General features: G+C 70.1%; 109 protein-coding genes, 1 tRNA gene and 1 pseudogene (2 of these 111 running past the window's edge). 46 read left to right on the forward strand and 65 right to left on the reverse strand.

Features of this window, described 5'->3' with window-relative positions; genetic code table 11:
• From ACQHII_RS16180 to ACQHII_RS16190, 3 genes are all read right to left on the reverse strand, one after another.
• Positions 1–2,400, reverse strand: partial view of an ATP-binding protein gene (locus ACQHII_RS16180; RefSeq protein WP_427919977.1) — the 5' portion only. Its footprint begins 96 nt before the window's first position; only the first 2,400 of its 2,496 coding nucleotides appear in the window; it begins with the start codon at positions 2,398–2,400; its stop codon lies beyond the left edge, outside the window.
• A 294-nt stretch (positions 2,401–2,694) separates the two neighbouring features.
• A complete protein-coding gene (locus ACQHII_RS16185) occupies positions 2,695–3,018 on the reverse strand; it encodes an STAS domain-containing protein (RefSeq protein WP_093629151.1) in 324 nt (107 codons plus the stop codon).
• Positions 3,019–3,163: 145 nt separating this feature from the next.
• On the reverse strand, positions 3,164–4,012 hold the full coding sequence (locus tag ACQHII_RS16190; RefSeq protein ID WP_427919978.1) for a 3-hydroxyacyl-CoA dehydrogenase family protein: 849 nt from the start codon (positions 4,010–4,012) through the stop codon (positions 3,164–3,166).
• A 194-nt stretch (positions 4,013–4,206) separates the two neighbouring features.
• On the opposite strand from ACQHII_RS16190, the gene ACQHII_RS16195 reads away from it, so the two are divergent.
• From ACQHII_RS16195 to ACQHII_RS16210, 4 genes and pseudogenes are all read left to right on the forward strand, one after another.
• The gene (locus ACQHII_RS16195; RefSeq protein WP_427919979.1) at positions 4,207–4,779 is read left to right on the forward strand and encodes a cob(I)yrinic acid a,c-diamide adenosyltransferase; all 573 of its coding nucleotides are present in this window, start codon (positions 4,207–4,209) and stop codon (positions 4,777–4,779) included.
• An 86-nt stretch (positions 4,780–4,865) separates the two neighbouring features.
• Positions 4,866–5,033: pseudogene (locus tag ACQHII_RS16200) on the forward strand (LuxR C-terminal-related transcriptional regulator); the annotation flags it as partial.
• A 126-nt stretch (positions 5,034–5,159) separates the two neighbouring features.
• On the forward strand, positions 5,160–6,986 hold the full coding sequence (locus ACQHII_RS16205) for a glycosyl hydrolase family 18 protein (RefSeq protein ID WP_427919980.1): 1,827 nt from the start codon (positions 5,160–5,162) through the stop codon (positions 6,984–6,986).
• Positions 6,987–7,216: 230 nt separating this feature from the next.
• Positions 7,217–7,426 carry a hypothetical protein gene (locus tag ACQHII_RS16210; RefSeq protein WP_427919981.1) on the forward strand — a complete coding sequence of 70 codons (210 nt, stop codon included), beginning with the start codon at positions 7,217–7,219 and terminating at the stop codon, positions 7,424–7,426.
• On the opposite strand, the gene ACQHII_RS16215 is transcribed toward ACQHII_RS16210, so the two are convergent.
• The 26 genes from ACQHII_RS16215 to ACQHII_RS16340 form a co-directional block, all read right to left on the reverse strand.
• The gene (locus tag ACQHII_RS16215; protein ID WP_200711002.1) at positions 7,413–7,859 is read right to left on the reverse strand and encodes a DUF2550 domain-containing protein; all 447 of its coding nucleotides are present in this window, start codon (positions 7,857–7,859) and stop codon (positions 7,413–7,415) included. The genes ACQHII_RS16210 and ACQHII_RS16215 overlap by 14 nt on opposite strands.
• Positions 7,860–7,999: 140 nt before the next feature.
• A complete protein-coding gene (locus tag ACQHII_RS16220) occupies positions 8,000–8,374 on the reverse strand; it encodes a F0F1 ATP synthase subunit epsilon (protein ID WP_019073171.1) in 375 nt (124 codons plus the stop codon).
• A gap of 110 nt (positions 8,375–8,484) precedes the next feature.
• Positions 8,485–9,921: a F0F1 ATP synthase subunit beta gene (atpD, locus tag ACQHII_RS16225; RefSeq protein ID WP_427919982.1), complete on the reverse strand. Its 1,437-nt coding sequence runs from the start codon at positions 9,919–9,921 to the stop codon at positions 8,485–8,487.
• Entirely contained in the window at positions 9,921–10,838 is a 918-nt protein-coding gene (locus ACQHII_RS16230; RefSeq protein WP_427919983.1) for a F0F1 ATP synthase subunit gamma, read from the reverse strand. The genes atpD and ACQHII_RS16230 overlap by 1 nt, the downstream gene beginning before the upstream one ends.
• Positions 10,839–10,859: 21 nt before the next feature.
• Entirely contained in the window at positions 10,860–12,449 is a 1,590-nt protein-coding gene (gene atpA / locus ACQHII_RS16235; protein WP_359602179.1) for a F0F1 ATP synthase subunit alpha, read from the reverse strand.
• 130 nt (positions 12,450–12,579) lie between these two features.
• On the reverse strand, positions 12,580–13,395 hold the full coding sequence (locus tag ACQHII_RS16240; protein WP_427925325.1) for a F0F1 ATP synthase subunit delta: 816 nt from the start codon (positions 13,393–13,395) through the stop codon (positions 12,580–12,582).
• 2 nt (positions 13,396–13,397) lie between these two features.
• Positions 13,398–13,940, reverse strand: coding sequence for a F0F1 ATP synthase subunit B (locus tag ACQHII_RS16245; protein WP_427919984.1), 543 nt, complete (start codon positions 13,938–13,940; stop codon positions 13,398–13,400).
• A gap of 43 nt (positions 13,941–13,983) precedes the next feature.
• The gene (locus ACQHII_RS16250) at positions 13,984–14,220 is read right to left on the reverse strand and encodes an ATP synthase subunit C (protein ID WP_043683105.1); all 237 of its coding nucleotides are present in this window, start codon (positions 14,218–14,220) and stop codon (positions 13,984–13,986) included.
• Positions 14,221–14,295: 75 nt separating this feature from the next.
• Positions 14,296–15,132 (reverse strand): F0F1 ATP synthase subunit A, encoded by an 837-nt coding sequence (atpB, locus tag ACQHII_RS16255; protein ID WP_200711013.1) that lies wholly within the window; start codon positions 15,130–15,132, stop codon positions 14,296–14,298.
• Between the two features lie 210 nt (positions 15,133–15,342).
• Positions 15,343–15,756, reverse strand: coding sequence for a hypothetical protein (locus ACQHII_RS16260; RefSeq protein WP_381242762.1), 414 nt, complete (start codon positions 15,754–15,756; stop codon positions 15,343–15,345).
• Between the two features lie 294 nt (positions 15,757–16,050).
• A complete protein-coding gene (locus ACQHII_RS16265) occupies positions 16,051–17,367 on the reverse strand; it encodes an MraY family glycosyltransferase (RefSeq protein WP_427919985.1) in 1,317 nt (438 codons plus the stop codon).
• Positions 17,368–17,496: 129 nt separating this feature from the next.
• A complete protein-coding gene (gene glyA / locus ACQHII_RS16270) occupies positions 17,497–18,744 on the reverse strand; it encodes a serine hydroxymethyltransferase (RefSeq protein WP_427925326.1) in 1,248 nt (415 codons plus the stop codon).
• Positions 18,745–19,009: 265 nt separating this feature from the next.
• Positions 19,010–19,678, reverse strand: coding sequence for a low molecular weight phosphatase family protein (locus tag ACQHII_RS16275; RefSeq protein ID WP_026179237.1), 669 nt, complete (start codon positions 19,676–19,678; stop codon positions 19,010–19,012).
• Positions 19,675–20,322 carry an L-threonylcarbamoyladenylate synthase gene (locus ACQHII_RS16280; RefSeq protein ID WP_427919986.1) on the reverse strand — a complete coding sequence of 216 codons (648 nt, stop codon included), beginning with the start codon at positions 20,320–20,322 and terminating at the stop codon, positions 19,675–19,677. Before ACQHII_RS16280 ends, ACQHII_RS16275 begins: the two co-directional genes overlap by 4 nt.
• 55 nt (positions 20,323–20,377) lie before the next feature.
• Entirely contained in the window at positions 20,378–21,223 is an 846-nt protein-coding gene (gene prmC, locus ACQHII_RS16285) for a peptide chain release factor N(5)-glutamine methyltransferase (RefSeq protein ID WP_403639685.1), read from the reverse strand.
• A gap of 55 nt (positions 21,224–21,278) precedes the next feature.
• The gene (gene prfA, locus ACQHII_RS16290) at positions 21,279–22,355 is read right to left on the reverse strand and encodes a peptide chain release factor 1 (protein ID WP_093629136.1); all 1,077 of its coding nucleotides are present in this window, start codon (positions 22,353–22,355) and stop codon (positions 21,279–21,281) included.
• Positions 22,356–22,462: 107 nt separating this feature from the next.
• Complete coding sequence (rpmE, locus tag ACQHII_RS16295; protein ID WP_019073185.1) at positions 22,463–22,687, reverse strand: 50S ribosomal protein L31; 225 nt, start codon at positions 22,685–22,687, stop codon at positions 22,463–22,465.
• A 161-nt stretch (positions 22,688–22,848) separates the two neighbouring features.
• The gene (locus ACQHII_RS16300; RefSeq protein ID WP_427919987.1) at positions 22,849–23,985 is read right to left on the reverse strand and encodes an LCP family protein; all 1,137 of its coding nucleotides are present in this window, start codon (positions 23,983–23,985) and stop codon (positions 22,849–22,851) included.
• Positions 23,986–24,181: 196 nt separating this feature from the next.
• Positions 24,182–26,038 carry a trypsin-like serine protease gene (locus tag ACQHII_RS16305; protein WP_427919988.1) on the reverse strand — a complete coding sequence of 619 codons (1,857 nt, stop codon included), beginning with the start codon at positions 26,036–26,038 and terminating at the stop codon, positions 24,182–24,184.
• 150 nt (positions 26,039–26,188) lie between these two features.
• Positions 26,189–28,261, reverse strand: coding sequence for a transcription termination factor Rho (gene rho, locus ACQHII_RS16310; RefSeq protein ID WP_427919989.1), 2,073 nt, complete (start codon positions 28,259–28,261; stop codon positions 26,189–26,191).
• Positions 28,262–28,663: 402 nt separating this feature from the next.
• Positions 28,664–29,605, reverse strand: coding sequence for a homoserine kinase (thrB, locus tag ACQHII_RS16315; protein WP_362981936.1), 942 nt, complete (start codon positions 29,603–29,605; stop codon positions 28,664–28,666).
• A gap of 280 nt (positions 29,606–29,885) precedes the next feature.
• Positions 29,886–30,944: a threonine synthase gene (gene thrC / locus ACQHII_RS16320; RefSeq protein WP_427919990.1), complete on the reverse strand. Its 1,059-nt coding sequence runs from the start codon at positions 30,942–30,944 to the stop codon at positions 29,886–29,888.
• A 6-nt stretch (positions 30,945–30,950) separates the two neighbouring features.
• Entirely contained in the window at positions 30,951–32,243 is a 1,293-nt protein-coding gene (locus ACQHII_RS16325) for a homoserine dehydrogenase (protein WP_427919991.1), read from the reverse strand.
• 152 nt (positions 32,244–32,395) lie between these two features.
• On the reverse strand, positions 32,396–33,793 hold the full coding sequence (gene lysA, locus ACQHII_RS16330; protein ID WP_427919992.1) for a diaminopimelate decarboxylase: 1,398 nt from the start codon (positions 33,791–33,793) through the stop codon (positions 32,396–32,398).
• 68 nt (positions 33,794–33,861) lie between these two features.
• Positions 33,862–35,031, reverse strand: a complete 1,170-nt coding sequence (nrtL, locus tag ACQHII_RS16335) for an ArgS-related anticodon-binding protein NrtL (protein WP_427919993.1) — start codon at positions 35,029–35,031, stop codon at positions 33,862–33,864.
• A 244-nt stretch (positions 35,032–35,275) separates the two neighbouring features.
• The gene (locus ACQHII_RS16340; protein ID WP_427919994.1) at positions 35,276–35,872 is read right to left on the reverse strand and encodes a response regulator; all 597 of its coding nucleotides are present in this window, start codon (positions 35,870–35,872) and stop codon (positions 35,276–35,278) included.
• Positions 35,873–35,931: 59 nt separating this feature from the next.
• Between ACQHII_RS16340 and ACQHII_RS16345 the strand changes: the two genes are divergently transcribed.
• Both ACQHII_RS16345 and ACQHII_RS16350 read left to right on the forward strand, forming a co-directional pair.
• A tRNA-Arg gene (locus ACQHII_RS16345) sits at positions 35,932–36,003 on the forward strand.
• A gap of 214 nt (positions 36,004–36,217) precedes the next feature.
• Complete coding sequence (locus ACQHII_RS16350) at positions 36,218–36,856, forward strand: hypothetical protein (protein ID WP_427919995.1); 639 nt, start codon at positions 36,218–36,220, stop codon at positions 36,854–36,856.
• 364 nt (positions 36,857–37,220) lie between these two features.
• Here ACQHII_RS16350 and ACQHII_RS16355 read toward each other — a convergent pair whose 3' ends face one another.
• Positions 37,221–37,802 (reverse strand): lamin tail domain-containing protein, encoded by a 582-nt coding sequence (locus ACQHII_RS16355; protein WP_427919996.1) that lies wholly within the window; start codon positions 37,800–37,802, stop codon positions 37,221–37,223.
• 435 nt (positions 37,803–38,237) lie between these two features.
• On the opposite strand from ACQHII_RS16355, the gene ACQHII_RS16360 reads away from it, so the two are divergent.
• Positions 38,238–39,551, forward strand: a complete 1,314-nt coding sequence (locus tag ACQHII_RS16360) for an acyltransferase family protein (RefSeq protein WP_427919997.1) — start codon at positions 38,238–38,240, stop codon at positions 39,549–39,551.
• A gap of 393 nt (positions 39,552–39,944) precedes the next feature.
• Here the strand turns inward: ACQHII_RS16360 and ACQHII_RS16365 are convergent, their stop codons facing one another.
• Complete coding sequence (locus ACQHII_RS16365) at positions 39,945–42,326, reverse strand: endonuclease/exonuclease/phosphatase family protein (RefSeq protein WP_427925327.1); 2,382 nt, start codon at positions 42,324–42,326, stop codon at positions 39,945–39,947.
• Positions 42,327–42,725: 399 nt separating this feature from the next.
• Here ACQHII_RS16365 and ACQHII_RS16370 point away from each other — a divergent pair, with 399 nt between their 5' ends.
• Positions 42,726–44,495 carry a beta-ketoacyl-[acyl-carrier-protein] synthase family protein gene (locus tag ACQHII_RS16370; RefSeq protein ID WP_427919998.1) on the forward strand — a complete coding sequence of 590 codons (1,770 nt, stop codon included), beginning with the start codon at positions 42,726–42,728 and terminating at the stop codon, positions 44,493–44,495.
• A 155-nt stretch (positions 44,496–44,650) separates the two neighbouring features.
• Here ACQHII_RS16370 and ACQHII_RS16375 read toward each other — a convergent pair whose 3' ends face one another.
• The gene (locus tag ACQHII_RS16375) at positions 44,651–45,565 is read right to left on the reverse strand and encodes a Ku protein (protein WP_427919999.1); all 915 of its coding nucleotides are present in this window, start codon (positions 45,563–45,565) and stop codon (positions 44,651–44,653) included.
• 52 nt (positions 45,566–45,617) lie between these two features.
• Here ACQHII_RS16375 and ligD point away from each other — a divergent pair, with 52 nt between their 5' ends.
• Positions 45,618–46,499 carry a non-homologous end-joining DNA ligase gene (gene ligD / locus ACQHII_RS16380; RefSeq protein WP_427920000.1) on the forward strand — a complete coding sequence of 294 codons (882 nt, stop codon included), beginning with the start codon at positions 45,618–45,620 and terminating at the stop codon, positions 46,497–46,499.
• Between the two features lie 213 nt (positions 46,500–46,712).
• Here ligD and ACQHII_RS16385 read toward each other — a convergent pair whose 3' ends face one another.
• The gene (locus ACQHII_RS16385; RefSeq protein WP_427920001.1) at positions 46,713–47,516 is read right to left on the reverse strand and encodes a nuclease-related domain-containing protein; all 804 of its coding nucleotides are present in this window, start codon (positions 47,514–47,516) and stop codon (positions 46,713–46,715) included.
• 96 nt (positions 47,517–47,612) lie between these two features.
• On the opposite strand from ACQHII_RS16385, the gene ACQHII_RS16390 reads away from it, so the two are divergent.
• From ACQHII_RS16390 to ACQHII_RS16420, 7 genes are all read left to right on the forward strand, one after another.
• Positions 47,613–48,119, forward strand: coding sequence for a protein-tyrosine phosphatase family protein (locus ACQHII_RS16390; protein WP_427920002.1), 507 nt, complete (start codon positions 47,613–47,615; stop codon positions 48,117–48,119).
• A 73-nt stretch (positions 48,120–48,192) separates the two neighbouring features.
• The gene (locus ACQHII_RS16395) at positions 48,193–48,924 is read left to right on the forward strand and encodes a hypothetical protein (RefSeq protein WP_427920003.1); all 732 of its coding nucleotides are present in this window, start codon (positions 48,193–48,195) and stop codon (positions 48,922–48,924) included.
• A complete protein-coding gene (locus ACQHII_RS16400; RefSeq protein ID WP_427920004.1) occupies positions 48,921–50,162 on the forward strand; it encodes an ATP-binding protein in 1,242 nt (413 codons plus the stop codon). Before ACQHII_RS16395 ends, ACQHII_RS16400 begins: the two co-directional genes overlap by 4 nt.
• 100 nt (positions 50,163–50,262) lie before the next feature.
• Positions 50,263–50,769, forward strand: a complete 507-nt coding sequence (locus ACQHII_RS16405; RefSeq protein ID WP_427920005.1) for an SH3 domain-containing protein — start codon at positions 50,263–50,265, stop codon at positions 50,767–50,769.
• Positions 50,770–50,830: 61 nt separating this feature from the next.
• Positions 50,831–52,195, forward strand: coding sequence for an FtsW/RodA/SpoVE family cell cycle protein (locus ACQHII_RS16410; RefSeq protein WP_427920006.1), 1,365 nt, complete (start codon positions 50,831–50,833; stop codon positions 52,193–52,195).
• Positions 52,196–52,203: 8 nt separating this feature from the next.
• Positions 52,204–53,664: a penicillin-binding transpeptidase domain-containing protein gene (locus ACQHII_RS16415; RefSeq protein ID WP_427925328.1), complete on the forward strand. Its 1,461-nt coding sequence runs from the start codon at positions 52,204–52,206 to the stop codon at positions 53,662–53,664.
• Positions 53,665–53,709: 45 nt separating this feature from the next.
• Positions 53,710–54,228, forward strand: a complete 519-nt coding sequence (locus ACQHII_RS16420) for a DUF3291 domain-containing protein (protein WP_427920007.1) — start codon at positions 53,710–53,712, stop codon at positions 54,226–54,228.
• Here ACQHII_RS16420 and ACQHII_RS16425 read toward each other — a convergent pair.
• Positions 54,225–55,115, reverse strand: coding sequence for an ADP-ribosylglycohydrolase family protein (locus ACQHII_RS16425; protein WP_427920008.1), 891 nt, complete (start codon positions 55,113–55,115; stop codon positions 54,225–54,227). The genes ACQHII_RS16420 and ACQHII_RS16425 overlap by 4 nt on opposite strands.
• Positions 55,112–55,981 carry a hypothetical protein gene (locus ACQHII_RS16430; RefSeq protein WP_427925329.1) on the reverse strand — a complete coding sequence of 290 codons (870 nt, stop codon included), beginning with the start codon at positions 55,979–55,981 and terminating at the stop codon, positions 55,112–55,114. Before ACQHII_RS16430 ends, ACQHII_RS16425 begins: the two co-directional genes overlap by 4 nt.
• A 137-nt stretch (positions 55,982–56,118) precedes the next feature.
• On the opposite strand from ACQHII_RS16430, the gene ACQHII_RS16435 reads away from it, so the two are divergent.
• The 4 genes from ACQHII_RS16435 to ACQHII_RS16450 all read left to right on the forward strand — a co-directional run bounded on the left by ACQHII_RS16435 (position 56,119) and on the right by ACQHII_RS16450 (position 59,377).
• Complete coding sequence (locus tag ACQHII_RS16435) at positions 56,119–57,057, forward strand: AurF N-oxygenase family protein (protein ID WP_427920009.1); 939 nt, start codon at positions 56,119–56,121, stop codon at positions 57,055–57,057.
• Between the two features lie 173 nt (positions 57,058–57,230).
• Complete coding sequence (locus tag ACQHII_RS16440; protein ID WP_427920010.1) at positions 57,231–57,890, forward strand: TetR/AcrR family transcriptional regulator; 660 nt, start codon at positions 57,231–57,233, stop codon at positions 57,888–57,890.
• A 4-nt stretch (positions 57,891–57,894) separates the two neighbouring features.
• Positions 57,895–58,224, forward strand: coding sequence for a hypothetical protein (locus tag ACQHII_RS16445; protein WP_427920011.1), 330 nt, complete (start codon positions 57,895–57,897; stop codon positions 58,222–58,224).
• A 103-nt stretch (positions 58,225–58,327) separates the two neighbouring features.
• Positions 58,328–59,377 carry an NlpC/P60 family protein gene (locus tag ACQHII_RS16450; protein ID WP_427920012.1) on the forward strand — a complete coding sequence of 350 codons (1,050 nt, stop codon included), beginning with the start codon at positions 58,328–58,330 and terminating at the stop codon, positions 59,375–59,377.
• On the opposite strand, the gene ACQHII_RS16455 is transcribed toward ACQHII_RS16450, so the two are convergent.
• Genes ACQHII_RS16455 through ACQHII_RS16475 form a run of 5 tightly spaced genes read right to left on the reverse strand, consistent with a single transcriptional unit; the run spans position 59,374 to position 65,002 of the window.
• On the reverse strand, positions 59,374–60,624 hold the full coding sequence (locus ACQHII_RS16455; protein ID WP_427920013.1) for a styrene monooxygenase/indole monooxygenase family protein: 1,251 nt from the start codon (positions 60,622–60,624) through the stop codon (positions 59,374–59,376). The genes ACQHII_RS16450 and ACQHII_RS16455 overlap by 4 nt on opposite strands.
• A gap of 47 nt (positions 60,625–60,671) precedes the next feature.
• Positions 60,672–61,313, reverse strand: coding sequence for a GTP-binding protein (locus tag ACQHII_RS16460; RefSeq protein ID WP_427920014.1), 642 nt, complete (start codon positions 61,311–61,313; stop codon positions 60,672–60,674).
• Positions 61,294–61,719 carry a DUF742 domain-containing protein gene (locus ACQHII_RS16465; protein ID WP_427920015.1) on the reverse strand — a complete coding sequence of 142 codons (426 nt, stop codon included), beginning with the start codon at positions 61,717–61,719 and terminating at the stop codon, positions 61,294–61,296. The genes ACQHII_RS16460 and ACQHII_RS16465 overlap by 20 nt, the downstream gene beginning before the upstream one ends.
• A complete protein-coding gene (locus tag ACQHII_RS16470) occupies positions 61,716–62,219 on the reverse strand; it encodes a roadblock/LC7 domain-containing protein (protein WP_362984877.1) in 504 nt (167 codons plus the stop codon). The genes ACQHII_RS16465 and ACQHII_RS16470 overlap by 4 nt, the downstream gene beginning before the upstream one ends.
• Positions 62,216–65,002 (reverse strand): sensor histidine kinase, encoded by a 2,787-nt coding sequence (locus tag ACQHII_RS16475; RefSeq protein WP_427920016.1) that lies wholly within the window; start codon positions 65,000–65,002, stop codon positions 62,216–62,218. Before ACQHII_RS16475 ends, ACQHII_RS16470 begins: the two co-directional genes overlap by 4 nt.
• Positions 65,003–65,355: 353 nt before the next feature.
• On the opposite strand from ACQHII_RS16475, the gene ACQHII_RS16480 reads away from it, so the two are divergent.
• Positions 65,356–66,144: a hypothetical protein gene (locus ACQHII_RS16480; RefSeq protein ID WP_427920017.1), complete on the forward strand. Its 789-nt coding sequence runs from the start codon at positions 65,356–65,358 to the stop codon at positions 66,142–66,144.
• A gap of 30 nt (positions 66,145–66,174) precedes the next feature.
• On the opposite strand, the gene ACQHII_RS16485 is transcribed toward ACQHII_RS16480, so the two are convergent.
• Both ACQHII_RS16485 and lon read right to left on the reverse strand, forming a co-directional pair.
• Entirely contained in the window at positions 66,175–66,660 is a 486-nt protein-coding gene (locus ACQHII_RS16485) for a MarR family winged helix-turn-helix transcriptional regulator (protein ID WP_427920018.1), read from the reverse strand.
• Positions 66,661–66,789: 129 nt separating this feature from the next.
• Positions 66,790–69,210 (reverse strand): endopeptidase La, encoded by a 2,421-nt coding sequence (gene lon / locus ACQHII_RS16490; RefSeq protein WP_427920019.1) that lies wholly within the window; start codon positions 69,208–69,210, stop codon positions 66,790–66,792.
• Positions 69,211–69,444: 234 nt separating this feature from the next.
• On the opposite strand from lon, the gene ACQHII_RS16495 reads away from it, so the two are divergent.
• Positions 69,445–69,864 (forward strand): DUF4259 domain-containing protein, encoded by a 420-nt coding sequence (locus ACQHII_RS16495; RefSeq protein WP_427920020.1) that lies wholly within the window; start codon positions 69,445–69,447, stop codon positions 69,862–69,864.
• A gap of 408 nt (positions 69,865–70,272) precedes the next feature.
• Here the strand turns inward: ACQHII_RS16495 and ACQHII_RS16500 are convergent, their stop codons facing one another.
• On the reverse strand, positions 70,273–70,848 hold the full coding sequence (locus ACQHII_RS16500) for a TIGR03086 family metal-binding protein (RefSeq protein ID WP_427920021.1): 576 nt from the start codon (positions 70,846–70,848) through the stop codon (positions 70,273–70,275).
• 141 nt (positions 70,849–70,989) lie between these two features.
• On the opposite strand from ACQHII_RS16500, the gene ACQHII_RS16505 reads away from it, so the two are divergent.
• Entirely contained in the window at positions 70,990–72,474 is a 1,485-nt protein-coding gene (locus tag ACQHII_RS16505; protein ID WP_427920022.1) for a sulfatase family protein, read from the forward strand.
• Here ACQHII_RS16505 and ACQHII_RS16510 read toward each other — a convergent pair.
• On the reverse strand, positions 72,471–73,376 hold the full coding sequence (locus ACQHII_RS16510; protein WP_427920023.1) for a rhomboid-like protein: 906 nt from the start codon (positions 73,374–73,376) through the stop codon (positions 72,471–72,473). The genes ACQHII_RS16505 and ACQHII_RS16510 overlap by 4 nt on opposite strands.
• Positions 73,377–73,542: 166 nt before the next feature.
• Between ACQHII_RS16510 and ACQHII_RS16515 the strand changes: the two genes are divergently transcribed.
• The 5 genes from ACQHII_RS16515 (at position 73,543) to ACQHII_RS16535 (ending at position 80,544) form a co-directional block, all read left to right on the forward strand.
• Complete coding sequence (locus ACQHII_RS16515; protein WP_427920024.1) at positions 73,543–74,220, forward strand: spermidine synthase; 678 nt, start codon at positions 73,543–73,545, stop codon at positions 74,218–74,220.
• 113 nt (positions 74,221–74,333) lie between these two features.
• Entirely contained in the window at positions 74,334–75,074 is a 741-nt protein-coding gene (locus ACQHII_RS16520) for a response regulator transcription factor (protein WP_427920025.1), read from the forward strand.
• On the forward strand, positions 75,071–76,177 hold the full coding sequence (locus ACQHII_RS16525; protein ID WP_427920026.1) for a HAMP domain-containing sensor histidine kinase: 1,107 nt from the start codon (positions 75,071–75,073) through the stop codon (positions 76,175–76,177). Before ACQHII_RS16520 ends, ACQHII_RS16525 begins: the two co-directional genes overlap by 4 nt.
• Before the next feature lie 281 nt (positions 76,178–76,458).
• The gene (locus tag ACQHII_RS16530; protein ID WP_427920027.1) at positions 76,459–80,274 is read left to right on the forward strand and encodes a multifunctional oxoglutarate decarboxylase/oxoglutarate dehydrogenase thiamine pyrophosphate-binding subunit/dihydrolipoyllysine-residue succinyltransferase subunit; all 3,816 of its coding nucleotides are present in this window, start codon (positions 76,459–76,461) and stop codon (positions 80,272–80,274) included.
• An 87-nt stretch (positions 80,275–80,361) separates the two neighbouring features.
• Positions 80,362–80,544, forward strand: a complete 183-nt coding sequence (locus ACQHII_RS16535; protein ID WP_019075209.1) for a DUF6104 family protein — start codon at positions 80,362–80,364, stop codon at positions 80,542–80,544.
• Between the two features lie 33 nt (positions 80,545–80,577).
• On the opposite strand, the gene ACQHII_RS16540 is transcribed toward ACQHII_RS16535, so the two are convergent.
• Entirely contained in the window at positions 80,578–81,435 is an 858-nt protein-coding gene (locus ACQHII_RS16540; RefSeq protein WP_427920028.1) for a hypothetical protein, read from the reverse strand.
• Positions 81,436–81,638: 203 nt separating this feature from the next.
• On the opposite strand from ACQHII_RS16540, the gene ACQHII_RS16545 reads away from it, so the two are divergent.
• Positions 81,639–82,592: a DUF4097 family beta strand repeat-containing protein gene (locus ACQHII_RS16545; RefSeq protein WP_427920029.1), complete on the forward strand. Its 954-nt coding sequence runs from the start codon at positions 81,639–81,641 to the stop codon at positions 82,590–82,592.
• 1 nt (position 82,593) lies between these two features.
• The gene (locus ACQHII_RS16550; RefSeq protein ID WP_427920030.1) at positions 82,594–83,673 is read left to right on the forward strand and encodes a helix-turn-helix transcriptional regulator; all 1,080 of its coding nucleotides are present in this window, start codon (positions 82,594–82,596) and stop codon (positions 83,671–83,673) included.
• Between the two features lie 127 nt (positions 83,674–83,800).
• Here the strand turns inward: ACQHII_RS16550 and ACQHII_RS16555 are convergent, their stop codons facing one another.
• The 4 genes from ACQHII_RS16555 to ACQHII_RS16570 all read right to left on the reverse strand — a co-directional run bounded on the left by ACQHII_RS16555 (position 83,801) and on the right by ACQHII_RS16570 (position 87,234).
• Entirely contained in the window at positions 83,801–84,379 is a 579-nt protein-coding gene (locus ACQHII_RS16555) for a Clp protease N-terminal domain-containing protein (RefSeq protein ID WP_427920031.1), read from the reverse strand.
• Positions 84,379–84,588: a helix-turn-helix domain-containing protein gene (locus ACQHII_RS16560; RefSeq protein WP_359602372.1), complete on the reverse strand. Its 210-nt coding sequence runs from the start codon at positions 84,586–84,588 to the stop codon at positions 84,379–84,381. Before ACQHII_RS16560 ends, ACQHII_RS16555 begins: the two co-directional genes overlap by 1 nt.
• A gap of 121 nt (positions 84,589–84,709) precedes the next feature.
• Positions 84,710–85,675, reverse strand: coding sequence for a zinc-binding dehydrogenase (locus ACQHII_RS16565; RefSeq protein WP_262055718.1), 966 nt, complete (start codon positions 85,673–85,675; stop codon positions 84,710–84,712).
• A gap of 335 nt (positions 85,676–86,010) precedes the next feature.
• Positions 86,011–87,234 carry an NAD(P)-dependent malic enzyme gene (locus ACQHII_RS16570; protein ID WP_381242901.1) on the reverse strand — a complete coding sequence of 408 codons (1,224 nt, stop codon included), beginning with the start codon at positions 87,232–87,234 and terminating at the stop codon, positions 86,011–86,013.
• Between the two features lie 500 nt (positions 87,235–87,734).
• Here ACQHII_RS16570 and ACQHII_RS16575 point away from each other — a divergent pair, with 500 nt between their 5' ends.
• From ACQHII_RS16575 to ACQHII_RS16585, 3 genes are read left to right on the forward strand one after another with little or no spacing between them, the layout of a single operon-like run.
• On the forward strand, positions 87,735–88,694 hold the full coding sequence (locus ACQHII_RS16575; protein WP_427920032.1) for an ABC transporter substrate-binding protein: 960 nt from the start codon (positions 87,735–87,737) through the stop codon (positions 88,692–88,694).
• 28 nt (positions 88,695–88,722) lie between these two features.
• A complete protein-coding gene (locus tag ACQHII_RS16580) occupies positions 88,723–89,658 on the forward strand; it encodes an amino acid ABC transporter permease (protein WP_427920033.1) in 936 nt (311 codons plus the stop codon).
• The gene (locus tag ACQHII_RS16585) at positions 89,655–90,455 is read left to right on the forward strand and encodes an amino acid ABC transporter ATP-binding protein (RefSeq protein WP_427920034.1); all 801 of its coding nucleotides are present in this window, start codon (positions 89,655–89,657) and stop codon (positions 90,453–90,455) included. Before ACQHII_RS16580 ends, ACQHII_RS16585 begins: the two co-directional genes overlap by 4 nt.
• Positions 90,456–90,529: 74 nt before the next feature.
• On the opposite strand, the gene ACQHII_RS16590 is transcribed toward ACQHII_RS16585, so the two are convergent.
• The 3 genes from ACQHII_RS16590 to ACQHII_RS16600 form a co-directional block, all read right to left on the reverse strand.
• Positions 90,530–90,880, reverse strand: coding sequence for a hypothetical protein (locus ACQHII_RS16590; protein WP_427920035.1), 351 nt, complete (start codon positions 90,878–90,880; stop codon positions 90,530–90,532).
• Positions 90,881–90,908: 28 nt separating this feature from the next.
• Complete coding sequence (locus tag ACQHII_RS16595) at positions 90,909–91,208, reverse strand: hypothetical protein (RefSeq protein ID WP_427920036.1); 300 nt, start codon at positions 91,206–91,208, stop codon at positions 90,909–90,911.
• A 240-nt stretch (positions 91,209–91,448) separates the two neighbouring features.
• On the reverse strand, positions 91,449–92,207 hold the full coding sequence (locus ACQHII_RS16600) for a class I SAM-dependent methyltransferase (RefSeq protein WP_427920037.1): 759 nt from the start codon (positions 92,205–92,207) through the stop codon (positions 91,449–91,451).
• Positions 92,208–92,321: 114 nt separating this feature from the next.
• On the opposite strand from ACQHII_RS16600, the gene ACQHII_RS16605 reads away from it, so the two are divergent.
• Positions 92,322–92,951 (forward strand): CGNR zinc finger domain-containing protein, encoded by a 630-nt coding sequence (locus ACQHII_RS16605; protein WP_427920038.1) that lies wholly within the window; start codon positions 92,322–92,324, stop codon positions 92,949–92,951.
• On the opposite strand, the gene sodX is transcribed toward ACQHII_RS16605, so the two are convergent.
• Positions 92,855–93,289, reverse strand: a complete 435-nt coding sequence (gene sodX, locus ACQHII_RS16610; protein WP_427920039.1) for a nickel-type superoxide dismutase maturation protease — start codon at positions 93,287–93,289, stop codon at positions 92,855–92,857. The genes ACQHII_RS16605 and sodX overlap by 97 nt on opposite strands.
• 145 nt (positions 93,290–93,434) lie before the next feature.
• Here sodX and sodN point away from each other — a divergent pair, with 145 nt between their 5' ends.
• The 5 genes from sodN (at position 93,435) to ACQHII_RS16635 (ending at position 95,906) form a co-directional block, all read left to right on the forward strand.
• Complete coding sequence (gene sodN / locus ACQHII_RS16615) at positions 93,435–93,830, forward strand: superoxide dismutase, Ni (RefSeq protein WP_427920040.1); 396 nt, start codon at positions 93,435–93,437, stop codon at positions 93,828–93,830.
• 176 nt (positions 93,831–94,006) lie between these two features.
• Positions 94,007–94,219, forward strand: coding sequence for a hypothetical protein (locus ACQHII_RS16620; RefSeq protein WP_427920041.1), 213 nt, complete (start codon positions 94,007–94,009; stop codon positions 94,217–94,219).
• Between the two features lie 30 nt (positions 94,220–94,249).
• The gene (locus ACQHII_RS16625; RefSeq protein ID WP_019072194.1) at positions 94,250–94,660 is read left to right on the forward strand and encodes a helix-turn-helix transcriptional regulator; all 411 of its coding nucleotides are present in this window, start codon (positions 94,250–94,252) and stop codon (positions 94,658–94,660) included.
• A 10-nt stretch (positions 94,661–94,670) separates the two neighbouring features.
• A complete protein-coding gene (locus ACQHII_RS16630) occupies positions 94,671–95,087 on the forward strand; it encodes a VOC family protein (protein WP_019072193.1) in 417 nt (138 codons plus the stop codon).
• 78 nt (positions 95,088–95,165) lie between these two features.
• On the forward strand, positions 95,166–95,906 hold the full coding sequence (locus tag ACQHII_RS16635; protein ID WP_427920042.1) for a VOC family protein: 741 nt from the start codon (positions 95,166–95,168) through the stop codon (positions 95,904–95,906).
• On the opposite strand, the gene ACQHII_RS16640 is transcribed toward ACQHII_RS16635, so the two are convergent.
• The 8 genes from ACQHII_RS16640 to ACQHII_RS16675 all read right to left on the reverse strand — a co-directional run bounded on the left by ACQHII_RS16640 (position 95,893) and on the right by ACQHII_RS16675 (position 101,888).
• Positions 95,893–96,165, reverse strand: a complete 273-nt coding sequence (locus ACQHII_RS16640; RefSeq protein ID WP_427920043.1) for a hypothetical protein — start codon at positions 96,163–96,165, stop codon at positions 95,893–95,895. The two genes, ACQHII_RS16635 and ACQHII_RS16640, sit on opposite strands and share 14 nt — an antisense overlap.
• Complete coding sequence (locus ACQHII_RS16645; RefSeq protein WP_427920044.1) at positions 96,153–96,506, reverse strand: DUF952 domain-containing protein; 354 nt, start codon at positions 96,504–96,506, stop codon at positions 96,153–96,155. Before ACQHII_RS16645 ends, ACQHII_RS16640 begins: the two co-directional genes overlap by 13 nt.
• Before the next feature lie 9 nt (positions 96,507–96,515).
• The gene (locus tag ACQHII_RS16650) at positions 96,516–97,724 is read right to left on the reverse strand and encodes an RNA polymerase sigma factor (RefSeq protein ID WP_427920045.1); all 1,209 of its coding nucleotides are present in this window, start codon (positions 97,722–97,724) and stop codon (positions 96,516–96,518) included.
• A gap of 5 nt (positions 97,725–97,729) precedes the next feature.
• Complete coding sequence (locus ACQHII_RS16655) at positions 97,730–98,143, reverse strand: YciI family protein (protein ID WP_427920046.1); 414 nt, start codon at positions 98,141–98,143, stop codon at positions 97,730–97,732.
• Positions 98,144–98,228: 85 nt separating this feature from the next.
• Positions 98,229–98,414 (reverse strand): hypothetical protein, encoded by a 186-nt coding sequence (locus tag ACQHII_RS16660; RefSeq protein WP_427920047.1) that lies wholly within the window; start codon positions 98,412–98,414, stop codon positions 98,229–98,231.
• A gap of 4 nt (positions 98,415–98,418) precedes the next feature.
• Entirely contained in the window at positions 98,419–99,024 is a 606-nt protein-coding gene (locus tag ACQHII_RS16665; RefSeq protein WP_427920048.1) for a GNAT family N-acetyltransferase, read from the reverse strand.
• 219 nt (positions 99,025–99,243) lie between these two features.
• Positions 99,244–100,368 carry a family 2 encapsulin nanocompartment cargo protein polyprenyl transferase gene (locus tag ACQHII_RS16670; RefSeq protein ID WP_427920049.1) on the reverse strand — a complete coding sequence of 375 codons (1,125 nt, stop codon included), beginning with the start codon at positions 100,366–100,368 and terminating at the stop codon, positions 99,244–99,246.
• A gap of 113 nt (positions 100,369–100,481) precedes the next feature.
• Complete coding sequence (locus ACQHII_RS16675) at positions 100,482–101,888, reverse strand: family 2B encapsulin nanocompartment shell protein (protein ID WP_427920050.1); 1,407 nt, start codon at positions 101,886–101,888, stop codon at positions 100,482–100,484.
• 299 nt (positions 101,889–102,187) lie between these two features.
• Here ACQHII_RS16675 and ACQHII_RS16680 point away from each other — a divergent pair, with 299 nt between their 5' ends.
• Both ACQHII_RS16680 and ACQHII_RS16685 read left to right on the forward strand, forming a co-directional pair.
• Positions 102,188–102,778 (forward strand): N-acetylmuramoyl-L-alanine amidase, encoded by a 591-nt coding sequence (locus ACQHII_RS16680; RefSeq protein WP_427920051.1) that lies wholly within the window; start codon positions 102,188–102,190, stop codon positions 102,776–102,778.
• 57 nt (positions 102,779–102,835) lie between these two features.
• On the forward strand, positions 102,836–103,741 hold the full coding sequence (locus tag ACQHII_RS16685; RefSeq protein ID WP_427920052.1) for a 1-aminocyclopropane-1-carboxylate deaminase/D-cysteine desulfhydrase: 906 nt from the start codon (positions 102,836–102,838) through the stop codon (positions 103,739–103,741).
• Positions 103,742–103,794: 53 nt separating this feature from the next.
• Here ACQHII_RS16685 and ACQHII_RS16690 read toward each other — a convergent pair whose 3' ends face one another.
• A complete protein-coding gene (locus tag ACQHII_RS16690; protein ID WP_093629075.1) occupies positions 103,795–105,390 on the reverse strand; it encodes a Na+/H+ antiporter in 1,596 nt (531 codons plus the stop codon).
• A gap of 62 nt (positions 105,391–105,452) precedes the next feature.
• Here ACQHII_RS16690 and ACQHII_RS16695 point away from each other — a divergent pair, with 62 nt between their 5' ends.
• The 3 genes from ACQHII_RS16695 to ACQHII_RS16705 all read left to right on the forward strand — a co-directional run bounded on the left by ACQHII_RS16695 (position 105,453) and on the right by ACQHII_RS16705 (position 107,532).
• Entirely contained in the window at positions 105,453–105,713 is a 261-nt protein-coding gene (locus ACQHII_RS16695; protein ID WP_019072181.1) for a UBP-type zinc finger domain-containing protein, read from the forward strand.
• Between the two features lie 266 nt (positions 105,714–105,979).
• On the forward strand, positions 105,980–106,393 hold the full coding sequence (locus ACQHII_RS16700; RefSeq protein ID WP_004925829.1) for an anti-sigma regulatory factor: 414 nt from the start codon (positions 105,980–105,982) through the stop codon (positions 106,391–106,393).
• Between the two features lie 17 nt (positions 106,394–106,410).
• Positions 106,411–107,532: an RNA polymerase sigma factor SigF gene (locus ACQHII_RS16705; RefSeq protein WP_427920053.1), complete on the forward strand. Its 1,122-nt coding sequence runs from the start codon at positions 106,411–106,413 to the stop codon at positions 107,530–107,532.
• A gap of 14 nt (positions 107,533–107,546) precedes the next feature.
• Here ACQHII_RS16705 and ACQHII_RS16710 read toward each other — a convergent pair whose 3' ends face one another.
• The gene (locus ACQHII_RS16710; RefSeq protein WP_427920054.1) at positions 107,547–108,011 is read right to left on the reverse strand and encodes a hypothetical protein; all 465 of its coding nucleotides are present in this window, start codon (positions 108,009–108,011) and stop codon (positions 107,547–107,549) included.
• 116 nt (positions 108,012–108,127) lie between these two features.
• Here ACQHII_RS16710 and ACQHII_RS16715 point away from each other — a divergent pair, with 116 nt between their 5' ends.
• Positions 108,128–109,096: a diacylglycerol/lipid kinase family protein gene (locus tag ACQHII_RS16715; protein WP_427920055.1), complete on the forward strand. Its 969-nt coding sequence runs from the start codon at positions 108,128–108,130 to the stop codon at positions 109,094–109,096.
• A 319-nt stretch (positions 109,097–109,415) separates the two neighbouring features.
• Positions 109,416–109,673 (forward strand): WhiB family transcriptional regulator, encoded by a 258-nt coding sequence (locus tag ACQHII_RS16720; protein ID WP_006142322.1) that lies wholly within the window; start codon positions 109,416–109,418, stop codon positions 109,671–109,673.
• 183 nt (positions 109,674–109,856) lie between these two features.
• Here the strand turns inward: ACQHII_RS16720 and ACQHII_RS16725 are convergent, their stop codons facing one another.
• Positions 109,857–111,323, reverse strand: coding sequence for a sensor histidine kinase (locus ACQHII_RS16725; protein WP_427925330.1), 1,467 nt, complete (start codon positions 111,321–111,323; stop codon positions 109,857–109,859).
• 361 nt (positions 111,324–111,684) lie between these two features.
• Positions 111,685–112,647, reverse strand: the 3' portion of a protein-coding gene (locus ACQHII_RS16730) for an SIS domain-containing protein (RefSeq protein WP_427920056.1). 108 nt of this gene lie beyond the right edge of the window; only the last 963 of its 1,071 coding nucleotides appear in the window; its start codon lies off the right edge, out of view; its stop codon occupies positions 111,685–111,687.

The following is a 112,647-nucleotide window of genomic DNA, read 5'->3' on the forward strand; positions in this document are numbered from 1 at the left end:
TCCCGTGGACGGGGCGGTGGACGTGTCCGTCGGAGTGGGTGACGTGGTGTCCGTCGGAGGCGCCGACGTGGTGGGCGGCGCGGTGGTCGGATCCGTGGGCCTGGTCGTGGTCGGGCTCGTCGACGGCGGCTTGGTGGTCGGGGACTTGGACGGTGTCGGCGACTTCGTCCCGCTCGGCTTGTCCGAAGGCGTGCCGCTGTTCGACGGCGGTGTCGGGTCGTCCGAGGTGCCGTAGGTCCCGTCGGGGCCGGGGTTGGTCGGGCTGCTGCTGGCCGTGCCGTTGTCGCCCTTCTTCGCCGGGTCGGCGCCGAGGCTGTCGTCGGAGCTGCCCTGGCTGGCCGACGGGTTGACGCCGACCTTGTCGGACGGGTTGTCGGCGTTGTTGTTGGACGTGGCGCCGAGCGTCACGACGGTGCCGAGGACGGCGGCGAGCAGCGCGCCCGCACCGGCCGCGACGAGGTTGCGCCGGGCGTAGCCGCGCAGGCCGCCGCGCGCCTTGTTGTGGGGCGTGGGGCTGCCGCCGGACGGGGCCTGGTGGGCGACGAGGGTGTAGGTGTCGCCCGGGGGCTGGAGCGGCGGGAAGGGCGTCGGGGTGCCGCCGGGCGGCGAGGCGGACTCCTCGTAGCGGGCGTCGGGCACTTCCTCGCCGGCCGCGGCGCCGAGGCCGATGGTGATGCCGGAGCGGTCGGCGACCAGGGCGAGGGCGCGCCGGCCCGCGACGGTGCCGCGCTTGTCGGCGACGGAGTCGCGCAGGCCGATGGAGGACTCCAGTTCGGCCCGGGCCAGGTCGAGGTCGCCCTCGCAGAGCGCGAGGACGCCCAACTCGTGCTGGAAGTAGGCCTGTTCGCTCGCGTTGCCGGCGAGCTGGGCGGCCTCGGCGCCGGAGCGCAGCGCGCGTTCCCAGGCGCTCCAGTGGAGTCCGGCGGCGAACGCGGGGGCGGCCGTACGGGCGAGTTCCACGGTGGCGCTCTCCTCGCCCTCGCCGGGCGGGGTCGTCGCCGGTACGAGGACGGTGAGGGCGGCGAGCAGCGCGTCCGCCTCGGCGCACACCCGCCCGGGGGTGACCGAGGGGTGTCCGGCCCACCAGGAGTAGTGCAGCCCGGCGATGAGGGCACTGGCCCCGGTCTCCTCGCCGTATCCGGCGGCCTCCAGCTGGGTCTGGACGCCGGAGGCGAGCCGGTAGCGGCCGCCGACCGGGGAGACCAGTCCGCAGGCCGCGAGTTCGCCGAGGGCGGCGTCCGCGTGGGTGTCGCCGACGAGTGCGGGCAGATGGGCCTGGTGCGGCACCTCGCCGCCGAGCGCGACGGCGAAGCGCAGTGTGGCGCGGGCCGAGTCGCTGAGCCGGGAGGCGAGCAGCGGGGCGGGCGCGGCGGCCTCGCCGAGGGACGGCAGCGGTACGGCGTCGTCCTCGTCGCCGTCGAGGGGCGTGATGGGGGGCGCGTCGGCCGGGATCATGTCCTGGAAGACGCCGAACTCCTCCACCACGCTGGTGCCGACGCGCAGTTCGTCGCGCTGCCGGAGCAGGGCGCCGGCCTGGACGAAGCGCAGGGGCAGGCCCTCGGACTCGAAGTAGAGGTCGCCCGCCCAGTTCGCCTCCTCCTCGGTGAGGACGCGGCCCACTGCGTGCTCCAGGACCTCCACGGCGCCGGCCCGCTGGAGGCCGCCGAGGAAGACCTCCTCGATGACGGAGTCGGCGGCCGGTGCGGGGATGTCGGGGGTCGCGGCGACCAGGAAGGCGCACTCGGGGGTCGCGTCGAGGAGTTCCTCCAGGGCGCCGCCGCCGAACTCGATGTCGTCGAGGACGACGACCGCGCCGATCTCCCGCACCAGGGTGAGCAGTTCGTCCCGGGCGGGCCGGTGCAGGGGTGCGTCGTAGACGGCGTAGAAGAGGTCGTGGAGGAGGTCGGTGGCGGTGCGGTGGAAGCCGGTGAGGCGGATCACGCCGTCGGGGGCGAGGTCGAGGCAGTCCTCGGCGACGAGGTCGAGGAGGCTGCTGCGGCCCGAACCCGAGGGGCCGGTGAGGCGTACGGAACGGCCGCGGGCGAGCAGCCGTACGAGCCGCTCGCGCTCCTCCTGGCGTTCCAGGAGCGGGAGTGCGGGCCGGTTCAGGCCGGGCGGGGCGGGCGGTTTGGCCGCGCGGGCGGTCTCGGCGCGCTCGGCGGCGGTGAGCCTGGCGGGCCGGCCGGGCCGCTGTCCGGGCGGGCAGGCCTCGATCTCGCTGCCGTCGACGGGGTTGACGGTGAGCAGGAAGTCACCGGTGACCAGCTGCACGGTGCGGGCGAGCGCGGGTGTGTGCTGGCCGAAGTCGGGTGTGAGGGGTTCCCGCGGCGGGCGCTGGCGCGACGACGTGTCGTCGCCGTCCTGGCCGTACTCCTCGGGTTCCCGGTTGATCGGGTCCATAGGTCCAAGCCCCCCAAAAGCGTCGTGTGCGGGTCGACAGGACCCAGGCCCCTCCCGGCCTTGCTGCACACCGCGCTGTCGCTTCTGGTCCGGGCCCGCTCGAAGGGTTGTCACACAGCGGGCGACCGAACCCTAAACCTTCGCACAGTATCTACGACAGCCCGGGGTACCGCGCCGTCCGAGACGTCACAGTCTCATGAGGATTGTGCGCGTCGGGTGTTTCGCGGGCGTCCGACCGGGCCTCTTAAAAAAAGTGTGTCACTTTCGGTGGAAGTGACACACTTTCAAAACTGGTCACACCCGGGGCAGGCACTCCGCCCCGATGCCGCCCTCGATCGCGAGGATGCGGTGCAGCCGGGTGGCCACGAGCAGGCGCTGCATCTGCGGCGGTACACCGCGCAGCACCAGGCGCCGGCCGCAGCGGCCGGCCCGTCGATGGGCTCCCATGATGACGCCGAGGCCGGTGGCGTCCCAGGAGTCGAGCTCGGACAGGTCGAGCACCAGGTCGCCGACTCCGTCGTCGACGGCCGAGTGCAGGACCGTACGGGCGTCCGCCGCGCTGCGGACGTCGAGGCGGCCCCCGACGACCAGCTCGACGTGGTCGCCCCTGATGTACATATGCGCTCCCCGTGAGTGCGGTGGCGTACTCCGTGATGTGGGTGATGCAACCTCTGACTGTGTGAAGTGCCGGGAGGTTGCCGTCTGTGAGCGAACCGATACCGAATTCACCCCTGCGTGTGATGCCGCAGGGGCGTGTGCGGTTTCAGTGCTTGTAGAAGCCCTGCCCGCTCTTGCGGCCGATGTCACCGGCGTCCACCATTCGGCGCATCAGCTCCGGCGGGGCGAACTTCTCGTCCTGTGACTCGGTGTAGATGTTGCTCGTCGCGTGCAGCAGGATGTCGACGCCGGTGAGGTCCGCGGTGGCCAGCGGGCCCATCGCGTGACCGAAGCCCAGCTTGCAGGCGAGGTCGATGTCCTCGGCGGTGGCGACGCCCGACTCGTACAGCTTCGCCGCCTCGACGACGAGCGCCGAGATGAGACGGGTCGTCACGAAGCCGGCCACGTCACGGTTGACGACGATGCAGGTCTTGCCGACGGATTCGGCGAACTCCCGCGCGGTGGCGAGGGTTTCGTCGCTCGTCTTGTAGCCGCGGACGAGTTCGCACAGCTGCATCATCGGCACCGGCGAGAAGAAGTGCGTGCCCACGACGCGCTCCGGACGCTCCGTCACGGCCGCGATCTTCGTGATCGGGATGGCGGAGGTGTTGGACGCGAGGACGGCGTCCTCCCGGGCGATCTTGTCGAGCGCCCGGAAGATCTCGTGCTTGACTTCGAGCTTCTCGAAGACGGCCTCGACGACGATGTCCGCGTCGCCGACCGCGTCGAGATCGGTGGTCGCCGTGATCCGCCCCAGGGCCGCGTCGGCGTCGTGCGCCTCCAGCTTCCCCTTGCTCACGAACTTGTCGTACGAGGCCTTGATGCCGTCGGTGCCACGCTTCAGGGCCTCGTCGGTGACATCGCGCAGGACGACGTCCCAGCCCGCCTGCGCGGAGACCTGGGCGATACCGGAACCCATGAGTCCGGCGCCGATGACGGCAAGCTTCCGTGCCACTGTGCGACTCCCCTTTGAAACGCTTACAGCGTGTATCCGTATGCCTCTCGGCGGACACTAGCGAAGTGACGGCGCTGTGTGACCGGTTAGTAACGCGCGTCACGTCTCATCTGACGGACATCACACCGGCGCGGGTCATTCGACCGCCCGTACGGCGTAGTTGAGCGCCGACCGACCCTGACTACGCTGGCCGCATGGTCAATCTGACGCGCATCTACACCAGGACCGGCGACCAGGGCACGACCGCCCTCGGCGACATGAGCCGGGTCGCCAAGACGGACGTCCGGATCTCGGCGTACGCCGACGCCAACGAAGCGAACGCGGCGATCGGCACCGCCGTCGCCCTCGGCAACCTCGACGAGGACATCGTCAAGGTCCTCACCCGCGTCCAGAACGACCTCTTCGACGTCGGCGCCGACCTCTCCACCCCCGTGGTCGAGAAGCCCGAGTACCCACCCCTCCGGGTCGAGCAGTTCTACATCGACAAACTGGAGGCGGACTGCGACCGCTTCAACGACCGCCTGGAAAAACTCCGCTCCTTCATCCTCCCCGGCGGCACCCCTGGCGCGGCCCTCCTGCACCAGGCCTGCACGGTCGTCCGCCGCGCCGAACGCTCGACCTGGGCGGCCCTTGAGGTCCACGCCGAGGTGATGAACCCCCTGACGGCGACCTACCTCAACCGCCTGTCGGACCTCCTGTTCATCCTGGCCCGCACGGCCAACAAGGGGGCGGGGGACGTGTTGTGGGTACCCGGCGGGGAGCGCTGAACCACGCGAACCCACCGCCGCCCCGACCCCCGACGGCCTCGGCGCCCTGCGCGCAGGTGCCGCCGGCTTCCAGCTCAAGAACGAGGCCCGCACCCCGCCCGGGGACCGACCCGGCCGTCCTCGACGCGGGGGTCGCGGACCGGCTCGACACGGCCGAGGCGACAGCGAAGACGCACGTCAGGCGGTTGTCGGCGAAGCCGGGGCTGCGCAGCCGGGTCCAAGCGGCCGTACTGGCGCAGGAGTTGGGGGTTTAGCACACCGGAGCCGAAGTGGTCCAGACCTATTGACCCGTGGTCCAGACCTTTCTATTCTCACGGCACCGTGGACGCGAAGGCTCAGTCGCGTCCCAGCACCCCCGACACCCCTGAGGAGGCGCTCCCATGCGCTTCAGAACCAGAGCAGTTGCCGGGTTCGCGACCCTGCTGCTTCCGCTCGCCGCTCTCGTCGGTCTGGCGGCCCCCGCCGAGGCCGCCTCGACCGCGACCGCGACGTTCACCAAGACCAGCGACTGGGGCACCGGCTTCGGCGGTCAGTGGACCGTCAAGAACACCGGTACCAGCGCGATCAGTTCATGGACGGTCGAGTGGGACTTCCCCTCCGGCACCTCCGTCACCTCGGCCTGGGACGCGGACGTCACCAACTCCGGCAACCACTGGACCGCGAAGAACAAGTCCTACAACGGCACGATCGCCGCCGGCGCCTCCGTCTCCTTCGGCTTCAACGGAGCCGGCTCCGGCACCCCCTCCAACTGCCTGCTGAACGGCGGCAGTTGTGACGGCGGCACCACGGTCCCCGGTGACGCGGCCCCCTCCGCGCCCGGCACCCCCACCGCCTCCGGGATCACCGACACCTCGGTGAACCTCTCCTGGTCGGCCGCCACCGACGACAAGGGCATCAAGAACTACGACGTCCTGCGCGACGGCACCAAGGTCGCCACGGTCACGACCACGTCGTACACGAACAGCGGCCTGACCGCCGGCACCGACTACTCGTACACCGTGCAGGCCCGCGACACCGCCGACCAGACAGGACCGGTCAGCGGCGCGGTCGCCGTGCACACCACGGGCGGTACGACCACTCCCCCGACCACCGGCTCCAAGGTCAAGCTCGGCTACTTCACCGAGTGGGGCATCTACGGCCGCAACTACCAGGTCAAGAACCTGGTGACGTCCGGCTCGGCGGCGAAGATCACGCACATCAACTACGCCTTCGGCAATGTGACGAACGGCCAGTGCGCGATCGGTGACGCCTACGCCGACTACCAGAAGACGTTCACCGCGGACACCTCGGTCAGCGGCGTCGCCGACACCTGGGACCAGCCGCTGGCGGGCAACTTCAACCAGCTGCGCGAGCTGAAGGCCAAGTACCCGAACATCAAGATCCTGTGGTCCTTCGGCGGCTGGACCTGGTCCGGCGGCTTCGCGCAGGCGGCGGCCAACCCGACCGCGTTCGCGAACTCCTGCTACAACCTGGTCGAGGACCCGCGCTGGGCCGATGTCTTCGACGGCATCGACATCGACTGGGAGTACCCGAACGCCTGCGGTCTGTCCTGCGACACCAGCGGCTCGGCGGCCTTCAAGAACCTGATGTCCGCGCTGCGCGCCAAGTTCGGCTCCAGCAACCTGGTCACCGCGGCCACCACGGCCGACGGCTCCGCCGGCGGCAAGATCGACGCCACCGACTACGCGGGCGCCTCCCAGTACGTCAACTGGTACAACGTGATGTCGTACGACTTCTTCGGCGCCTGGGCCACCACCGGACCGACCGCCCCGCACTCCCCGCTCACCTCGTACGCGGGCATCCCGACCGCCGGCTTCGACACGGCGGACGCGATGGCCAAGTTCAAGGCGCAGGGCGTCCCGGCGAGCAAGCTGCTGATCGGCATCGGCTTCTACGGCAGAGGCTGGACCGGCGTCACCCAGGACGCGCCGGGCGGCACGGCCACGGGAGCGGCGACCGGCACCTATGAACAGGGCATCGAGGACTACAAGGTCCTCAAGACGTCCTGCCCGGTCACCGGCACCGTCGCGGGCACCGCGTACGCCCACTGCGGCACCAACTGGTGGTCCTACGACACCCCGAGCACCATCGCCGGAAAGATGACCTGGGCCAAGAACCAGGGTCTCGGCGGCGCGTTCTTCTGGGAGTTCAGCGGTGACACCAGCAACGGAGAGCTGGTGAGCGCCATCAACAGCGGGCTGAGCTGATCCCCACGCTGCTCAGTACGCCGCCGCGGGCAGACCTCTCCGGTCTGTCCGCGGCGCGTTGCGTGGAGCCCGCCGCGAAAGGCGCGTTGCGCGCGGCACGCGCCCCCGGCGTGCACCCCGGAGGGCCCTTCGGCCCTGGGCGGAGGCCGGTTGGCGCCGGTAGGAAGCCGCTGACCTGGGGCATCTTGGTCCTACGACAGCAAACGCAACACCGCACCACGGGGGAAACCATGAAGCGCAGGACCACCACGTCCCGCACCAGCAAGAGGCCCATCCACTCCTGGGCCGCACCGGCCGGCGCCCTCGCCTCGGCGATCGCCGCCGCTCTCGTGTCCGCCTGTCCGGTGGACGTCACCGTGACACTCGGCTCCCCGCCCCACGCGGTGGTCGTCAGTCAGGCCGACGTACCCAACCCGGTGTGCGAGATCAGGCCACGTTGACGCGCTGGCCTGGCGGGGCTGCTTCGAGCCACGCGAGAAAACCGGTCAACGCGTCCTCGCTCATGGCCAGTTCGAGCCGCGTGCCCCGGTGCAGACAGGTCAGGACGATCGCGTCGGAGAGCAGCGCCAGCTCCTCCTCGCCCTCGGGGAGGCGGCGGCCGGCCACCTCGATCGCCGAGCGTTCCAGGGTGCGGCGCGGGCGGTAGGCGTAGGAGAAGACGCGGTACCACTCGATGCGGTCGCCGTTGTAGCGGGCGACGCCGTAGCTCCAGCCCTTGCCGTTGGTGTCGGGTTTCTCGGGGACGTCCCAGCGGAGCGAACAGTCGAAGGTGCCGCCGGAGCGCTGGATGAGTCTGCGGCGCAGGCCGAAGACGAAGAGCCCCACCACCACAAGGGCGACAACAATTCCGCACACAGTCAGAGCGAGGACCATCGACACCGACCTCCTCGTCTCCTAGGCAAAACAGGTAACGGAACGGAAAAAACACCCACATTCGCCTCAGCCGCGGCTGGGTCCGGATTCCTCCGGTCCCAGCCGCGGCTGAGTCACGTCATCGCGTGGTGCGCCAGGTTTCAGTTGGTCGCCGCCGCACGCAGCCGGACGTCCGCGGCGCGCTCGGCGGAGGCATCGCCCGCCGCCTTCGCCTGCTCCAGCTCGCGCTCCACGCGCTGGACGTCGATCTCGTCCGACAGCTCGGCGATCTCGGCGAGCAGCGACAGCTTGTTGTCCGCGAACGAGATGAAACCGCCGTGCACCGCGGCGACGACCGTTCCACCATCGCTCGTACGAATGGTCACCGGGCCCGACTCCAGCACACCGAGCAGCGGCTGGTGACCGGGCATGACGCCGATGTCGCCGGACGTGGTGCGCGCGACGACCAGGGTGGCCTCGCCGGACCAGACCTGGCGGTCCGCGGCGACGAGCTCGACATGCAGCTCAGCAGCCAAGGTGGGCTCCTCGGGTCACCACCCGGCGGTCGTGCCGGGTGTGGGTTTGATTCTAGTGGGCGTGAAAGAGGGGGTGGGACACGCCCCACCCCCTCAGGTGAAGCACGGGGTCAGGAGACGCCCAGCTCCTTCGCGTTGGCCTTCAGGTCCTCGATACCGCCGCAGAGGAAGAACGCCTGCTCCGGGAAGTGGTCGTACTCGCCGTCGATGATCGCGTTGAACGCGGTGATCGACTCGTCCAGCGGGACGTCCGACCCGTCGACGCCGGTGAACTGCTTGGCGACGTGGGTGTTCTGGGACAGGAAGCGCTCGACGCGACGGGCACGGTGGACGGTGAGCTTGTCCTCCTCGCCCAGCTCGTCGATACCGAGGATCGCGATGATGTCCTGGAGGTCCTTGTACTTCTGGAGGACCGTCTTGACGCGCATCGCGGTGTTGTAGTGGTCCGCCGCGATGTAGCGGGGGTCCAGGATCCGGGACGTGGAGTCCAGCGGGTCCACGGCCGGGTAGATGCCCTTCTCGGAGATCGGACGGGAGAGAACCGTCGTCGCGTCGAGGTGGGCGAAGGTGGTGGCCGGGGCCGGGTCGGTCAGGTCGTCCGCGGGGACGTAGATCGCCTGCATCGAGGTGATCGAGTGACCGCGGGTCGAGGTGATGCGCTCCTGGAGGAGACCCATCTCGTCGGCCAGGTTCGGCTGGTAGCCCACCGCGGAGGGCATACGGCCGAGCAGGGTCGAGACCTCGGAACCGGCCTGCGTGAAGCGGAAGATGTTGTCGATGAAGAACAGCACGTCCTGGTTCTGCACATCGCGGAAGTACTCCGCCATGGTCAGACCGGCCAGGGCCACGCGCAGACGGGTGCCCGGGGGCTCGTCCATCTGGCCGAAGACAAGGGCCGTCTTGTCGATGACGCCCGAGTCGGCCATCTCCTCGATGAGGTCGTTGCCCTCACGGGTGCGCTCGCCGACACCGGCGAACACGGAGACACCGTCGTGGTTGTTGGCGACGCGGTAGATCATCTCCTGGATGAGCACCGTCTTGCCGACGCCGGCACCGCCGAACAGGCCGATCTTGCCGCCCTTGACGTACGGGGTCAGCAGGTCGATGACCTTGACGCCGGTCTCGAACATCTCGGTCTTCGACTCGAGCTCGTCGAAGCGCGGGGCCTTGCGGTGGATGGACCAGCGCTCGCCCTCGTACTTCTCCTCACTGTTCAGCACCTCACCGAGGGTGTTGAACACCTTGCCCTTGGTGAAGTCGCCGACCGGGACGGTGATGCCGTCGCCGGTGTCGGTGACCGGGGCCTGACGGACCAGACCGTCGGTGGGCTGCATCGAGATGGTGCGGACCAGGCCGTCACCCAGGTGCTGGGCGACCTCCAGGGTCAGCGTCTTCTTGGCGCCGTCCAGGGCCGGGTCGGCCACCTCGACGTGCAGAGCGTTGTAGATCTCCGGCATCGCGTCGACGGGGAACTCCACGTCGACGACCGGGCCGATGACCCGGGCGACGCGGCCCGTGGCAACGGCCGTCTCAACTGTCGTCGTCATTACTTGTCACTCCCCGCGGTCGCGTCGGCCAGGGCTGCGGAGCCACCGACGATCTCGCTGATTTCCTGGGTGATTTCGGCCTGGCGGGCCGCGTTGGCAAGACGGGAGAGCGTGGTGATCAGGTCTCCCGCGTTGTCGGTCGCCGACTTCATCGCGCGGCGCGTGGCGGCGTGCTTGGAGGCGGCCGACTGGAGCAGCGCGTTGTAGATACGGCTCTCGACGTACCGCGGCAGGAGAGCGTCCAGGACGTCCTCCGCCGACGGCTCGAAGTCGTACAGCGGAAGGATCTCGCCCTGGGGGGCAGCCTCCTCCGCGACCTCTTCGAGGCTGAGGGGCAGCAGCCGGCTGTCGACCGGCGTCTGCGTCATCATCGAGACGAACTCGGTGTAGACGATGTGGAGTTCGTCCACGCCGCCCTCCGCCGTGTCCTTCTCGATGGCCTCGATGAGCGGACCCGCGACCTTCTTCGCGTCCGCGTAGGTGGGCTCGTCGGTGAAGCCGGTCCACTGCTCCGAGATCTTGCGCTCACGGAAGTTGTAGTGGGCGACACCGCGGCGGCCGACGATGTACGTGTCGACCTCCTTGCCCTCGGCCACGAGACGCGCGGTCAGCTGCTCCGCGGCCTTGATGGCGTTGGAGTTGAAGGCGCCGGCCAGACCGCGGTCGCTCGTGAGGAGCAGCACAGCGGAACGGGTCGGCGTCTCGGCCTCGGTGGTCAGCGGGTGCCTGGTGTTCGAACCCGTACCGACCGCCGTGACCGCGCGCGTCAGTTCCTTCGCGTACGGCGTCGAGGCCTGCACCTTGCGGTGCGCCTTGACGACGCGCGAGGCGGCGATCATCTCCATCGCCTTGGTGATCTTCTTGGTCGCGGTGACGGATCGGATGCGACGCTTGTAGACCCGGAGCTGGGCTCCCATGAGTCAGGTCCCTTCCTTACGTCACTTGGCCGCGGCCGGGGCGTCCTCGCCGAGGAGCTTGCCGTCCGAGGTCTCGAACTGCTTCTTGAACTCGGCGATCGCGTCCGCGGCGGCGGTGAGGGTGTCGTCCGACATCTTGCCGCCCTCCTTGATGGAGGTCATGAGGCCCTGCTCCTTGCGGTGCAGGTACTCCAGGAGCTCCTTCTCGAAGCGGCGGATGTCCTCGACCGGTACGTCGTCCATCTTGCCGGTGGTCGCGGACCACACGGAGACGACCTGGTCCTCGGTGGGCATCGGCTGGTACTGCGGCTGCTTGAGCAGCTCGACCAGACGCTGGCCGCGCTCCAGCTGGGCCTTCGACGCGGCGTCCAGGTCGGAACCGAAGGCGGCGAACGCCTCCAGCTCGCGGTACTGGGCGAGGTCGAGGCGCAGTCGGCCGGAGACCTGCTTCATCGCCTTGTGCTGCGCGCTGCCGCCGACTCGGGAGACGGAGATACCGACGTTCAGCGCGGGGCGCTGACCGGCGTTGAAGAGGTCCGACTCCAGGAAGCACTGGCCGTCGGTGATGGAGATGACGTTGGTCGGGATGAACGCCGAGACGTCGTTGGCCTTCGTCTCGACGATCGGCAGACCGGTCATCGAGCCCTTGCCCATCTCGTCCGAGAGCTTCGCGCAGCGCTCCAGCAGACGGGAGTGCAGGTAGAAGACGTCACCCGGGTAGGCCTCGCGGCCCGGCGGACGGCGCAGCAGCAGGGACACGGCGCGGTACGCGTCGGCCTGCTTCGAGAGGTCGTCGAAGATGATGAGGACGTGCTTGCCGTCGTACATCCAGTGCTGGCCGATGGCCGAACCGGTGTACGGCGCCAGGTACTTGAAGCCGGCCGGGTCGGACGCCGGGGCGGCGACGATGGTCGTGTACTCCAGCGCGCCGGCCTCTTCGAGCGCACCACGCACGGAGGCGATGGTGGAGCCCTTCTGACCGATGGCGACATAGATGCAGCGGACCTGCTTGTTCACGTCGCCCGAGCGCCAGTTGTCGCGCTGGTTGATGATCGTGTCGACGGCCAGGGCGGTCTTGCCGGTCTGGCGGTCGCCGATGATCAGCTGACGCTGGCCGCGGCCGATCGGGGTCATCGCGTCGACGGCCTTGTAGCCGGTCTCCATCGGCTCGTGCACCGACTTGCGGACCATGACGCCCGGGGCCTGAAGCTCCAGCGCGCGGCGGCCGGTGGTCTCGATCTCGCCGAGGCCGTCGATCGGGTTGCCGAGCGGGTCGACGACACGGCCGAGGTAGCCCTCGCCGACGGCGACGGACAGGACCTCTCCGGTGCGGGTGACCGGCTGGCCCTCCTCGACACCGCTGAACTCGCCGAGGATGACGGTACCGATCTCACGCTCTTCGAGGTTGAGCGCGAGACCGAGGGTGCCGTCCTCGAACTTCAGCAGTTCGTTGGCCATGGCCGAGGGCAGGCCCTCGACCTTCGCGATGCCGTCGCCGGCAAGGGTGACCGTACCGACCTCCTCGCGCGAGGCCGCGTCCGGCTTGTACGACTGGACGAAGTTCTCCAGCGCGTCCCGGATCTCCTCCGGCCGGATCGTGAGCTCCGCCATCTGGGTTCCCTGCTCTCCTTGTTGGGCCCGAAGTTTCACTTGGGGGGATGGGGGGACTCCCCCCTGAACGAGGTGAATCCTCTGCACGGCCCAACTCGGGCCGCCTTACTACGTCTTTGTTGTGGTGGTGCTAGCTCGCCATACGGCGGGTGGCGTCATCGAGGCGGTCCGCGATGGAGCCGTTGATGATCTCGTCGCCGACCTGCACCCGGATACCGCCGAGGACCTCGGGGTCCACGTCGATGTTCAGGTGCATCTGACGGCCGTAGAGCTTCGCGAGGGCGGCGCCCAGGCGCTGCTTCTGCGGGTCGCTCAGCGGGACCGCCGTGGTGACGACGGCGACCAGGCGACTGCGGCGCTCGGCGGCGAGCTTGGACAGGGACTCGAGTCCCGCTTCCAGGCTACGTCCCCGGGGCGCGGTCACAAGGCGCGTCACCAGTCGTTCCGTGGCCGGCTTGGCCCGGCCGCCGAGCAGGCTGCTCAGCAGCTCGCTCTTGGCCGCGGTGCCCGCCGCGCGGTTGGTCAGCGCGGCACGCAGCCCGGTGTCCGAGGCGACGATCCGGCCGAACCGGAACACCTCGTCCTCGACGTCGTCGAGCTGGCCCGACTGCTGGGCGGCGGTGAGGTCGGCGGTGGCCGCCAGTTCCTCCAGCGCGTCCACCAGGTCGCGGGACTGCGACCAGCGGGAGCGCACCATGCCGGACAGCAGGTCGAGGGCGGCGCCGCCGACCTGACCGCCGAGCAGGCGCTCGGCAAGCTGGGCCTTGGCCTCGCCGTCCTGCGCCGGGTCGGTGAGGACCCGACGCAACGACACCTCACGGCCGAGCAGCGCGGTGACGGCGGCCAGTTCGTCGGCGAGCTGCGTCGCGTTCACGGACGTGGAGTCCGTCAGCGCGTCGAGACGCTCACGTGCGGCGGCCAGGGCCTCGCGGCTCGCTCCGTGCATAGTCATCGAGCCGCCTCGGCCTTCTCCTCGAGTTCATCGAGGAAACGGTCGATGACGCGGCTCTGCCGGGCGTGGTCCTCGAGGGACTCGCCGACGAGCTTGCCGGCCAGGTCGGTGGCGAGCTTGCCGACGTCCTGGCGCAGCGACTGCGAAGCGGCCTTGCGGTCTGCCTCGATCTGCGTGTGACCGGCGGCGACGATCTCCTCGCGCTGCCGCTGGCCTTCCGCGCGCATCTCGGCGATGAGCGTGGCGCCCTGCTCCTGTGCCTCCTGGCGCAGGCGCGCGGCCTCGTGCCGGGCCTCGGCGAGCTGAGCCTTGTACTGCTCAAGCACGCTCTGGGCCTCGGTCTGGGCGGCCTCGGCCTTCTCGATACCGCCCTCGATGGCCTCGCGGCGCTCGTCCAGAACCTTGTTGATGTTCGGGAGGAGCTTCTTGGCGAGGAAGCCGAAGACGATGACGAAGGCGATCAGGCCGATGACGAGCTCGGGGATCGGCGGGACGAGAGGGTTCTCCTTCTCGGCCGCCAGAATGAGCAGCTGGCTCATGTCAGTGCCTTTCGTCTAGTGGGCTGTCGCTGATCGCGGTCGATCAGGTGCCGTAGACGAACGGCATGACCAGACCGATGAGGGCAAGGGCCTCACAGAAGGCGAAGCCGAGGATCTGGTTGGCGCGGATCAGGCCGGCAGCTTCGGGCTGACGGGCAAGAGCCTGGGTGCCGTTGCCGAAGATGATGCCGACGCCGACGCCGGGACCGATGGCGGCGAGGCCGTAGCCGATGGAGCCGAGCGAACCGGAGACGGCAGCGAGGGTCTCAGTGGCAGCCATGCTGATTCTTCCTTATCTGTACGGACCGGCGGGGGTTGGCCACCGGACGCTTAAGGGGGTTCTGGAGGACGGTGCTCAGTGGTGCTCGGCGAGCGCGCCCTGGATGAAGGTGCAGGTCAGCAGCACGAAGACATACGCCTGCAGAGCCTGGATGAAGAGCTCGAAGGCCGTCATCACGATGACCATGACGAACGAGACACCCGCGTAGGCGATGCCGATGCCGTTGAGCAGGTACCAGCTGGCGATCGTGAAGAGCAGCAGCAGGGTGTGGCCCGCGAACATGTTCGCGAAGAGTCGCACGGCGTGCGTGAACGGCCGGACGATCAGGTTCGAGAGGAGCTCGATGCCCATCGCCAGCGGGAGGACCGCGCCGAGCGACTTGTCGTAGCCGGAGAAGTTCTTGAAGGCGCCGACGAATCCGTGCCTCTTGAACGTCAGCGAGACCCAGGTGATGTAGACGATCGCCGCGAGGACGATCGGGTACGCGATGATCGAGGTCACCGGGAACTGGGCGACCGGAACGATCGACCAGAGGTTCATCATCCAGATGAAGAAGAAGAGCGAGACGACCAGCGGTACGTACTTCTCGCCTTCCTTCTTTCCGATGGTCTCGTAGACGACACCGCGGCGGATGAAGTCGTAACCGGTCTCGGCGACCATCTGCAGCTTGCCGGGGACGACCTTCGGCTTGCGGAAGGCGGCCCAGAAGAAGCCGACAACGATGACCGAGCCGATCAGCGCCAGCAGCATCGGCTTGTTGAAGTACACGTTGCTGTCGCCGTCCCCCAGAAGGGGCTTGAACAGGAACGAGTGCAGGCCGGGAGCCGGGAAGCCACAGCCGTCGAAGATGTGGCAGTCGGTCTCGAAGGCGAGCACCTGCGTCGGGTCAGCACTCACCGCGGGCTCCTTCAGCGTGGCGCATAGGTACGGCAACCTCGTTGTGTCGGCGCGGCGCGCAGCCGCGGTTCGGCACTGGACTGGTGTAACGGATGTGGGGGCGGCAGTGGGGCATCGAGCCTCGCGATTGAGCAGGCGTCAGCTCAGATGCCCGCGCCCGCGATGCCGCAGTTGGCACCGGACGATAGCAGGGTCGCTTACGTGCTCTTATCCCGGCCCTACCTCTCACGACGAGTGCCCCGACTTCTCGGGCTCGACGTAGAGGATCTTGGCCTTCATGTGGGCACGGGTCTGCGCGGCGGTCCAGACGATGGTTCCGGCGAGCAGCGTGAACGCGAAGGCCTTGGGATTGAACAGCGTGGTGTGCTTGAACGCGGCGAGGAAAATGAACAACAGCAGAATCTGCGCCGCGAAGAGCATGAGGCCCATCGCCTGGAACAGGTGCGGAAGCGATTTGGCGGTGCGCTGCAGAACGTAGAGCCCGATTCCCATGAAGAGGATCACGATCAGCGTCCCAACGGCTGCCCCAATAGCTCCTTCACCGCCGGCGACCACACCACTGACGACGGCGGCAATCGCGCCGACGGCAGCTGTGGGCACAGCGGCCTGAAGGAGAATCCGGGCGTCATTGGACGGCATGGCGGCAACTCCGCTTGCTAAGGGGGGCGTGTCGTCATGGACGAGCGTAGTCCCGGGATGAGAGAGAACCTCACGCCAATGGACCGTCGCACTAGGGTCCTTCGGCTCTGTCCCGGGTTCTCGTGAACCGTATCACAAACTATTTGATGCGGTCTTTACCTAGAAGGTGTGCTTGCTGTCACACATGAGAGTGACAGTGCGCGTCTGTGCAAAATAGCGGCCAACTTGTCTGGTATAGGGAGGCTTTGTCTGCCCACGAGATGGCAACGCTTTAGTCAGATTCTTACCTTGGCGTCAGCGCGAGGACTCGGCTTTACGTCCGTCCAGGAGCCGCGAACGAGGGCCGACAGCGGTCGCCCCGTTGACTCCTGACACTCCGGCGACAACCGGCGGACGCGGACTGCGGTCCTCCTCGGCCAGCACGACCACGGGCTCAACTGCCGCCCTGCGACGGCGATAACGCGGCGGCACCAGGTGCTCGGCCCAGCGCGGGGCGCGCGGGGTGAAGCGCGGCAGCAGGAGCAGCACCAGACCGACCGCGCTCAGGAAGACGATGCCGAGGACGATCCACATCGAGGAGGCCGAGTTGACCGAGTAGCCGAGCGCGCCGAACGCGATCAGCGCCGACCAGAAGTACATGATCAGGACGGCCCTGCTGTGCGAGTGCCCGATCTCCAGCAGGCGGTGGTGCAGATGGCCCCGGTCCGCGGCGAACGGCGACTGGCCCCGCCAGGTGCGGCGGACGATGGCCAGCACCAGGTCGGCGGTCGGCACCGCGATGATGGTGAGCGGCATCAGCAACGGGATGTAGACGGGCACCATCGAGTGCACGGTGCTCCGCTCGGACCCGCCGAACAGGTTGTCCGGGTCGACCTGGCCCGTGACGGAGATCGCGCCCGCGGCGAGCACCAGCCCGATCAGCATCGAGCCCGAGTCGCCCATGAAGATGCGCGCGGGGTGCATGTTGTGCGGCAGGAAGCCGAGGCACATCCCCATGAGGATCGCCGAGAAGAGCGTGGCCGGGGCGGCGGCCTCGATGCCGTACGAGTACCAGATGCGGTAGGTGTACATGAAGAACGCGGCGGCTGCGATGCACACCATGCCGGCGGCGAGGCCGTCCAGGCCGTCCACGAAGTTGACCGCGTTGATGGTGATGACGACGAGGGCGACCGTGAGCAGGGTGCCCTGCCACTGGGTCAGCGCGACCGTGCCGACCTTCGGGATGGGCAGCCACAGGATCGTCAGACCCTGCATCACCATCACGCCGGCGGCGATCATCTGCCCGCCCAGCTTGATCAGGGCGTCGATCTCGAACTTGTCGTCGAGCACACCGATCAGCCAGATCACGGCCGCGCCGGAGAGCAGGGCCCGCGGCTCGTTCGAGTTCTTGAAGACCTCGCTGAGGTTGGTCAGATGGTCCGCGACCAGCAGACCGGCGCACAGGCCGAAGAACATGGCGATACCGCCGAGCCGCGGAGTCGGTTCCCGGTGCACGTCACGGGCCCTGATCTCCGGCATCGCCCCGGCCACGATCGCGAACTTCCGCACCGGCCCGGTCAGCAGATACGTCACCGCGGCCGTCACGCAGAGCGTCAGCAGGTATTCACGCACAGGCTTCCCCACAGGTCTCGCTGGCCATCACAGCCCCACACCCTAGCGAGGGACGCATATGGTTGGGGACTTCCGGGTAGCGACGATGGTTGCACGTGTGGCTGTGTACCCGGCTCCGGGTACCCCCGTTCAGCCCGGATACGGCGCGAATCCACCCACAAGATCCCGCACTTCGTCACGCGCCGTGCGGCTCGCGGCCTTCCCTGGCTTCTCCCGCAGCACCCCCGCGAGCAGCACGCCGATCTGCGCCATCTCCGCCTCCCCCATGCCCTGCGTGGTCACCGCGGCCGTACCGAGCCGCAGGCCACGGGCCTCCCCGTGCGGCAGCGCGCAGCAGTCCAGGACCACTCCGGCGGCTGCGAGCCGGCCGCGGGCGGTACGTCCGTCGACACCGAGGGGCAACGGGTCGACGGTGATCAAGTGAGTGTCGGTGCCACCCGTCGTCACGACCAGCCCCTCCGCCGCCAGTCCGGCCGCGAGCACCCGGGCGTTGGCGACCACCTGATGGGCGTACGCCGTGAAGGCCGGCGTCGCCGCCTCGCCGAACGCGACGGCCTTGGCGGCGATCGTGTTCATCTGCGCCCCGCCCTGCGTGAACGGAAACACGGCCCGGTCAACGCGCTCGGCCAGTTCCGCGCCACACAGCAGCATCCCGCCGCGCGGCCCGCGCAGCACCTTGTGCGTGGTGGCGCAGACGACATCGGCGTACGGCACCGGGTTCGGCGCCGCTCCCCCGGCGACGAGGCCGATGGGGTGGGCGGCGTCGGCGATGAGATAGGCGCCGACCTCGTCGGCGACGTCGCGGAAGAGGGCGTAGTCGATGTGCCGGGGATAGGCGATGGACCCGCACACGATCGCCTTGGGCCGGTGCGTACGGGCCAGGGCGCGCACCTGCTCGTAGTCGATGAGCCCGGTCTCGGCGTCCACGCCGTACCCCACGAAGTCGAACCACCGCCCGGAGAAGTTCGCGGGCGACCCGTGGGTGAGATGACCGCCGTACGGCAGCCCCAGCGCGAGGACGGTGTCACCGGGCCGCAGCAGGGCCGCGTACGCGGCCAGCACGGCCGAAGACCCGGAGTGGGACTGCACGTTGGCGTGCGCGGCGCCGAACAGGGCCTTCGCGCGGTCCACGGCGACGCGCTCGGCGACGTCGACGATCTCGCAGCCGCCGTGGTGACGGGCGCCGGGATATCCCTCGGCGTACTTGTTGGCGAGCGGGGAGCCGAGCGCGGCCAGCACGGCGGGCGAGGTGAAGTTCTCTGCGGCGACCAGCTGGAGCGTCGTCGACTGCCGGGTCAGCTCCCCGAGCAGGATCTCGGCCAGCTCGGGGTCCTGCCTGCGCAGGACATCGGCCTCAAGGACAGGGGTGACCGACATGGTGGACTCCGAGCCGTCGACGGTGACGTACGTCCAATGTAGGCCCGGGGCGCGTGGGACGCGCGGCTGTTGCCATGTCCGCGCAGGCACACCCGTCAACGCCGTCACCACCGGATCGATCGCCTGGTTCAGCCACATCAGCCGCTCCGCGGCGGGCGTCTCCGACCCGGCCCCTCGGAACAGCCACTCCGCGGCGGCCCCCGCCGAACCCCCTCCCGCCGGATCAAGTCCGCGCGGGCACACCCCCTGAGCCACGACCGGCGCATCACGTCCGCGCAGGCACACCCGTCAACGCCGTCACCACCGGATCGATCGCCTGGTTTATCTCGTCTCCGATGGAGCGGAAGAACGGGAGGGGGGCGCCGTAGGGGTCGAAGACCTCGTCGGCTTCTGCGGTGGGGGCCAGGAGCCAGCCGCGGAGGGCCGCTGCGGCGCGGACCAGGGCTCGGGCGCGGGCGACCATGCCGTCCTCCAGGGGTGGGAGGGTGGCCGGGTCGATCGCCTTCACGAGGCGGGTGAACTCCTTGAGGGTGAAGGTGCGCAGGCCCGCCGAGTGGCCCATGGAGATGACCTGCTGACGGTGGTCCCTCGTGGCGGTCAGGACCAGGTCGGCGCGGATCACGTGGTCGTCGAGCAGCTCGCGGCCGGTGAACCCGGAGGGGTCCGCGCCGAAGTCGGTGAGGACGGTCGCCGCGTTGGTCTCCATGGGCGCGCCCTCGTGGCCCCAGGTGCCGGCGCTCTCCACGATGAGCCCGCCCCACAGCGGGTCGCCGAGCCGGTCCGCCAGGGCATGGCGGGTCAGCCGCTCGGTGATCGGCGAGCGGCACACGTTGCCGGTGCTGACGTGGAGGATGCGGAAGCTGTCCATGGGAAGCCCGAAGGTCCCCGTCACTTCCCCGTTGCCTATGCCACGCCCCGCGTCAGGGGCTGTCAATTCGCCACCTCGAGGTCGGGGACGACCTTCCGCAGCTCCTCCGCCGAGATCGCGCCCGCGCGGAGCAGCAGGGGCACCTCGCGGGTGACGTCGACGATCGAGGACGGCACGTTGCCGGGCGTCGGACCGCCGTCGAGGTACACGGAGACCGAGTCGCCGAGCATGTCCTGGGCCGCGTCACAGGTCTCCGGCGACGGGTGGCCCGTGAGGTTCGCGGAGGAGACCGCCATCGGGCCGACCTCCGTCAGCAGCTCGATGGCGACGGGGTGCAGCGGCATGCGGATGGCGACCGTGCCCCGGGTATCCCCCAGGTCCCACTGGAGGGACGGCTGGTGCTTGGCGACCAGCGTGAGGGCGCCCGGCCAGAACGCGTCGACGAGTTCCCAGGCCAGCTCGGAGAAGTCCGTGACGAGGCCGTGCAGGGTGTTCGGGGAGCCGATGAGGACGGGCGTGGGCATGTTGCGGCCCCGGCCCTTGGCGTCCAGCAGATCGGCGACGGCCTCCGAGGTGAACGCGTCCGCGCCGATGCCGTAGACCGTGTCGGTCGGCAGGACCACGAGTTCGCCCCGGCGGACGGCGGACGCGGCCTCGCGCAGACCCGTCGTGCGGTCGGTCGCGTCATTGGTGTCGTATCGCCGTGCCATGTCTAGCGGGCCTCCTCGTACACGTACTGCTGCGGGTCGAAAGTCGGGGCGCAGGTCACGGCGTCGCCCGGCGGGCGGTCGCGAAGCGCGGGCGGTTGTTGAGATCGGGGTGGTCGGCCGCGTCGGCCCAGCCACGTTCCTCGGTGAAGATCCACGGCACCTGGCCGCCCTGGGTGTCGGCGTGCTCGATGACGACGACACCGCCGGGGCGGAGGAGTCGGTGTGCGGTGCGTTCGATGCCGCGGATCAGGTCGAGGCCGTCCTCGCCGGAGAACAGGGCGAGTTCGGGGTCGTAGTCTCGGGCCTCGGGCGCCACGTACTCCCACTCCGTGAGCGGGATGTACGGCGGGTTGGAGATGACCAGGTCGACATGGCCGTCGAGGTCGGGGAAGGCGTCCAGGGCGTTGCCCTGCCGCAGGTCGACCCGGGACCCCTCCATGTTCTTGCGGGTCCACTGGAGGGCGTCCTCGGACAGCTCCACGGCGTGCACCCGGGAGCGCGGGACCTCCTGCGCGAGGGCGAGCGCGATGGCGCCGGATCCGGTGCAGAGGTCCACGATCAGCGGCTCCACGACATCCATCGCGCGGACCGCGTCTATGGCCCAGCCGACCACCGACTCGGTCTCGGGGCGCGGCACGAACACCCCCGGCCCGACCTGGAGTTCCAGGTAGCGGAAGAAGGCGCGGCCGGTGATGTGCTGGAGCGGCTCGCGCTGCTCGCGGCGGGCGATGGTCTCCCAGTAGCGGGCGTCGAAGTCCGCGTCCTTCACGGAGTGCAGCTCGCCCCGCTTCACACCGTGCACGAACGCGGCGAGCTCCTCCGCGTCGTTGCGCGGCGAGGGCACGCCGGCGTCGGCCAGCCGCTGGGTGGCCTGGGCCACCTCTGCTAGCAGCAGGTTCACGCAAGTCCTCCGTGTCGTACTCGTCCGTGCGATGCGTGCCGTGCGTGCCGTGGTGTTACGCCGCCGCGAGCTTGGCGGCGGAGTCCGCGTCGACGCAAGCCTGGATCATCGCGTCGAGGTCGCCGTCCAGGACCTGGTCGAGGTTGTACGCCTTGAAGCCGACGCGGTGGTCGGAGATGCGGTTCTCCGGGAAGTTGTACGTACGGATCTTCTCGGAGCGGTCGACCGTGCGGACCTGGCTGCGGCGGGCGTCGGCGGCGTTCTTCTCCGCTTCCTCCTGTGCCGCGGCGAGCAGCCTGGAGCGCAGGATACGCATCGCCTGCTCCTTGTTCTGCAGCTGGCTCTTCTCGTTCTGGCAGGAGGCGACGACTCCGGTGGGAATGTGCGTGATGCGCACCGCGGAGTCGGTCGTGTTGACGGACTGCCCGCCGGGACCGGACGAGCGGTAGACGTCGATGCGGAGGTCGTTCGGGTTGATCTCGACGTCGACCTCCTCCGCCTCGGGCGTGACGAGGACACCGGCGGCCGAGGTGTGGATACGGCCCGCGGACTCGGTCGCGGGCACGCGCTGCACGCGGTGCACCCCGCCCTCGTACTTCAGGCGGGCCCAGACGCCCTGGCCGGGCTCGGTCGCGCCGTTGCCGCCCTTGGTCTTCACGGCGACCTGGACGTCCTTGTAGCCGCCCAGCTCGGACTCGGTGGCGTCGATGATCTCGGTCTTCCAGCCGACGCGCTCCGCGTACCGCAGGTACATGCGCAGCAGGTCACCGGCGAACAGGGCGGACTCGTCGCCGCCCGCGCCCGCCTTGACCTCAAGGATCACGTCCTTGTCGTCGTTGGGGTCACGCGGCACCAGCAGCAGCCGCAGCTTCTCCGTGATCTCGTCCCGCTGCTTCTCCAGCTCCTTGACCTCGGCCGCGAACTCCGGGTCGTCGGCGCCGAGTTCACGCGCGGTCTCGATGTCGTCGCCGGTCTGCTTCCAGGAGCGGTACGTGGCGACGATCGGGGTGAGCTCGGCGTAGCGCTTGTTCAGCTTGCGCGCGTTGGCCTGGTCGGCGTGGACCGACGGGTCGGCGAGCTTCTTCTCAAGGTCGGCGTGCTCGCCGATGAGGTCCTCGACAGCCTCGAACATCTTGGGCTCCTGAAATGCGGTGGAGAAAGGGAAGGCGGGCGACCAAAAACGCCGGTCCCGGCACGCCTGTGGAGGGGCGTGGCCGTGGACCGGCGAAATGGAGCTCGCTACTTCTTGGAGCCGGCGCCAGCCTTGCCGAAGCGGGCCTCGAAGCGGGCCACGCGGCCACCGGTGTCGAGGATCTTCTGCTTGCCCGTGTAGAACGGGTGGCACTCGGAGCAGACCTCGGCGCGGATGTTGCCGCTCGTGATCGTGCTGCGGGTGGTGAACGACGCGCCACAGGTGCAGCTGACCTGGGTCTCGACGTACTCGGGGTGGATCTCGCGCTTCAAGGGTGTCTCCTAGTTTCGGGAGGGCTCCGGGTCGCTGCCGCGGGTGCGGTCGCGTGAACCGGGGCCGACTGTCCAGTCTGCCAGCACTGGAGCCATCTCCCAAAACGGGGGGCCTAGGTGATCTATTCCCCGCGGGTCGGTAGGGGCTGAGCGCGGCCGGACTACGACGTCACAACGCCCTTTGCTTCGCCAGTGGCCGTGCCCTTGCTCGCCGCCGCCGGTATCGGCTGGTCGTTCTTCAGGGCCGTCCACACCAGCTGTGCCTTTGCCTTCTCCACGATCACGCGGTTCGGGTTGGCCGGGTCGTACTCGACCGGCATGGTGACCATGGTCATGTTGGCGGAGCTGATGCCCTTGAGGCCGTTGGCGAAGGACGTGAGGGAGTTCACCGAGCCGAGGTCGGAGTCGGTGGTGACCGCCTGCGTGGCGGTGTTGGCGAGGTCGAAGAGCTTGGTCGGGCTGGTCAGGAGGCCGACGTGCTTGACCTGGTTGACCAGGGCCTTGATGAACGCCTGCTGGAGCTGGATGCGGCCGAGGTCGGAGCCGTCGCCGACGCCGTGCCGGGTGCGGACCAGGCCGAGGGCCTGCGAGCCGTTGAGCGTGTGCTTGCCCGCCTTGAGGTCCAGGTGGCTCTTCGTGTCCTTGATGTCCTTGGTGGTGGTGATCTGGACGCCGCCGAGCTCGTTGATGAGCTTCTCGAAGCCGGCGAAGTCGACTTCGAGGTAGTGGTCCATGCGCAGACCGGAGATGGACTCGACGGTCTTCACCGTGCAGGCGGCGCCGCCGGTCGAGTACGCCTCGTTGAACATCACGCCGGAGGCCGCGTCGTGGGTGACGCCCTTGGTGTCGGTGCACGCGGGGCGGTCGACGAGGGTGTCGCGCGGGATGGACACCACGCTGGCCTTCTTGTGGCCCTTGTAGACGTGGATGATCATCGCGGTGTCGGAGCGGGCGCTGCCGTCGTCCGTGCCGCCGCCCAGCTTCTTGTTGGTGCCGGAGCGGGAGTCGGAGCCGAGCACGAGGATGTTCTCGGAACCGTTGTCGACCTTGACCGGCCGGTCGGTGCCGAGGGCCTGGTTGATGTCGACGCTCTTGATGTTGCCGTTGAGCTTGAAGTACACGTATCCGGCTCCGGTGCCGCCCAGCACCAGGACGCCTCCCGCGACCCAGGCCGTGATCATCAGGGCCCTGTGACGCGGACTGCGGTTCTTCTGCCTGCGGCCCTTGGCGCGGTGGCGCGGGCCGCTGTTGCCGTCCTGGCCCGGTATGCCGGGCTCCGGCGTGCTCTCGGCGGACATGTGCTCCTCGGTCTCTCGTCCGGTCGGTTACCCCCTGCTTTCAGGGTCGGGCGCGGTCAGTACCGCTCCATTTTCGTCCGCCTGGTCAGACGGCGAAACTCGACAAAGGGTTGCACAACGCAGAGTGCCCATCGCGTACGGCGATGGGCACTCTGTGTAGTCGAGTGAGCGGGTCAGACCACGCTCACCTGCTGTTTCACCCGAAGATGTCGTACTGCTGGAAACCGGTGCCCAGGGACTTCGCTGTGCCGAAGATCTCGCTGGTGGCCTTCCCGGTGCCCGGGTAGACGTAGAGCGAGCCGCTGGCGTTGCGGATCAGGAGGTCCGCCTTGCCGTCGCCGGTGAAGTCGCCGACCGCGTCGAACGCGTTGTAGCTCGGCCAGCTGCGCACCTTGATCCGGGCCGCGAAGGCGCCCGTGCCGGACTTGCCGGCGCCCTTGTACAGGTAGACGGCACCGGTGCTCTTGTTGCGGGCGATCAGGTCGGCCTTGCCGTCGCCGTTGAAGTCGCCGTGGCCGACGAGCGCGTTGTACTGGCTCCAGCCGCCGCCGACCCGCGACGGCGAGGAGAAGGTGCCGTTGCCCTTGCCCGGGTAGATCCACAGGACACCGGAGCTGTCGACCGAGATCAGGTCGGGCAGGTAGTCGCCGGTGACATCGCCGGGGGCGATGATCCGGGTGCGGGTCTTCCAGTTGGCGAAGATCTTCGTGCTGACCCAACTGCCGTCGTCCCGCGCGCTGTTGAGCACGAAGTGGTCCCAGTAGACCGCGCCGGCGGTGGTCCGGTAGACCCAGTCCTGGAAGCCGTCCCGGTTCAGGTCGGCCGAGCGGACCAGGTTGACGCCGCTCCAGTCGCCCAGGGACTGGCGGGTGGCCAGCGAGGTGCCCTTGGAGTCCAGCTCGTAGCCCACCTTGGTGGAGGACTTGCGGGCGTAGATGTCGGCCTTGCCGTCGGTGTAGCTGAGGTTGCCGTCGTCGATCTGCGCGTAGGCCGCGCCGACGTACGCGCTGACCTTGGCGAAGACGCCGTAGGTGCCTTCGACCACGCAGTCGTTGACAGTGCTGGCGTCACCGTCGTCGGCGCTCCAGGAGACGACACCGACGATCCGGCCGGCGACGACGAGCGGGCCGCCGGAGTCGCCGTTGCAGATGGCCGTCGTGGTGGTGTCACTGCCGGTGGCGGCCTCGCCCGCGCAGACGTTGTGACCCTTGATGTACAGGCTGCCGTAGGCGCCCGAGCAGGTGGCGTCCGACTGGATCGGCAGCGAGGCCTTCTTCAGCGTCTCGGAGATGTCCTCGGAGGAGGAGCTCGTACGGCCCCAGCCGTAGACCGTGGCGGTCTTGGCGGCCGTGCCCGTGTACGACGTCGTGTCGGTGTTCGTCGTCAGGCGGATCGGGGTCGCCTTGACGGGGGCCGACAGGGTCAGGACCGCCACGTCGTTGTCGACCGTGGCCGCGTTGTACGACGGGTGGTTCCACTGACGCAGGACCGCGGTGGCCTGGCCGCCGTGCAGGTCGGTCGTGGTGGTGCCGTCGGCGGCCGTCGTGCTGGTCGGCAGCTCGGTGGCGCTGGTGACGACGACGCCGTACTTGGCCCAGTTGTAGCCCTTGACGCAGTGCGAGGCGGTCAGGATCTTCGTCGGCGAGACGACCGAGCCGCCGCAGAAGAAGCCGAGGTCGTCGCTCTCGTCGGTGGTGCCCTTGTCGTCGTAGTACCAGAGCTGCGCCATGTACGGCGCGGTGCTGATGGTGGTCGTCGTGCCGCCGATGATCTTCGGGCTGACGGTCGTGGCGGTGGTGCTCGCGCTGCGGGACGACTTCTTGGTCGTCGTCTGGCCGGCCGTGTCGTCACCGGCCTCGGCGCCCGCGATGCGCTCCTTCAGCGTGGCGAGCGACGGCTGGCTGACGACGGGCTTCGCGGTCGGTGTCGGCAGCGCGGTGGCCGCGCCGGCGGACGTCGTCAGCACCGCCGCGGTCACGGCGGCGGCGATGCCGGCCGCGGCGACGGGCAGGGCGAAACGTATGCGGCGTCTGTGCCGACCGGCTCCAGGCATGGGCGTACCCACTGAAGTCCCCCCTCGGGATCAGAAGTTCGGACGAATGTCGAATACGAGTCCGAAGAGCGCGATCGTACAGCGGGCCACTGACAACGCAGAGGGCCGCCCCCTCAACAGGGGGCGGCCCTCCGGTGACGCTGACTCGCCTTAGTCGCCGTTGCCGGGCGTCGGGGTCGTCTTCTGGATCTGGAGCAGGAACTCCGCGTTCGACTTCGTCTGCTTCATCTTGTCGAGGAGCAGCTCGATCGCCTGCTGCTGGTCGAGGGCGTGCAGCACCCGGCGCAGCTTCCACGTGATCGCCAGCTCGTCGCTGCCGAGCAGGATCTCTTCCTTACGGGTACCGGACGCGTCGACGTCCACCGCCGGGAAGATGCGCTTGTCTGCGAGCTTCCGGTCGAGCTTCAGCTCGGCGTTGCCCGTGCCCTTGAACTCCTCGAAGATGACCTCGTCCATGCGCGAGCCGGTGTCGACGAGCGCGGTGGCGAGGATGGTCAGCGAGCCGCCGTCCTCGATGTTGCGCGCGGCACCGAAGAAGCGCTTGGGCGGGTACAGCGCCGTCGAGTCGACACCACCGGAGAGGATGCGGCCGGAGGCGGGCGCCGCGAGGTTGTAGGCACGGCCCAGACGCGTGATCGAGTCGAGCAGGACGACGACGTCGTGGCCCAGCTCCACCAGGCGCTTGGCGCGCTCGATGGCGAGCTCGGCGACCGTGGTGTGGTCCTCGGCCGGGCGGTCGAAGGTCGAGGAGATGACCTCGCCCTTCACCGACCGCTGCATGTCGGTGACCTCTTCCGGACGCTCGTCGACCAGGACGACCATCAGGTGGCACTCGGGGTTGTTGTGCGTGATCGCGTTGGCGATGGCCTGCATGATCATGGTCTTGCCGGTCTTCGGCGGGGCCACGATCAGACCGCGCTGGCCCTTGCCGATCGGCGCGACGAGGTCGATAATGCGGGTCGTCAGCACGCCCGGGTCCGTCTCCAGGCGGAGGCGGTCCTGCGGGTACAGCGGCGTCAGCTTGTTGAACTCCGGCCGCCCGCGGCCGTGTTCGGGCGCCATGCCGTTGACCGAGTCGAGGCGCACGAGCGCGTTGAACTTCTCGCGGCGCTCGCCCTCCTTCGGCTGGCGGACCGCGCCGGTGACGTGGTCGCCCTTGCGCAGGCCGTTCTTGCGGACCTGGGCGAGGGAGACGTACACGTCGTTGGGACCCGGCAGGTAGCCCGACGTACGGATGAAGGCGTAGTTGTCGAGGATGTCGAGGATGCCCGCGACGGGGATCAGCACATCGTCGTCGGCGACCTGCGGCTCACCGGCGCCGCCGGCGAACTCGTCACGGCCGCGACGGCCACGGCGGTCGCGGTAACGGCCGCGACGGCCACGGCGTCCGCCGTCGAAGTCGTCGTCGTCCTGCGGGCCGTTGTCGCGCGGCTGCCGGTCCTGACGGTCCTGGCGGCCACCGCTCTGCTGCTGGCCCTGCTGCTGGCGGTCCTGCCGGCCGCCGCCCTGCTGACGGTCCTGCTGCTGGCCGCCGCCCTGCTGCTCGTCGCCCTTGCGGCGGTCGCCGCGGTCACGGTCCTGACGGCCGCCGCGGTCGCGGTCACGGCGGTCCCGGCGGCCCTGACGGCCGTCGTCACCGGCGTCGCCCCTGGCCTCGCCCTGCGCGGCGGCGGGCGTCTCGGCACGCGGCTCGCTCTTGACCTCGGCGACGATCGTCTCGGGGCTGCCCGCCTCGGCGGTGGCACGGCGACGACGGCGCTCGACCGGCGCGTCTTCTCCCCCACGCTCGGCTTCGCTCGCGCGGGAGGGGCCCCCAGCCGGCTGGCCGGGGATCTCGATCTGCTGCTGGGCCACGGCCTTATCGGCGGCGACCTGCTCGGCCTTCTGCTCGGCCGGGGCAGCGCTCTCGTCGCCCGTGCGGGTCTTTGAGGTGGCGCGGCGCTTCGGCTTGGTCTCGGTGGCGGTCTCGGCCTTGGCCGGAGCACCCCCGCCCGCCTGCGCCTCCTTGATGACCTCGATCAGCTGGCTCTTGCGCATACGCGCGGTGCCCCTGATGCCGAGGCCGGATGCGACCTGCTGCAGCTCGGCCAGCACCATGCCGTCGAGGCCGGTACCGCGGCGCCGCCGGGAGCCGGCACCGGTGGCAGGCGCGGAGGCGTCCGTGGCGGGCGCGGCAGCGGTCTCCTCGACACGCGCGCCCATCAGATCGGTGGTGTCGCTCACGAAGGGTCCTTCCCTGGAGCGGACGTCGGCCTGTCTGGCTCGGCGACCGGTTGTGCTGTCCGGCTTCGGTTCTTGCTGTGTGAACCGTGCCGGGGCGGTGGTCCGCCAAAGCGGCGGAAGAGGTTTCTGGTGACGGTGCTTCCCAAAGCAGTGACACCGAGTGGCTGTGTCACGTTGCTTGGTCGCACCAATTCCGGAGCTTTCCCGGCTTCCGGAGCGTGCCCGGCGAACCACTCAGTGCCCGGACGGAACAGAGTGTGGTTTGGGAGGCTCCCGGAAGAATGTCTGTCCCTGACGGGGACAACAAGCACCTCGCCATGGTGGGGTCGGGTGCAGACTTGAGATTAACACTACCGGATCCAACAAACATTCCCCCTCTCGAAATCCGGCGACGGTACGTAGTCAATTGCTGCTCGGGGCGCTGCTGGGGGCCGCGAGCGGAAGGACGCACGCACCCTGTTCGTCGAGGTCGAGCCGGTTGGCGGCCCAGCCCTCGCCGGCGAGATGGGCGACCTTGTCGGCGTTGTCGGCGTCGACCAGTGCCAGCACGGTGGGCCCCGCACCGGAGATGACGGCCGGCACCCCGTCCGCGCGCAGCCGCTCCACGAGCGCCGCGCTCTCGGGCATGGCCGGCGCCCGGTACTCCTGGTGCAGGCGGTCCTCGGTGGCGGGCAGCAGCAGTTCGGGGCGGCGGGTGAGGGCCTCGACGAGCAGGGCGGCGCGGCCCGCGTTGGCGGCGGCGTCGACGTGCGGGACGTTGCGCGGGAGCAGTCCGCGCGCCGTCTCGGTGAGCACCGGCTTCCCGGGCACGAAAACCACCGGAACGATGGAATCGGCGGGATCCATCCTGATCGCCCGCGCGGCGCCCGCGTCCATCCAGGAGAGCGTGAAGCCGCCCAGCAGACAGGCCGCCACGTTGTCGGGGTGGCCCTCGATCTCGGTGGCGAGCTCCAGCAGGGCCGTGTCGTCGAGCTTGGAGTCCCCGCCTATGGTCACGGCTCGCGCGGCGACGATGCCCGCGCAGATGGCGGCGGAGGAGGAGCCCAGGCCGCGGCCGTGCGGAATGCGGTTGGCGCAGACGATCTCCAGGCCGCGCGGCTGTCCGCCGAGCAGGTCGAAGGCGGTGCGCAGGGACCGTACGAGGAGGTGGTTCTCGTCGCGCGGGAGGGTCTCGCTGCCCTCGCCCGCGATGTCGATGAGCAGCCCGGAGTCGGCGACACGGACGACGACGTCGTCGTAGAGCCCCAGCGAGAGGCCGAAGGCGTCGAAGCCCGGGCCGAGGTTGGCGCTGGTGGCGGGGACGCGCACCCGGACGGCGGCGGCGCGGAAGGCTGGACCGGCCATCGCTCGATGACTCTCCTTGAGCTGCGTGATTGTCGAAGACATTCGATGAAGTGCGATGAAGTTCGATGACATCCGATAGGTACGTGGAGACCCTCGGGCCGTGGAGACGGCGCGGTGCCGAGCCATGCGCGCAGGCATATGCGGCGGGCGGGTTCGGTACAGCCTATCGAAGGAAGGTTCTGTGGCGACATAGGGCGCACAGGAGGCGCACGATGCGTGTCGTAAGCCCCCTGTGCACCCCCTGCGGGGATCTCCCCCGGATGCCGTTCCGCTTGCGGGTCTACGCGAGTCCGAGTCGCTCGGCGGCGGTCGGCGCGTCGACCGGGATCGTGACGGGCTGCGGGGCGCCGGCGACGGCCCAGTCGGGGTCCTTCAGACCGTTTCCGGTCACCGTGCAGACGATGGTCTGGCCCGGGTCGACCTTGCCCTGCTCGGCCGCCTTCAGCAGACCGGCGACGGAGGCGGCGGAGGCGGGCTCGACGAAAACGCCCTCCTGGGCGGCCAACAGCCGGTAGGCGCGCAGGATTTCACGGTCCGTCACCTCGTCGATGAACCCGCCGGACTCGTCCCGCGCGGCGAGCGCGTACTGCCAGGAGGCCGGGTTGCCGATGCGGATCGCGGTGGCGATCGTCGAGGGGTCCTTGACGATCTCGCCGCGCACGATGGGCGCCGAGCCGGACGCCTGGAAGCCCCACATGCGGGGCGACTTGGCGGCGATGCCGTCGGCGGCGTACTCCTTGTAGCCCTTCCAGTACGCGGTGATGTTGCCCGCGTTGCCCACCGGCAGGACGTGGATGTCGGGCGCGTCGCCGAGCATGTCGACGATCTCGAAGGCGGCCGTCTTCTGGCCCTCGATGCGCACCGGGTTGACCGAATTCACCAGCGCCACAGGGTAGTTGTCGCTCAGCTCGCGGGCGAGGGTGAGGCAGTCGTCGAAGTTCCCGTCGACCTGGAGGATCTTCGCACCGTGCACGAGGGCCTGGCCCATCTTGCCGAGCGCGATCTTGCCGCGCGGCACGAGGACGGCACAGACCATCCCGGCGCGCACCGCGTAGGCGGCGGCGGAGGCCGACGTGTTGCCGGTGGAGGCGCAGATGACGGCCTGCGCGCCCTCCTCCTTGGCCCGCGTGATGGCCATGGTCATACCGCGGTCCTTGAAGGACCCGGTGGGGTTGGCGCCCTCCACCTTGAGGTGGACCTCGCAGCCGGTGCGCTCGGAGAGCACCTGCGCGGGCACGAGGGGCGTGCCGCCCTCGCGGAGGGAGACGACCGGCGTGCTGTCGGACACCGGGAGCCGGTCCCGGTACTCCTCGATGATTCCGCGCCACTGGTGGGTCATTGCTGGTTACTCTCCTTCAACCCGCATGATGCTGGCGACACCCCGCACGGTGTCGAGCTTGCGCAACGCCTCGACGGTCCCGCCCAGGGCGGCGTCGGACGCGCGGTGCGTGACGACGACGAGAGAGGCCTCGCCGTCCTTCCCCTGCTGCCGAACCGTATCGATCGAGACACCGTGCTCGGCGAACACGGTGGCGACCTGTGCGAGAACACCCGGTTTGTCGGCGACGTCGAGGCTGATGTGGTACCGCGTGACGACCTCGCCCATGCCCGACACGGGCAGTCCGGCGTACGCCGACTCCCCGGGCCCGGTGGTCGAGTTGAGCCGGTTGCGGCACACGGCGACGAGGTCACCGAGGACGGCGGAGGCGGTCGGAGCGCCACCGGCACCGGGGCCGTAGAACATCAGCTGCCCGGAGGCGTCGGACTCGACGAACACGGCGTTGTAGGCGCCGCGGACGGAGGCGAGCGGGTGGCTGAGCGGGATCATGGCGGGATGCACGCGCGCGGTGACGCTGCCACCGTCCTCGGCCCGCTCACAGATGGCCAGCAGCTTGATCGTGCAGCCCATGTTCTTCGCGGAGGCGAAGTCGGCGGCGGTGACCTCGGTCATCCCCTCGCGGTAGACGTCGTCGAGACGCACGCGCGTGTGGAAGGCGATTCCGGCGAGGATGGCGGCCTTGGCGGCGGCGTCGAAGCCCTCGACGTCGGCGGTCGGGTCGGCCTCGGCGTACCCGAGCGCGGTGGCCTCGTCGAGGGCCTCCTGGTACCCGGCGCCGGTGCTGTCCATCTTGTCGAGGATGAAGTTGGTCGTCCCGTTGACGATCCCGAGCACGCGGTTGACCTTGTCCCCGGCGAGGGACTCGCGCAGCGGCCGGATCAGCGGAATCGCCCCGGCGACGGCGGCCTCGTAGTACAGGTCCTTGCCGTGCCGCTCGGCGGCGGCGTGCAGGGCGGCGCCGTCCTGGGCGAGCAGCGCCTTGTTGGCGGAGACGACGGAGGCGCCGTGCTCGAAGGCGGTGGTGATGAGGGACCGGGCGGGCTCGATGCCCCCGATGACCTCGACCACGACGTCGATGTCGCCGCGTTTCACGAGGGCGGTGGCGTCGGTGGTGACGAGGGCGGAGTCGATGCCGTCGCGGACCTTGGAGGGCCGTCGTACGGCGACGCCCGCGAGCTCGATGGGCGCGCCGATGCGGGCGGCGAGGTCGTCGGCGTGCGTCGTCATGATGCGCGCCACCTCTGAGCCGACCACTCCACAGCCCAGCAGCGCCACCTTCAGCGGACGCGTACGCATCATCCGACCTCGTTTCCTCATACCGTCATCGGTTGGACCAGTCTCACTCACCGGACGGGACTTTCTATCCATAGTCCGGATCGTGAGACATCGATTTCATTTTCACAGGGGCGGAAGACCGGAGATCTTCCACCCCTGTTTGTGCCGGGCCCGGCTCAGCCGACGTCGAGCCGGAGCAGGTCCTCCTCGGTCTCCCGACGCACGATGACCCGCGACTCGCCATCCTTCACGGCGACGACCGGCGGCCGGAGCACATGGTTGTAATTGCTGGCCATGGAACGGCAGTACGCGCCCGTCGCCGGTACGGCGATCAGGTCACCGGGAGCCAGGTCCCCCGGCAGGAACGCGTCCTTGACCACGATGTCCCCACTCTCGCAGTGCTTGCCGACGACACGGGCGAGCATCGGCTCGGCGTCGGAGCGGCGGGACACGAGAGCGACGCTGTACTCGGCGTCGTAGAGCGCCGTCCGGATGTTGTCGGACATGCCGCCGTCGACCGACACGTACGTCCGCAGCCCGTCGAGGGGCTTGATGGTGCCGACCTCGTAGAGCGTGAACGCGGTGGGCCCGACGATCGCACGCCCGGGCTCGACGGAGATACGAGGAGTCCGCAGCTTGGCCGAATCGCACTCACGGGTGACGATCTCGGTGAGCGCCTTGGCGATCTCGTGCGGCTCCCGGGGATCGTCGTCGCTGGTGTACGCGATCCCGAGCCCGCCCCCGAGGTCGATCTCGGGCAGCTCGACCCCGTGCTCGTCCCGAATGTCCTTCAGCAGCCCGACAACCCGGTGAGCGGCGACCTCGAACCCGGACATGTCGAAGATCTGCGACCCGATGTGGGAGTGAATCCCGATGACTTCGAGCCCGTCGAGCTGAAGAGCGCGCCGTACGGCTTCGGCGGCCTGCCCCCCGGCCAGCGGAATCCCGAACTTCTGGTCTTCATGGGCGGTGGCGATGAATTCGTGCGTGTGCGCCTCGACCCCGACCGTGATCCGGATCTGCACGGGCTGCCGCTTGCCGAGGGACTGCGCGATGTGGGCGACGCGCACGATCTCCTGGAAGGAGTCGAGGACGATCCGCCCTACACCGGCCTCGATGGCCCGGGTGATCTCGCTCACGGACTTGTTGTTGCCGTGGAAGGCGATGCGGTCGGCGGGCATACCGGCGGAGAGGGCGGTGGCGAGCTCGCCCCCGGAACACACGTCGAGATTGAGCCCCTCCTCGTGCAGCCACCGCACGACGGCACGGGACAGGAACGCCTTGCCGGCGTAGAAGACGTCGGCGTCGTGCCCGAAGGCGGTACGCCAGGCCCGGGCCCGCTGCCGGAAGTCGTCCTCGTCGAGAACGTAGGCCGGCGTGCCGTGCCGCTCGGCGAGGGTCTTCACGTCGATACCGCCGACGGTGACGACACCGTTCGCGTCGTCGTCGCGGGTGACGGTCTGTGCCCACACCTTGGGGTCGAGTTCGTTGAGATCGGCGGCGGGACCGGAGTAGTGCCCCTCGGGCAGGACGTCGGCGTGACGGGGTCCGGCGGGATGTGCGGAACGGCTCATGTCGTGTTCTCTTCTGTCTCTTCCTGGCGCGGGGATCGAGTGAGTGGTGTCTTCGTCGGTCGTCGCGCTCAGAGGTGTTCGGGTGCGTCGATGCCGAGCAGGGAGAGGCCACCGGCCAGCACCGCCCCGGCGGCTTCGGCGAGCGCGAGCCGGGCACGGTGGGCGGCCAAGGGTTTCTCGTCCCCGAGCGGCAGCACCACGGGGAGAAGAACGAGGGTCGCGTCCGCTACGGCGACCAGATGACGGGCGAGCAGGTCGGGGGCGCGGCGGGTGGCTGCGCGGGCGAGGACCCGGGGGTGGTCGGCGAGGAGGGGGGTGACCGCCCCTACAGCGCCGTGTGCGCCTTGCGCGTCTTGTGTGTCTCGTACGTCGCCGGGTTCGGCGGTGAAACCGAGGTCGGCGGCGTTGCGGCCGACGGCCCGGGTGCGGGCGTAGGCGTAACGGACCCGGAACAGGGGATTCGCCTCGCGCTGCACGAGGTGCTCGGCGGTGAGCCGGGGCCGGTCGTGGGCGGCGGGATGGAGGAGAGCCCAGCGGGCGGCGTCACGGCCGAGGGTGAGGAGGGGGGCGAGGTCGGGGGGCGGGACGGGGATGGGGCGTACGACTTCGGGGTCGGGGTCGAGCGGGGTGGGTTCCTGGGGCGTGCAGTACGGGTCGACGCCTAGAACGGTCGCCCAGGCGGGCTCGGGCGGCCCGGCCTCACAGCTGGTGCGGACGTCGGCACCCTGTGAGCGCAGGAGGCGGGCGACGACGTCCATGACGACGAGGGCGCGGGGCTCGTGGGGGGCGTGGAGTCGTACGAGGTGGGTGGCTGGGGCGTTGGGGGTGCCATCGCCGCTGGTGCAGGCGCCGATGGTGGGCGCGTCGATGGTGGGGGCGTCGATGGGCGGGCCGTCGACGAACCCGTACCGCGGTCCGCGCCGCAGGATCTCCGCGACGAGGGAGGTGGACGCCGTACTCCCCAGACTGATGTTGAGAAACCCGGGCCCGGTGATCTCGACACCGCTGACGCCCTGCGCGCCGGCCAGATGCGGCAGCAGCAGCTCGGCGACGCGGCGGGGGGTCTCTCCGGCGGGCCGGGCGAGCTGAAGGGCGATGTTGGTGGCGTAGTCCCCGCACCCGCCGGCCCCCGGCACGGTCACCGAGGCCCGCTCGGGCACAACCACGCGCAGCTCCCCGTCGTCGACAGCACGGCGCACCGCGCGCAGCACGGTACGGGAGAGCTCGACGGGGGTCACGGGACAAGCGTAGGGGAGGAGGGGGGTGGGTAAGCCAGCCGGTTTGGCTGGGGGCCGGGATGTGGGGGCCGGGGTGGAGAAGAAGGGGGGAGGGGTCAGCCGGTTTGGCTATGGGCCTGGGATGCGGACGCCGGGGTGGAGAAGGGGGGAGAAGTCAGCGGGATTGGTCCAGGGCCCAGGATGTGGACCCCGGGCTGGAGGCGGGGTCGAGGTGTCCATGTCGGGCGTCCGGGACCCGGGTACGTCAGCCGCCGGTGCGGCCGCCCCGCCCGGCCCGTTCGGCCTCGCCCGCGCCGAAGGGACCGCCGATGGACAGCCCACCTGCCGCATCACGCCGCCCGCGCTCGATCAACTGCCGTACGAGCGCGATGAGTTCGGACGGCTCGAAGGGCTTGGCGAGAAACGCGTCGACGCCGACGTCGAGCCCGCTGTCGACCTCGTGCTGAGTGCAGGCGCTGACGATGGCGAGGGGGAGATCACGGGTACGGGGGTCGCTGCGCAACCGAGCGGCGGTACGCAGTCCGTCCAGCCGGGGCATGACGACGTCGAGGGTGACCACATCGGGCCGTACCTGATGAATGACGTCCAGACACTCGGCACCATCGGCCGCGGTCACGACCTCGAGACCCTCCAGCTCGAGATTGACCCTGATCAACTGCCGGATGACCTTGTTGTCGTCCACAACAAGCACCCGACCCGACGCGCCTGGCACAACTCGAGAGTAGGTCCGGACCGGCCACCGCGTCCGGGTTTTCCCCACTTCCACCCCCTGCGAGGGACCCGGGACACCTCCCGGACCACCTCTCCCCCGACCTCTCTGACCACCGGGAAACCTGTTCATGAACACCGGTATGAAGCTGGTAGGGTTCTACCCGTCGCCGCGAACACCGCGACGAACACGCCCCCGTAGCTCAGGGGATAGAGCAACGGCCTCCGGAGCCGTGTGCGCAGGTTCGAATCCTGCCGGGGGCACCTGTTGCCCAAAGACCCCGCCGTCAGCGCGTCAGCTGAGGACGGGGTCTTCGTGTTTGTGCGGGCAGATGCGGCCCGTGGCGGTCGCATGGCAGGGTTCGTGGGCGAAGTGTGAACAGGATCTTGCCGTAGTGGCACGGGACGGCGTGGTCTGTGTCGCCATCAGCCGTCGACCGCAGACAGACGAACGGACATGTTGGGGGATCCCGTGGACGTGACAACTCTTGCCGTCGCACTCATCAGCGTCGGAGGAACGCTGGGCGGAACTCTCGGAGGGACGGCGCTCAGTCAGCGTGCCAACCGGGAGCAGAACCAGCGTGCTGATCGTGAACGGGAGCAGGAACGTCACGAGCAGGCGATACAGACCCGGCGGGATCTCTATGCCCGTCTGAATACCACCGCTCGCGCCTACCGGGTCGCCGCGCGGGACGCCGTCGAAGCGGCCCAACGTGGTGAGAGCATCGACCCGGCGCTTCTCGACGCTGCCAAGGAAGCCTGGGCCGACGAGTACTCTCAGGCTCAGATGGCGCTTGCGAAGGACGTCCTGGACGTGGCTTCGGCTCTCAACAGGTCGCTCGGAGTCGGGTATTCAGTCGTCAAGCAGTTGGCCGGCAGCCCCGACCCGGACAGTGCTTATCAGCGGGCGCAGACGTGGTTCAGTAAGGCGCTGTCCGACGGCGTGTACCTGCTGCGGGTCACTCTGCGGCACGACCTCGGCGTCGAGACCGAGCCCGACTTCGAGCAGACCCGTCTGCGGATGCTCGCCACTCTCGACGGCAAACGGGACGACCTCGCACGCCTACTCGCCGCGGAGCGAGCCCAGGTTCCCGGAACGGTTGGCGGAGCTCGGTAGAGGCGCCGCGCAGGGTCCACCTGCATGCCACTGCAGTCCTGGCCACCAACCCCAACAGGCGGGCGATCATTGCGTTTGGTTCCGCCGTCGCGCTACTTGTCCGCCCCATAGAGCTTCGTGTCCTTGTTGACGCCGAGGTGGACATAACCGCAGCGTCACCAGGTCAACCCGGTGGCGCTCTCGGAAGAGATCTCCTTGCACCCCCGTCACCATCGACTGGCCCTGACACTCATTCTTCTTCGTCGGCCCTGTTCCCGGTGTCCAGGACAGAGCAAGACGGCGCGCCGCCCCTGGATGGGACGGCGCGCCGTGGATGTCATGTCACTGCCGGGACGTCACTGGTCGGACGTCATCGTGCCGGTGGTCAGCGGTGGCCGCCGCCCCCGTGGCCGCCACCCTCGTGGCCGCCGCCACCGTTGTGGCCCCCGCCACCGTGACCGCCACCGTTGTGGCCGCCGCCCTCGCCGCCGCCGTTGCGGCCGCCCCAGGACTTGTCGTCTACGAGGCGGCGGTGGTCGTTGCGGAGGGTGGCGGTGTCGGAGCGGTTGTCCCAGGCGTAGTCGCGGCGGTCCTGGTAGACGTCCTGGGCGGTGTCACGGCCCTTGCCGGTGTGGACGCGGACGGTGGCGTGGCCCGCGAGGCGGAAGTGGTGGAAGGTGTAGGTCTGGCCTTCCTTGTTCGACAGCTTCCAGCCGTCGAGGTTGACGCCACGGCGGTCGTGGTTGGTGATCTCCACCCACTCGTTGTTCAGCGAACGGGCGGAGCGGTCGTCCGGTCCCGGCGAGTCGGCCTGCACGCGGCTGATCTCCACGCTCGGCCGGGCCGCGTGGTCGGCCGCGGTCGCCGGCAGTGCCGCCGCGCCGACGAGAGCGCCGGCAGCCAGCGCGGCTGCGGCCAGACGACGGACGGACACGGAAGGTGAAGAGGTCACGGGTTCCCCCAGCATGGTGCGGGCACATCCCTGGATACGGCAACGGCCGGACCCGGGCTGTGCGGTGTGCGGGTGGCGGCCTGTTGGCCGCACACCCACACCTTCTCCACCGTGCCGACGGGATATGAGCGATACGTGAATCGCGTTACGAGTCGGTCGCATTTCCGTGATTGTCGCCTGTACCGTCCATTTATGCGCGTGATGCACCAGGTTGACGCCCAGAGTTCTTGCGGGCACTGACCCGAGGTCCGTGATCGCCACGGTGCGCCACCCCAGGTCCGCCGGGGGCGTCACCCGAAAGTGGGTAACGGGCGGAGCGCTGATTCCCGTTACGTGCAGGACTCTCGGGTGCACTGCCTCCGAGCACCGGTGTCGTGACGGGCACGGATTGGTTGCGGGAGAGCGCACGTGCGCCCCAACTCCCCTACTCCCCCGGCACCATGGCGTCCCATGGGGGATTCGAGCGGGGACCGGGATCGCTACGTCGACTTTCTGCGGGCGTGGGCGATCGTGCTGGTGGTGTTCGGGCACTGGCTGATCACCGGGCTGGTGCGGGAGCCCAACGGGGTGATCAGCGCACCTGAGTTGCTCGCGACCGTGCCGTGGACGCAGTGGCTCACCCTGGGCTTCCAGATCATGCCGCTGTTCTTCCTGGCCGGCGGGCACGCGGCGGGAGGCTCCTGGGAGCGGGCGCGGGCCGAGGGCCGTAGCGCGACCGGGTGGGTGGGGCAGCGGGCGCTACGGCTGCTGCTGCCCACCGGGGTGTACAGCGGGCTGGTGCTGGTCGCCGTCGCGATCTGTGTGGCGGTCGGGGTGGACGCCGACACGCTCGCGCTCGTCGGGTGGGCGATGGCCATGCAGTTCTGGTTCCTGCCGGTGTATCTGCTGCTCAGCGCGGCAACTCCCGTTCTGCATGCGGCACATCGGCGGTGGGGGTTGCGGGTGCCGGTGATGATGGGGGCGGTCGCGCTCGTCGCCGATCTGTTCGTGGTCACCGTGCACGCGCCCGGTGTCGGGCTGCTGAACTACGTGCTCGTATGGGGCGTCGCCTATCAACTGGGCTTCTGCTGGCGGGACAAGCTTCTCGCCGAGCGGTCCGCCGTCCCCGGGTTCATGGCCGCGGGCGGTGTGGTCGGCTTCGCCGCGCTGGTCTGGCTCGGGCCCTTCCCGGTGAGCCTGATCCTCGTGACCGGGCAGAGCCCCAGTAACACCAATCCCCCGTCGGCGGCCATGCTGGCGTGGGCGGTTGGGCAGGTCGGGGTGGCGCTGCTGCTCGCGCCGACGATGCGGCGGTTGCTGGGGCGCGCTCAACTCTGGGGGCTGGTACGGCCGTTGGGCGGCATCAGCATGACGCTCTATCTCTGGCACATGCTGCCCGTGTTGGTCGTCGCCGGTGCCTTCTACCTCACCGACCTCGCCCCTGAACCGGCCTACGGGTCAGGGAGTTGGTGGGCGCTGCGGGTGCCGTGGCTGGCGGTGCTCACGGTCGTGCTGGTGGGGGTCGTAGGGGCGCTGCGGCCGTTGGAGCGTGGGCTGGCAGTGGCCTACGAGCGGACACGGGCGGGCGACGAACCGCGCAGGGGCTGGGCGTTGTGGCTCGGGCTTGCCGCGAGTGTGAGTGCGCTGATCTGGTTCGCGGGGCATGGGTTCGCCTACGGCGGGCGGTTTCCGGTGCTGCCGGCGTTGGGGCTGGTGGTGGGGGTGGGGCTGGTCATGGTGACGGGGCGGAGTGTGGTGGACCGGGGTGTGCGGCTTAGCGTCTGAGGGGCTTGTGTTGTGTTGCGGGTGCGGGCGCGTTGTGGCTGGTCGCGCAGTTCCCCGCGCCCCTTGGGGAGTTGTCCTGACCGGGACGGGGAGGGCACGCTCCTCAGGGGGTGCCCTGGTCGGCAGGGCGTGTCCTGGTCGGCGTCAAGAAGGCACGCCCCTTGGGGGTGCCCTGACCAGCATCGAGAAGGCGCGCTCCTTAGGGGGTGCCCTGACCAGCATCGGGACGTCACGCCCCTCAGGGTGCCCTGACCGGCATCGGGACGTCACGCCCCTCAGGGGCCCTGACCGGCATCGAGACCGCACGCACCTCAGAGGGTTGCACTGACCGCGTCGAGAGGCTGATGGGGCGGGGCGGCTTGCGCCGGCCCGCTCCATCGGGTGCCGGCAGTGCTAGTGCCTGCCGCACTTCGAGAGGTCGATCCGGACGATCTGCGGGTCGTGGTCGCTCGCCTGGTCCGCGAACTCCGCGTTGAGGTGGACGACGTCGTAGTTGAAGGACGTCACCGCGGGGCTGGTCAGGATGTGGTCCAGGGTCTGGGAGTTGCCGTCGTAGACGTAGGTGTAGCGCTCGGCGGCGGGGAGGGTGGTGATCAGGGGCTTGAGGACCTTGTCGGCCGTCAGGGCGGTGACTGTTTGGGAGAACTCGTAGTCGTTCAGGTCGCCGAGGACGATCGCCTTGGCGTTCCTGTCCGCCGCCAGCAGGGACTTGACGAAGGTGTTGACCTCCGCCGCCTGGGCCGCGCGCTGGGTCTCGGAGCTGCGGGCCGGGGGCTGATAGCGGCCGTGGATCGGCTGGTCGCCACCCTTGGAGATGAAGTGGTTGGCGACGACGAAGACCTGCTCGCCCTGGAAGGTGAACTCGCCGACCAGGGGCTTGCGGCTGTCCTCCCAGGCCGCGTTGGTCGGGTCGATACGGCCCGGGGAGTAGGTGAGTTCGACGCCGTGGCGGGTCTTCACCACGCTCGTGGCCGTGGTCGCGTCGCCGCCCGGGTGGTCGGTGAAGGAGACGCGCTTGGGGTTGAAGAGGAAGACCTGGCGGATGTTGCCGCCGGGCTCGCCGCCGTCCGCGTCGTTGGTCGGGGAGATGTAGCGCCACTTGTAGACCGGGCCGCCGGCCGCGCGGACCGCGTCCGTGAAGCGCTTGAGGGTGCCCTCGGCCGTCACCGTGCCGTCGTTGGTCGCGCCGTTGTCGTCCTGGATCTCCTCCAGGGCCACGATGTCGGGGGAGTTGAGGTTGACCGCGACGCCCTCGGCGAGCCGGTCGAACTTCTCCTGGGTGTCGAGCGCGTCCAGGTTCTCCACGTTGTACGTGGCGACCGCCAGCTCGTCCTTCTTCTGCTTGCGCGTCACTTCCTGCTTCAGGCCGTTGTCGACGAGGGTGCCGAGCTGGGTGGCCTGGACGTTGTAGCCGCCGTAGGTGGAGTAGTCGAGGGGACCCGTGGTCGTGCCTGACAGTTCGTCACCGACGTTGGCCGCGGGGAAGGTTGAGGTGGTATCCAGCGACATCACCTCTATACGGCCGGTGTTGGGCTGGTCGTAGGAGGAGTACAGGGTGCCGCCGCGGGCCGTTGCGTTCTCGTCGGGCTTCACCGTGACCCACAGCTCGCCGTACGCATCGCTCGCGCCGACCACGCGGGCGTCGGAGAACGTGACCCGCATGCCCTCCAGGGACTCGAAGAAGTCCTGGGCGTAGACGGCGGGTTGGAGCGGGAGGGACTCGATGCTGCCGCCGGACGCGGTGGGGATGTAGGCGTCGGGGACGGAGGTGGCGTCGAGGGTCACGGCGGCCGGGAGGGCGTTGCCGCTGGAGAGGACCGTGGTCGTCGGGCCGGTGATCTCGGTGTTGGACTGGCTGGTACTGCTGGGGTAGTACTCGCTGACCTTGCCGCTGACCAGGACCGAGTCGCCGACCGCCACCGTGGGCTTGGTGGAGCCGGTGTAGACGAAGACTGCCTCGCTGGTGCGCGGGTCGGTGTCGGGGGTGGGGTCCTGGATCCAGTAGCCGAGGGAGCCGCTGGAGCGGACGCCGGTGACGAGGCCCGGGACGCGGGTGACCGTCTGGCCGGCGTACGGCGAGAGGCGGGTCGTGCCCTGGATGTCGTGGACGCGGACGGTGCCGGGGTCGGTCGGCGAGCCGCCGTCGCCACCGCCGCCGTCGCCCGAACCGGGCGTCTGGCCCGCCGAGTTGACCGGCGACGGGGTGGCGGCGGTGAAGTCGGCCGCGTTGTCGTCGGTGTCGGCGAGCGAGTCGGCGCGGGCGACCGCGGCCGTGTTGGAGGCGCCGGCGGCCGGGCCGCTGCCCTCGCGGACGACCGCGGTGCCGTAGCCCGTCAGGTCGACGATGCGGGTGTCGGCCGCGCAGTCCGCGGCGGTCTTGCAGGTGAGCGCGGTGGTGCCGGAGACCAGGGCGATCGTGCCGGTGGTGGCGCTCATGGCGATCGAGCCGCCGGCGTCCGTGGTGGGCAGCGCGGTGGTGCCGCCGCTGCCGGTGCCCTCGCCGACCAGGTAGCGGGCGCCGGGGGCGATCGCGCCGGAGAGGGCGGTGACCTGCCAAGTGGAGCTCGCGGAAGGCGAACCGGGCAGGTACTGCACGCTGTAGCCCGACAGGTCGTAGGCCGTGGAACCGGCGTTGCCGAGTTCCACGAAGTCCCGGGTCAGGGTGGCTCCCGAGTTGCCTCCGCCGCCGTACACCTCGGCGATCACCGCCGAGGCCGACGGGGTGGCGTGCGCGGCGGGCAGGGCGGTGAAGGCGAACGCTCCCGCCGCGCCCACCGAGACGATCGAGTAGGCGGTACGGCGGGCGCGCGATCTGCGCCCTTCAGGTCTGGACACGCTGGCGGTCTCCTCGTACTTCGTGTAGCTGCCGATACCGGTGCCTGTGGGGAGTCGGCTCAAGTTACGCGCGTAGAAAGGGAGTTGCCAGAGGGCCTCGCGTTAAATCCAGGGAACAAGTGGGGGCGGGGGCGGTGACCGCGGCCGCAGAAGTGACGTTCCACACACAAGCCCGGTGATCGAATCCGGCAACTCGGTCTGTTCCAGGCGGCCTTGAGAGCTCCCGGGCCGCAATAGGTTCACCATTCAACCGTGGCTTTTTCCTGCTTCGTCCAGTTCACTCGGGATCGTTTGCCGCGCACCATAAGTCCGTTCTGAGCACAGGGAGTGTGCAGAGGTATGTCCAATTCACCCCATTCATCAGAGATTCCGTTCGCTCCTCACCCGGTGAGCGCCGCCGAAGTCATCCCCGGCGATCTGATCGCCCTGACCCCCGACGACGCCGAACGCGACTGCTGGTACGTCGTGATGCACACGCTGCCCGAGACCCCGGAGACGATCCGGCTCGCGCTGCGCCCGCCGCTCGGCGGCGCCGACCGGGACGAGGTGCTCGGCCGGAACCTGCGCGTCACCGTCGCCTGCCACCGGATGGACGTCGGGGCGATCCCCCGCCTGGACTCCCAGGACCTCGCCGCGATCGAGTTCCGGGACGGCGACCGGGTGACCACCCTGCGGGTCGTCGATCCGCGCGCCGACGAGGTGTCGTACGTACGGCGTTGGGGGGTCTGGCACCGGGACCTCGACGGGGCCGCGGACGAGGTCGCGACCGATGCCGAGGTCCGCGGCTGGGGCGGTGCGGAGTCCGTCGTACGGCATCACGCGCGGCCGGAGCGGAAGGTGGCCCCGGTCGTGCGGCAGCCGCGGCGGGTGGTGGTCACCGGGCTCGGGGCCGTCACGCCGCTCGGGGTCGGGGTCGGCGAGCTGTGGCGGGGGCTGCTCGACGGTCGGCACGGGATCCGTGAACTGGACGGCGAGGAGTTCGCGGAGCTGCCCGTACGGGTGGCCGGGACAGTGCCCGTCGACCCGGCGGAGCTGCTGCCGCGGGCGGCGGCGCGGCGGATGAACCGGGCCGCGCAGTTCGCCGTACTCGCCGCGCGGGAGGCATGGGACGACGCCGGGTTCGCCGCCGGCGGCACCCGCGAGAGCGGGCTCGACCCCGAGCGGGTCGGGGTCAGCCTCGGGGCGATCCTCGGGGACGCGGCCGTGCTGGTCGGGGGCGACCGCAAGCTGCGCGACAAGGGCCCGCGCGCGGTCTCCCCGCTCACCACCCCCATGACCGTGCCCTCGCAGGCCGCGTCCCAGGTCTCCCTCGACCTGCACATCACCGGCGAGGCCCGCACGGTCACCGCCGCGTGCGCCTCCGGCACCGAGGCGATCGGGGCGGCCATCGACCGCATACGGTACGGCCGCGTCGACATAGCCCTCGCGGGCGGGGCGGAGGCGGTCGTCACGCCGGCGATCATGGCGTCGTTCGCCGCGATGCGGGCGCTGGCCGGGCGGGGAGTGGAGGACGGTTCGTCGCCGTCCCGGCCGTTCGGCAAGGACCGGGACGGGTTCGTGAACGGGGAGGGCGCGGGGGTGCTCGTCCTGGAGGCGGAGGAGCACGCACGAGCGCGCGGGGCGCGGATCTACTGCGAGGCCGCCGGGTGGGGGCTGTCCGCCGACGCGCATCACATGGCCGCGCCGGATCCGTCGGGGGCGGGGGTCGCACTCGCGGTACGGCGGGCGGTGCGGGACGCGGGCGGGCATGTCGTGGACGTCGTCCATGTGAACGCCCATGCCACGGCGACGGTCGAGGGCGATCTCGCGGAGGCGGAGGCGCTGCGGGCCGTCTTCGGACGGCGGGCCGTACCCGTCACCGCGCTCAAGGGGCATCTCGGGCATCTTCAGGGGGCGGCCGGCGGGGTCGAGGCCGTGGCGACCGTGCTCACGCTGCATCACGGGGTGGTGCCGCCGACCGTGGGGAGTGGGGAGTTGGACGACGCGTTGGGGCTGGACGTGGTGGTGGGAGTGGGGCGGGAACTGCCGGGGGGTGGGGATCTGGCGTTGAGCAATTCGTTCGGGTTCGGGGGGCACAACGCGGTGTTGGCGTTGCGGAGGGTGGGGTAGGACTGCGCCCGGCTGGGGTGCGAGTGCGGGTGCGTTGTGGCTGTCGGGGTGCGTCCGGCCGTCGTGCGAGTGCGGGTGCATTGTGGCTGGTCGCGCCCACGCGGCGGAGCCGCATGTCGATACAGCCCCGCGCCCCTATGGGGCGCGGTTGTCCCTTACGCCGTTCGCTTGCGGGGAGTTGCCTTCTTCGTCGGGGCCTTCTTCGCTGTGGTCTGCTTCGTCGTCTTCTTCGCCGTCGACTTCTTGGCAAGGGGTCTGACCTCGGCCTTCTTGGCCGGTTCCGCGCCGCGCGACTCCTGGGCCTCGCGGACGCTCTTCTCCAGGGCCGCCATGAGGTCGAGGACCTTGCCGCTGCGGGCCGGGGCCGGGGTGCCGGCGGGCTGTTCGCCGGAGGCCTTCGCGGTGATCATCTCCTCCACGGCCTCCCGGTAGTCGTCGTGGAGGTCGGCGAGATCGACCTCGCCCAGCGTGTCCATCAGGGCGTCCGCGAGGTCGAGTTCCTTGTCGCGGACGGTGACGCTCGTGTCGGGGGCGACGCCCTCGGGGGCGCGGATCTCGTCCGGCCAGAGCAGCCCGTGCATGGCGATCACGTCGTCCACGACGCGCAGCATGCCGAGGCGTTCGCGGCCCCGCAGCGCGTACTTCGCGATGGCCACCTTCTGACTGCGCTTGAGCGCCTCGCGGAGCAGGGTGTACGGCTTGGCGGCGGGGACGCCGTTCGCGGAGAGATAGTAGGCCGCGTCCATCTGGAGCGGATCGATCCGGTCGGCCGGTACGAAGGCCACGATCTCGATGGTCTTCGCCGTGGGGATCGGCAGCTGGGCCAGGTCCTCGTCGGTGATCGGGATCATCGTGCCGTCCGCGTCCTCGTACGCCTTGCCGATCTCGGCCTGGGTGACCTCGCGGTCCTCCAGTTCGCAGACCTTGCGGTAGCGGATGCGGCCGCCGTCCTCGGTGTGGATCTGGCGGAAGGAGACGGAGTGGCTCTCGGTCGCGTTCACCAGCTTGATCGGGATGCTGACCAGGCCGAAGGAGATCGCGCCGTTCCATATGGATCGCACCTGCCGCACCCGCCTTACGGTTATCTGCTGATTGGTGACGTTTACGTGGGATTGTCATCGTATGACGCCGATCACAGAGGTGGAGGGGCGAAGGCTCGCGCTCAGCAACCTGGAGAAGGTGCTGTACCCGGCGGACGGCTTCACCAAGGGTGAGGTCCTGCATTACTACGCCACCATCGCCGAAGCCCTGCTGCCCCATCTGCGGGACCGGCCGCTGTCCTTCCTGCGGTACCCGGACGGGCCGGACGGTCAGGTGTTCTTCGCCAAGAACGTGCCGCCGGGTACGCCCGAGTGGGTCACCACGGCCGAGGTGCCCAGGTCGGAGGGGCCGGCCCGGATGGTGCTGGTGCAGAACCTGGCGTCCCTGATGTGGGCGGCGAACCTCGTCACCGAGTTCCACACCCCGCAGTGGGTGATCGGGGCGCCGGGCTCCGCCGACCGCCTGGTCTTCGACCTCGATCCGGGGGCGCCGGCGACGGTGGTGCAGTGCTGTGAGGTCGCGGTCTGGCTGCGGGAGCGGCTGGCGGCGGACGGGATCGAGGCGTACGCCAAGACGTCCGGGGCGAAGGGGCTGCATCTGCTGGCGGAGGTGGAGCCGGTGCCGTCGGAACGGGCCGTGGAGTACGCGAAGGCGCTGGCCGTGGAGGCGGAGAAGGCCATGCCCCGGCTGGTCGTGCACCGGATGACGCGGAGTCTGCGGGCGGGGAAGGTGTTCGTCGACTGGAGCCAGAACGCTGCGCGGAAGACGACGGCGACGCCGTACACGCTGCGGGCGCGGGCCGAGCCGAGTGTGTCGGCGCCGGTGACGTGGGAGGAGGTGGAGGGGTGCGGGTCGGTGCGTCAACTCACCTTTCTGGCAACGGACATGGGGGGACGGCTGCGGGAGTACGGGGATTTGTTGGGGCCGTTGCTCGACGCGAAGCGGGCGGGGGTGGTGCCTTGATTTTCGCCCCCGCCGCCCCTGCCCGTCCCGTCACTGGGGGCTCCGCCCCCAGACCCCCGATCGGCCCTGAAGGGGCCTCGTCCTCAAACGCCGGACGGGCTGATTTTTAGTGGACGACGTTGGGAAGTGGCCGGACGGGCTGAGTTTTGGTGGCCGGCGTCGGGAAGTGGCCGGACGGCCTGGACAGTGGTGGCCCGCGTCGGCCGGGCATCGTCACACCTTCCCCCACGTGTGCCGATCCCGGGCCATCGCGTGCAGCGCCTCCACATCCGCCGGCTTCAGCACCCCGCCCGTCCTTGCCAGGCCGGGGAGTTCCGTGTCCTGGAGGACGCGGACCTCGCGGAGGGGGGTCGTGACCGTGACGTCGGTCGGGCCGGCCAGCGCCAGCAAGGGGCGGACCTCGGCCGTGAGGGCGTAGGAGGCGCGGTCGGCGTCGGAGCGGACTCGGCGGAGGAGGGGGAGGGGGTCGCGGCGGCCCAGGGTGACCATGGGGTCGGCGATGCGGACGCGTTGCTTGCGGGCGTACAGGGTGTGGACGGCGAAGAGGCCGCCGGGGCCGATCACCAGGTGGTGGAGGCGGTCGCCGCCGGGGAGCGGGATCGAGTGGAGGGTGTGCCAGCCGGCGCCGTCGAGTGCGTCCAGGGCCTCGCCGACGGCCTGTTCGGCGGTGAGGGCGCGGCGCCGCCGGTCGGGGCGGAGCCGGTGCTGCGGGCCGGGGTCCCGGTCGAGGGCGAGGTGGAGCGCCTCGCCGGGGCGGTTGGGCGCGAGGTCGTCGTCGGGGTGGAGGGAGAGCCGCGCGAGTTCCGCGGGGGTCGGGACCGGCGGCGGGCCGATCGTGACCGGGCCGGTGAGGAAGGGGCCGAGGGCGTGCAGCACGTCCTCCCTGCTGTCCTCGCTGAGCAGGTTGATCCTGGCCGCCTCCCGGTCGTACCAGGCGACGTTCCTTCCGTCCGTGTGACAGACGTACAGCCGTTCCTGACCATGGCGCCAGGTCGGTACGATGCGCAGTCCGCTCATGCACCATCACCCCTCGACCATGGGAACAGGCGGGGTGCTCAAGGGGCAAGAACCCGGTTACCTTTGGGTCAGTCGCTGGGGCTTGGGGAGGCGCCGTTGCGGACGCGCAGGAAGCAACCCGACGTACCCGCTCCGGACACTCCGTGGAGCGAGATCGTCACCGGTCTGTGGATGGGCGGGCACGAGTTCAGAGGGCGCTCCGGGCAACGGGAGTTCGCGGTGGTGCGGGACGAGTTCGATCTCGTGCAGACGCTGCTGCGGCTGCCGGGACACGGGCCCGACTCCGGCGTGGAGCACCATGTGTGGCCGATTCCGGACGGTCCGCTGGACGGGACGCAGCTCGCGGGCGTGATGCGGCTGGCCCGGGCCGCGTGCGAGGCGCTGGACGACGGGCGGAAGGTCCTCGTCCGCTGCTATCACGGCTACAACAGGTCGGGGCTCGTCGTGGCGCACGCGCTGGTCCGGCGCGGGTACTCCACCGAGGAGGCGATACGGCTGATCCGCACCCGCCGCTCCCCGTGGGCGCTGCACAACGAACTGTTCGTGGAGTATCTGCGGGCGGGACTGTCCACGGCACGGCTGCTGGAGGAGCTGGCCGAGTAGCCGAGTAATCGTTTCCCCCCGACCCACTGACCAGCATGAACAAAAAGGACTTCCGTACGAATAGGGTGTACGGGTGCCGCTCCGTCGTCCCCTCCGCACCACCGCCGTCACCGCCGTTGTCGCTCTGCTGCTCGCGACCGCGGTGGCCTGCGGCGACACCGGCGCGCTGCGCGGCGCGGGCGCGACCCCGACGGCGACCAGCCCCGCCAAGCTCTGGCCGAACATGTCGCCCGCCGCCTCCCCCGCCTACGACTTCGACGAGGCCGACACCGAGATCGTGCAGGGCGTCACCGTCCCCGGCGACGACATCCGCAAGGTGGACCCGATCGCCGTCGTACGGGCCGAGATCGCCGCGAACCCCGGCGACTACGTCGGCTCCAAGGCGCCGTACCGGGGAACCGCCGAGCGGATCGGCGACTGTGCGAAGGGCGGGGACCGGAGCAAGTGCCCCGTCCTCAAGCCGTACTACCGCGACGTGACGGGCGACGGACACGACGACCTGACGCTCGGCTTCCGGCTGCTGCCCACCAAGATGACGGCCGTGCGGGTCTACACCGTCGAGAAGCACCGGCTCGTGCAGGTCATGGCCAACGACGACGCGGTGAGCGGGGTCGAGCTGGCCGGGCGTTCCGTGATCATCCGCTCGCCGTCCGAGCTGGCGGGGTACGAGTACCGCGTGCAGTGGACCTGGGACGCCGACCAGAAGGCGATGCTGCTGACCCACGACGAGTTCCTGCGCACGGGCAGCCGTAAGCACGGTGTCCGCCGCGCGACGCCCGCGCCCGTCACGTCGGCCACCCCGTGACGGGGCTCGCGCTGCCCCGGTGGGCCGGGACACTCGCCTTCAAGTCCGCCGTGTTCATCACGGTGATGTGCTGCGCGCTGGCCGCGCTGCTCGGCGTGCTCGTGCATGTGTCGGTGACCGACCGGACCGTGGGCCAGGCCCGCCAACTGGCGCTGTCGCGGCTGCGGACGGCGACGGCGCAGTACGAGGCCGGGGACTCGCTGCTGCACGGCGCCGGGGTCGATCCCGCGAGCTTGCCCGTGGCGCTGCGGCGGCTGGCCGAGGACGGCGAGCGGGGCACCATGGTCGGCAGGCACCGGGGGCGCCCCACGATGTGGGCGGCGGGACCGGCCGACGGCGGGCGGGTGCTGGCCGTGGCCGTCGACTACTCGCAGGGCGCGGACACCATCGCCGGGCTCGACCGGGCGATCGTGGGGTCCTCGGCGCTGGCGATCGGGGCGACCCTGCTGTTCGGCGCGTTCGCGGTGACCCGGGTGACCCGGCGGCTGCACGGGACCGCGCAGGTGGCCCGGCGGATCAGCGCCGGCGACCTGGACGCGCGGGTCGACGATCCCCGTACGAAGGACGCGAGCCGGCCGCAGGACGAGGTGGCCGCGGTGGCCGCCGCGCTCGACACGATGGCCTCCTCGCTCCAGGGCAGGCTGCTGACCGAGCAGCGGTTCACGGCGGACGTGGCGCACGAGCTGCGCACCCCGCTGACCGGGCTGCACGCGGCGGCCGAACTGCTGCCGCCGGGGCGGCCGACCGAGCTGGTGCGGGACCGGGTGGCCGCGTTGCGCACCCTCACCGAGGACCTGCTGGAGATCTCCCGGCTCGACACCCGGCGGGAGAAACTGGAGCTTGGCACCGAGCAGTTGGGGGCGGTGGCCGCGCGGGTGGTCCAGGCGTCGGGGACGGACACGGAGGTCGTCGTCGTACGGGACGAGTGGGTGGAGACGGACCGGCGGCGGCTGGAGCGGGTGCTCGGGAATCTGGTCGCGAACGCGCACCGGCACGGGCGGGGGCCGGTGGTGGTGACCGTGGACGGGGCGGTGGTGACCGTGCGGGATCACGGGGACGGATACCCGGGGTATCTCCTGGAGCACGGGCCGCAGCGGTTCCGGACGGAGGGGGGAGCTACGGGGCATGGGCTGGGGCTGACCATCGCGCTCGGGCAGGCGGAGGTGCTGGGGGCGCGGTTGGAGTTCGCGAACGTGGCGGACGGCGGGGCGCTGGCCACCCTGACACTGCCTCAGTGAGCCGCCCGCAGCCCTGATGGCGCAGCACGAGAAGCGCCCTCCCCGAACCCCTCCTAGTGTGGCGATCAGTCAGGTTCGCCCCATTTCTGGAGGTACCCCCATGTCCCTCAGCCTCTCCCTCCGTCGTATCGGTATAGCGGTCGCCGCCGGTGCGCTCGTCACCGCGGCCGCCGTCACACCGGCCGTGGCCGACGACGAATGGGGCGACCAGGACCAGAGCGTCAGCAGCTCCCAGGACGACGACGGCTGGAACCAGCGCGGCGACGAGGACTCCGACGGCCGCGGCGACTACCAGCAGGGCGACGACAACGGCCGTGGTGACGACGACGGCCGTGGCGACTACAACCAGGGCGGCGAGCACCACAACAACCCGCGCCTGTACCGGGGCGTCGTGACGGCGCGCGAACTGGCCCTGCGCTCCCGGCCGGACCGCGGCAGCAGGATCATCCGGTACGCGCACCGCGGCGAGCACGTCTCGATCTTCTGCAAGACGAGGGGCTCCAACGTCGACGGCAACCACCTCTGGTACCTGCTCACGGACGGCACCTGGGCCTGGGGTTCGGCGCGCTACATCGACAACATCGGCCCGGCCCCCCGCTGGTGCTGACGGACGAGACACACGCACCACCCAAGGCACACAACCCGTCCCATTTGGGTAAGTTCCGGACATGACCAACGCCGGAACCACCGTCACAGCGGACCTTCCCACACCCGCTGTACGCCTTCCCCGGCGCCGTGGCATCGAACTCACCCTCATCGTCGTAGCCGTACTCCTCTCGGTGTACGGCTACTGCGCTGTCGGTCTGGCCAGGAACGGCACGGTCCCGCCCGGCGCCGCCGGCTACGGCGCCGGGCTCGGCGTGCTCGCCCTGCTGGCGCATGTGGCGGTGCGGCTGCGGGCCCCGTACGCCGACCCGCTCCTGCTCCCGATCGGGGTGCTCCTCAACGGCCTCGGCCTGGTCCTGATCTACCGGCTCGACCTGGAGACCCCGGGCGACCGGGCCGCGCCCACCCAACTCGTGTGGTCCACCCTGGGCGTGACCCTCTTCATCGTCGTGGTCCTCGCCCTGCGCGACCACCGCGTCCTCCAGCGGTACGCCTACGTCTGCGTGGCCGCCGCGCTCGTGCTCCTCACCCTCCCGGTCCTCTTCCCGGCCGTGAACGGGGCCCGGATCTGGATCCGGATCGCCGGATTCTCCATCCAGCCGGGCGAGTTCGCGAAGGTGCTGCTCGCGATCTTCTTCGCCGCGTATCTCGCGGCCAACCGCAACGCGCTCGCCCACGCCGGCCGCCGCGTGTGGCGCCTCCAGCTCCCCACCGGCCGCGTCCTCGGCCCGATCGTCGCGATCTGGCTGATCAGCGTCGGCGTGCTGGTCCTGGAACGCGACCTCGGCACCTCGCTCCTCTTCTTCGGCCTGTTCGTGACCCTCCTCTACGTCGCCACCGGCCGCACCGGCTGGATCGCGGTCGGCCTGCTGCTCGCGGCCCTCGGCGCGGTCGCGGTCGGCCGGCTCGAACCGCACGTCCACAGCCGCGTCCTCGACTGGCTGCACCCCTTCGCGTCGATCGACGCGGGCCAGGGACCCAACCAACTCGCCCAGTCCCTCTTCGCGTTCGCGGCCGGCGGCCTGCTCGGCACGGGCCTGGGCCTCGGCCACTCGATCCTCATCGGCTTCGCCGCGAAGTCGGACTTCATCCTGGCCACCGCGGGCGAGGAACTGGGCCTGGCCGGCCTCTCCGCGATCTTCATCCTCTACGGCCTGCTCGTGGAGCGCGGCTACCGGGCGGGCCTCGCGCTGCGCGACCCCTTCGGCCGGCTGCTCGCGGTCGGGCTCGCCTCGATCGTCGCGCTCCAGGTGTTCGTGATCGCGGGCGGGGTGACCGGCCTGATCCCGCTGACCGGCATGGCGATGCCGTTCCTCGCCCAGGGCGGCTCCTCGGTCGTCACCAACTGGGCGATCGTGGCCCTGCTGATCCGGATCAGCGACTCGGCCCGCCGCCAGTCCGACTACGACATCGAGGTGGCCGCGTGACCGACGCCATGACCCGGCACATCCGCCTCGCGGCGGCCTTCTGCACCCTGCTGCTGCTCGCCCTGCTGGTGAACGCCACCCGCATCCAGATCTTCCAGTCCCGGCCCTACGACGACAATCCCGCCAACCGCCGCCAGACCATCGCCCGTTACGCCCAGCCGCGCGGCGCCATCCTCGTCGGCGGCAGGAAGATCACCGGGTCCCGGGACTCCGGCGAGCAGCTCCGCTACGAACGGACTTACAGGGACGGCCCGTTGTACGCCCCCGTCACCGGCTTCGCCTCGCAGGAGTACGGCACGACGTTCCTGGAGCACTCCGAGGACGGCATCCTCTCCGGCACCGACGAGATGCTCTCGCCGTTCCCCCTGTGGAACGACCTGACCCGCGCCCAGAACCCCGGCGGCAATGTCGTCACCACCCTCGACCCGGCCGCGCAGAAGGCGGCCTACGACGGGCTGGGCACCCGCACGGGCGCGGTCGCCGCGATCGAACCGTCCACCGGCCGCGTCCTCGCCCTGGTCTCCACCCCGTCCTACGACCCGGGCGCGCTCTCGGGCAACGGTCGTACCGCGAACCGCAGTTGGGCCCGCCTGAACGCCGATCCGGACAAGCCGATGCTCAACCGGGCGGTACGGCAGACCTATCCGCCGGGTTCGACGTTCAAGGTGGTCACCGCGGCGGCGGCGCTGGACGCGGGGGTGGTGACGGACCTGGACGCGGCGACGAGGTCCCCCGACCCGTTCACGCTCCCCGGTACCTCGACGACCCTCACGAACGAGGGCGACGGCTGCGCGGACGCGCCGCTGCGCTCCGCCTTCGAGTGGTCGTGCAACACGGTGTTCGCGAAGCTGGGCGTGGATGTCGGGGTGCGGAACATGAGGGGCACGGCGGAGGCGTTCGGCTTCAACGACACCGGCGTGCGGATCCCGTTCGCGGTCTCCCCCAGCACCTTCGACACCTCGGTGGACAGGGCCCAGTTGGCGCTGTCGTCGATCGGCCAGTACAACACGCGGGCCACGCCGTTGCAGATGGCGATGGTCGCGGCGGCGGTCGCGAACGGCGGGCAGGTGCGGCAGCCGTACCTGGTGGAACGTACGACGAGGCGGGGCGGCGAGACGGTCTCGACGGCCGGATCGTCCCGCCCGGTCCGCCAGGCCATGCATCCCGCAACGGCCGTACAGATGAGGGAACTCATGGAAGACGTGGTGACGGAGGGCACCGGCACGAACGCGGCGATCCCCGGTGCCACGGTCGGCGGCAAGACCGGTACCGCGCAGCACGGCATCGGCAACTCCGGTACGCCGTATGCCTGGTTCGTGTCCTGGGCGCAGGGCGAACGGGACATGGAGCCGAAGGTGGCGGTCGCGGTGGTGGTCGAGGACGCGTCGGCGGACCGCTCCGACATCAGCGGGGGCGGGGACGCGGCGCCGATCGCCAAGGCGGTGATGGAGGCGGTGCTCGGCCTGTGAGACGGGGGGTGTCACGGCACGGGCGCCCGACCTATCGTCCGGTTCATGACTGAGCCGTTGACGGTACCCGCGTACGAACTCGCCCAGGTCAACATCGGCCGACTCCAATTCCCGCTGGACTCCCCGGAGTTGAAGGACTTCGTGGACGCCCTCGACCCCGTGAACGCCGTCGCCGACGCGGCCGGGGGTTTCGTGTGGCGCCTCCAGTCCGACTCCGGCAACGCGACCGACGTACCCGTCCTCGGCGACGAGTGGCTGATCATCAACATGTCGGTCTGGCGCGACACGGACGCCCTGACCGCGTTCATGTACCAGGGGCGGCACCGGGAGTTGCTGGCCCGCCGCCGCGAGTGGTTCGAGCGGATGCGGGAGGCGATGGCGGCCCTGTGGTGGGTCCCGGCGGGCCACCGCCCCACGGTCGCGGAGGCGGAGGAACGCGTCCTGCACCTCCGCGCGCACGGCCCGACCCCGTACGCGTTCACCCTGCGGACGTCGTTCCCACCCCAGGGCGCGGAGCCGGCCGGGCCGGTCGACATCCCTGAGGGGCTGGGCTGTTCGGTCTAGATCCCGGGACCGGGACCGGGACCGGGCAGGGGCTCGCGGCGCCGCAGCCAGTCCTGCGGCACGCCGTCGAGCCCCGTCCGGGCGGCCACGACGCCGCCGGTGATGGCGCAGGTCGTGTCGACGTCGCCGAAGCCCTCGGCGGTGGTCCAGAGGGCGGAGGTCAGGTCGTCGGGGTGCCTGGCGGCCGACCAGACGGCGAAGGGGACGGTGTCGTCGGCGCGGATGCGCTGCCCGTTGCCCAGGAGGTCGGAGGCCCGCCACGGCTCGGTGGCGAACGGCACGTCGGCAGCCCTCAACAGCCCTTCCCTTACGGCGCTTTCGGGCGTGCGCGCCGCCACCGCCTCCAGGGTCAGCTCCCGCCGCACGGACAGCGCGGCGGCGACGGCCACGGCGACCGCGCCGGCGATGCCCTCGGGGTGGGCGTGGGTGACCTCGGCGGACAGGGTCGCCTGGGTCACGACCCGGTCGAGGTCGTCGTGGAACCACGCGCCCAGCGGAGCGGCACGCATCGCGGCACCGTTGCCGAGGCTGCCCTGGCCGTCGAACAGTTCGCGCGCCGACTCCCGCCAGCGGTGCGGCTCCTGGAGCAGCAGGGGCAGCAACTGGTGCATGCCGTGGCCGTATCCACGGGCCGGATCGGCGTCGTAGCTCAGCGCGAAGGCCCGGGCGAGGGGCTCCTGTCGGATCTCGCCGTGCTCGTCGAGCACCCGGAGGATGCCGAGGGCCATCGCGGTGTCGTCCGTCCAGTGCCACTCCGGTTCCTGCGGGGTGCGCCGGGCGCGGACCTCGTCGTAGGCCCGGCGGGGTTCGCGGAAGAGCGGGAACCAGCGCTCGCCGAACGCGTCGCCGAGGGCGAGCCCCTCCAAACTCCGCCGGGCCGGGGTCACTTGGCCTTCCTGGCTTCCGAGCGGACCTGGAGGGTCGTCTTCGCGGAGAACGCCAGGTCGACGTCCGAGGGGTCCTGGGTGACGGTCGCCGCGGTGGTCCAGGCGACCGCGGCGGCGGTGTTGCCGTCGGCCCAGGCGCAGGTCGGATAGGTGACGGTGACGCTGAGCTTCTTCTGGCTGAGCACCTCGCAGGAGACCGTGACCCCGCCTTCGGTGAAGTCCTTGCGGGGTACGGCCACGGTCACCCCGTCGGCCTCGCCCGCGCCCTTCAGCATGCCCTCGCGGGCCTCGTCCGTGTTCTTGAACCGGCCGTACATCCCCGACAGGGCCAGCGTGCCCTTGGTCGCGTCGCCGTTGAGGGTGTAGGTGCCGACGACGGCCACGGTGTCCTTGGCGTCCCAGGCGCCGTCCGCCTCCTGCTCGATCTTCTGCCCCTCGGTGCGGGAGAGGTCGTCGGCGAGTTCGAAGCGGCCGTCGACCAGCGTCTTCGGCAGCGTCAGCACGAAGTCCGCCTCGGGGAACCCGGTGGCGGACCGGCTGCCGACCGTCAGCACGACGGCCATGAAGATCACCAGCGCCACACCGAGGGCCCCGCCGACGATCCCCAGCGCGAACCCGAGCCCGCGCTTCTTCGGGGGCGGCGGGAAGGCGGGCGGAGGGGCGCCCCAGCCGTAGGGCTGCTGGCCGTACGGGGGCTGGGCGTAGGGCTGTTGACCGTACGGGGGCTGGCCACCGTAGGGCTGTTGCGGCGGCTGCGGCGGTCCGAACTGCTGCGGGGGATACGGCTGTTGGGGGTACTGCTGCGGGTACGGCTGCTGGGGTTGCGGCTGTTGGGGATACGGCGGCTGCTGCGGCGGCGGAGGCATGGACACGCCAGCACCGTACATGCGGGATATGCAGAACGTGCGAACGGAGGGATTGACGAGCTTGCTGACAAGCAGTCTCATAAGACAGTGGAGGATGTGACCCCCGGTAACACACCGACCTGCGAGGTGGGAGAACCATGACGACCCTGACCGAAGCCGACGCGGTCGACGGGCTGCGCGACGCGCTCGGCCTGCTCAAGGACCGCGAGCAGGTGGCCGAACGGCTGCTCGCCTCCTCCGCCAGGCACTCCTTCGACCCCGACAAGGAACTCGACTGGGACGCGCCCTTCGAGGACGGCAAGTGGTTCTGGCCGCCGGAACTGGTCTCGCTCTACGACACCCCGCTGTGGCGGCGGATGGGCGAGGAGCAGCGGATCCTGCTCTCCCAGCACGAGGCCGCGGCGCTCGCCTCGCTCGGTATCTGGTTCGAGCTGATCCTGATGCAGCTGCTCGTCCGGCACATCTACGACAAGGCGGCGACGAGCGCGCATGTGCGCTACGCGCTCACCGAGATCGAGGACGAGTGCCGGCACTCGAAGATGTTCGCGCGGCTGATCTCCCGCGGGGACGCGCCCTGGTATCCGGTGAGCCGGGCCCACCAGAACCTGGGACGGCTGTTCAAGACGATCTCCACGACGCCCGGTTCCTTCACGGCGACGCTGCTCGGGGAGGAAGTCCTCGACTGGATGCAGAGGCTGACGTTCCCGGACGAGCGGGTGCAGCCGTTGGTGCGGGGCGTGACGCGGATCCATGTGGTGGAGGAGGCGCGTCATGTCCGGTACGCCCGGGAGGAGTTGAGGCGGCAGATGATCACCGCGCCCCGGTGGTCGCAGGAGTTCACACGGGTCACGTCGGGTGAGTTCGCGCGGGTCTTCTCCGTCGCCTTCATCAATCCCGAGGTGTACACGAATGTGGGGCTGGACAAGCGGGAGGCGGTGGCGCAGGTGCGGGCGAGTGGGCATCGGCGGGAGGTCATGCAGAACGGCTCGAAGAAGCTGACGGACTTCTTGGACGACATTGGGGTGCTGAGGGGGGTTGGGCGGCGGTTGTGGAAGGCTTCGGGGCTGCTGGCTTGAGTTCGTAGTGCGGGCCGGTGGGGGCTGGTCGCGCAGTTCCCCGCGCCCCTAAAAGGCCGGACCAGCTTGGGCGCTTCTTAAGTAAGGGGCGCGGGGCTGTGTCAATTTGCGGCTCCGCCGCGTGGGCGCGACCAGCCCCCACCGACCCGCACCCGCCCGACTACCCTGCCCCTATGTCCCCCGCCGCTTCCACTCCCGCCTACCGCCGCCTGAACGTCGAGGAGCGGCGAAGCCAGCTCCTCGACGCCGCCCTCACCCTCTTCGCGCACCGCGCGCCCGAGGAGGTCTCCCTCGACGACGTGGCGGAAGCGGCCGGCGTCTCGCGGCCCCTGGTGTACCGGTACTTCCCGGGCGGCAAGCAGCAGCTCTACGAGGCCGCGCTGCGTTCCGCCGCCGAGGAACTCCAGCAGTGCTTCGACGAACCGCGCGAGGGCCCGCTCCTCCCCCGCCTCGCCCGCGCCCTCGACCGCTACCTCGGCTTCGTCGACCAGCACGACGCCGGTTTCAGCGCGCTGCTCCAGGGCGGGAGCGTGGTGGAGACATCCCGTACGACAGCCATCGTGGACGGGGTCCGGCGGGCCGCCGCCGTGCACATCCTCAGCCATCTCGGCGTCGCCGAACCGGGCCCGCGGCTGCGGATGACCGTACGGATGTGGATCACGGCCGTGGAGGCGGCCTCCCTCATCTGGCTCGACGAGGACAAGCAGCCGCCCGTCGACGAGCTGCGGGACTGGCTGGTCGACCAGTTCGCGGCGGCGCTGGCGGTGACGGCCCGCCGGGACCCGCAGACCGCGGAGCTTGTCCGGTCGCTCGCGACGGATGGCCGAGACTGATGCCGTGAAGAGCGAAGAGACCCCGTTCGAGGGCGGCCCGATGGACGGGCGGTCCCTGCCGGTACTGGTCGGCCCCACCGGGAACCCGCCGAAGACCTACCGCATCCCGGTCCCCGACGACGCCGGCGGCCCGCCCACGATCCTCGTCTACCGCCGGGTGCCCAGGGCGCACAGCAAGCGGCTCGGGCTCCCCAAGGGCTGGAAGTACGAGTACTCCGCCGAAGGTGAAAAAGGGGCGGGGAAGCGCGGCGGCGCCCTGCGCTGGCCCTGGTCCAAACCGGACCCCGCACCAGACGCCACGCCGGGCGGCAAGCCGGACGACACCCACGGGTGACCAGGTTGCGCCGAACCGCGCACACCCGGCGCGCGGACCCTGCGCCCCCGTCTGATGCTCACGATGCGGGGCGGAAGGGCCGCCGCGCACCGGAGGTGATGACGTGTCAGGAAGGCTTCTGCGTCTGGTCTGTACGGCGGCGGTCGCGGCCGGCACCGTCCTCGCACCGCTGCCCGCCGCGGCCGTGCCCGATCCGCAGGCGCCCGGACAGCGGCCCGTGGCCGAGCTGCTGACGGACCTTCAGACGCTGTACCGGGACGCCGAGCAGGCCACGGAGACGTACAACGCCACCGAGGAGCAGCTGAAGAAGCAGCGCGCGAAGGTCGACCGCCTCGACTCCGAACTGGCCCGCGCCCGCCTCACCCTCCACGACAGCCGCGGCGCCGCTGGCCGGCTGGCGCGGGAGCAGTACCAGAACAGCACGGCCATCTCCCCGTACGTCCGCCTCCTCCTCGCCCGCGATCCGCAGCACGCGCTCGACGAGGGCCATGTCATCGGCCAGTTGGCGCGCGAGCGGGCCGAGACGGTGGGCCGCCTGGTCGGCAGCGAGAAGAAGAGCGACGGCCTGGCCCGCGCGGCCCGCAAGGCCCTCGACACCCGACTCACCCTGGCCACGCGCCAGAAGAAGGACCGCGACGACGTACGCAAGCGCCTGGCCGACGTCGAGAAGCTCCTCACGTCCCTCACCCCCGGCCAACTCACCGCCCTCGCCGCCTTCGAGAAGACCGACGTCGACAAGGCCCAGCAGAAGTTGGTCACTTCGGGTGCGTTGGGCGACGACAACCGCGAGCCCTCACGTGCGGGCGACCACGCGTTGCGCTACGCCGTACAGCAGATCGGCAAGCCCTACGAGTGGGGCGCGGAGGGCCCGAAGGCCTACGACTGCTCGGGGCTGACATCGGAGGCATGGGGCCACGCGGGCACCCCGATTCCGAGGACCAGTGAAGAGCAGTGGGCGCAACTCCCCAGAGTCCCGCTGAAGGAGCTGCGCCCCGGCGACCTGGTGATCTACTTCCCCAAGGCGACACACGTGGCCATGTATGTGGGCGACGGAAAGATCGTCCAGGCTCCGCGCACAGGCGAGAAGATCCAGGTATCGCCGATCGCGAGCTACCCGATCCTCGGAGCCGTACGTCCGGACCAGGCGCCCTAGGCCGTCACAGAAGCGAGGTACGCCCCCGTCTTCTCCGGCTCGTAGAAGAAGTTCTCGAAATCGGCCGGATCGTCGAACCCGTTGGCGAACCGATCCGCCACCGGCTGCAACTGCCCGGCCGCACCGATGAGGTTGAGAATGTGCTCCGGCGGCGGAGAGAGCATCGCGTTGGTCCACTTGGTGACGTGCTGCGCGGTGTCCCAGTACCGCTCGAACGTCGCGCGCATCCAGTCCCCGTCGAACTCCTTCTCGCCGTGTTCGAGGATCGACGCGAGATACGAAGCGGCGCACTTGGCCGCGGAGTTGGAGCCCTGCCCGGTGATCGGGTCGTTGGCGACGACGACGTCGGCGACGCCCAGGACCAGCCCGCCGCCGGGGAGCGGGCCGACCGGGTTGCGGACCGTGGGCGCGTAGCGGCCGGCCAACGTCCCACCCGCGTCGGTCAGTTCGACGTTCCGCGCCCGGTCGTACTCCCAGGGCACGAACTTCTCCATGAGTTCCAGGGTCAGGGAGAGGTGCGCCGCCGGGTCCTTGACTCCGTTGAAGACGTCCAACGGCCCACCGGGTATGCCCTCCCAGAACAGTATGTCCGCGCGGCCGGACGTCGTCAGTGTCGGCATGACGAACAACTCGCCCACGCCCGGCACCAGGTTGCAGCGGACCGCGTCGTAGTCCGGGTGCTCGGGACGCGGACCCAGACCGTGGACGTAGGAGACCGCGAGCGCGCGCTGCGGCTCGGCGTACGGGGAGCGCTCCGGGTCGCGGGCGAACATCGACACCAGCTCGCCCTTGCCGGCCGAGACGAGGACGAGGTCGTACGTACGGGAGAAGTAGTCGAGGTCGCCGACTGCGGCGCCGTGGATGACCAGTTGGCCGCCGCGCTGGGCGAAGGTCTCCATCCAGCCGGCCATCTTGACCCGCTGGTCGACCGACTGCGCGTACCCGTCGAGCCTGCCCACCCAGTCGATCGCGCGCTGTGTCGGCCCCGGGTCGTGCGAGCCGGGGGCGGCGACCGAGACGCCGAGTCCTACGATCTTCGGGGCCTGGGACTCCCAGAAGTTCAGCTGGAGATCGCGCTCGTGCTGCAGTGCCGTGGTGAACATGCACTGCGTCGACATGACCCGCCCGGAACGGATCTCGTCCGCCGTCCGGTTGGACATCAGGGTGACCTCGTACCCGTGCGACTGGAGTCCGAGGGCGAGTTGGAGCCCGGACTGGCCAGCTCCGACGACGAGTATCTTCCGCATGCGGGTGGTGACTCCTTGGTCGCGACTGATCGAGGACTGCTCGGGGGCTACTCGGGGGTGACGTCCAGCGCGTGGCCGACGAGCGCGAGCAGGGTCTCGATGGCCGAAATCCGCCGCCGCGCATCCATGATCATTACAGGTATGTGCGCGGGAATCGTCAATGCCTCCCGCACGTCCTCCGGGTCGAACCGCTCGCTGCCGTCGAAGTGGTTGACCGCGACGACGTACGGCAGGCCGCAGCTCTCGAAGTAGTCCAGCGCGGGGAAGCAGTCCTTGAGGCGGCGGGTGTCGGCGAGGACGACGGCGCCGATCGCGCCGCGCACCAGGTCGTCCCACATGAACCAGAACCGCTGCTGGCCAGGCGTACCGAACAGGTAGAGCACCAGGTCGTCGTCGAGGGTGAGACGGCCGTAGTCCATGGCGACCGTGGTGGTGGTCTTCTCCGGGGTGCCCGTGAGGTCGTCGGTCTCCTCGCTGGCCTCGGTCATCAGCGCCTCCGTCTGGAGGGGCTGGATCTCGGAGACGGCGCCGACCATGGTGGTCTTGCCGGCGCCGAAACCACCGGCCACCACGATCTTCGTGGCGACCGGCGCGCGGTTGCGGTCCAACTGCCAGGCCCGCGGCTGCTCCTCGTCGTCGAGGAGCGGGGAGACGCCGTAGGCGGCGGCGTCAGAGACGACGGAGTCCACTCAGCACCCTTTCCAGCAGAGCGCGGTCAGGACGGCCCGGGCCGTGACCGGTCCCGGTTCCGTACACACGGATCTTTCCCTGGTCCGCGAGATCGCTCAGGAGCACGCGGACCACACCGAGCGGCATCTTCAGCAGCGCGGCGATCTCTGCCACCGTGCGCATACGGCGGCAGAGTTCGACGATGGCGCGCATCTCCGGCATGACCCGGGTGTCGAGCGAGCCGTTCGTCAACTCCTTGCGTTCCTCCGGGGCTTCGAGCGCCGCCACGAAGGTCTCCACCAGGAGGACATGGCCGAAGCGGGTCCGGCCGCCGGTGAGCGAGTACGGGCGCACCCGGGCGGGTTTGCGGTCGCCGCCGCGCACGGGAAGCCTGTTCGGCGTACTGCCGCTGCCGCCGCCGGTCATCGGGCACTCTCCGCGGACGCGTCTTCGAGGGATTTCCGCAGCTCGCTGCGGAGTTCGGGGGTCAGCACATGGCCGGCGCGGCCGACGAAGAGCGCCATGTGGTACGACACGACGCTCATGTCGCAGTCCGCGGAGCCGTGCACACCGAGCAGCGAGCCGTCGCTGATCGACATCACGAACAGGCTGCCCTCCTCCATCGCGACCATGGTGTGCTTGACCGGGCCGGAGTCCATCAGCTTGGCGGCGCCGATGGTGAGGCTGCCGATGCCGGAGACGATGGTGGCCAGGTCGGCCGCGGAGCCTCGCGGTCCGGTGCGCTTGGTTTCGAGCGCTTCTCGGGCCTGATCGTTTCTGTGCGGGTCGGAGGAGAGGAGGAGCAGACCGTCGGAGGAGACGACGGCGACCGACTGGATGCCGGACACCTCCTCCACGAGGTTGCTCAGCAGCCAGTGCAGGTTACGGGCTTCGCTGCTCAGGCCGAAGGTACTGGGCGCGGTCAACTGCTTGCCTCCTCGACGGTGCCCCCCGTGGCTTCTTCGGATGGTGCGGTCGCGCCGCGCGGTGCCGGGACCGGGTTCTGGCCGGTCTTCTCGGCGATCTCCGCTTCTACGTCGCGGTAGCCGGCGGAGGCTCCGGCGCGGAAGCCGCCGAGTCTGCGGCGCAGGGCTTCGGCGTCTACGGTGCCGGTCCGCTGGCGCGGGGCCTGTGCGGGTTGGGTGATCTTTGGGGTGCGCTTGGGGAGGCCCTTGTCGGTGACGGGGTCCTCGTCTGCGCGTGTGTGCTCGGCCTCGGCTTCGCCCTCGGCCTTGCTCTCGCTCCCACCCGCACCGCCCGTGCGGCTTTCGTCGTCGGGTGCGGGTGGCCCCTGTGGGGCGGTCTCGCCGTCGGCGGCCGGCGGGTTCTCCGTAGCCAGGGGCAGCAGGAGTTCCATCGTCGTCTCGGCCGGGGACTCCCGTACCGTCGTCTCGGCCGGGGTTTCCCGGACCGCCTTCTCCGCCGGGGACTCCCGGACCGCCTTCTCCGCCGGATTCTCCCGTACCGCTCGCTCCGCCAGCGCGACCAGTGGGTCCTCGTCCGGCTTGGAACGGGCGTGCAGGACGTTGGAGTTGACCTCGGCCGCGGCGCCCGGGAGGGAGTAGGAGTGGGTGGTGCCGGTGGCCGGTGAGGACGCCGGTACGGCTGTCGCCGGGGCCGCCGCGAGGAGCGGGCCGGGCAGGACCACGACCGCCGCGACGCCGCCCTGCTTCTGGTCGCGGAGCTGGACGCGGACGCCGTGGCGGTGGGCCAGGCGGGCCACGACGTACAGGCCGAGGCCGAGGCCCTCCTCGCCCTCCTGGTCGTAGGGGGAGTCCGGGTCGAACTCGGTGAGGCGGGTGTTGAGGCGGGTCATGCGGTCGTCGGTCATGCCGATGCCCTCGTCCTGGACGGAGAGCATGACCTCGCCGTTCTCCAGGAGCCAGCCGGAGATCTCGACGGGGGCGTCCGGCGGGGAGAACGAGCTGGCGTTCTCCATGAGTTCGGCGAGCAGGTGGCTCAGGTCGTCCGCCGCGAAGCCCGCCACGTGCGCGTGCGGCGGGAGGGCCGAGATGCGGACGCGTTCGTAGCGCTCGATCTCGCTGACGGCGGCCCGGACGACGTCGACGAGCGGGACCGGGCCCGCGTGCTGCTGGACGTGTTCGGTGCCGGCGAGGACGAGGAGGTTCTCGCTGTGCCGGCGCATGACCGTGGCGAAGTGGTCCAGCTTGAAGAGGGTGGAGAGGCGGTCGGGGTCCTGCTCGCGCTCCTCCAGGCCCTCGATGACGGCGAGTTGGCGCTCGACGAGGCCGAGGGTGCGCAGCGCGAGGTTGACGAAAGTGCCGCCGATGCTGGTGCGCAGGCGCTCCAACTGGTCGCTGGAGTCGGTGACTTCGGCGCGGAGCTCCTCGCGGGCGTCGGCCATCCGCTGGCGCTGGCCGACCAGGTGCTTGCGGTCGGCCTCCAGGGTGGCGATGCGCTCGTGGAGGGCGACGGCGTGCGCGTGCAGGGAGTTGACCGAGCGGACGACCTGGGCGAACTCGTCGTTGCGGCCGGTGAACTTGATGGCTTCCTCGGCCGCCGGGTCCTCGGCGCCGGCCAGCCGGGCCGAGCCGCGGCGCAGCACCGAGAGCGGGCGGGTGAGGGTGCGGGCCATGGCGGTGGCGATGCCGACGGCGAGCAGCATGAGGGCGCCGAGGATCGCGACGCGCAGCTCCAGCGCCTTGACGTCGTCGTCGCGCAGCTGGGCGAGGTCCTTGGAGCGGTGCTCGTAGAGGGCGGACTCCTCGCCGCGCATCAGGTCGACCCGGGCGGAGAGCGCCGCGTCGAGCTTCTTGGTGCTGGTGTCCAACTCGCTGTCGGACAGCGTGGGTTGGTCGGTGAGGGAGGCGAGGTACTTCTCGGCGGTGTTGACCTCGGGTCCGGTGACCGTGGAGTCGTAGCCCGCCACGGCCGTCTTCGTCGCGGTCTCGCGGAAGTCGGCGAGGGCGGCGTCGGAGCGCAGCCGGGCCTGCTGGGCGGCGGCGCTGAGGGCGTCGCGCTGCTTGGTCTGGGCGGGCGTCGAGCCGGTCTCGGTGACGGGGAGGCCGGTGATGGCGCTGATGACCGTCTTGGTACTGGTCGGCACGTTCAGCGCGGCCAGCAGCAGTCCGCGGGCGGCGGCGGCCTGCTGGACGGCGGCGTCGAGTTCGGCGAGCGCGTAGGCGCCGGAGCCGGCCCGTGGCGGCATCTGCTCGGCCAACTGCTCGGCGAGCCGGTGCAGTTCGGTGATGGCGCCGGAGTACGCGACATGCGCCTCCAGGGCGCTGCTCTGGCCGGTGAGTGCGGCCCGTCGTACGGCGGCGACGTCGTCGAGGTCGGAGCGGAGCGCGGCGGAGATGTCGGTGTCGGCGCGCAGTTCGTCGACCTGGCGGTCGACGCGGGCGCTGCGGTCCTCGTCGGGGGCCTGGGACTTGGGGCGTCCGGCGGCGATGTAGGAGGTGACCTCGTCCCGCTCGTCGGCGAGCGAGTGGGCCAGCGACAGCGCGTCCTGGGTCTGCTCGGCGAGCGTCACCAGGTCCTGGGAGTCGTGGAGTTGGCCGGAGGCGGTGACAAGGGAGGGGACACCGGCCGCGGCGATGGCGGCGGCCACCACGGCCACGGCGACGATGAGCCGGTTGCGGACGTGGGTGCTGCGCCCCTTGCCCGCGGGATCGGGCGTGACGGCACCGGTGGCGCCCCCCTGAGGGGCCGTCTGCTTGCCTGTGCGCCGAGGCCGCTTTTTCTGCACCGGTGCTCGCATTCCTGACTCGTGATACCCATGGGGCCGGGTGACGCTCCGTCATCCCGGTACGGCGACCCTCCCAGTGCCGGTGGGCAGCGGTCGCGCATCATCCGGGCCGCCACCCGAAGGAGTGAACCCCGTTGGGGAGTTGGCGGGCAAGTTCCGGCGGCCCGCCCTGCGGCCCTGCGGGCCGCGCCGGTTGGACGTGAGCGGCGGGCTTTGGCAGGATTCGCCGCCACGTAATCCCGGAGTGATCCATTCCAGCCCAAACCAGGCGTCTGACCTGCGAGGCTGCGCCGATTCGGCAATCAGTGCCAACGTTTTGCGAGGCCTGTGAAGAGGTCGTGCAGACTGGCCGAATGCGTACGGAACTTGTGTCGGAACCCGGCGACCCGAACCGACCCAACGAGGACTTCGCGAGCGTCGGCCTTCCGGCCTCGGGGCAGGGCGGTTCGCTGATCGTCCTGGACGGAGTGACCCCGCCGAGAGGGGAGACGGGCTGTCTGCATCCGGTCCCCTGGTACACCGCGCGGCTGGGTGGCGCGCTGACCGAACTGACCGTTTCCTGCCGGGATCTGACGCTGGCGGAGATTCTCTCCCGGGCGATCGTCCGAACATCCGAGGCACACGCCACCACCTGTGACCTTTCTCACCCACGCACCCCGCAGGCAACCGTGGTGCTGGCCCGCTGGTCGCGGGAGGAGATCGAATATCTGGTCCTTTCGGACTCCGCCCTGCTCGTGGACTCCCCGGCCGGCGAGGTGACCGCCGTACTGGACGACCGCCTCTCGCGCCTGCCGCGCGCCGCTCGGGCCACGGACGAGCTGATCGACGCCACGCTCCGTAACAAGGAGGGCGGCTTCTTCACGGCCGCCGCCGATCCCTCGGTCGCGCGGCGGGCGGTGACGGGCACGCTCCCCCGCGCCGGGGTCCGCGCCCTCGCCGCCCTCACGGACGGGGCGACGAGGTGGGTGGAGAAGTTCGGCGAGGGCGACTGGGCACAGTGCCTCGCCCTCGTCCGGAAGGAGGGCGCGGCGGAGCTGGTGAGCCGGGTGCGGGCGCTGGAGCGGGCCGACGCGGAGACGCGGACGTATCTGCGCCGGAGCAAGACGCACGACGACGCGACGGTCGTGTACGTCGAACTGTGAGCCGCTACGTCCGCTCTCACCGCTTCGAGTTCACTTCTCCATGACGCCGTTCAACTGGTGGAGCAGCCGGGCGAGTTCGGCGACCTCGCGACGGTCCCAGTGGGAGAGCTGGCTGACGTAGCGGGCCCGCCGGGCCTCGCGGACGTGGGCGACGCGGCGCCGGCCCTCGTCGGTGAGGTCGACCAGCCAGGCGCGGCCGTCCGCCGGGTCGGGCTCGCGGGCGATCAGGCCCAGCTCCTCCAGGGCGCGCAGCTGGCGGGACATGGTGGCCTTGCCGACGCCGATGTAGGCGGCGAGTTCGGTGGCCCGCTGCCGCCCGTACTCGTCCAGCCGGACCAGCAGACCGTACGCGGCGGACTCCAGGTCGGGGTGGACCTCACGGGCCATCTCGCCCTGGTTGGCCCGGGCCCGCCGGAAGAGGAACGTCAACTCGCGTTCCAGGGACAGGTATTCGGGATCGGGATCCGGGATCCCGCTGTCGTTTCTGTCCTCGTCCTTGTGCACGTCAGCACCCATGTTCTGCTTTCCTGATCGTGAAAGTCGCCGCAGTTTCGCCAGTATTTCGCAGGGTGGGACCTACGTACGACGAAGGCCCGGGCCCCTCGTGAAAAGGGACCCGGGCCTTCACCTGACCGGTGGCGTCCGTCACGCCGCCACCGGAACCTCCGGGGTCGCGCCGTTCGTCGCTGGCGACAGGGCCAGCTCCAGGACCTGACGGACGTCCGTCACCGCGTGGACGTCCAGCTTGTCCAGGACCTCGGCCGGGACGTCGTCCAGGTCGGGCTCGTTGCGCTTCGGGATGATCACCGTGGTGACCCCCGCCTGGTGCGCGGCGAGCAGCTTCTGCTTCACCCCGCCGATCGGCAGGACCCGGCCGGTCAGCGAGACCTCACCGGTCATCGCCACGTCCGTACGGACCAGCCGGCCGCTGAGCAGCGACGCGAGAGCGGTCGTCATCGTGACACCCGCGCTCGGGCCGTCCTTCGGCACCGAACCCGCCGGGAAGTGGATGTGCACGCCCCGGTCCTTCAAGTCGGCGACGGGCAGCTCCAGTTCGGCTCCGTGCGAGCGCAGGAACGACAGGGCGATCTGCGCGCTCTCCTTCATCACGTCACCGAGCTGACCGGTCAGGGTCAGACCCGCCGCGCCCGTCTCCGGGTCGGCCAGCGACGCCTCGACGTAGAGGACGTCACCGCCCGCGCCGGTGACCGCGAGGCCGGTGGCGACACCGGGGACCGCCGTACGGCGCTCCGCCGGGTCCTGGGCGGACTCGGGCACGTGGTGCGGCCGGCCGATCAGAGCGCGCAGATCCGCGTCCTTGACGGTGAACGGCAGCTCCCGCTCGCCCAGTTCGTGCTGCGCGGCGATCTTGCGGAGCAGCCGGGCGATCGACCGCTCCAGGGTGCGGACGCCCGCCTCACGCGTGTATTCACCGGCGAGCTTGCGCAGCGCGCTCTCGTCGATGACGACCTCGTCGTCCTTGAGACCGGCCCGCTCCAGCTGGCGCGGGAGCAGGTGGTCACGGGCGATGACGACCTTCTCGTCCTCGGTGTAGCCGTCCAGCCGGACCAGTTCCATCCGGTCGAGCAGTGCCTCCGGGATGGCTTCGAGCACGTTGGCCGTCGCCAGGAACACCACGTCGCTCAGGTCGAGTTCGACCTCCAGGTAGTGGTCGCGGAAGGTGTGGTTCTGCGCGGGGTCGAGCACTTCGAGGAGCGCGGCGGCCGGGTCCCCCCGGTAGTCGGACCCCACCTTGTCGATCTCGTCGAGCAGGACCACCGGGTTCATGGACCCGGCCTCCTTGATGGCGCGGACGATACGGCCGGGCAGCGCGCCGACGTACGTACGCCGGTGGCCGCGGATCTCCGCCTCGTCCCGCACACCGCCGAGCGCGACCCGGACGAACTTCCGTCCCATCGCGTGCGCGACGGACTCGCCGAGCGAGGTCTTGCCGACACCGGGCGGACCGACGAGGGCCAGTACGGCGCCGCCGCGCCGCCCGCCGACGACACCCAGCCCGCGCTCGCTGCGGCGCTTGCGCACGGCGAGGTACTCGGTGATGCGCGCCTTCACGTCCTCCAGACCGGCGTGCTCGGCGTCCAGGATCGCCTTGGCGCCCCGGATGTCGTACTCGTCCTCGGTCCGCTCGTTCCACGGGAGTTCGAGGACAGTGTCCAGCCAGGTACGGATCCACGAGCCCTCGGGCGACTGGTCGGAGGAGCGCTCCAGCTTGTCGACCTCCTTGAGCGCGGCCTCGCGGACCTTCTCGGGGAGATCGGCGGCCTCGACGCGGGCGCGATAGTCGTCGGACTCCTCGCCGTCCTTGGCCGAGTCGCCGTTCAGCTCGCGCAGTTCCTTGCGGACGGCTTCGAGCTGGCGGCGGAGCAGGAACTCGCGCTGCTGCTTGTCGACGCCTTCCTGCACGTCCTTGGCGATGGTCTCGGCGACGTCCTGCTCGGCGAGGTGGTCACGCAGGTGCTGGGTGGCGAGCTTCAGCCGGGCCACCGGGTCGGCGGTCTCCAGCAGCTCGATCTTCTGTTCGGTGGTCAGGAAAGGCGAGTAACCGGAATTGTCGGCAAGCGTGGACACATCATCAATGGCCTGCACGCGGTCGACGACCTGCCAGGCCCCGCGCTTGCGCAGCCACGCGGTGGCCAGCGCCTTGTATTCCTTCACGAGCTCGGTCACGGAACCGGGCAAGGGCTCGGGCAGGCTCTCGTCGAGCGCGGTGCCCTCGACCCAGAGTGCGGCACCAGGACCGGTCGTCCCGGCCCCGATCTTCACGCGGCTACGGCCGCGGATCAGCGCACCCGGGTCGCCGTCGGCCAGCCGGCCGACCTGCTCGATGGTGCCCAGCACACCCGTGCTCGCGTAAGTCCCTTCGATGCGTGGCACCAGCAGGACCCTGGGCTTTCCGGACTCGGACCGCGCGGCGGCCTGGGCGGCCTCCACGGCGGCGCGTACATCGGTGTCGTTCAGGTCCAGCGGAACCACCATTCCGGGCAGCACGACCTCGTCGTCGAGCGGCAGCACGGGCAGGGTGAGCGGTGTGGACGTCGAAGCCATGATCTCCCCTTAGGCAGTCAAGTTGAGCTATGCCGACTCAATGCTTGGGCGCCTTCGATTGTTCCCCACCGGTTGTTCGCCGTGAGCGATCAGAGGGAAGGGGCTGGCCTCGGTGCAGGTCAACACGGAAACGGGGTGGAGGCTTCCCGGGCGTACGAGGTACTTCCGCGACCGATGTCAGTGGCGCCTGCCACGCTGCCCGGACGCGATCACGATCAGGATCAGGAGAGACGCATGGGCACCTGGGACGTCGGCCCCTTCGACAACGACACGGCAGCGGACTGGTGCGGCGGCTTCGACGACGCCGCCCCCGACGCACGTCGGGGCCTGGTGCGGAACACCCTGGCCCGAGCGGCCGAGGCCACCGACTACCTGGACGCGGACGTCGGCGACAACGCCATCGCGGCAGCGGCCCTGGTCGCCGCGCAATGCCCGGGCGGCGAGCCCGCCCATCCCCACTACGGCCCGAAGCAGCCCGCCCCCGACCTCACCGGCCTACGCACCCTCGCCCTCCGGGCCCTCGACCGCGTCCTGACCGAGCCGTCCGAACTCTTGGAGCTCTGGGCCGAATCTGACGACGCCCCCTGGCACACGACCATCAACGGCCTTCGCAGCACGCTCACACCCCAGCTGCCGCAGAACAGACCCGCCTGATCCAGGCTCACGACGCCATGGAAGAACTGCCCGAGAGCGTGGACCGGGTGCATCCCAGAGCCTCGAGGAGCTCCGCCATGATCGCCCGGACGACTTCGCCCTGAGCCGGGACGAGTACGGCCGAGGCTTCTACTCCTGATCGAGCCGACTCGGCCGGAGCGGGCCTGGCCCGACGCGTAGGGATGCTCGCCACCTGCGGAGGGCGAGGCGCGAAAGCATGACACCTGCGGTGAAAGTGTCACACTTTCGTGGAGGGGTCCCCTCCGGCGGGGGCCGGCGAGCACTCACGCCACTGCACGGCCGAGGGCGGGCCCGCCCCTCGTCGGCCTCCGCGCGACAGCGCCGCCCCGGTGTCCCACGCGCTCCCGCGAAGCGGCTTGTCCGCCCAGCTCGGACGCACCGACCGGATCAGGAGACCGCGCGGCCCAAGTACGCCAGCAGCCGCGCATGCGGAGCCGCGTCCGCCGGGGCCCGGACCTCGGGGCCGAAGACTCCCGGTACGCGGAACGCGTCGAAGCCGCCCATCCCCCGCATCACCGCCAGCAGCTCACCGCACAACTCCTCGTCGACCAGGGCCCGTTGGTCCGTCGCGACCGCCAGGTCCACGCCGTGGACGCAGATCTCGGTGAAGTGGATCAGCGCGGCCATCGGGCCGGGCAAGGCGCCGAGGGAGATATGGACGGTGGTGTCGAGGGCGCCGGGGCGGTTCCAGGCCGCGCGGTCGGTCTCGGACGCCGCCGCGTACGCGCCCCGGGGATCCGTGCCCAGCCAGTCGGACTCGTGCTCGGCGCCCGGGTCGGTGCCGTTCAGTTCGGCGGTGAAGATGCGCATTCCGCCCACCGTGTGGTTGAGGAGGGTCCGGGCGTCCCACTCCGCGCACGGGGTGGGGTTCGCCCACTGGTTCTCCCCAACTCCCGCCACCACACGGCCGGTTGCCACCAGCGCCCGCTCGATCCGCCGTACCACCGCGACCGTCTCCGCCACGTGGACCTCCCCCGTCCAGGACCGTGCTCGGCTGTCCACACCATCGCTACACCCCCGCAACGGCATTCATAGGCAACTGCCGCAAACTGCAAGCGGATTCACAGCTGGGCGAGAGCCCGCGCGGGGACAACGGGGGACAGTATGGACAAGGATCAGGAGCGGCGCGGGCCCGGCAGGCGTGCGGTCGTGACGGGGGCCGCGGTGGTCGCCACGGCCGCGGCGGTCCCGGCCGTCCTCCACGCGACGAAGGGTGCGGAGCACGCCTCCCCGGCCGAACCGGCCACCCCCGTACGGAACCTCGCCTCCCCCACTCCCCACACCCGCGCCCGCGGCGACGACCGCCCCAACATCCTCCTCGTCGTCACGGACGACCAGCCCAAGGACACCGAGTGGGCGACCCCTCAGACCGTCGACTGGCTCGGCGGCCACGGCGTCACCTTCGAGCGGGCGCACGCCAACACCCCGCTGTGCGCACCCTCCCGCGCCTCGATCATGTCGGGCCGCTACGCCCACAACCACGGCGTCCTGGACACCCGCCACCCCTACCACCTGGACCAACACACCACCGTGCAGCGGCAGTTGCACAACTCCGGTTACCGCACGGGCCTGTTCGGCAAGTACCTGAACTACTGGCACACCGGCGACAACCCGCCCCACTTCGACGAGTGGCTGCTCCAGGAACCGGTGGCGTACTACAACGGCCACTACAACGACGGCGGAACCGTCCGGAACATCCCCGGCTACAACACCACCGTCATCAAGAACCGCGCCCTCGCCTTCCTGAAGAGCTCCCGCACGGACCGCCGACCGTGGTTCGCCTACGTCGCCACCCGCAGCGCGCACGAGTTCAACATCCCGGAGAAGAAGTACGCCCACGCACGCGTCCCCGAGTGGCCGGGGCGGCCGTCCGTCTTCGAGACCGACAAGGCCGACAAACCCGCGTTCCTGCGCAAGGCCGAGCACGGTCTGGCCGCCGGACAGGCCCTGCGCGCCCGCCAGTTGAGGACCCTGCTGTCGGTGGACGACGCGATGCGCGACTTCCGCGACCAACTGCGCTCACTCGGCCAGCTGGAGAACACGCTCGTGCTGTACACCAGCGACCACGGGCTGTGCTGGGGCGACCACGGATGGCTGCGCAAGTCGGTGCCGTACCGGCCGAGTCTGGAGGTGCCGTGCCGGCTGTCGTGGCCGGCCCGGGGTCTCGACAGGGGCACCTCGGACGACCGTCTCACCGGTCACGTCGACCTTGCGCCCACCCTCCTCGACGCGGCCGGCATCACCCCGGACACCCCGCACGACGGCCACTCGCTGCTCGGCACCGGCGACCGGGACCATCTGCTCGCCGAGTGGTGGTGGAACCGCCAGGACAAGGAACCGATCCACACCTGGGCGACGTACATCGGCAGGTCGGAGCAGTACACGGAGTACTACCGCACCCGTCTCGACAACAACGGCCGCCCCACGGACGGCGACGGCAAGGTGCTCTTCCGCGAGTACTACGACCTGCGCGCCGACCCCTACCAGCTCACCAACAGGCTGCACGGTGCAACCCCCGCGCAGGAAGCGCGACTTGGCATCCCGGCCCTGGCGAAGGAGCTGAACGCGGCCAGACGGGCGGGGAGTTAGCCCCGGGCCACCTCGGCCCGCGCCACCTCGGCCCGGGCCACGTCGACCGCAGCCACCTCCACCGGAACCAACCGGACCAGCCGCCCGGCCCGCTGCCAGCGCCGTATCAACGGCCAGCTCGCCACGCCTATCGCGAGCGAGATCAGATGGCCCCAGTTCGTCATGGGGTCGGTGAACGCGATCAGGTCCGAGACCAGCGTCCAGCCGAACAGGGCGAGCAACGGCAGCCCGAGCCAGGGCCTGAGCAGACCCGCCAGGGCTCCCGTGCTCGCGGCGACGCCGAAACTGATGCCGTAGTCGAAGCGGTGCAGCGAGCTGTCGGGCAGGTGCCCGGCCAACACGGCCAGCCCCACCGTGCCTTCGGTCGCGAGCGTGGCGAGGATGTGCCCGGTCAGGAACACCCCGGCGGCCCGCACCCCGCCGATCCGCCGCTCCAGCGCGGTCAGCACCAGCAGGAAGAGGATCGCGTACGGCGACAGCACCCCGCCGACGATCCACAGCGCGCTGGCGACCAGCACGAGGAACGGGTCGCTGACGAGGTGGGTGACATCGGTGCTGGAGGCCTGGTGCAGCTGGTTCACCAGCGTGGGATCGGCGTACTGCGCGATGAGCGAGGTGACGACGAGCAGCGTCCCGTAACCGAAGGTGAACGGCGTCCCGGTGGGCGTGGGCAGCACCCGCCAGGGACGGAGGAGGCGCAGCAGGCCGGGGACGCGCGGTGCGCGGGGAACGGCAGGAGTGGACGCCGAGACGGACACCGCCGGCCGGGTCGACCCCCAGGCGGTTTCGACCACTTCCCGCTGTCTCGGCATGGCGTCCAGCAGAGAGGAGTCCTCCCCGGCCGAAGGCGTGCCCGAGGGCGTGGCGGAGACCTGGGTATCGGCCGTCGCGGTCCGTTCCACCGTGAGGCGCTCCTTCCGTTTCACCCCACCCTTCGCCGTCCCACCTGTCGCTGTCTATGACCGACGCCACGCGAGAGCCGATTCACAGCAACCTCAAAGACTTCTTGCGCGTCCACCGGGAGCCGATCCCGCCGCCCGTTCCGGTGAAACTGCCAAAATGGACCGCATGACCACCGCGTACGACACTCCCGTTGTCCTGGACCGTCGCGAGGGCCCCTACGGCGAGGTGGTGCTGCGCCGGCACGGGGAGTTGCTCCAGATCATCGCCAACGGGTGCTTCCTGATGGACACTTCGGACGGGCGCTCGGAGCGGCTGCTGGTCGACGCCGCGTACGCCGCGCTCGACGGGCGGCCCCGACCGGACGTGCTGATCGGCGGGTTGGGCGTGGGTTTCTCGCTCGCGCACGCCGCCGGCGACCCCCGCTGGGGCCGGATCACGGTCGTGGAGCGGGAGCCCGCGATCGTCGAATGGCACCTCTCCGGACCGCTGTCGGAGCTCTCCGCGTCCGCTCTGGCCGACCCGCGGACCGACATTCTGAAAACGGAGCTGGTCGCATTCGTCAATGAGACTTGCGACACATTCGACGTACTCTGCCTCGACATCGACAACGGGCCCGGCTGGACCGTCACCGACAGCAACGACCACCTCTACTCACCGGCCGGACTGGCAAGCTGCGCAAGGGTGTTGAGGCCTGGCGGGGTGCTCGCCGTATGGTCGGCACAGCCCTCTCCGGAATTTGAGCGAACCTTATGGAATGCCGGGTTCCAACAGGTGCGTACCGAAGAGATCCCCGTTGCCCGAGGAGTTCCCGACGTGGTGCACCTCGCCGTACGACCTGGATAGCAAAGGGGTTGCCGCTGCCCGTACCCTGCTTCCCTGACGCGGATCATTCAAGCGTCAAGCGCAGTCATGGGATCACCCCACTGGTTCCGGAAAGCACACTTCAGGGGCGGGCGATGGAGCAGACACACACCTCCCACAACGGCGCGGCCACGGCCACGCCGGGCGCGCAGCGCCGGGTGCTCGTGGTCGAGGACGATGCGACGATCGTCGACGCCATCGCGGCCCGTTTGCGCGCCGAGGGATTTCTCGTGCAAACCGCGGGTGACGGCCCCTCGGCCGTCGACACCGCCGAGGCCTGGCAGCCCGATCTGCTGATCCTCGACATCATGCTGCCCGGCTTCGACGGCCTGGAGGTCTGCCGCCGGGTGCAGGCCGCCCGCCCGGTGCCGGTGCTGATGCTCACCGCGCGCGACGACGAGACCGACATGCTGGTCGGGCTCGGGGTCGGCGCCGACGACTACATGACCAAGCCGTTCTCGATGCGGGAGCTGGCCGCGCGGGTGCACGTCCTGCTGCGCCGCGTGGAGCGTGCCGTGGTGGCCGCGTCCACCCCGCGCTCGGGCATCCTGCGCCTCGGCGAGCTGGAGATCGACCACGCGCAGCGCCGGGTACGGGTGCGCAGCGAGGACGTACACCTGACGCCCACCGAGTTCGACCTGCTGGTCTGCCTGGCGAACACCCCGCGTGCCGTGCTCTCCCGCGAGCAGCTGCTCGCCGAGGTCTGGGACTGGGCGGACGCCTCCGGCACCCGTACCGTCGACAGCCACATCAAGGCGCTGCGCCGGAAGATCGGCGCCGAGCGGATCCGCACGGTCCACGGCGTCGGCTACGCACTGGAGACACCGACGCCATGAACGAAGGGCAGACGTCACGGAGGAGCCCCGGGGAGCCCTGGGGCGGCGTACGCCCGTTCTCGATCAAGACCAAGCTGGGCGCACTGGTGGTCATCTCGGTGCTCATCACCACCGGGCTGATGGTGATCGCCATGCGCACGGCGACGGAGCTGCGCTTCATCACGGTCTTCTCGATGATCGCCACACTGCTGATAACGCAGTTCGTGGCCCATTCGCTCACCGCGCCGCTGGACGAGATGAACACGGTGGCCCGGTCGATCTCGCGCGGTGACTACACCCGCCGGGTGCGCGAGAACCGCCGCGACGAACTGGGCGACCTGGCCGAGACGATCAACGTCATGGCCGACGAGCTGGAGGCCCAGGAGCGCCAGCGCAAGGAACTAGTCGCCAACGTCTCGCACGAGCTGCGCACCCCCATCGCGGGCCTGCGCGCCGTACTGGAGAACGTCGTCGACGGCGTCTCGGCCGCCGACCCGGAGACCATGCGGACGGCCCTGAAGCAGACCGAGCGGCTCGGGCGGCTCGTCGAGACGCTGCTGGACCTCTCCCGCCTGGACAACGGCGTCGTACCGCTGAGGACGCGCCGCTTCGAGGTGTGGCCGTATCTCTCGGGCGTGCTCAAGGAGGCCAACATGGTCTCCTCCGCGCGCGCGGGCATCGCGTCCGGCTCGGGCAGCCACACACGTACGGACGTCCATCTCCACCTGGACGTGTCCCCGCCGGAGCTGACCGCGCTCGCGGACCCGGAGCGCATCCACCAGGTCGTCGCCAACCTGATCGACAACGCGGTGAAGCACAGCCCGGCGCACGGGCGCGTGACGGTCAAGGCGCGGCGCGGGCCGCTGCCGGACTCGCTGGAGCTGGAGGTCCTGGACGAGGGACCCGGCATCCCGAAGGCGCAGTGGCACCAGATCTTCGAGCGGTTCAACCGGGGAGCGGTGAGCTCGCCCCACGGTCCCGGCAGCGACGGCGGTACGGGCCTCGGCCTGGCGATCGCCCGCTGGGCGGTGGACCTGCACGGCGGCCGGATCGGTGTGGCCGAATCCGACCGCGGCTGCAGGATTATCGTCACCCTTCCGGGACTGTCATCCGTGCCAAGTTGACGTAAAGTTCGAACCGGAGCCCCAAGATCCACGGCGGTCCGCGCTGACGGACACGTGTGATCAGGCACAGGCCCGCGCCGTTCGTGCGCCCGGCCCGCACCGAAACACCCCTTCCGTAGCGGAACCACGCTTGTTTCCCGCCATTTCGGCCCCTGAAACACACTTTCCGGTGTGACTTACACGACGATGGACCGGCCCGACCTGACCTTCGTGGTCATGGGGGCGTAGCCTTAATTCCCGCTGTCCATCACCTTGTGAAGCGGAAGAGGGCGGTTGCCGCCGTGTCGTCACAGTCCCCCAGTAACTCGACCATCTCGACCGAGTCCGACCAAGCCGCGGGTAAGAATCCCGCGGCAGCGTTCGGCCCCAACGAGTGGCTCGTCGACGAGATCTATCAGCAGTACCTCCAGGATCCGAACTCGGTAGACCGAGCCTGGTGGGACTTCTTCGCCGACTACAAGCCGGGCGCGGCTGCCGCCCCGACCTCGACTTCGGCGGGTACTGCGGCCGCGGGGGCCGCAGGGACCTCCACCCCGGCCGCACCGGTGGCCCCGGCTCCGGCTGCTCCCGCCGCGCCCGCCGCCCCGGCGGTCCCCGCGCCGGCGCCCGCAGCCGCCGCTCCGGCCCCGGCTCCGGCTCCCGTCGCCGCTCCGGCCCCCGTGAAGGCCGTGGCCCCGGCTCCGGCCGCTCAGCCGAAGAAGGCCGAGCCCGCGACCGAGGCCCCCGCCGGCCCCGAGTACGTGACGCTGCGCGGCCCCGCCGCCGCGGTCGCGAAGAACATGAACGCCTCGATCGAGGTGCCCACGGCCACGTCCGTGCGCGCGGTCCCGGTGAAGCTGCTCTTCGACAACCGCATCGTCATCAACAACCACCTGAAGCGCGCCCGGGGCGGGAAGATCTCCTTCACCCACCTCATCGGCTACGCGATGGTGCAGGCCATCAAGGCCATGCCGTCGATGAACTACTCCTTCGCGGAGAAGGACGGCAAGCCGACCCTGGTCAAGCCGGAGCACGTCAACTTCGGTCTCGCCATCGACCTGGTGAAGCCGAACGGCGACCGCCAGCTCGTCGTCGCCGGCATCAAGAAGGCCGAGACGCTGAACTTCTTCGAGTTCTGGCAGGCCTACGAGGACATCGTCCGCCGCGCCCGCGACGGCAAGCTGACGATGGACGACTTCACCGGCGTCACCGTCTCGCTGACCAACCCCGGCGGCCTCGGCACGGTCCACTCGGTCCCGCGTCTGATGCCCGGTCAGTCGGTCATCATGGGCGTCGGTTCCATGGACTACCCGGCGGAGTTCCAGGGCACCAGCCAGGACACCCTGAACAAGCTCGGCATCTCGAAGGTCATGACGCTCACGTCGACCTACGACCACCGGGTCATCCAGGGCGCCGCCTCCGGCGAGTTCCTGCGGATCGTCGCGAACCTCCTGCTCGGCGAGAGCGGCTTCTACGACGAGATCTTCGAGTCGCTGCGGATCCCGTACGAGCCGGTCCGCTGGCTCAAGGACATCGACGCGTCGCACGACAACGACGTGACGAAGGCCGCCCGCGTCTTCGAGCTGATCCACTCCTACCGGGTCCGCGGCCACGTCATGGCCGACACCGACCCGCTGGAGTACCGCCAGCGCAAGCACCCCGACCTGGACATCACCGAGCACGGCCTCACCCTGTGGGACCTGGAGCGGGAGTTCGCGGTCGGCGGCTTCGCCGGCAAGTCCCTGATGAAGCTGCGCGACATCCTCGGCGTGCTGCGCGACTCTTACTGCCGCACCACGGGCATCGAGTTCATGCACATCCAGGACCCGAAGCAGCGCAAGTGGATCCAGGACCGCATCGAGCGCTCGCACTCCAAGCCGGAGCGCGAGGAGCAGCTGCGCATCCTGCGCCGCCTGAACGCGGCGGAGGCCTTCGAGACCTTCCTCCAGACGAAGTACGTAGGCCAGAAGCGCTTCTCGCTCGAAGGCGGCGAGTCGGTCATCCCGCTCCTCGACGCGGTCATCGACAGCGCGGCCGAGTCGCGCCTCGACGAGGTCGTCATCGGCATGGCCCACCGAGGCCGGCTCAACGTTCTCGCGAACATCGTCGGCAAGTCGTACGCCCAGATCTTCCGCGAGTTCGAGGGCAACCTCGACCCGAAGTCGATGCACGGCTCCGGCGACGTGAAGTACCACCTGGGCGCCCAGGGCACCTTCACCGGCCTGGACGGCGAGCAGATCAAGGTCACGCTCGCGGCGAACCCCTCCCACCTGGAGACGGTCGACCCGATCATCGAGGGCATCGTCCGCGCCCGCCAGGACATCATCAACAAGGGCGGCACGGACTTCACGGTCCTGCCGGTCGCCCTGCACGGTGACGCGGCCTTCGCGGGCCAGGGCGTGGTGGCCGAGACGCTCAACATGTCGCAGCTGCGCGGCTACCGCACGGGCGGCACGGTCCACATCGTCATCAACAACCAGGTCGGCTTCACCGCGGCCCCCGAGTCCTCGCGTTCCTCCATGTACGCGACGGACGTGGCCCGCATGATCGAGGCCCCGATCTTCCACGTGAACGGCGACGACCCGGAGGCCGTGGTCCGTGTGGCCCGCCTGGCCTTCGAGTTCCGTCAGGCGTTCAACAAGGACGTGGTGATCGACCTCATCTGCTACCGCCGTCGCGGTCACAACGAGTCGGACAACCCGGCCTTCACCCAGCCCCTGATGTACGACCTGATCGACAAGAAGCGCTCGGTGCGCAAGCTCTACACCGAGTCGTTGATCGGCCGTGGCGACATCACCCTTGAGGAAGCCGAGCAGGCCCTCCAGGACTACCAGGGCCAGCTGGAGAAGGTCTTCACCGAGGTCCGCGAGGCGACGGCCCAGCCCGGCGCCGCGCCGATGCCGGACCCGCAGGCGGAGTTCCCGGTCGCGGTCTCCACCGCGATCTCCTCGGAGGTCGTCAAGCGCATCGCCGAGTCCCAGGTCAACATCCCGGACAACTTCCACGTCCACCCGCGCCTGCTGCCCCAGTTGCAGCGCCGGGCGACGATGGTCGAGGACGGGACGATCGACTGGGGCATGGGCGAGACGCTCGCGATCGGCTCCCTGCTCCTTGAGGGCACCCCGGTGCGCCTCTCCGGCCAGGACTCCCGACGGGGCACCTTCGGCCAGCGCCACGCGGTCCTCATCGACCGCCAGACGGGCGAGGACTACACCCCGCTCCAGTACCTCGCCGAGGACCAGGCGCGTTACAACGTCTACGACTCGCTGCTCTCCGAGTACGCGGTCATGGGCTTCGAGTACGGCTACTCGCTCGCCCGCCCGGACGCGCTGGTGATGTGGGAGGCGCAGTTCGGCGACTTCGTCAACGGCGCGCAGTCGGTGGTCGACGAGTACATCTCGGCGGCGGAGCAGAAGTGGGGCCAGACGTCCGGCGTCACGCTCCTGCTCCCCCACGGCTACGAGGGCCAGGGCCCGGACCACTCCTCGGCCCGCGTCGAGCGCTTCCTCCAGCTCTGCGCGCAGAACAACATGACGGTCGCGATGCCGACCCTCCCGTCGAACTACTTCCACCTCCTGCGGTGGCAGGTGCACAACCCGCACCACAAGCCGCTGGTGGTCTTCACCCCGAAGTCGATGCTGCGCCTGAAGGCCGCCGCGTCGAAGACGGAGGAGTTCACGACGGGCCAGTTCCGCCCGGTCATCGGCGACGAGACGGTGACGGACCCCGCGGCCGTCCGCAAGGTCGTCTTCGTCACCGGCAAGCTGTACTACGACCTGGAGGCCGAGCGCGCCAAGCGCGGCACCACGGACGTGGCGATCATCCGCGTCGAGCGCCTGTACCCGCTGCCGGGTGCGGAGCTTCAGGCGGAGGTCAACAAGTACCCGAACGTCGAGAAGTACCTGTGGGCCCAGGAGGAGCCGGCCAACCAGGGTGCCTGGCCGTTCATCGCCCTCAACCTGATCGACCACCTGGACCTGGCGGTCGGCGCGGACGTTCCCCACGGGGAGCGGCTGCGGCGCATCTCGCGCCCGCACAGCTCGTCCCCCGCGGTCGGTTCCGCGAAGCGGCACCAGGCGGAGCAGGAGCAGTTGGTGCGGGAGGTCTTCGAGGCGTAACCGCCCCGAACCCGTCGTACGCGGCCGGGCCGCACCCCCACTCCGGGGGGTGCGGCCCGGCCGTTTGCGCGCACTTATCCTTGACCCATGTACTTCACGGACCGTGGCATCGAGGAACTGGAGAAGCGGCGCGGCGAGGAAGAGGTCACCTTCGAGTGGCTCGCCGAGCAGCTGCGGACGTTCGTCGATCTGAACCCGGACTTCGAGGTCCCGGTGGAGCGCCTGGCGACCTGGCTGGCCCGGCTGGACGACGAGGACGACGACGAGTAGCAGTTCCTACGACGGCCCGTCGCGCCCCCTGTGTCAGTCGCGCGGGCAGGCCAGGCCGTAGGCGATGCCGAGCGTCCCGTAGGCCAGGAGCAGTGCCCCCGCGGCGGTCCAGCCCGCGCTGCGGCGCCGTAGGCCCCAGGCCGTGAGCGGGACGCCCACCGTCAGCTGGGCGACGGACAGGGCGCTGGTCGCGTATGTGCCGGACCAGGGGAGCCAGGGGCCCAGGCGGCTGTTGTCGACGGCTTTGAGGTCCGTTTCGAGTTCCCTGCGGACCGCCTCGCGCCAGTTCGACCGCTCGATCTGCCGGGCGTCCGGGCGGATGCGGGTGATCTCGCGGAGGCGGTCGGACGGTTCGCCGGGGGTGAGGCCTGTCGGAAGGGCCACTCCCGCGCGCGTGAGGACCGCCAGGAGGCCGCGCAGGCGGGCGCGGGCGTCGGCCTCGGGGTCCGGTTTCGTCAGCTGGTCCAGGGACTGGAGATCCAGTACGGGGTCCAGGGCCAGGCGGGCGGCGAAGGTGCGCATCGCCTCGTCCTCGCCGGCGGGGGTGCCGTCGGCGAGCCAGACGTAGCCGACGGGACGGCGGAAACCCGAGGCCAAGGTGTAACCGGCGCGGTCGGCGTCCCACCACAGGGCGAGTACGGGCCAGGGGGCGCCGACGGCGAGCGCGGCGGCCCAGCCGGTGAGGACGCGGTCGACGGGTTCGCCGCCGTGCAGCCAGGGCTTGCCCTCGGGGACGAGCACGCTCCAGTCGTCGCCCGCGCGGGTCAGCAGCATGCGCTCGCGGAGCAGATGTGCCGCCGGAGCGACGGAATCCGGCTCCGCGCGGCAGAGCAGCAGCGCGCCCGGGCCGGCAGCGGCCCGGCGTCCGACCTGGGACTTCTCCGTGGACATGGTCACACGCTAGGGCAATACGCACCTTTCCGCCGGTCGTTGGACGGCCGGGGCCGATCGGCGATCACCGAAACGAGTGTCTTGACTTTCCACATCCGCGATATATCGTGTTTCTTGGAAGACGCGATATGGCGCGTCGCGTCCGATCCTGTCCCGTCCGTGTCCGATCCCGTCCCGTCCGGTTCGACCGAGGAGGTCTGATCATGTCCGAGTGGTCCGTCGCAGAGCCCAGGAAGCTCACGTTCGACGAGCCCGTGAGCGATCTCCATGTACGCATCGTCAACGGAACGGTGAACGTCGTGGGGACCGACGAGGGTTCCGCCCGCCTCGAGATCTCCGAGATCGACGGGCCGCCCCTGGTGGTGACCCAGCAGCACGGCACCCTGACGGTGGCGTACGAGGACCTGCCCTGGAAGGGCTTCCTCAAGTGGCTCGACCGCAAGGGCTGGCGGCGCAGCGCGGTGGTCTCCCTGGCGGTTCCGGCGAGCACCCGGGTCGAGGTCGGGGTGGTCGGCGCGGCGGCTGTCGTCTCCGGTATCAGCGGGCCTTCGGTGGTGCGGGGCGTCACGGGCGACACCACCCTCGTCAGCCTCTCCGGCCCGGTCCGCGCGGAGACGGTCTCCGGGAACCTGGAGGCCCAGGCCGTCACCGGCGACCTCCGCTTCAACTCCGTCTCCGGCGACCTCACCGTCGTCGAGGGTTCGGGGACCTCGGTGCGAGCCGAGTCGGTGAGCGGCTCCATGATCGTGGACCTCGACCCGGACGGCCCGACCGACGTCCGGCTGACCAATGTCTCGGGCGAGATCGCCATCCGGCTGCCGCACCCGGCGGACGCGGACGTCGAGGCGAACACGGCGAGCGGTTCCATCTCCAACGCCTTCGACGGACTGCGGGTGCACGGCCAGTGGGGCGCCCACAAGATCACCGGCCGCCTCGGCGCGGGCACCGGAAAGCTGCGTGCCACGACCGTCTCCGGTTCGATCGCCCTGCTGCGCCGGCCGGCCGCGGAGGACGAGGGAGAGGGCGCCGAGGACTATGTGAACGATGCCCCCGTGAGCGGGGCCCAGGGCGACTCGGGGGACAATTCCGTTTCCGGCCCGGACGATGCCTCCGGCAGCGCCTCGGCCGACGGCACGACCGACAAGAAGGTGCTCTGACATGCCTCCCGTCTTCGCCCACGGCCGCCTCCGCCTCTACCTGCTGAAGCTGCTGGACGAGGCCCCACGCCACGGCTACGAGGTGATCCGCCTCCTGGAGGAGCGCTTCCAGGGGCTGTACGCGCCGTCGGCGGGCACGGTCTACCCGCGCCTGGCCAAGCTGGAGGCCGAGGGCCTGGTCACCCACACCACCGAGGGCGGCCGGAAGGTGTACGCCATCACGGACGCCGGCCGCGCCGAACTGGCCGACCGCAGCGGCGAGTTGGCCGACCTGGAGCTGGAGATCCGCGAGTCCGTCGCCGAGTTGGCCGCCGAGATCCGGGCCGATGTCCGGGGCGCGGCGGGCGACCTGCGGCGCGAGATGCGCGCGGCGGCCTCCGAGGCCCGGCGGGGCACCGGAAGCGCGCGGGCTCGCGGCGGTGAACACGAGGGCAGCGCCGGGGACTTCACGGACTTCGGCGACAAGGAGTCGTGGCGCGCCGCCAAGGAGGAGATGCGCCGCGCCAAGCAGGAGTGGAAGGAGCAGGCCCGGCGCGCCAAGGACGAGAGCCGGCGGGCCCGCGAGGAGGCCCAGCAGGCCCGGCGCCAGGCCAAGGAGGCGCAGGCGCGGGCATGGGCCCAGGCCCAGGAGGAGATGCAGCGCATCGGCCGCCAGGTCCAGGAGCACGCCCAGGACCACTTCGCACGCGGCGACTGGCCCACGGGCGTACGGGAGAGCCTGACCGAACTGGCAAAGGAGTTCGGGGACTTCGGGAAGGAGTTCGGCAAGGACTTCGGGTTCGGGGGGCGGCCCGGTGCGGGTAAGTCGGCTTCGGCTCCTGCGCCCGGGGCATCCGCGCCCGAGTACGGCCAGACCCCGGAGGACTTCCCCGCCGAGTACGAACCCGCCTGGGCCCACGAGGACTCCACCGGCGACCCGGCCCGCGATCTGGACCGGCTGCTCGACCGCTTCCGGGACGACATCCGGGACGCGGCCCGCGACCGCGGTGTCACCGAGGACCAACTCCGCGACACCCGCCGCCACTTGAGCGCGGCGGCGGCGCACATCGGGGCGATACTGCGGGGCGGCCGTAAGGCCTGAACCGAGGCGGAGAAGCACAGGCGCAGGTGGTGCGCCCCGGCATCAGGCCCAGGCCCAGGCGCACCCCCCTGCCGCTCGGCTCACCTCTGCTTGAGCCCGTCCCCGCCCCTCACCCCGTCCCCGCTCCTCACCCCGCCTTCGCCTCTCCCCCGACGCCGTAAAGGACCCGTGTCGCCGCCTCGTGGGTCACCCCGTGGTCGGCGAGCACCTCGCCCGACACCCCGGGGAGGATGGTCAGGGCGAGGAGGAGGTGCTCGTCGCCGATGTGCCGGTCGTGGTGGGCGACGGCGATGCGCAGGGATTTCTCCAGGACGTTCTTGGCACCCCGGCCGAAGGTACGGCGGCCCGACCACCACTCCCCGCCCCTGCGGTCGCCGGACATCGCCCCGACGCCGTGCACCTCCTCGACCCGGGCGACGATCTCCGAGACGTCGATGCCGAGTCCGGCAAGGGCGTCGGCCTCGGACTGCGAGAGCCCGGCCCGTCGGCGCGCGTCGCCCAGAGCCTGCCGTAGGGACTCCTTGCGTTCTTCGGTGGTGAGGCCGAGTGCGGTCAGGGTGAAGGAGGCGCGGCTGCCCTCGCGGTCGAGGAGTGCCAGGAGCAGATGTTCGGCCTCGACGGAACCGGAACCGGTCCTGGCTCGCTCGCAGTGCTCCACCGCGCCGCGCACCACGGCGCGGGCGTCCTTCGTGAACCGTTCGAACATCACTGCCTCCCGTACTTCTTGTGGACGGCCTGCCTGCTGACTCCGAGTTCCGCGGCGATCTCCTGCCACGACCAGCCCTGATTGCGCGCGGCGCGCACCTGCACCGCCTCCAGCTGCTCCACGAGCTTGCGCAGCGCGGACACGGCACGGAGGCCGACCCGTGGGTCACGGTCACCCGCGCGTTCGGCGAGATCCGTTGCTTCGGTCATGACGTCAACCTACGTTGACAGACACCCACCTGTCAATCAAAGTTGACAAACAGGTGCCGCTGCACGGCGACGGCCGGCCCGGGAGACCGGACCGGCCGTCGAAGGGAAATACCAGGGAGCGTCAGCCGTTCGTGAGCACGATCTTGCCGAACTGCCCGCCGGAGTCGAGGCGTTCGAAGCCCTCGCGGGCCCGGTCCAGCGGGAGGACCTCGTCGATGACCGGGCGGACACCGGTCGCGGCGCAGAAGGCGAGCAGGTCCTCCAGCTCGTCCTTGGTGCCCATGGTCGAGCCGACGACCTTGAGTTCGAGGAAGAAGATGCGGGTCAGTTCGGCGTGCGAGGGGCGGTCGCCGCTCGTGGCACCGGAGATGACGAGCGTGCCGCCCGGCTTCAGCGACTTGACCGAGTGGGACCAGGTGGCCGCGCCGACGGTCTCGATGACGGCGTCCACGCGCTGCGGCAGCCGGGCCCCCGGCTCCACCGCCTCCAGCGCGCCCAGTTCCAGCGCCCGCTTCCGCTTGGCCTCGTCCCGGCTGGTCGCGAAGACCCGCAGCCCGGCCGCCTTCGCGAGCACGATCGCGGCCGTGGCGACCCCGCCGCCCGCGCCCTGCACGAGCACCGAGTCGCCGGGCCGTACGCCGGAGTTGGTGAAGAGCATGCGGTACGCCGTCAGCCAGGCCGTGGGCAGACAGGCGGCCTCGGCGAAGGACAGCTCCTTCGGCTTGGGCAGCACGTTCCACGTCGGTACGGCGACCTGCTCGGCGAAGGTGCCCTGATAGTGCTCGGTGAGGATGGAACGGGGTTCCCTGGGGCCGACGCCGTGGCCGGTCTGGCCGATGACGGAGTGCAGGACGACCTCGTTGCCGTCCTCGTCGACGCCGGCGGCGTCGCAGCCGAGGATCATCGGCAGCTTGTCCTCGGCGAGGCCCACGCCGCGCAGGGACCACAGGTCGTGGTGGTTGAGGGAGGCGGCCCTGACATCGATCGTGCTCCAGCCCGGCCGGGCCTCGGGGGCGGGGCGCTCCCCCAACTCAAGGCCGGAGAGCGGCTGGTCGCGGTCGATTCGGGCGGCGTAGACGGCGAACATGACCTTGACCATAGGCTCCGCCGGTGGCGCGGGGAACTACCTCGCGGTGTGACACATGCCCTCTTGCGCACGCGTGCGGTGTTCCTGGGGGGCCGCGCCCCCAGACCCCCGCGACTGCCTGAGACCGCCGACCGGCCTCAGCCCCCACAGGCAAGGCCCGCCTTCGAACGCGCCGAACGGGCGGGCGGGTGGGAAAGGGGCCGAGCGACCACGACCCTCGGCCGCCGACGAAACCCGAGCCGCCCACGGGACACGCCCACCCCTCACGTCACCCGAACGGGCGGGCGGGTGGGCAAAAAAATGGCCCCGCCCAAACCGGGCGGGGCCAGATACAGCTACCGGCGGGCAACGCCCTCCGCCCGCGCCGCCGCCGCGACAGCCGCGGTGACCGCAGGGGCGACGCGCTCGTCGAACGGTGACGGGATGACGTAGTCCGCGGCGAGGTCGTCCCCGACGACACCCGCCAGCGCCTCGGCCGCCGCGATCTTCATGCCCTCGGTGATCCGAGAGGCCCGCACCTGGAGCGCGCCCGCGAAGATGCCCGGGAACGCCAGCACGTTGTTGATCTGGTTCGGGAAGTCGGACCGGCCCGTGGCGACGACCGCCGCGTACTTGTGCGCCACGTCGGGGTGCACCTCGGGGTCCGGGTTGGCCATGGCGAAGACGAACGCGCCCTCGGCCATCGAGGCGACGGCCGGCTCCGGGACCGTACCGCCGGAGACACCGATGAAGACGTCGGCGCCTTCCAGCGCCGCTTCCAGCGTCCCGGAGAGCCCGGCCTTGTTGGTCAGCTCGGCGAGCTCGCGCTTGACGGGCGTGAGGTCGTCCCGGTCGCGCGAGACGACACCCTTGCGGTCCGCGACCGCGACGTCGCCGAGCCCGGCCTCCAGCAGGAACTTGGCGATGGCCACCCCGGCCGCGCCCGCGCCGGAGATGACGGCCCGCAGGTCGCCCAGCTCGCGCCCGGTCAGCTTCGCCGCGTTGCGCAGCGCCGCCAGCGTCACGATCGCCGTACCGTGCTGGTCGTCGTGGAAGACCGGGATGTCGAGCCGCTCCTGGAGCCTGCGCTCGATCTCGAAGCAGCGCGGCGCCGAGATGTCCTCCAGGTTGACGCCCCCGAAGGAGGGCGCGAGCCGCACCACGGTCTCGATGATCTCGTCGACGCCGGTGCAGTCCAGCGCGATCGGCACCGCGTCCACGCCGCCGAACTGCTTGAACAGGATCGCCTTGCCCTCCATGACGGGGAGGGAGGCCTCGGGACCGATGTCGCCGAGTCCGAGCACGGCCGTACCGTCCGTCACGACGGCGACGACGGACGACTTCCAGGTGTAGTCGTGGACGAGTTCCGGCTGCTCCGCGATGGCGGTGCACACGCGCGCGACGCCGGGTGTGTACGCCAGGGACAGGTCGTCCTTGTCGCGGATCGGCACGGTGGCCTGCACGGCCATCTTGCCGCCGCGGTGCAGCGCGAACGCAGGATCGAAGGAATCGAGGGGCTCGGCCCCGCCGTCCTGATCCGTACTGCTGTCGCTGCGAGGATTGACGATCTCCGCTGCCACTTTGTCTTACCCCTTAGGTCTTCATTGATTTGAGGGTGGCCACTCCCTGGTGAGGGGTGGGCGGGCACCGCGCAGGGCCCAGAGAGTTGATGCGTACGAGCACCTGCGCGACGGGCGCGCCGCACACGCGCCCTGAGCCCCGGATGAGGGGTGTAAAGAACCTTCTTACCGGACGGACACCACCGAGGACGAGTCCAATAGGCGCAAGGTCACATCTCGTGGTCCGAGGGCGGAACGATGATCGATCACATCGTGAGACATGACGAAGATCTTCCGGCCGGAAGGGGAGATTCCAGCAGATGGTCCGTGATCAGGGCGTCCTGATGTGCCGACCTGATGCGATTCGGGGTTCACCCGTTATCCGATTTTGACATAGCGGGTCCCCTGAATGGTTCAGTCCGAATGGCAAGATGCCCTAATCACACGAGGTCGCGACACCCGAAGGTGTGTGTTCTCGTCGACCCGTCGGCACCGCCATCCATTCGCCGGAGGAACCCATCATGACCGCACGCTTCACCCGTCGTACGACCGCCCCGCACACCCGGCTGGCAGCGGTCGGTGCGATCGCGGTCGCCGGCTCCCTGCTGCTCGCCGGCTGCGGCGACCAGACGGACAAGAGCAGCAGCTCGGACTCGTCGTCGTCCTCCTCGGCTCCGCTCGCGAGCAAGCTCCCCGCCGACATCCGCAAGGCGGGTGTCATCCAGGTCGGTTCGGACATCGCGTACCCGCCGGTCGAATACATGGACAACGGCAAGGCCGTCGGCATCGACCCCGACATCGCGGACGCGCTCGGCAAGCAGCTGGGCGTCAAGTTCGAGTTCCAGAACGGCAAGTTCGACAACCTGATCGTGGGCCTCCAGGCCAAGCGCTTCCAGGTGCTGATGTCGGCGATGAACGACACCAAGGCCCGCCAGGACGGCGTCGACTCGGACACCGGCAAGAAGGTCGGCGACGGTGTCGACTTCGTCGACTACTTCACCGCCGGTACGTCGATCCTCGTCCAGAAGGGCAACCCGAAGGGCATCAAGTCGCTCGACGACCTGTGCGGCAAGGTCGTGGCCCTGCAGAAGGGCACCACGTCCGAGGGCATCGCCAAGACGCAGAGCAAGAAGTGTACGACCGACGGCAAGAAGGCCATCAGCCTGCAGACCTTCGACACCGACCCCGAGGCGCTGCTCCGCCTGAAGCAGGGCGCGTCCGTCGCCGACCTGAACGACTTCCCGGTGGCGGCCTACAACGCGAAGACCTCCAACGGCGGCAAGGACTTCGAGGTCGTCGGCGACCAGATCGAGGCGGGCCCGTACGGCATCGCCGTCGGCAAGAGCAACACCCAGCTGCGCGACGCCCTCCAGGCCGCCCTCGCCGCGATCATGAAGAACGGCGAGTACACCAAGATCCTGCAGAAGTGGAACGTCACGGACGGCGCGGTCACCGAGGCCAAGATCAACGGCGGCTCCTGATCCCGCGCGACGCTGAAAGGCAGTCACCGTGACTGAGATTTCCGACCGGGTGCCTCCACCGGCCCCCTCGATACCGCCCGAGCAGATCAAGGCCATCCCGGTGCGCCACTACGGCCGCTGGGTGGCCGGTGTCGTGGTCGTGGGCCTCCTGGTGCTGATCGGGATCGCGTTCTCCAACGCGAAGATCAACTACAGCGTGATCCCCGATTACCTCTTCGACCCGGGCATCGTGGCCGGCGCGTGGACCACGCTGTACATCTCGGTGCTCGCGATGCTCCTCGGAGTCGTACTCGGCGTGATCCTCGCCGTGATGCGGCTGTCGTCGAACCCGGTCACCAGCACGGTGGCCTGGTTCTACATCTGGTTCTTCCGCGGCACCCCGGTCCTGGTTCAGCTCCTGCTCTGGTACAACATCTCGCTCGTCTTCCCCATCCTGAACCTGGGGTTCTACAAGGACGAGATGAACCAGGTGATGACACCGGTCCTGACGGCGCTGCTCGGACTCGGCCTGAACGAGGCCGCGTACATGTCCGAGATCGTCCGGGCCGGCATCCAGTCGGTCGACGAGGGGCAGACGGAGGCGTCGCACGCGCTGGGCATGACGCAGGGCAAGACGCTGCGCCGGGTGGTCCTCCCGCAGGCGATGCGGGTCATCATCCCGCCGACCGGCAACGAGTTCATCAACATGCTGAAGACCTCGTCCCTGGCCTACGCCGTCCAGCTCCCCGAGCTGATCAAGAAGGCCACGGACATCTCCAGCACCTCGCTGGCGGTCGTCGAGATGTACTTCGTGGCGTGCATCTGGTACCTGTTCCTGACCACGGTCTTCAGCATCGGCCAGTACTACATCGAGCGCCGTTACGCCCGTGGTTCGAGCCGCAGTCTGCCGCCGACGCCGCTCCAGCGGATGCGGAAGTACCTCCGCATGTTCGGTTCGTTCCGCCGCCCGGAGGTGGCCCGATGACCAGTCTCGCCAAGGACATCGCCCCGGGCACCGGCGGCCACCCGATGGTCAGGGCCGAGGCCGTGCACAAGTCGTTCGGGCTCGCGCACATCCTCAAGGGCATCGACCTGGAGGTGAACCCGCGCGAGGTGTTCTGCCTGGTCGGCCCCTCCGGTTCCGGCAAGTCCACCTTCCTGCGGTGCATCAACCACCTGGAGAAGATCAGCGCCGGGCGGCTCTACGTCGACGGCCGGCTGGTCGGCTACCGGCAACAGGGCGACAAGCTCTACGAGTTGAAGGAGAAGGAGGTCTCCGCGCAGCGGCGGGACATCGGCATGGTGTTCCAGCGCTTCAACCTCTTCCCGCACATGACGGCGCTGGAGAACGTCATGGAGGCACCGGTCCAGGTCAAGCGCGAGACCAAGGCCGTGGCCCGGGAACGGGCACAGCAGCTGCTCGACCGCGTGGGCCTCGCCGACCGCAAGGACCACTATCCGGCGCAGCTGTCCGGCGGTCAGCAGCAGCGGGTGGCGATCGCCCGGGCGCTGGCGATGCAGCCCAAGCTGATGCTCTTCGACGAGCCGACCTCGGCGCTCGACCCGGAGCTGGTCGGCGAGGTGCTGGACGTGATGCGGGACCTCGCGGCGGACGGCATGACGATGATCGTCGTCACCCACGAGATGGGCTTCGCCCGCGAGGTCGGCGACTCGCTGGTCTTCATGGACGACGGCGTGGTGGTCGAATCCGGCCACCCGCGCGAGGTACTGACGAACCCTCAGCACGAGCGGACGAAGTCGTTCCTGTCGAAGGTCCTCTGACCCGCAGTCCACTGAAAAGGGTTGGTGCGGAAGGGAATTCCCTTCCGCACCAACCCTTTTCATCCGCACATGACTCAGTGCAGGTATGTCGTCCAGCCCTGGCCCGGCACATAGACCTGGTGTCCGCGCTTCTCGATGATGTCGCGCGAGTCGCAGGTCGCCGTGCTGGTGCCCGTACCGCTGATGGTCTTTCCGTATTTGTTCGACCGGTAGAACGTGTCGGTGTAGATGCAGCCGACATAGGCCCGGACCTTGCGGCCGCAGGGATTCTTGGTGAAGTTCACCGTGTACGACTTGCCGCTGGTCGATCCGCTGACGCTGACCGTACAACTCGGGTCGGCCTGGGCCCCCGCCACGAATACCGGAAGGCCGCTGAAGGCCAGCACCGATACCGCGCCGACGACGATTCTCTGCTTGAGTTTCACGATGTCCCCCTGAATGCGCGGCCGAGGCTCACTTGGCGCTGATGTACCCGGTGTAGGTGTAGGAGATGAACTGCGCGGCACCGCGCGGCCCGTCCTGGATGAAGCCCGTGAACAGCACGTAGTTCTGCGGACCTTCCTTGAAGTCGTAGTCGCAGACCTTCGGCGCGTTGAAGGCGCCGTCGGTGTCGGCGCACTGCCCGACCCGGCCCGATCCGTCCATCGCCTTCCACTTCACGACGGCACGCATACCGTCCTTGCGAAGGTCGTTGACGATGAACTTGTCTCCGTCGGCGTCGAAACAGATGTCATAGACGGATGCCTGATCCACGGCACATGTCTTGCTCGCCGCACTGGCGGGAGTACTCGCCAGCAAAGTCCCAGCAGCCGCGATGGTCAGCGCGGCGACTGCGGACAAAGGCCGAAACTTCATTTGGGACCTTTCCCCACTCCAAGCCCCCCGTGGACTTGGAGTGAGCATTGGATCACTACCCAAATGGAGAAGCAAGCAATTTGCTTGAGTAACTACGCGATCCTGATGGGCATTTCGGATATACCGGAACCCCGACTCCTACTTCAGCGCCAGCAACAACGTGTCCGCCGGCGAGCACCACACCGCCCGCGCCTCCCCGAACCCCTTCTCGCGGAGCACGCGCGCGTGCCATGCGGCCGAGGGCATGTCGCCGTCCGCGTGGGCGCCGTAGATCTCGAAGCGGCGGGCGGTCGGTTCGGCGAGGACCGGGTCCTGGGCGGCGAGTTGCCACCACTCGGCCCAGTCGAGGGCGCCGTTCTTCTGGGCCTGTTCCATGCGGGCCTGGCTGCGGGTGCGCTCGATCGCGTTGATCCGGGGCGTGGTGTCGTCGATCATGTGGTCGGCGTTCATGAACACGCCGCCGTAGCGGACGAGTTCGGCGAGTTGGCCGTAGAGGGCGGCGAGGGGTTCGGAGTGCAGCCAGTGAAGCGCCGTGGCGGTGAGGACCACGTCGTACGAGTCGTACGGCAGACTCGTCGTCCACCGCGGGTCCTTGAGGTCGGCCGTGACGAAGGAGACCCGTTCGTCGCCCTCGAAGGTCCCGCGGGCGACGGTGAGGAGGGCGGGATCGAGGTCGACGCCGGTGCTGGTGGCGTTCGGGAAGCGGGCCAGCAGCCGGGCCGTGATGCTGCCGGTGCCGCAGGCGAGGTCGAGGACGCGCGGCTCGGGCCCGACGCAGGCCTCGACCATGTCGAGCATGATCCGGAAGCGGTCCTCCCGGTCGGGCATGTACCACTCCTGCTGCCGGTCCCAGCTCTCCTGCCAGGACTGCCAGTCGGTTCCGACACCGGTCGTCATGAGGACCCCCTGTCCACGCGCCGTCACAATGCCACTGCCGTAATACCCTGGAAGCACGATCAGCTGTTACCCGACCGCATCCACGACCATAGAGCGCCTCCGTAAGGACTACAAGTGGAACTGGCCTATTACTCGGACTATGCCGTACGCCTCGTCAACACCGAGGAACCGGCCCGGGGCAAGGACGTCCTGACCTCGGTCGAGGCCGTGCGGGACCTGTTCGGCACCAACAAGGAGGCGGCCCGCCGGGCCACCGACGCCGACGTCACCCGTTTCCGTTCGGTCCGGGCGCGGCTGCGGGCGGTCTTCGAGGCGGCCGACGGCGGCGACGAGACCCTCTCCGTGAACCTGCTGAACTCGCTCCTGCTGGAGTTCCCGGTCAGCCCGCAGATCTCCGGGCACAACTTCCGCGACGAGGACGGCCGCCCGCTGTGGCACATGCACCTCGCCGACCACCCGTCGAACGCGACCGCCGGCTACGCGGCCATCGCGGCGATGGGCCTCGCCTTCCACCTCACCGAGTACGGCGTCGACCGCCTGGGCCTGTGCGAGGCGCCCCCGTGCCGCAACGCCTACCTCGACACCTCGACCAACCGCTCCCGGCGCTACTGCTCGGACCGCTGCGCGACCCGCGCCAACGTGGCCGCCTACCGGGCCCGGAAGCGCCTGGAGGCCGACCGGTCGGACAGGACGGGCCTGGCGGCCGAGAGCGCCCAGCGGGCGAGCGCGAGCGGCGAACGCTGACCGGGCCTGAGCGGCCGGTACCGGAAGCGCACCCTGCCCAGCACCAGATCCTCGGGCACGGTGCCGTAGTCGGTACTGTCCCCACCCGCGAACGCGTTGTCCCCGAGCACCCACCAGCCGCCGTCCCGCCGCTCCACGGCCCGCTTGACGACCAGCAGGTCCTGCTGGAACGGATGCCGCAGCACGACGATGTCCCCGGGCCTGACCCTGGCACCGTACTGGACCACGAGCAGATCCCCGTGGACCAGCGTCGGCACCATGGACGGCCCGGTCACCTCGGCCGTCCCGAAGGGCAGTACGGCCCTCCCGCGCTCGGTCTCCTGCGACAGCTCCGGCATCCCCGGCACCTCCCCGGTCCTATCCTCCACCAGTCTGAGTCCGACCCCGTACTTTTGTCCTAAGCCCATGGGGGCACTCGCGAAATCAGCTTCTCCAGGGAGTAATGTCCCACCTGAGAAGACGATCACGAGGAAGGAACGCTCCATGCTTTCCCGCCTGTTTGCCCCCAAGGTGAAGGTCAGCGCGCACTGCGACCTGCCCTGCGGTGTGTACGACCCGGCCCAGGCCCGCATCGAGGCGGAGTCGGTGAAGGCCGTGCAGGACAAGATGGCCGCCAACGACGACCCGCACTTCCAGGCGCGCGCCGTCGTCATCAAGGAACAGCGCGCCGAGCTCGCGAAGCACCACGTCTCGGTGCTCTGGAGCGACTACTTCAAGCCCCCGCACTTCGAGAAGTACCCGGAGCTGCACCAGCTGGTCAACGACGCCCTGAAGGCCCTCTCGGCCGCCAAGGCGTCCACCGACCCGGCGACGGGCCAGAAGGCGCTGGACTACATCGCCCAGATCGACAAGATCTTCTGGGAGACCAAGAAGGCCTGACCCACCCGACTCCCCGGCCCGACCGGCGATCGGTGCACCATCGCGGGTCAGCGGGCAGGGGTCACTGGGTGTGTGCCAGTGGGCATGCTGAAGGGGCTCGACCGGTTCGCCGGGCGGGCCCCTTCGTCGTACGGCATTTGCGCGTACGGCACTTCCGACCGCTGGAGCCGCCTCGCATGACAGAAACGGACGAGAGCGCCGAGTACAGCTACCTCTGGGACGGCGCCGAGGACGGCTGGGTGGTCGTCCGGACGAGCTTCGCGGCGGGCACCGTCTTCAACACCTCCACCCGCATGGCCCTCCTCGTCGAGGACGACGCCCTGCACGCCCGGGTGATCGAGCTCATGCGCGCGCACGGGCGCCCGTTCCTCGACTCGTTTCCCCGGTAGCCGTGCCGCCCCCATGCCATCCTTGACCCCGTGAACCGCGAAGACCTCGTACGGCTGCGTCAGGCCCGCGACCGGATGAACCGGGAGTACGCGGAGCCGCTCGACATGGCGTCGATCGCGCGGACAGCGCTGATGTCGCCGGGGCACTTCCAGCGGAGCTTCCGGGCCGCGTACGGGGAGACGCCGTACAGCTATCTCATGACGCGGCGGATCGAGCGGGCGAAGGCGTTGCTGCGGCGCGGGGATCTGAGTGTGACGGAGGTGTGCATGGCCGTCGGCTGTACCTCGCTCGGTTCCTTCAGCTCCCGTTTCACCGAACTGGTCGGCGAGACCCCGAGTGCCTACCGCGCCCGTTCCCACGAGGCCGGCGCGGTGATCCCGTCCTGCGTGGCCCGCACTTTCACCCGCCCGAACCGGGCGGGACCGCCGCTCCGGCCCTAGCCTGTCGTGCATGGATCTCAAACTCCGCCAGTGCTTCATCGCCGTCGACGACCACGACAAGGCGCTCGCCTTCTACTGCGACGTGCTGGAGCTGGAAATCCGTAACGACGTCGGTTTCGAGGGCATGCGATGGGTGACCGTGGGGTCGCCGTTGCAGCCCGACGTGGAGATCGTGCTGGAGCCGCCGGCCGCGAACCCGGACGCCTCCCCCGCCGACAAGCAGGCCATGGCCGAACTCCTCGCCAAGGGCACCCTGCGCGGGGTCAACTTCACCACCGCCGACTGCGACGCCCTCTACGCCCGCGTCCAGGAGTCCGGCGCCGAGGTCGTCCAGGAGCCGACGGACCAGCCGTACGGTGTCCGCGACTGCGCGTTCCGCGACCCGGCCGGGAACATGCTGCGGTTCATGCAGCGCAGCGGGGACTGAGATCCATGGGGGGGCCGCTCGCGTCCTCCGGCCTGAATCCGCGGGGGCCGCTCGCGTCCTCCGGCCTACGATCACGCCATGAGCATCCGCTGGACCTACGCCTTCGTCGACCGCCCGCGCGCGCTCCTCGACCCCGCCCGCGCCTTCTGGACGGCCGTCACGGACACCCGGCTGTCCGAACCGCGCGGTGGGGAAGGGGAGTTCGTCACTCTGCTGCCCGCGGGGGCGGACGCCTGCGTGAAGGTGCAGGGGGTCGGGGGCGGCCCCGGCGGCGCTCATCCCGACTTCTCCGTCGAGGACGTGCCGGCGTTCATCGGCTCCGCGCTGGCGCTCGGCGCCGACACCGTCGCCGAGCACGACGGCTGGGCCGTACTCCGGTCCCCCGCGGGGCAGTTGTTCTGCGCGGTCCCCTGGCACGGCGAGGCCGTACGGCCGCCCGTCGTCGACGGCAGTCGCCTCGACCAGGTGTCCCTCGACATCGGACCCGGCTCCTACGACGCCGAAGTCGCCTTCTGGAGCGCCCTGTTGCCCGACTGGGCCTCGCTGCGCGGCGCGCTCCCCGAGTTCCATGTGCTCAAGCCGCCGCCCGGCCTGCCGATCCGCGTCCTGCTCCAGCGGCTCGGCGAGGACCGTCCCGCCTCCGCCCATCTCGACCTGGCCTGCGCGGACATCGGCAGGACCAGGGAACAGCACGAGCGGCTCGGCGCGAGCGTCGTCTCCCACGGCACGCACTGGACCGTGATGCGGGACCCGGCGGGCGGTGTCTACTGCCTGACCGGGCGCGACCCGGAGACCGGCGGGCTGCCTAGCCGTTCTTGAGGCAGATGAAGATCGTATGCGGGTCGTCGTACGGCGAGGACGTGGGCGTCGGACAGCCGTTCGCCGCGTCCTGACCGTCCTGACCGTCCTGACTCGGCGACGGCGTCGGCGTCTCGCCATCAGAGTTGTTCAGCTGCCAGCTGTACGGCTCGTGCGGCCCGCCGGAGTCCTGGAGCCACCACGTGAGCCCGCCCCCGCCGACCACGGCGACCGCCCACGCGACGAGGACCCGGCGCCACAGGCGACTCAAGCCGTCCACACCTCCACTGCCACCACCGCGTCCACCGGGATCGGCCCGTAGACGTGCGGGAACTCCTCGCCGCCCGGCTTGAGCGCCTCGTACTTCAGGGGTGCGCCGAGCCGTCCCGGGTCCACCTCCAGGACCACCAGGTCGCCGGGACCGTCGTAGGAGCCGTACAAGAAGGCTGCCACGCGCGGGAGTTGGGCGCGGGTCGAGCAGTGGATGAAGCCCTCCTCCTGGAGGGTGCGGCCGCGGGTCGACCACTCGTAGCGGCCGCGCTCGCGGGCCGCGTCCCAGAGGGCGCGTTCGGTGATGTGGAGGATGGTGGCGGGGGTGGCAGTGGGTTCGGATTCCGGCATACGTCCACGCTACGGCCTCAGGCGCGCGGCCCGCGCCCGCAGGTAGCGCTGCTCGGGCAGGCTGAGGGTTCTGGCCGCCGCCGACTCGTAGGCGGCCCGGGCCGCGGTCAACTCGCCGGCCCGTTCCAGAAGGTGGCCGCGGACCGCGTCGGGGCGGTGTCCCTCCCCCAACTCGTCCGCCACCAGGGCAAGTTCGGCCAGGCCCGCGTACGGACCGTCGACCATGGCGACGGCGACCGCCCGGTTGAGGCGCTCGACGGGACCGGGGACCAGACGCACCAGCACCTCGTACAGGCCGAGGATCTCGTGCCAGTCCGTCGCCCGCGCCGACGGCGCCTCGTCGTGTACGGCGGCGATCGCCGCACGCAACTGGTAGGGCCCCACGGGCCCTTGGGACAGCGCGCGGGTGACGAGGGCGACGCCCTCCTCGATCGCCGCCCTGTCCCAGCGGTCGCGGTCCTGTTCGTCGAGGGGAACGAGTTCGCCGTGCGGACCGGTGCGGGCGGCCCGGCGGGCGTCGGTGAGCAGCATCAGCGCGAGCAGCCCCGCCACTTCGCCGACCTCGGGGAGCAGCCGGTGCACGGCCCGGGTCAACCGGACCGCCTCGCCCGCGAGCTCGCGTCGCGTCAGACTCGGGCCGGACGTCGCCGTATAGCCCTCATTGAAGATCAGGTAGAGCGTGTGCAGGACGGCCGGCAGGCGCTCGGCCCAGTTGTCCGGCCGCCCGAAGCACACGCCCCGCACCTTGGCCTTCGCGCGGCTGATCCGCTGCGCCATCGTCGCCTCGGGAACGAGGTACGCCCGGGCGATCTCCGCCGTCGTCAGTCCGCCGACCGCCCGCAGGGTGAGCGCGATCTGCGCGGGCGGGGTCAGCTCCGGGTGGCAGCAGAGGAAGAGCAGGGAGAGGGTGTCGTCCTCGCGCGGCGGCTCGGGGGTATACGGGTTCCGGGGCTCAAGGGCCGCCGCCTTCGCCTCCCGTGCCCGCCGCGCCTCCTCGGCGCGCAGCGCGTCCGTCAGCCGCCGCGAGGCGACCCGGATCAGCCATCCGCGCGGGTTCTCCGGCACCCCTCGCTCCGGCCACTGCCGGGCCGCGGCGAGCAGCGCCTCCTGTACGGCGTCCTCGGCGGTGTCGAAATGGCCGTACCGCCTGACCAGTGCGCCGAGGACCTGCGGCGCGTGGCGGCGCAGCAGGTCCTCGATGCCGGTGGTGTCGCGCATCCGGCTCAGACGTCCGCGGTGCCGTCCTGGATGGGGCGGATCACCACCGCGCGGTTGACGGCACCCTCGGGCAGGGGGCAGCGGGTGACGCGGTCGGCGATCTCCGTGACGCGCTCCAGGCTCGCGCAGTCCAGGACCCAGAAGCCGGCCATCAGTTCCTTGGTCTCGCTGTACGGGCCGTCGGTGATCACGGCCTTGCCGTCCGCGCCCAGCGCGACCAGCCGGGTCCTCGCCGGCTCGGTCAGCCCCTGCGCGTCGATCAGCTCACCCGTCTCGGACAGGTCGTCGTTGATGGCGCCCATGTGGGCGAACATGGCCTGCATCTCCGCCTCGCTCCAGGCCGGGGACCCGGGGGTGGGCTTGCCCTGCATGCCGTCGTAGTCCGCCTGGGTGCCCTGCACCATGACCAGGTACTTCATGAGTCCGCTCCTTCGGCTCGGGCCACCCGTGCCGGGCGGCTCTCACAGGAGACATCGGAGCCGGGCCGGGATTCTCGACACGGGTTCAGGATTCTTCCGGGGCGGATTCGGTTCCGGGCCCTGCGCCCTCGCCGGCGTACGCCTCGCACTCGGGGTTCCGGCACGGGCCGGCCACCCACTTCGGCACCCATGCGCCGAGCGTCTTGTACCGCCGGACGACGGTGGCCACCGGCTGTCCGCAGGCGGGACAGGTGTGCTCTTCTCTGCCCATGCACTCAGACTAGAACCGTGCGGGGTTCGCGCCACATCGGATACATGCGCGGACCGTCGGGGAGGTCGAGGGTGGCGTCGGTGAAGGCGTAGCCGAGCCGCTCGTACAGCTTGGTGCTGCGCTCGCTGCTCGCCTCCAGGTACGCGGGCAGGCCCTCGCGGTCGCAACGCTCCAGGACGTGCCGGATCAGCGCGGCGCCGAGGCCCTCGCCCTGCCGGTCCGGTGTCACGGCGATCATCCACAGGTACTCGTGGGCCCGGCCGGTGGGGTGTCCCTCCGCCATGAGCCGGGCGATCGTCTCGACCCGCTCGTTGTCCGGATCCACGAACTCCCGCAGCTGTACGGCCTCGTCCTCGCCGTCCGCCGCGTGCGGCTCGCCCGGCACGGACAGCCACAGCGCACAGGCCATACCGTCCTCGGCCAGATCGATCCGGCCGTCGGCGAACACGGCGTCCGTGAAGGCGGCCATCAGCTTGTGGTGGGTTCTACGGCGGTACCCGGCATCGGGAAAGATCCAGCCGCTCACCGGATCGTCCTGGAACGCGTCGTCCAGCAGCCGGACGACCAGCTCCCGGTCGCCCTCGCCCGCGGTCCGTATCGCCACGCCCATGTTCCGCCCCTTAGCTCTCAACCACCTTCATTTGAACGGGTGTTGAGACTAGCGGGACTTACGGGCGAGTGAGCCGAAGGGGCGCGCCCCGGAGGCGAACCGAGCCTCAGAAAAGGGCGGGCCCCGCGCACCGTGGGGATGCGCGGGACCCGCTTTGTCCGGGGCCTCGGGTCACCGTGCGGGGTCAGGACCGCACGGCACCGCGGGGCTCCGGAGTCCTCAACTGCTGCGCCGGGTGACGAACTCGGCCAGCGCGAGCAGACCGCCCGCGTCCTGCGGGTCCGGGATCGCCCGGGCCAGCTCCTGCACGGCCCGCGCCATCCGGTCGGCCGCCTGGGCCTGCGCCCAGTCCCGGCCGCCCGCCCGCTCCACCGCGAGCACGGTGCGCTCCAAGTCCCCTTCCTCGTACGGCAGTCCGTACAGTTCGGCGAGCTCCGCGGCCGCCGGGGTGCCCGAGGCGAGCGCGGCGACCACGGGCAGCGACTTCTTGCGTACGGCGAGGTCGGCGCCGGCCGGTTTGCCGGTGCGGCCGGGGTCGCCCCATATGCCGATGACGTCGTCGATCAGCTGGAAGGCGAGCCCGGCCTGCCGGCCGAACGCGTCCAGCGCCTCGACGTCCTCGGCGGACGCCCCCGCGTACAGCGCGCCCACCGCGCAGGCGCAGCCGAGCAGCGCGCCGGTCTTGGCCTCGGCCATGGCGAGCACCTCGTCGAGGGTGACCTCGCCGGGGTCGCGCCTCTCCATGGCGGTGTCCGCGTGCTGGCCCTCGCAGAGTTCGACGACGCAGTCCGCGAGCCGGGCCGCGGCGGCCGAGGCCGCCGGGTGCGGGTCCTCGGCGAGCAGTCGCAGCGCGAGCGCCTGGAGCGCGTCCCCGGCGAGGATCGCGTCGGGGTCGCCGAACACGGTCCACGCGGTGGGCCGGTGTCTGCGGGTGGTGTCCCGGTCCATCACGTCGTCGTGCAGCAGGGTGAAGTTGTGGACCAGCTCCACCGCCGCCGCGGCGCGCAGGGCGCCCGACCGTGCGCGCTCGCCGCCGAGTGCGCCGGCCGCGGTGAGGACGAGGGCGGGGCGGATCGCCTTGCCCGCGTTGCCCGCCGCCGGGGTGCCGTCCGCGTGCTCCCACCCGAAGTGGTAGAGCGCGATCCGGCGCATCGAGCCGGGCAGCGAGTCGATCGCCGAGCGCAGCTCGGGGTCGACGGACGCCCGGGCTCCCTCCAGGATCACCGCCGCCTCGTGCCCGTCGGCCGGCGGTGCGCTCGGCCCCGCTCCCTCCGCCGACCGTTCCTCGTCGGCCGGCTGCGTCCCGTCGGCGCGCTGTTTCGTCTCCGCCCTGAACTCGGCCATGGGGTCCCCCTCGGAGAGTCCGCGGACGGTGGCGTTTCCACTGCGGCTGAGCACATGTGACCGGGGTGTACCCGCCCTGACGGGCGGGGACACCGCGTCCAGCTGCTGAAACGTCACCTCCAGCGGCCGATCTCGACGTTCTCCAGGACGCCGAGGGCGTCCGGCACCAGGACCGCCGCCGAGTAGTAGGCCGTCACGAGGTACTTGATGATCGCCTGTTCGTTGATGCCCATGAAGCGCACCGACAGGCTCGGCTCGATCTCGTCCGGGATGCCGGCCTGCTGGAGGCCGATGACGCCCTGGTCGTTCTCGCCGGTACGCATGGCGATGATCGAGGTGGTCCGCCGGTCGCTGACCGGGATCTTGTTGCACGGGTAGATCGGCACTCCGCGCCAGGTCGGGATGCGGTTGCCGCCGACGTCGATGGACTCCGGGACCAGTCCGCGCTTGTTGAGCTCGCGGCCGAACGCGGAGATCGCGCGCGGGTGGGCGAGGAACAGCTTGGTGCCGCGCCGCCTGCTGAGCAGCTCGTCCATGTCGTCCGGGCTGGGCACGCCGTCGTGCGGCTGGAGCCGCTGGTCGTACTCGCAGTTGTTGAGCAGGCCGAACTCGCGGTTGTTGATCAGCTCGTGCTCCTGGCGCTCCTTCAACGCCTCGACGGTGAGCCTCAGTTGCTGTTCCGTCTGGTTCATCGGCTGGTTGTAGAGATCGGCCACGCGCGAGTGGATGCGCAACACGGTCTGGGCGACGCTGAGTTCGTACTCGCGCGGCCGGGCGTCGTAGTCGACGAAGGTGTGCGGGATGTCCGGCTCGCCGGAGTGGCCCGCGGCGAGGTCGATCGCCTTCTCGCCGTACTTGTTGGTGCGCTGCTCGGGGATCGCGCGCAGCTGCGTGAGGTGTTCGCGCAGGGTCTCGGAGCGCTCCGCGACCTGCTCGACGTCCCCGCGGGCCAGCACGAGCACCGTGCAGGCGGTGTCCGCGCGGGCCGTGTACTCCCAGATGGCCTCCGGGTCCAGCAGTGCCTGGTCGCCGAAGTAGGCGCCGTCGGCGAGGACTCCGAGGACCGTGTCGTCGCCGTACGGGCCCGTGCCGATCTTCTCGACCCTGCCGTGTGCCAGCAGGTACACCTCGTCGGCCTGGCTGCCGAACGACGCGATCGCCTCCCCCGGGGCGAACTCGCGCTGCCGGCAGCGGACGGCCAGCTCCGAGAGGACCTCATCGTCCTCGTAGTCCCGCAGCGCGGGCAGTTCGCCGAGCTCCGCGGGGATGACCTCGACACGGTCGCCGGTCTTCACGAATGTCACCCGGCCGTCGCCCACGGAGTAACTCAGCCGTCGGTTCACCCGGTATGTGCCACCCTGCACGTTCACCCACGGCAGTGTGCGCAGGAGCCAGCGGGAGCTGATCTCCTGCATCTGCGGTGCGGACTTGGTGGTGGTGGCCAGGTTCCGCGCAGCCGCTGTGCCAAGGCTCTGCTGCGGCTTGTTCTGCTCCGCGCGGACCTCTTCGCCTACCGACATAGAGAAATGCCCTCCCCATTCATGCCGGGCCCTGTGCGCCCGGCATTCGTTCTCGCGCACCAGCCTTCCTCACTCAGCGTGCCGGTGGTATTACCCGAAAGAGCGGGAATGGATCTTCAACCGCTGGGCACATGGGCTGTTTACGTCGAATGTTGTTCGAGTTGCGGCCGGGGCCGCCGTTGTCCGGATCGACTCGCACGCCGTGCGAACAAGTCGTGCGTACCGGGATTTTTTCGGTACAAGCAGCGATAACAGGCGGCCGTGCACGTCGGCCGTCGCACAGCACGAAGGAGGCGTTCATGGCCTCACCCATGTCCGCGGGCGGTTTCCTGGACGCGCTGCGGGACGAGGGCGTCACGGTCGTCGAGGTCGGCGACTGGGAGCACCACAACCGCAACCACAAGGGCCCGTGGGGCCCCGTCCACGGCGTGATGATCCACCACACGGTCACCAAGGGCAGCGCGCACACCGTGGACCTGTGCCGCGAGGGCCGCCCGGACCTGCCCGGCCCGCTGTGCCACGGCGTCATCACCAAGGACGGCAGGGTCCACCTGGTCGGCTACGGCCGCGCCAACCACGCGGGCCTCGGCGACGACGACGTGCTGCGCGCGGTGATCGCGGAGAAGCGGCTGCCGCACGACAACGAGGCCAACACCGACGGCAACCGGCACTTCTACGGCTTCGAGTGCGAGAACCTCGGCGACGGCGAGGACCCGTGGCCCGAGGCCCAGTTGGAGGCGATCGAGAAGGTCTGCGCGGCGATCTGCCGCCACCACGAGTGGTCCGCGCGCTCGGTGATCGGGCACCTGGAGTGGCAGCCCGGAAAGGTGGACCCGCGCGGGTTCACGATGGACTGGCTGCGCGACCGGGTCGGCGAGCGCCTGAAGTGACCCCCCGGGGACACGGACGACACCGGCGCCGAGACCGCCCCGGGTGACAATGGTGCCGTGACCAGCCCCGACCTCGCCGCCCTACGGCCCCGGCTGCCGTCGCCGGTGGAGGAGATCGCCGACGGGCGCTTCGGCCGGCACGGCGTCCGGCTGCTGCTCAAGCGGGACGACCTGATCCACCCGGATCTCATCGGCAACAAGTGGCGCAAACTCGCGCCCAACCTCGCGGCGGCGGGCGGCCGTACGGTCGTCACCTTCGGCGGCGCCTACTCCAACCACCTGCGCGCCACCGCCGCCGCGGGCCGTCTCCTGGGCCTGTGCACGGTCGGTGTGGTCCGCGGCCAGGAGCTGTCCGACCGCCCGCTCAATCCGTCCCTGGCCCGGTGCGCGGCCGACGGGATGCGCCTCCACTTCGTCGACAGGTCGATGTACCGGCGCAAGAGCGAGCCCGAAGCGCTGGCCGGCATCCTGCGCGAGGTGGACGCGGAGGACGCGTACGTCGTCCCCGAGGGTGGCAGCAACTCCCTTGCGGTGCGCGGCTGCCGGGCCCTGGGCGAGGAGCTGCGCACGCGTACTGACGTCGACGTCGTCGCCCTCGCCTGCGGGACCGGCGGCACACTGGCCGGACTGGCAGCGGGACTCGCCCCCGACCAGCGGGTGTTGGGGATACCGGTCCTCAAGGGTGGCTTCCTGGGCGCCGACATCACGGCCCTCCAGGAGCGGGCCTTCGGCGGCCGACGCGGCGACTGGTCGCTCGACGACCGCTTCCATTTCGGCGGCTACGCGCGCGTGCCGGCCGAACTCGACGCCTTCGCCGGGGACTTCGAGGACCGGCACGGGCTGGCCGTCGAGCGTCTCTATGTCGCCAAGTTGCTGTACGGACTTGTCGCGCTGGCGGGCGAAGGGGCCTTCCCGCGCGGGAGCACGGTCACCGCTGTCGTCACCGGGCGACCGTTCCCCTAGGCATCCCCAGCCGCCGTAGAACCCGCTGGCCCCTCAGGGCGCCGCGGCAACTGCTACGCCGCCTCGCGATAAGCCGCCGCCTCCTCCAGGTCCAGCCGGCGCAGCAGTGTGCGGAGCATCTCGTCGTCGATGTAGCGGCCGTCGCGGAGGCGGACGAACATCGAGCGTTCGGCGCTGATCATCTCGCGGGAGAGGCGGCGGTAGGTGTCGTCGACGGTCTCGCCGGTGACGGGGTTGGTGGCGCCCAGGCGCTCCCAGACGGCGTTGCGGCGGCGTTCCAGGACCTCGCGGAGGCGGTCGGCCAGCGGAGGGGGCAGGGCGTTGCGCTCGTCCTCCAGAAGGGCGTTGAGGCGTTTCTCGGCCACTCGGGAGGCCTGTGCCTGGGCGTTGGCCTCGGCGAGGGTCTCGGCCTGGGGGTCGCGGCCGGGGAATTTCAGCAGCCGGATGATCGGGGGCAGGCTCAGGCCCTGCACCACCAGGGTGCCGATGACCGTCGTGAAGGTCAGGAACAGGATGATGTTGCGCTGCGGGAAGGGGTCGCCTCCGTGCACCGTGAGCGGGATCGAGAAGGCGATGGCGAGTGAGACCACGCCTCTCATGCCGGCCCACGCGGTGGTCATCGCCCCCTTCCAGGTGGGGTTGTCCTCGCGTTCCCTGATCCGCGCGGAGAACATGCGGGGCAGGAAGGCCGCCGGGTACACCCACACGAACCGGGTCACCACGACGACCAGGAAGAGGGCGATCGCGTACAGGGCGGCGTCCAGGCCCCGGTACTCGCCAAGTCCCTTGAGGACCACCGGCAGTTGCAGCCCGATCAGGGCGAACACCGCCGACTCCAGGACGAAGGCGACCATCTTCCACACCGCCTCCTCCTGGAGGCGGGTCGCGAAATCGACCTCCCACGCGCGGTGGCCCAGATAGAGCGCCACGACGACGACGGCGAGCACTCCGGAGGCGTGCACCTGCTCGGCGACCGCGTAGGCGACGAACGGGATCAGCAGGGAGAGCGTGTTCTGGAGCAGCGCCTCCTTGAGGTGGGTGCGCAGCCAGTGGATCGGCACCATCATCAGGAGCCCGACACCGACCCCGCCGACGGCCGCGAGCAGGAACTCCCCGATGCCGCCGGCCCAGGTGGCGCCCTCGCCGACCGCCGCCGCGAGGGCCACCTTGTAGGCGGTGATCGCGGTGGCGTCGTTCAGCAGGGACTCGCCCTGGAGGATCGTCGTGATCCGCGAGGGCAGTCCGACCCGGCGGGCCACCGCGGTCGCGGCGACCGCGTCCGGCGGCGCGACCACCGCGCCGAGCACCAGCGCCGCGGTCAGCGGCAGCCCCGGCACGATCACGTACGCGGCCCAGCCGACGACGAACGTGGCGAAGAGCACGTACCCCACCGACAGCAGCGCCACGGGCCGCACTTGGGCCCGCAGATCGAGGTAGGAGCTGTCGGTGGCCGACGTGTAGAGCAGCGGGGGCAGCAGCAGCGGCAGGACGACGTCCGGGTCCAGGGTGTAGTCCGGGACCCCCGGGACGTACGAGACGGCCAGCCCGACGGCGACCAGCAGCAGCGGCGCCGGCACCGGGGTGCGCCGGGCCCCCGCGGCCACCACGGCACTTCCCGCCACCAGCAACAGCAGTGGCATCACGTCCATCGTCCTCGCCCGCCCTCGTTTTTCCGCGCGGCCAACCGCACAGCCGTCGTAATCTGGCAATCATGAAACAGTGCACGCACGCCGACGCGCTGCCGCTCCCGGAACCGAAGCCCCAGAGCGAGACCTGCCTCGAGTGTCTGGCGGCCGGCACCCACCCCGTACAGCTGCGACTGTGCCTCTACTGCGGCCATGTCGCCTGCTGCGACTCCTCGCCCCTGCGCCACGCGACAGCACATCACAAGGAATCCGGGCATCCGGTGATGCGGACCTACGAACCCGGTGAGAGCTGGCGCTGGTGCTTCGTCGACCACGTACTCCTGTGACCCCGTAATCCGGCCGCCGGTTTCGACGGTTCGACCGTCTGACGTCTGGGTACGTCAACCCGGCGCGCGCTCTTCCCAATTGGGCCCGCAGGACCCCTAGCCACGGAGCGTATCCGTAGGTTTACTATGAGTGACAGCATGGGGTTGGGGTCCCGGGGACAGGAAAGTTCGGAGCGCGGTAGCGTCACCGCTGAACCAAGTATCGCGTTACCCCGGGGGGCGACCCCTGGGCCCCCGAAAGAGCTTGTACCACCTTGGAGGTGAGGGTGTCCCAGATCGCAGGCGAGCCCGCGACCCAGGACTTCGTGGAAGTCCGGCTGCCGGCTGCGGGTGCCTACCTGTCGGTGCTGCGTACGGCCACGGCCGGCCTCGCAGCCCGTTTGGACTTCACCCTCGACGAGATCGAGGACCTCCGCATCGCGGTGGACGAGGCCTGCGCGATCCTGCTCCAGCAGGCCGTGCCCGGCTCAGTGCTCAGCTGTGTCTTCCGGCTCGTGGACGACTCGCTCGAAGTCACCGTCTCCGCCCCGACGACGGACGGTCACGCACCCTCGCGCGACACCTTCGCCTGGACCGTGCTCTCGGCCCTCGCGGGCAAGGTCTCATCGGCAGTCGACGAGGACAAGACCGTTTCGATCAGCCTCTACAAACAGCGCGGCGCGGGACCCGGGCCGGCGTGAGGAACGGGGACGGGCCGGTGCGGGACGAAGAGCGCGGCACACGGGAGCTGCCGGCCGAGGGCGGCACGGGCGGAGCACGCCGTACGGCGGACGCCGGCCCCCTGGTGCCCCGCGGCGGGATCCCCGAGCAGGCCCGGCCGCATCCGGAGGACGAACCCTCGGAGGCCGGTGTGACGGACGACGGTCAACGTGAGCAGGACGGTGCCGTGCGTATTGGTGGGGTCTCCCCCGTTCCTGGGGGTTCCCCCGCTCCGACTCAGTCGAGCGTGGGGGAGGAGGCGAAAGCTCGGGGAAGGGCGACGGACCAGGCGATGAGCGAGCACGAGCGGGACGACGTGGCGGGCGCGCCGGCCGTGCAGAGTGCGCAGAGCACCCGGCACGACCCGCAGGACCGCAGCGGAGCGCGCGCGCTCTTCATCGAGCTGCGCACGCTCAAGGACGGCAGCGTCGAGTACGCGGAGCTGCGCAACCGGCTGGTCCGTATGCACCTGCCGCTCGTCGAGCATCTCGCGCGCCGCTTCCGCAACCGCGGCGAGCCGCTGGACGACCTGACCCAGGTCGCCACCATCGGCCTGATCAAGTCGGTCGACCGCTTCGACCCGGAGCGCGGGGTCGAGTTCTCGACGTACGCGACCCCGACGGTCGTCGGCGAGATCAAGCGGCACTTCCGTGACAAGGGCTGGGCGGTGCGCGTCCCGCGCAGGCTCCAGGAGCTGCGCCTGTCGCTGACCACGGCGACGGCGGAGCTCTCGCAGCGGCACGGCCGCTCCCCCACGGTCCACGAGCTGGCCGAGAAGCTGGGCATCTCGGAGGAGGAGGTCCTGGAGGGCCTGGAGTCGGCGAACGCCTACTCCACGCTGTCCCTGGACGTCCCGGACACGGACGACGAGTCTCCCGCGGTCGCGGACACCCTGGGCGCGTACGACGAGGCCCTGGAGGGCGTCGAGTACCGCGAGTCGCTCAAGCCGCTGCTGGAGGACCTGCCGCCCCGGGAGAAGCGGATCCTGCTGCTGCGTTTCTTCGGCAACATGACGCAGTCGCAGATCGCGCAGGAGGTCGGCATCTCCCAGATGCACGTGTCCCGCCTGCTGGCCAGGACACTGGCCCAGCTGCGGGAGAAGCTCCTCGTCGAGGAGTAGGACCGGGCCGGAGGCTAGCCCTTCGGCTCTTCGGTACGGCGGCCGGGCCCTCGGATTCCGAGGGCCTGTGTCGTTGCCGGGTTGATCAGCAGCACCAGGGAGGCGACCGCGACCACCGCGAGCGCGATGCCGGCCGGGATGGCCACGCTGTCGGCCTGGAGCAGGTTGTAGGCCACGGGCAGCGCCATGATCTGCGTGATCACGGCGGGACCCCGGCTCCAGCCGCGCCGGCCGAGCAGTCCGCGCGCGGCGAGCAGCGGCAGCAGCGCGAGCACCACCAGGGTCACGCCTCCGGTCACCGCCTGCTGCCGGTCGTCCGGGTCGCCGGTGAGCCCCAGGACGAGCATCCAGACACCGCCGACGGCCAGCGCGAGCCCTTCGAGCCCGACGAGGACCGCCGCGTAGGTCAGCCGGCGCGGACGGGGTCCGTCGGGGCCGTCGGTCGCCGTCTCCGGGGCGGGGGTCTGCTCAGCGCTCACCCCAGAAGGGTAGCCCTCGGAAAACGGCCCCAGGTGTCCAGGCTCACGCCGTCTCCTCTTACCGAACCCCTACCTCGGTATGGGACCAGTACCCCCCAGTAGGTACGCTGCAACTCATGCGTGCACTTCTCGTGGTCAATCCGGCGGCAACCACCACAAGCGCACGTACGCGCGACGTCCTGCTCCACGCGCTCGCCAGCGAGATGAAGCTGGAGGCCGTCACCACGGAGTACAGAGGCCACGCGCGCGACCTCGCCCGGCAGGCCGCGGAGAGCGGGAACGTCGACCTGGTGGTGGCCCTCGGCGGCGACGGCACCGTCAACGAGGTCGTCAACGGCCTGCTGCACACCGGCCCCGACCCGGAGCGCCTGCCCGGCCTCGCCGTGGTCCCCGGCGGCTCCACCAACGTCTTCGCGCGCGCCCTGGGGCTGCCCAACGACGCCGTGGAGGCCACCGGCGCCATCCTCGACGCCCTGCGCGAGGGCAGCGAGCGCACGGTCGGCCTGGGGCTGGCCTCCGGCACGCCCGGCACCGAGGACGAGGCGGTGCCGTCGCGCTGGTTCACCTTCAACGCCGGGCTCGGGTTCGACGCGGGAGTCGTCGGGCGGGTCGAACAGCAGCGGGAACAGGGCAAGAAATCCACGCACGCGCTCTACGTGCGCCAGGTGGTCCGGCAGTTTCTCGGCGAGCAGCACCGCAGGCACGGGACGATCACCCTGGAGCAGCCCGGCGAGGACCCGGTCACCGATCTCGTGGTGGCCATAGTCTCGAACACCAAGCCCTGGACGTATCTCGGCAATCGCCCGATGTACACGTCACCTAAGGCGTCGTTCGATAAAGGCCTCGACGTACTCGGTCTCAGCCGGCTGTCCAGCGCCGCGGTTGCCCGGTATGGCACCCAGTTGCTCACTTCGTCCCCCGAGCGTGGGCCTCACGGCAAGCACGCTGCGGCTCTGCACGACCTGAGCGAGTTCACCTTGCATTCGAAGGTCCCTCTGCCCCTCCAGATGGACGGCGACCACCTCGGACTGCGTACGAGCGTGACGTTCACAGGCGTACGCCGGGCACTGCGTGTGATTGTGTGAGCAGAAAGGGCTGAAGTCCTTTCACTCGAACGTTTAGACCAGGATCCACCCCATGGAAGTACGGCTGTGACCTAGTCGACACCGAGGAATCAAAAAAAACTTTCCAGAAGGGGTTGTATCCGCCGCTGAGGTTTGCGAGTCTCTACGTGGCGATCGAGACGGCCCGCAACACCGGCCTCCACGGATCACCGGAACCCCTCTTCAATCCACAGGACCCCGCCAGTGAACCTGGCGTTCGGCCCTTCACTTGTTGAGGGATTCGTGAAAGCGTTCACATTCACAAGCAACCCGCACGTAATACCAAGGAGAGGTAGCAGCCATGGACTGGCGTCACAACGCCGTTTGCCGCGAGGAAGACCCCGAGCTCTTCTTCCCCATCGGCAACACCGGTCCTGCGCTGCTGCAGATCGAGGAAGCCAAGGCCGTCTGCCGTCGCTGCCCCGTTATGGATCAGTGTCTGCAGTGGGCGCTCGAGTCCGGCCAGGACTCCGGCGTCTGGGGTGGTCTCAGCGAGGACGAGCGCCGCGCCATGAAGCGCCGCGCCGCTCGCAACCGTGCTCGTCAGGCCTCCGCCTGACGTCCACCCTGCTAACAGCCTGAGCTTGGCGGCGCGTACAGCGAGTACGCATCTCCCGCCCCCGAGCCGCAGCGCGCAGTACCCCCGATGCGCATAGCAACGAGCGAACAGCCCCGGATCAGTTGATGATCCGGGGCTCTTTGCTGTCTCCGAAGCCGTTTCCGAACACCCCGTCCCCGTAGGTCACTTGTGCGCCTGCACCGGCACGTCCAGGATCACCCGGGTCCCCCGCTCCGGCCCCGGCACCATGTCGAACGTGCCGCCCAACTCGCCCTCCACCAGGGTCCGTACGATCTGGAGGCCCAGGTTGCCCGAGCGGTGCGGGTCGAATCCCTCGGGGAGTCCCACGCCGTCGTCCTGCACGGTGACCAGGAGGCGGGCGTCCTTCGAGGTGCCGCCGCGCACCGCCGACACCTCGACCGTGCCGGTCTCGCCCTCGCGGAAGCCGTGCTCCAGGGCGTTCTGAAGGATCTCGGTGAGAACCATCGAGAGCGGGGTCGCGACCTCGGCGTCCAGTATCCCGAAGCGGCCGCTGCGCCGGCCGGTGACCTTGCCCGGGGAGATCTCGGCGACCATCGCGAGCACCCGGTCGGCGATCTCGTCGAACTCCACGCGCTCGTCCAGGTTCTGGGACAGCGTCTCGTGCACGATCGCGATGGAGCCGACCCGGCGTACGGCCTCCTCCAGGGCCTCCCGGCCGCGCTCGGACTCGATCCGGCGGGCCTGGAGGCGCAACAGGGCGGCGACGGTCTGGAGGTTGTTCTTCACCCGGTGGTGGATCTCCCGGATGGTCGCGTCCTTGGTGATCAACTCCCGCTCGCGGCGCCGCAGTTCGGTGACGTCCCGGAGCAGCACCAGCGAACCGATGCGGGTGCCCTTGGGCTTGAGCGGGATCGCCCGGAACTGGATCACCCCGTCCCGCGCCTCGATCTCGAACTCGCGCGGCGCCCACCCGCTGGCCACCTTGGCGAGCGCCTCGTCCACCGGGCCCCGGGTCGGGGCGAGTTCGGCGGTGGTGACGCCCAGGTGCTGGCCGACGAGGTCGGTTGCGAGGCCCATCCGGTGGTACGCGGAGAGGGCGTTGGGCGAGGCGTACTGCACGATGCCGTCGCCGTCGAGCCGGATCAGTCCGTCGCCGACGCGCGGCGAGGCGTCCATGTCGACCTGCTGGTTCGGGAACGGGAAGGAACCGGCGGCGATCATCTGCGCGAGGTCCGACGCGCTCTGGAGGTAGGTGAGTTCGAGGCGGCTCGGGGTGCGCACGGTGAGCAGGTTGGTGTTGCGCGCGATGACCCCCAGGACGCGTCCGTCCCGTCGTACCGGAATCGACTCGACGCGGACGGGGACCTCTTCGCGCCACTCCGGGTCGCCCTCGCGCACGATCCGGCCCTCGTCCAGGGCGGCGTCCAGCATGGGGCGGCGGCCGCGCGGGACGAGGTGGCCGACCATGTCGTCCTGGTAAGAGGTGGGGCCGGTGTTCGGGCGCATCTGGGCGACGGAGACATAGCGGGTGCCGTCGCGCGTGGGGACCCACAGGACCAGGTCGGCGAAGGAGAGGTCGGAGAGCAGTTGCCACTCCGAGACCAGCAGGTGCAGCCACTCGAGGTCGGAGTCGTCGAGTGCGGTGTGCTGGCGTACGAGTTCGTTCATGGAGGGCACGTCTGCGAGCGTACCCGCCGGTCTGTACCTGTCCTAAAAACACCCGCGGGCCGCGGCGCCTGAGAGGGACCCTCAGCCCTCTCGGCACCGCAGCCCGGAGCAGCAACGGCCACGGGGTGTGCGGTCCCGATCGGCCGATGGATGAGGACCCGGGGCAGTCAGGGCAGAGAGCCTCGGTTCCTCGATCCGTCTTCCTGTGCGGGGAAGACGGAGGCTTGCGCCTTAACACATTGTGGACTAGACCACATGGCCTGTCCATGCTTTGAAGGCTGTGGGAAGCCTAACGGTGTCGGGTCCTGTTCGGGACTGGTTGGTCATGGGAATTTCCATGGCCGATACATGGGGTACCGGTTCAGCGGGTCTCCGTCACCTTGGCCAGGGCGCGGGGCGCGTCCGGGTCCTGGCCGCGGGCGATGGTGACCTCGTAGGCGAGGAGCTGGAGCGGGAGGATCTCCAGGATCGGCTGGAGTTCCTCGGGGACGCCCTCGACGGGCAGGACGAAGCCGGCCGAGGCCTGTTCGACCTGGCCGGCCGGGCCGATGACGACCAGGTCCGCGCCCCGGCCGCGCAGCCGGTCGAGCACGGGCTGGAGGGCGGCGCCGCCCTTGCCGTCCGTCACGACCGCGATGACCGGCGAGACGTTGTCGACCATCGCGAGGGGGCCGTGCAGGAGGTCGGCGCCCGAGTAGGCGAGAGCCGGGATGTAGCTGGTCTCCATCAGCTTGAGGGCGGCCTCCTTGGCGGTGGGATAGCCGTAGCCGCGGGAGGTGATGACCATGCGCTCGGCGAAGCGGTAGCGGGAGGCGAGGGCACGGACCTCGTCCTGCCGGGCGAGCAGCTGCTCCGCGAGGTCGGGCAGCGCCTTGGCCGCGGCCCCGTCGCCGCCGCGAAGTCCCTCGACGAAGAGGTGGAGCGCGAGCAGGGAGGCCGTATACGTCTTGGTCGCGGGGAGCGCCTTCTCCGGTCCCGCCATGATGTCGATGTGGTACTCGGAGACGGCGGCCAGCGGCGAGTCCGGGTTGTTGGTCACCGCGACGGTGATCGCGCCCGCCTCGCGGGCGGCACGGGTCGAGGCGACCAGGTCCGGGGAGCCGCCGGACTGACTGACGGTGACGACGAGGACGTCGGTCAGATCGGGGCGGGCCCCGTAGGCCGTGGTGGTCGACATCGAGGTGAGTCCGCAGGGCAGGCCGAGGCGGATCTCCAGGAGGTACTTGGCGTACAGGGCGGCGTTGTCGGAGGTGCCGCGGGCGGTGAGCAGCACGAAACGGGGCTTGCGGGCGGCCACGTCCTGGGCCACCTGCCGGATGCGCGG

The sequence above is a fragment of the Streptomyces sp. cg40 genome (assembly GCF_050320165.1).
In the GTDB taxonomy this organism is placed as follows: Bacteria; Actinomycetota; Actinomycetes; order Streptomycetales; family Streptomycetaceae; genus Streptomyces; species Streptomyces hokutonensis.

Coding starts and splice junctions, on each gene's coding strand:
- ACQHII_RS16185 (WP_093629151.1), bottom strand. CDS start 3,018: ATGTACATCAGGGGCGACCACGTCGAGCTGGTCGTCGGGGGCCGCCTC.
- ACQHII_RS16195 (WP_427919979.1), top strand. CDS start 4,207: ATGGTCAATCTGACGCGCATCTACACCAGGACCGGCGACCAGGGCACG.
- ACQHII_RS16205 (WP_427919980.1), top strand. CDS start 5,160: ATGCGCTTCAGAACCAGAGCAGTTGCCGGGTTCGCGACCCTGCTGCTT.
- ACQHII_RS16210 (WP_427919981.1), top strand. CDS start 7,217: ATGAAGCGCAGGACCACCACGTCCCGCACCAGCAAGAGGCCCATCCAC.
- ACQHII_RS16215 (WP_200711002.1), bottom strand. CDS start 7,859: ATGGTCCTCGCTCTGACTGTGTGCGGAATTGTTGTCGCCCTTGTGGTG.
- atpD (WP_427919982.1), bottom strand. CDS start 9,921: ATGACGACGACAGTTGAGACGGCCGTTGCCACGGGCCGCGTCGCCCGG.
- ACQHII_RS16230 (WP_427919983.1), bottom strand. CDS start 10,838: ATGGGAGCCCAGCTCCGGGTCTACAAGCGTCGCATCCGATCCGTCACC.
- atpA (WP_359602179.1), bottom strand. CDS start 12,449: ATGGCGGAGCTCACGATCCGGCCGGAGGAGATCCGGGACGCGCTGGAG.
- ACQHII_RS16240 (WP_427925325.1), bottom strand. CDS start 13,395: ATGCACGGAGCGAGCCGCGAGGCCCTGGCCGCCGCACGTGAGCGTCTC.
- ACQHII_RS16245 (WP_427919984.1), bottom strand. CDS start 13,940: ATGAGCCAGCTGCTCATTCTGGCGGCCGAGAAGGAGAACCCTCTCGTC.
- ACQHII_RS16250 (WP_043683105.1), bottom strand. CDS start 14,220: ATGGCTGCCACTGAGACCCTCGCTGCCGTCTCCGGTTCGCTCGGCTCC.
- ACQHII_RS16260 (WP_381242762.1), bottom strand. CDS start 15,756: ATGCCGTCCAATGACGCCCGGATTCTCCTTCAGGCCGCTGTGCCCACA.
- glyA (WP_427925326.1), bottom strand. CDS start 18,744: ATGTCGGTCACCCCTGTCCTTGAGGCCGATGTCCTGCGCAGGCAGGAC.
- ACQHII_RS16280 (WP_427919986.1), bottom strand. CDS start 20,322: ATGGCACGGCGATACGACACCAATGACGCGACCGACCGCACGACGGGT.
- prfA (WP_093629136.1), bottom strand. CDS start 22,355: ATGTTCGAGGCTGTCGAGGACCTCATCGGCGAGCACGCCGACCTTGAG.
- ACQHII_RS16300 (WP_427919987.1), bottom strand. CDS start 23,985: ATGTCCGCCGAGAGCACGCCGGAGCCCGGCATACCGGGCCAGGACGGC.
- ACQHII_RS16305 (WP_427919988.1), bottom strand. CDS start 26,038: ATGCCTGGAGCCGGTCGGCACAGACGCCGCATACGTTTCGCCCTGCCC.
- thrB (WP_362981936.1), bottom strand. CDS start 29,605: ATGGCCGGTCCAGCCTTCCGCGCCGCCGCCGTCCGGGTGCGCGTCCCC.
- thrC (WP_427919990.1), bottom strand. CDS start 30,944: ATGACCCACCAGTGGCGCGGAATCATCGAGGAGTACCGGGACCGGCTC.
- ACQHII_RS16325 (WP_427919991.1), bottom strand. CDS start 32,243: ATGATGCGTACGCGTCCGCTGAAGGTGGCGCTGCTGGGCTGTGGAGTG.
- lysA (WP_427919992.1), bottom strand. CDS start 33,793: ATGAGCCGTTCCGCACATCCCGCCGGACCCCGTCACGCCGACGTCCTG.
- ACQHII_RS16340 (WP_427919994.1), bottom strand. CDS start 35,872: ATGAACAGGTTTCCCGGTGGTCAGAGAGGTCGGGGGAGAGGTGGTCCG.
- ACQHII_RS16355 (WP_427919996.1), bottom strand. CDS start 37,802: ATGCTGGGGGAACCCGTGACCTCTTCACCTTCCGTGTCCGTCCGTCGT.
- ACQHII_RS16360 (WP_427919997.1), top strand. CDS start 38,238: ATGGGGGATTCGAGCGGGGACCGGGATCGCTACGTCGACTTTCTGCGG.
- ACQHII_RS16370 (WP_427919998.1), top strand. CDS start 42,726: ATGTCCAATTCACCCCATTCATCAGAGATTCCGTTCGCTCCTCACCCG.
- ligD (WP_427920000.1), top strand. CDS start 45,618: ATGACGCCGATCACAGAGGTGGAGGGGCGAAGGCTCGCGCTCAGCAAC.
- ACQHII_RS16385 (WP_427920001.1), bottom strand. CDS start 47,516: ATGAGCGGACTGCGCATCGTACCGACCTGGCGCCATGGTCAGGAACGG.
- ACQHII_RS16405 (WP_427920005.1), top strand. CDS start 50,263: ATGTCCCTCAGCCTCTCCCTCCGTCGTATCGGTATAGCGGTCGCCGCC.
- ACQHII_RS16410 (WP_427920006.1), top strand. CDS start 50,831: ATGACCAACGCCGGAACCACCGTCACAGCGGACCTTCCCACACCCGCT.
- ACQHII_RS16415 (WP_427925328.1), top strand. CDS start 52,204: ATGACCCGGCACATCCGCCTCGCGGCGGCCTTCTGCACCCTGCTGCTG.
- ACQHII_RS16420 (WP_427920007.1), top strand. CDS start 53,710: ATGACTGAGCCGTTGACGGTACCCGCGTACGAACTCGCCCAGGTCAAC.
- ACQHII_RS16430 (WP_427925329.1), bottom strand. CDS start 55,981: ATGCCTCCGCCGCCGCAGCAGCCGCCGTATCCCCAACAGCCGCAACCC.
- ACQHII_RS16435 (WP_427920009.1), top strand. CDS start 56,119: ATGACGACCCTGACCGAAGCCGACGCGGTCGACGGGCTGCGCGACGCG.
- ACQHII_RS16440 (WP_427920010.1), top strand. CDS start 57,231: ATGTCCCCCGCCGCTTCCACTCCCGCCTACCGCCGCCTGAACGTCGAG.
- ACQHII_RS16455 (WP_427920013.1), bottom strand. CDS start 60,624: ATGCGGAAGATACTCGTCGTCGGAGCTGGCCAGTCCGGGCTCCAACTC.
- ACQHII_RS16465 (WP_427920015.1), bottom strand. CDS start 61,719: ATGACCGGCGGCGGCAGCGGCAGTACGCCGAACAGGCTTCCCGTGCGC.
- ACQHII_RS16480 (WP_427920017.1), top strand. CDS start 65,356: ATGCGTACGGAACTTGTGTCGGAACCCGGCGACCCGAACCGACCCAAC.
- ACQHII_RS16485 (WP_427920018.1), bottom strand. CDS start 66,660: ATGGGTGCTGACGTGCACAAGGACGAGGACAGAAACGACAGCGGGATC.
- lon (WP_427920019.1), bottom strand. CDS start 69,210: ATGGCTTCGACGTCCACACCGCTCACCCTGCCCGTGCTGCCGCTCGAC.
- ACQHII_RS16495 (WP_427920020.1), top strand. CDS start 69,445: ATGGGCACCTGGGACGTCGGCCCCTTCGACAACGACACGGCAGCGGAC.
- ACQHII_RS16505 (WP_427920022.1), top strand. CDS start 70,990: ATGGACAAGGATCAGGAGCGGCGCGGGCCCGGCAGGCGTGCGGTCGTG.
- ACQHII_RS16515 (WP_427920024.1), top strand. CDS start 73,543: ATGACCACCGCGTACGACACTCCCGTTGTCCTGGACCGTCGCGAGGGC.
- ACQHII_RS16520 (WP_427920025.1), top strand. CDS start 74,334: ATGGAGCAGACACACACCTCCCACAACGGCGCGGCCACGGCCACGCCG.
- ACQHII_RS16525 (WP_427920026.1), top strand. CDS start 75,071: ATGAACGAAGGGCAGACGTCACGGAGGAGCCCCGGGGAGCCCTGGGGC.
- ACQHII_RS16535 (WP_019075209.1), top strand. CDS start 80,362: ATGTACTTCACGGACCGTGGCATCGAGGAACTGGAGAAGCGGCGCGGC.
- ACQHII_RS16540 (WP_427920028.1), bottom strand. CDS start 81,435: ATGTCCACGGAGAAGTCCCAGGTCGGACGCCGGGCCGCTGCCGGCCCG.
- ACQHII_RS16545 (WP_427920029.1), top strand. CDS start 81,639: ATGTCCGAGTGGTCCGTCGCAGAGCCCAGGAAGCTCACGTTCGACGAG.
- ACQHII_RS16550 (WP_427920030.1), top strand. CDS start 82,594: ATGCCTCCCGTCTTCGCCCACGGCCGCCTCCGCCTCTACCTGCTGAAG.
- ACQHII_RS16555 (WP_427920031.1), bottom strand. CDS start 84,379: ATGTTCGAACGGTTCACGAAGGACGCCCGCGCCGTGGTGCGCGGCGCG.
- ACQHII_RS16560 (WP_359602372.1), bottom strand. CDS start 84,588: ATGACCGAAGCAACGGATCTCGCCGAACGCGCGGGTGACCGTGACCCA.
- ACQHII_RS16565 (WP_262055718.1), bottom strand. CDS start 85,675: ATGTTCGCCGTCTACGCCGCCCGAATCGACCGCGACCAGCCGCTCTCC.
- ACQHII_RS16575 (WP_427920032.1), top strand. CDS start 87,735: ATGACCGCACGCTTCACCCGTCGTACGACCGCCCCGCACACCCGGCTG.
- ACQHII_RS16585 (WP_427920034.1), top strand. CDS start 89,655: ATGACCAGTCTCGCCAAGGACATCGCCCCGGGCACCGGCGGCCACCCG.
- ACQHII_RS16600 (WP_427920037.1), bottom strand. CDS start 92,207: ATGACGACCGGTGTCGGAACCGACTGGCAGTCCTGGCAGGAGAGCTGG.
- sodX (WP_427920039.1), bottom strand. CDS start 93,289: ATGCCGGAGCTGTCGCAGGAGACCGAGCGCGGGAGGGCCGTACTGCCC.
- sodN (WP_427920040.1), top strand. CDS start 93,435: ATGCTTTCCCGCCTGTTTGCCCCCAAGGTGAAGGTCAGCGCGCACTGC.
- ACQHII_RS16620 (WP_427920041.1), top strand. CDS start 94,007: ATGACAGAAACGGACGAGAGCGCCGAGTACAGCTACCTCTGGGACGGC.
- ACQHII_RS16630 (WP_019072193.1), top strand. CDS start 94,671: ATGGATCTCAAACTCCGCCAGTGCTTCATCGCCGTCGACGACCACGAC.
- ACQHII_RS16635 (WP_427920042.1), top strand. CDS start 95,166: ATGAGCATCCGCTGGACCTACGCCTTCGTCGACCGCCCGCGCGCGCTC.
- ACQHII_RS16645 (WP_427920044.1), bottom strand. CDS start 96,506: ATGCCGGAATCCGAACCCACTGCCACCCCCGCCACCATCCTCCACATC.
- ACQHII_RS16650 (WP_427920045.1), bottom strand. CDS start 97,724: ATGCGCGACACCACCGGCATCGAGGACCTGCTGCGCCGCCACGCGCCG.
- ACQHII_RS16655 (WP_427920046.1), bottom strand. CDS start 98,143: ATGAAGTACCTGGTCATGGTGCAGGGCACCCAGGCGGACTACGACGGC.
- ACQHII_RS16660 (WP_427920047.1), bottom strand. CDS start 98,414: ATGGGCAGAGAAGAGCACACCTGTCCCGCCTGCGGACAGCCGGTGGCC.
- ACQHII_RS16665 (WP_427920048.1), bottom strand. CDS start 99,024: ATGGGCGTGGCGATACGGACCGCGGGCGAGGGCGACCGGGAGCTGGTC.
- ACQHII_RS16670 (WP_427920049.1), bottom strand. CDS start 100,368: ATGGCCGAGTTCAGGGCGGAGACGAAACAGCGCGCCGACGGGACGCAG.
- ACQHII_RS16675 (WP_427920050.1), bottom strand. CDS start 101,888: ATGTCGGTAGGCGAAGAGGTCCGCGCGGAGCAGAACAAGCCGCAGCAG.
- ACQHII_RS16680 (WP_427920051.1), top strand. CDS start 102,188: ATGGCCTCACCCATGTCCGCGGGCGGTTTCCTGGACGCGCTGCGGGAC.
- ACQHII_RS16690 (WP_093629075.1), bottom strand. CDS start 105,390: ATGGACGTGATGCCACTGCTGTTGCTGGTGGCGGGAAGTGCCGTGGTG.
- ACQHII_RS16695 (WP_019072181.1), top strand. CDS start 105,453: ATGAAACAGTGCACGCACGCCGACGCGCTGCCGCTCCCGGAACCGAAG.
- ACQHII_RS16715 (WP_427920055.1), top strand. CDS start 108,128: ATGCGTGCACTTCTCGTGGTCAATCCGGCGGCAACCACCACAAGCGCA.
- ACQHII_RS16720 (WP_006142322.1), top strand. CDS start 109,416: ATGGACTGGCGTCACAACGCCGTTTGCCGCGAGGAAGACCCCGAGCTC.
- ACQHII_RS16725 (WP_427925330.1), bottom strand. CDS start 111,323: ATGAACGAACTCGTACGCCAGCACACCGCACTCGACGACTCCGACCTC.